This window comes from Cupriavidus sp. FW305-46 (assembly GCF_058787075.1).
The window spans coordinates 1-83,429 of record NZ_JBYSZI010000030.1; the positions used below are offsets into that span (position 1 = coordinate 1).

The following is an 83,429-nucleotide window of genomic DNA, read 5'->3' on the forward strand; positions in this document are numbered from 1 at the left end:
GGGTGGGATTGCTAGGCGGGCTCGGAATCAATCGGCCAAAACAAAAGCGGCCCAAAGGCCGCTTTCACAACACCAGGCAGAGCAGGCGAAAAATTACTTCAACGCTTCGAACACCCGCGCGGTAATGTCATCGACATTGCCCACGCCCAGGATCTTGCGGTACTTCGGCGGCGCCACCTTGGCGGAAGCATCTCCCTTGGCAGCCCAGTCCGAGTAGTAATCCACCAGCGGACGCGTCTGCTGCGAATAGACATCAAGACGCTTCTTGACCGTCTCTTCCTTGTCATCGTCACGCTGGATCAGCGCCTCGCCGGTCTCGTCGTCCACGCCCTCGGTCTTGGGCGGGTTGTACTTGACGTGGTAGGTGCGGCCCGAGGCCACGTGCACGCGGCGGCCGCTCATGCGCTCGATGATGGCGTCGAACGGCACGTCGATTTCCAGCACGTAGTCGATTGCCACGCCCGCTTCCTTCATTGCCTCGGCCTGCGGAATGGTGCGCGGGAAGCCGTCGAACAGGTAGCCGTTCTTGCAGTCGTCTTCCTTGAGGCGGTCTTTCACCAGGCCGATGATGATGTCGTCCGACACCAGTCCGCCCGCGTCCATGACCTTCTTGGCTTCTACGCCCAGCGGGGTGCCGGCCTTTACCGCGGCGCGCAGCATGTCGCCCGTGGAGATTTGCGGAATGCCGAACTTCTCGCAGATGAACTTGGCTTGCGTGCCTTTGCCGGCGCCGGGCGCGCCCAACAGGATCAAACGCATTTACGGGTCCTCAGAGTTTTTAATCTGGTGTGGCGGGAGATCAGAAGGAGGGTAACGCCGTAACTTGACGCAGGACTTACTGCGGTCCTGATGCGTTCTGACTGCGTTCAGCGCGGGCACTGCTCATGCGTACCCACGCATACGGCCGGCGGCGGCTGCCAGGGGGATGGCGGCGCGGCACACCGGACGGGCTCTATCTTTATCTCCCCACCGAGCCTTGGCCGGCGGCACGCTTGCGCATGCCGGCCGGGCGGCTCTGTATCGGCAAGCATTATGCCATGAGGCGGCGCCAAATCGGCCCGAAATCCGCCCCCTGGTTCAGGTTGCAGCTGTATGAACCTGAGCGGGCAGGCGCCCGCGCGGGTCACTTTCCCGCGGTTGGGTCAGGGCCCTTCCTGGGCCATCGACTGCGCCCACAGCGCGCGCACCCGTTCCAGGTCGGCCGGGGTGTCGACCCCGGGGGCCGGCGCGGCGCTGGTCTGCAGCACCGCAATGCGCTCGCCATGCCACATGGCGCGCAGTTGCTCCAGCGCCTCGGTCTGCTCCAGCGGCGCCGCCGCCAGCGTCGGGAAGCGGCGCAGGAAGCCCGCCCGGTAGGCGTACAGCCCGATATGGCGCAGCACCGGCATGCCGGGCAGCGGCACCTGTGCCAGCGCCGCGGGCACGGCCGGCACGCCCGACCAGGCATCGCGCGCCCACGGGATCGGCGCGCGCGAGAAATACAGGGCGCGGCCGGCGGCGTCGCACACCACCTTGACCACATTGGGATTGAAGACTTCGGCGATGTCCTGCAGCGGATGCGCCGCGGTGGCGATGGCGCAGTCGGCGTGGTGCGCCAGGTGCAGCGCCACCTCGTCGATCAGCGACGGTTCGATCAGCGGCTCGTCGCCCTGCACATTGACCACGATGGCGTCGTCGGCCAGCCCCAGCTGGGCGGCCACTTCAGACAGGCGGTCGGTGCCGGAAGGGTGGTCGGCGCGGGTCAGCACGGCTTCGATGCCGTGCGCGGCGCAGGCCTGCGCCACCGCGGGCGCATCGGTGGCGACCACGGTGCGCTGCGCCGACGACGCATGCGCGCGTTCGGCCACGCGCACGATCATCGGGCGCCCGCCGATATCGGCCAGGGGCTTGTCAGGCAGGCGCGTCGAAGCGAGCCGCGCGGGAATGACGACAGTGAACGCCGGGACGGTCATGGCGCGCACTCAGTTGCCGGAGGCGGGGGCGTCCGGGTTGACCACGCGGCCCGGCACCGACTGGCGGGCCTCGTCGGCCAGCATCACGGGGATGCCGTCGCGGATCGGGTACGCCAGCTTGTCGGCGTGGCAGATCAGCTCCTGCGCGGCGCGGTCGTATTCCAGCTTGCCCTTGCACAGCGGGCAGACCAGGATTTCAAGCAGCCGGTTGTCCATCTCGGTGTTCCTCGTTGCGCCCTGCGGCGCCGGGCGTGGTTGCCGGCGCGGTCGGCGCGGGTTTGATTTGCGCCAGCACGGCGCGGCGGATTTTTTCGATCAGGCCGGCATCGATCACGGGCCTGGTGGGGACGACCCAGATGCGCGGGTCGTCGAAGCGCTCGCATTTTACGGCATCCTTCTCGGTGATCAGGATCACGTCGGCGTCGAGCGCGTCGGGATTGTCAGCGAACGGGTCGGCGACAAAATCATAGTGATCCGGCAGCGGCAGCGTCTTCGGTGTCAGGCCCGCGCCGCGCAGGCTGGCGAAGAAGCGCTCGGGGTTGCCGATGCCGGCCGCGGCCAGCACGCGCCGGCCGGCAAAGGCGCTGACCGGCCGCGCCATGGTGGGGTCGGCCAGCTGCCAGGCATCGTCCAGCTCCAGCCGCATGCCGTACATGCCGGGGCGGTCGGCCGTGGCGCGGAAGTTGGGGTCATTGATCAGGGTCGCGTCGCGCGGGCGCGAAAGCGGCTCGCGCAGCGGGCCGGCCGGCAGCAGCAGGCCGTTGCCGCCCATGCGCGAGTCGAACATCACGATCTCGAAGTCGCGCTGCAGCTTGTAGTGCTGCAGGCCATCGTCGAGCAGCAGCACATTGACGCCCGGGTGCGATACCAGCATGGTCTGCGCGCACAGCGCGCGGTCGGGGAAGACCCAGACCGGCACGTCGGTGGCGCGCGCAATCAGGAGCGGCTCATCGCCTACGTCGGACGCCTTTGATGTCGGCTTCACGCGGCGCGGGTGCTTGAGTTCCACGCCGTAGCCGCGCGACACCACGCCGGGGCGCAGCCCCGCCTCGGTCAGCGCTTGTGCCAGCGCGATCACCGCCGGCGTCTTGCCGGTGCCGCCCACGGTCACGTTGCCGACCACCACCACCGGCATCGGCAGCCGCGTCGACTTGAACCAGCCGCGCTGGTAGCCATGGCGGCGCACCCGCGCGATCAGCCCGAACAGCAGCGAGAACGGCAGCATCACCCACGCGAACCAGCCGCGGCGTTGCCACTGGGCGGTCACGAAGTCGGCAAGGGCATGTCGGGGAACGGGCATGGGCGCGGCGGGCGGTGGAGTCGGTGGTTGGGATGGGATTGTAGTGCGCCCGCGGCTTCGCTCCCTGGGGGCGCGGGCGGCTCAACCATTATGGGCATTGCACAGCGCATGCGGCAAGCCCGCCGGCCGCATGCGCCACGGCGCCCGGGGTCAGCGCGGCTGCGCGCTCTGCGTGGCGAAGGTCAGGCGCGACAGCCCGGCTAGCCGCGCGGCCTCCATCACGTTGATCACGGCCTGGTGGCTGGCCTGCGCGTCGGCATTGACGATCACCACCGGCGGCTGGCCGCCGGCACTGGTGCCCGAGGCGGCGCGCAGCTGGTCGGCCAGGCTGGTGACGTCCTTCTGCTCCATCACCTGCTTGTTGACCGAGTAGACCCCGCGCGACGACACCGACACCACGATTTCCTGCGGCCGCTGCTGGGAGCGCTCGGCGTCGGCGGTGGGCAGCTGGATCTGCAGCTCGGTAAAGCGCGAGTAGGTGGTCGTGATCATCAGGAAGATCAGGATCACGAGCAGCACGTCGATCAGCGGGATCAGGTTGATCTCCGGCTCTTCGCGCCGCTGGCGGGAACGGAAGTGCATGGCGTTCGTTCCGTTCGGCGATCAGGCGCGGCGCTGCGGCAGGATTGCGTCGAGGAACGACGTGGCGCGGAATTCCAGCTCGGCCACGTAGTCATCCACGCGGCGGCGGAAGTAGCGCCAGAAGATCAGCGCCGGGATTGCCACGATCAGGCCGAAGGCGGTGTTGTACAGCGCCACCGAGATGCCGTGTGCCAGCTGTTCAGGGCTGGCGCCGGTGCCGCCCTGGCTGCCGAAGATCTCGATCATGCCGATCACCGTGCCCAGCAGGCCCATCAGCGGCGCCACCGAGGCGATCGTGCCGAGCGCGTTCAGGTAGCGCTCGAGCTCATGCGCGACCACGCGGCCGGCTTCCTCTACCACGTCCTTGGCGGCATCGCGCGAGGTGTGCGGCTGCAGCACCACGTGGCGCAGCCCGGCGGCCAGCACCCGGCCCAGCGGCGAGTTCTGCTCAAGCGTGTTGACCACTTCCGGCGTGGCGCGGCGCTGCTGCGCGGCCGCCAGCGCCTCTTCATAGAGCCTGGCGGGCAGGACCTTGCTGCGCTTGAGGGTAAGAAAACGTTCGACGATCAGCGCCAGCGCGATGACCGAGGCGAGCAACAGCGGCCAGATCGGCCAGCCGGCCGCTTGAATGATGGAAAACAATTGGACCCCCGGGATCGACAACCGAATAACAAAACCCCAAACCACCTGGACGGCATGCCTTGATGCGCGTCTGGCCGCTGGCGGCGCGCGCTCCGGCATTGCTCTGAAAAATCAGGCGCCACTCTAACCTGCGCCCTGTCGCACGGCAAGACGGCACCCGGCGCTGTCTCGGCCACGCATCGCTCGTGCCGGTCCATTTCCACAGCAAAGCGGGACAGTGTTGTGGATCGATTGTGGAAAGCCGCCTGACAAGCGTGCTAACACATTGATCCATAAGGGTAAAGATGTTCCTGCCTAATTTTTGTGCAAATGCCTGCCGCAAGCCCTGCGGCGCATGGTGCACGCCGCCAGGCACCGATTTCCACAACCTGACGAGGCGCGTCGGTGTGCTGGCGCACCGTCCAGTGCGGCTTTCCACACAGCGCCGGGACAGGATTGTGGAGCGCTTGTGGAAAGCTGCCTGAGAGGTCATCTAAGTTATTGATTTATAAGGCAGCACCATGGGTTGCTTAAAAAACAGGCAAACGGGTGTATCAGCGCTGCGCTCGGTCGATGGGGCAGCAGGCAGGACAGAAATCGGGTTTTTCCACATTCCGCAGGGAGAGCATTGTGGACGGCCTGTGGACAAATCCGGGAGAAGCGGGTTAACCCATTGATTTTTATAGCCTCCCAGGGTCCTGCCCAGAAATTGTGCAAATGCAGCATGGACGCTGCGCCGCGGACGGCCGGCAATGCTCCGATACGCCACGCGCCGGGTTGGTCGCTTTCCATGGGACCGCAAGCGGGGTTGGGGCCACTTACGCTGGAAAAGTGTGGTTTACGGCCCGTTTTATCCAGAGAAGCTGTGGATAACTTTGTGAACAAGCCTGCCGGGCGCTTTGTAAGTGATTGATGCAAAAGAGAATTGGTTATATTGCCTAATTTTTGTTTTACGCGTAAAGCTCATAAGAATCAAAGGGTTGCACGAACCCATGCGCCTTTCGGGGCAGGCCGCCGGCATCAGCCCTACCCCCTTGACATAGAGGTTATGCTGTGGACATGTCCCATTCACGCCGCTTGCCACCAGTGCGCCTGCCAGACTTGCCGAATTTTTCGCGTGACCCTTCCTCCACCACGCTGCGCAGCGGCCGCGACGTCATCCCTGTCGGTGAGCTGAACCACACAATCGCCAGGCTGCTCGAACGCAGTTTTCCGCTGGCCTGGGTGCGCGGCGAGGTTTCCAATTTCACGCGCGCCGCCAGCGGGCATTGGTATTTCTCGCTCAAGGATGCACGCGCGCAGATCCGCTGCGTGATGTTCCGCGGGCGCAACCAGCATGTCGACTTCCAGCCGCGCGAGGGCGAGGCGGTAGAGGTGCGCGCCGTGGTCACCATGTACGAGGCGCGTGGCGAGGTGCAGCTGGGCGTGGAGGCAATGCGCCGGGCCGGGCTGGGCAACCTGTACGAAGCCTTCCTGCGCCTGAAGGAAAAGCTGGCGCAGGCAGGCCTGTTCGCGCCGGAGCGCAAGCGCCCGGTGCCGGCGCATCCGCGCACCATCGGCGTGGTCACCTCGCTGCAGGCGGCGGCGCTGCGCGATGTGCTGACCACCTTGCGCCGGCGCGCGCCGCATGTGCCGGTGCTGATCTATCCGGTACCGGTGCAGGGCGCGGGCGCGGCGCAGAAGATCGCCGACATGCTCGATGCGGCCAGCGCGCGGCGCGAGTGCGACGTGCTGATCCTGTGCCGCGGCGGGGGCAGCATCGAAGACCTGTGGTCGTTCAACGAAGAGGTGGTGGCGCAGGCGATTGCGCGCTGCGCGCTGCCGGTCATCTCCGGCGTGGGCCACGAAACCGACTTCACCATCGCCGACTTTGTCGCCGATGTGCGTGCGCCCACGCCGACCGGCGCGGCCGAGCTGGTCAGCCCGGATCGCGCGCACCTGCTGGCACAGGCGATGCGTGCGCGCGACGCGCTCACGCAGTGCATGCGACGCGGACTGGACCTGCGCGCGCAGCACCTGGACTGGCTGGCGCGGCGCGTGCGCAGCCCGCAGGCGCAGCTGCAGGAGCGGCGCGCGCGCGTCGACAATCTGGCGCGACACTTGCGCTCGGCATTGCGCGACACGGTGGTGTCGCAGCGCCACCGCCAGCAATTGCTGGCGATGCGCTGGAGCGCGTGCCGTCCCGATGCCAGCGCCGCCCATGCCGACGTGGCCCGCCTGTGGCAACGCCTGCAGGCCGCCGCCGTGCGCCAGCACGAGCGCGCCGGCCAGCGCCTGGCGCGCAGCGCCGGCGCGCTCGAGTTGCTGGCGCCTCAGCGCACGCTGGAACGCGGCTATGCGGTGCTGCTGGACCAGCGCGGACGCGCGCTGCGATCGCCCGCCGAGATCCGCGCCGGCAGCGTGCTCGAAGCGCACCTGGCCGAGGGCGTGGCCGACCTGTCGATTGCCGGCGTGCAGGCCAAGCTGCCGGATTTCTGAGCGCCTGCGCGGCCCGGGAACGCCTCCCATTCGCGATGCCGCGGCGGGCGCGAAACGCTCAGGCAATCCGGGCGAAAATCCCCCCGGAAACCCCTGCCAGGACAAACTAACATCGGAGCAGGGGGCTTTGTCCCGCGGTTTGCGCGGGTCTTGCAAGTCCCCTACAATCGGCAATTCCGGACCCACAACCCCAACCCACAGAGACAGAACAATGGAACACAAGCTCCCCCCGCTCCCGTACGCGCATGATGCCCTGGCTCCGCATATCTCCAAGGAGACGCTGGAGTTCCATCATGACAAGCACCACCAGACCTACGTCACCAACCTGAACAACCTCATCAAGGGCACCGAGTTCGAGAACTCGACCCTGGAAGAGATCGTCAAGAAGTCGTCGGGCGGCATCTTCAACAACGCTGCCCAGGTGTGGAACCACACCTTCTACTGGGATTCGATGAAGCCCAACGGCGGCGGCCAGCCGGCCGGCGCGCTGGCTGATGCCATCAACGCCAAGTGGGGCTCGTTCGACAAGTTCAAGGAAGAGTTCACCAAGACCGCCGTGGGCACCTTCGGTTCGGGCTGGGCCTGGCTGGTCAAGAAGGCCGACGGCTCGCTGGACCTGGTGTCCACCTCCAACGCCGCCACCCCGCTGACCACCGACGCCAAGGCGCTGCTGACCTGCGACGTGTGGGAACACGCCTACTACATCGACTACCGCAATGCCCGCCCGAAGTACGTCGAGGCATTCTGGAATGTCGTGAACTGGGACTTCGCCGGCAAGAATTTCGCTGGCTGATCCGCGGATCATGCTTGCAGCAAGAAAGGGCCATCCGGCCCTTTCTTGTTTTTGGGCGCGCATGGGGCGGGATCGGGTTTGAATCTGCCTGCGGGATCGTCCATATTGGTCCGTATCCGGCCGCCGGCATTCGGTGCGCACCCGTGCGCTCCGTGCCATCGTGTACTTCGTATGCCGGCCATTTCCCGCAGCCAGGTGCCCGATGGCCCGATGGAAGGCATGTTCCCCTTGCAGCCCCGCCGGTGCGCGCCGTCCCTGGGCAGCCCTGCCCGTCGCACTCCTGCTGCTCGCCGCCGTCGGCGGCGCCAGCGCGCAGCCGCTGCCGTCCCCGCCGGGCGTGCCGCCCCCGTTCAAGCTGTTGCGCTATGACGAGGACTATCGCTACCTGCGCGATCCGGCCATGCGCACGGGTTTCTGGGATCCGGCCAAGTATGTGCCGCTCGGCAGTCCTGGCTGGTTCGCGAGCTTCGGCGCAGAGATCCGCGAGCGCTTTGAGGACTACTCGGCCAGCAATTTCGGCGTGCCGGGTCCGCGTGGCGATGGCTACCTGATGCACCGCGCGCTGCTGCATGCCGACCTGCATGCCGGTGAATCCCTGCGCGCGTTCGTGCAGCTGGGCAACCAGCTGGCCATGGGCAAGGACGTCACCACGCCGCCCTATGTCGACCAGCTCGATGTGCAGCAGGCATTCGTCGACCTGCGCGTGCCGCTCCCGGCGCCCGCGCAGGACCCGCTGCTGGTGCGCGTGGGCCGGCAGGAAATGGCGTTCGGCGCGCAGCGCCTGGTTTCGATCCGCGATGCCCCCAATGTGCGGCGCGCCTTCGACGGAGTGAGGCTCGGCTCAAGCCTGGGCAGCGCGCGGGTGGATGCCTTCGCCACGCGTCCCGTGCTGCTCAAGGACGGCAGTTTCGACGACCGGCCCAACCAGGCACAGGGCTTCTGGGGTGTCTATGCGACGATGCCGGCGGCTGTCCTGCCGGCAACCTCCGCCGATCTCTACTACCTCGGCTTCGAGAATGACCGCGCGCTGTTCAGCGATGGCAGCGGCGCGGAGCGGCGGCATTCACTCGGCGGCCGCCTGTCCGGCCGTCATGGACGCTGGGACTGGGACTGGGAGGCGCTGTTCCAGTTCGGCAGCCTGGCCTCGCAGCAGATCCGCGCATGGGGCCTTTCGACCGATACCGGGTACACCTTTGCAGCTTCGGCCTGGCACCCGCGCGCAGGCATCAAGGCGACCATAGGCAGCGGTGACCGCAATCCGCACGACGGCACCATCGGCACCTACAACGGCTTGTTTCCCAAGCTGGCCTACTTCAACCAGGCCGGCCTGATCGGCGCCTCCAACGTGCTGGATATCCAGCCGTCGCTGACGCTGATCCCCGCGGCCGGCATCAAGCTGACCTTCGCCTGTGACTTCATCTGGCGGGCAACCACGCACGACGCGGTCTACACCTCGGCGGGCATCCCGGTTCCCGGCACCGCGGGCCGCTCCGGCCAGTACAGCAGCAGCCAGCTCTCCGTGGATGTTGCATGGCAGGCGAGCCGGCATGTGCTGGTCAATGGCGGCGCCGTGTACGTGGACGAGAGCCGCACGCTGAAGGCCGTTGGCGGACACAACACGCGCTTTCTCTACCTGGCGCTCGGCTATACGTTCTGATGCGGCGGGCGCCATGCGGCACATCCACAAGCTATTGAGCGCGACGAGCGGTCATGCGTGCCTGCGGCCGCGCCAGGGAGTGCGCGGCATAGCGCACGGCTTCCGGCGTCCAGCGTCCTATGCCTGGAACGCAGTGGTACAGCCACACCCGCTACCAGGCACGTCCCCAAGTACCTATGCTCAAGCCCGACAGCGTCGGCTTTTGCGGCACTGGCAAGGCGTGGCGCGGGCCCGGTATTCCAATAACAAATCGGTATGGTGACGAAAAGAAAATGCGAATGGACGCTGTGATTCGCCATTTCTAGAATCCCCTCACGCTGAATGGTCGCGTAAATCCGCCGCACTAAAAGAGCGCCACCAAGAATCCACCAGATGCTGATGCCGTAAATGGGGCAGGGGTCGTTGTTGCCCGCAGTTTCGTGCACAGGGCGGGGCAGGCATCCCCGTATCGGTTCGGACAGGCGCAAGACACTGGAGACAACATGAAGAACCCCCTTGCGGGCGCTGCCTTTGCGGCGCTTGCGGCCTGCTGCACCGGCGCTTTCGCACAGAGCAACGTCACGCTCTATGGCCGGCTGAATACATCGATGGAGTATTCCGATGCGTCGACGGCGTCCGACGGCACCAAGCTGGGCGGCACCGGCCGGCTGACCAACAACCGCTCGGTCTTCGGCATGCGCGGCGAGGAATCGCTGTATGGCAGCCTCAAGGCGATCTGGCAGATCGAGAGCAATATCTCATTGGATACGGGCAGCGGGCAACTGGCCAGCCGCAACACCCGCATTGGATTGGCCGGCTCAGCTGGCAGCTTTTTCATGGGCAACTGGACCACGCCCTACCTGGAAGCCACCTCGTCCTACGATCCGTTCTATCCGACCACGGCCGGCTACATGGCGCTGATCGGCAATGGCTCGACCCCGACCTCCGACAATGTCCAGGACACCAGCGCCTTCGATCGCCGCCAGAAGAACAGTGTCCATTACCGCAGCCCGAAGTGGAACGGCTTCAGCGGCGGCGTGACCTGGGGTATCAACGAAGAGCGCATTACGGTGCCGCGCAACCCGAGCCTGTGGTCGTTCGCGGGGGCCTATGACAACGGCCCGCTCAATGTCGTGTTGGCCTATGAGCGCCACAACAACTACCAGACCGCGGGACGCGACGACGAAGGCATGAAGATCGGGCTGTCGTACCAGTTCCCGACCACCAAGGTCTCGGCCATCTATGAGCGGCTGCACTACCGCACCGCCACCGGCGACCTGAAGCGCGATGCCTACTACGCGTCGGTGGTGCAGAAGCTGTGGACAGGCAGCCTGCGCGCCGGCGTCGGCGTGGCCGGCAACGGCCGTGGCAACGCCACCGAGACTGTCGGCTTCTTCCGCAGCGGAGCGGATACCGGCGCGGTCCAGGCCACCCTGGGCTATGAGTACCCGCTGTCCAAGCGCACCTCGGTGTTTGGCTTCTACAGCCGCATCTTCAACAAGAAGAATGCCACCTACGACTTTGCGATCAATGAGCTGGGCATTTCCGCCGGCGCCGATCCGCAGACCGTTGCGCTGGGCATGCGCCACGTCTTCTGAGCACGGCGCACGTCAGGCCATCCCCCACGATTCCAGGAGTACCCCAATGAAATTCCAGAACATCCTGCGCGCGGCGCTTGCCACCGCGCTCTGCCTGCCGCTGCTGCACGGCGCGGCGCAAGCCGAAGCATATCCCGACAAGCCGATCCGCATGATCGTGCCGTTTGCTGCCGGCAGCGCCACCGACCTGCTCGCACGCATCGTCAGCGCCGAGATCGGCACCAGCTCGAACATGCAGATCGTGGTGGACAACCGCCCCGGCGCGGGTGGGACCATCGGCACCGCGGTGGTGGCCAAGGCGCCCGCGGACGGCTACACGCTGCTGCTGACCTCCGCCGGGCATGCAGTCAATCCCACGCTCTATCCCAAGCTGCCGTACGACACCACCCGCGACCTGAAGGGCATCTCCACGGTGGCAACCATGCCCTACCTGCTGGTGGTCAGCGCCTCCAGCCCCTACCGCACGCTCAAGGACCTGCTCGCGGCTGCGCGCGCCAAGCCGGATTCCGTCACCTACAGCTCGGCGGGCAGCGGCAGCTCTTCGCACCTGAGCGGCGAGCTGTTCAACGTGACCGCAGGCGTGCAGACCCGGCATATCCCGTACAAGGGCGCGCCGGCGGCGATCACCGATGTGATGAGCGGGCGCGTCGACATGTTCTTCGCGCCGTCCATCACCGCGCTGCAGTTCGTCAAGGACGGCAAGCTGCGCATCCTGGGCGTGGCCACGGCGGCGCGGGTGCCGTCGCTGCCGGACGTGCCCACCATCGCCGAAGCGGGCGTGCCGGGCTATGTCTTCGATGCCTGGTTCGGCGTGCTGGCGCCCGCGGGCACGCCCAAGGATGTCGTCGCCCGCCTGAACACGGCGATGCAGCAAGCGCTCAGCGCGCCGGCGACCAAGGAGAAGCTGATTGCGCAAGGCGCCGAGGCCAAGCCCTCGACGCCGGCTGCCTTCGACAAGCTGATCGCCGCCGACATCGCCAAGCTCGAGCCCATCGTCAAGCGCTCGGGCGCACAGCCGGGCCAGTAACGCCGCCACGGCGCCCGGGGGGCCGGGCGCCACCTCTCCTGCACGAAGGGAACATCGATATGCGTTGCATTGCACGGGCCCTGGCGCATGCCATGGCGGTGGGCTGCCTGGTGGCGGCTTCGGGAGCGCAGGCGCAAGCCGGCGCGCATGCCGACCGGATCCTGGTCAATGGCACGGTACTCACCATGAACGCCACGGACACAGTGGCGCAGGCCCTTGCCATCCGCGGCGACCGCATTGCCGCGGTGGGGAGCAGCCGGGACATCCGGCGCCTGGCCGGCCCGCGCACGGAGGTGATCGACCTGGGCGGGCGCACGGTCATCCCCGGCCTGATCGACACCCATATCCACGCCATCCGCGGCGGCCAGAGCTATGCCTTCGAGACCTACTGGTACGAAGGCGAGACCACCAGCCTGGCCGCGGGGCTGGAGCAGCTGCGCAAGACCGCGCTGGCGCGCGGCCCCGGCAAATGGGTGGCCGTGACCGGTTCCTGGCACCCCGACCAGTTCACCGAGAAGCGCGCGCCGACCCCTGCCGAGCTGACCGCGCTGCTGCCTGACAATCCGGCCTATGTGCAGTACCTGTACGACTATGCACTGGTCAACGCCAGGGCGATCGACGCGCTCAAGCTCGACCAGCCGGATGCGCTGCCGCCGGGCATCCGCGTGGAGCGCGACAGCGAAGGGCGCCCCACCGGCCGGATCTTCGGCGCGATCCGGCCGCTGTCGGCGCTGTTCGGCCGCATCCTGGCGCAGAGCCAGGTCGACGCAAAGGCCAGCCTGCAGTCCTTTTTCAGCCGCCTTAACAGCCTCGGCGTCACCGCGCTGATCGACCCCACCGCGGGACCGGGCCCGGCCTACGATCCGCTGTACGCGTTGTGGCGCGAGGACAGCCTGTCGCTGCGGGTCGGCTACCGCATCCCGACCATGGTCGCTGGCAACGAGGCCGAATGGTTCCGCAATACGCTGGCCTACCTGCCGCCGCGCCTGGGCGACGGCAAGCTGCGCTTCCTCGGCCCGGGCGAGATGCTGGTGTTCGGCATGGACGACGGCGTGAAGATGGGGCCTGGATTCCAGCCGTCGGCGAAGGACCGCGAGGAACTGCTCAAGGTGGCAACGTTCGCCGCCAGCCGCGGCTATCCGGTCGAGATCCACGCCTATACCGACGACGCCGCCAGCGCGATCCTCGATGTCTTCGAGGAAGTGGGCAAGCGCCATGATTTGGGCAGGCTGCGCTGGGCCATGGCCCACCTGAATACCGGCAAGCCGGAGACGTTCCGGCGCATGAAGGCGCTTGGGCTCTCCTACACGGTGCAGATGGGGCCGTACTTCGAGGCCGGCGCCATCGGCCACGCCAACGACCACCATGTGGCCGAGGCCGCGCCGCCCGTGCGCCTGGCGCTGCAGCACGGGCTGAAGGTGGCGGGCGGAACGGATGCGACGCGCATCGGCATCCCCGGCGTCTGGCGCGCGCTGGAGTTCCACGTCGGCGGTTATTCGATCGGCAAGGAAGTCAGGCGCAAGGAGGACTTCCGGCTGTCGCGGCTGGAAGCGCTGCGGCTGTACACCGCCAACGCGGCGTGGATTTCATTCGACGAGGATTCGCGCGGCACGCTGGAGGCCGGCAAGCTGGCCGACCTGGCGGTGCTCGACAAGCCCTACCTGACCGTCCCCGTTGAAGACATCCACCGCATCCGTTCGGTGCTGACGATGGTCGACGGCAAGGTGGTCCATGCCGACGACGGCTTTGCCGCACGCAAGGCGCGCTAGCCAGCGGCGCCGCAAGCGCAGTGGAGGGAACACGCATGCCGCACCTGATCGTCGAATACACCCGCAACCTTGCGCCGGTTGCGCGTATCGATGCCTTGCTGGCCGGACTGAGCGCGGTCCTGATCGCGCAGGACGGCGCGTTTCCGCTGGGCGGCATCCGTGCGCGCGCGCTATGCCTGGAGTCCTACCGCATGGCCGACGGCAGCAGCGACGATGCCTTCGTGCACGTGACGCTGGCGGTCGCGGCGGGGCGCTCGCAGGACGTGCTCGACCGCACCGTCAGCGCCTTGTTCGATACCTTGACCGCGCATTTCGCCGAGCCATACCGGCGCCGCTACCTGGCCTTGTCGCTGGAGCTGCGTGAGTTTGCCGGTGCCTACCGGAGCCTCAACAACATTCACCAGCGCTACACCACCACGGCTGCATAGGGCGGCGGCCGCGTACCACCACAACGACAAGAAAGACCCACGGAGGAGACAGCAATGAAGATCGGAACCATGGGGGCCGCGCTGCTTGCGCTTGGCCCGACGCTGGCCGCGGCGCAGTCCGTGACGATGTACGGCGTGATCGATACCGGCGTGGAATACGTGAACAAGGTCGGAGCGGGCGGCGACAGCCTGGTGCGCATGCCGACCCTCACCGGCACCGTGCCGTCGCGCTGGGGCCTGCGCGGCACCGAGGACCTGGGCGGCGGGCTCAAGAGCGTGTTCGTGCTGGAGTCCGGCTTCGCCCCCGATACCGGCGGTGCCAACCAGGGCGGACGGCTGTTCGGGCGGCAGGCGCTGGTGGGGCTGAGCGGCAAGTGGGGCCAGCTGTCGCTGGGGCGGCAGTACACCATGCTGTTCTGGGCCAACCTGGACTCGGACATCCTCGGCCCCAACGTGTACGGCGCGGCGTCGCTCGACAGCTACCTGCCGAATACGCGTGCCGACAACGCGCTGGCCTACAAGGGCACCTTCGGCGGCCTGACCGTCGGCGCCACCTACAGCTTCGGGCGCGATGCGGTCAATGCCGGCCCCAGCCCGGCCGGCACCAATTGCGCGGGCGAGAATCCTGCCAGCAAGTCTGCCTGCCGGGAATGGTCGGCACTGATCCAGTATGAGCACAAGGGCTGGGGCGTCACCGCTGCCTATGACTCGCTGCGCGGCGGGCCGGGCGCGTTCGGCGGGCTTGGCAACAAGTCGCTGACCGATGACCGCCTGTCGCTGAGCGGCTATGTAATGCTGTCGCGCGCCAAGCTGGGCGTGGGCGTGATCCGCCGCGACAACGAAGGCAGCGCGACGCCGCGCAGCGAGCTCTGGTATGGCGGCATCGCCTACGACATCACGCCGGCCTTCACGCTGGCCGGGCAGGTCTATTACCTCAAGTTCCATGACAGCGCCAACAAGGCCATGCTGTATGCGCTGCGTGGTGCCTATGCGTTTTCCAAGCGGACTTCGGTCTATGCCACGGCTGGATTCATCGATAACGGTGGGCAGCTTGCCCAGTCAGTCAGTGCCGGGGCGGCGGGGTCCAACCCCAGGCCGGGTGGGTCGCAGTTTGGGACGATGGTGGGGATCAAGCACGTCTTCTAGTGGGCTGACTGGCTTGGCGCCATGCGGTCGGGTGTCGTACCCAGGCAGACAGGTCTGCAGGCGGCAGCGGAATGCGCTGCATGGTGGCTATGAACTGTCTAAATTTGCCGGTCTTCCGATAGAGATTGCCATCACTAGTACTTGAAAAGCATTTCTTGCGGATAACATCGCCTTCGCTCCGCAGAAGGCGCTTCGCGTGCAACACGGGTGTCTTGCGGCAATCCGGACCGTTACGAGATCACCGAGGACGCCGGAAGGTTCGACATGACCGGCAAAGAGACGGTCAATTCGGACAAGCGGCACGGCAACGTCCCCGATGGGCTGCCCGATATCGGCTTGCTGATGAGTGCGCCACTGCCGCCTGCCGCCGAGCAGTGGAAGGCCAGGCGCGGCAAGCACGAGGCCACCGCCGCGCAGAAGGCGCGCTGGCGCGGCTGGAGCGAAGTCATGTTCGAGACCTACGGCGAGGTGATCAAGCTCATGGAGGCTCACCTGAACGACATGCTGGTGGCCGGGGAACTCTCGCCGACCTGGAAGAAGGGCTGGAAGGTGGAAGTGCTGGGCGTCACCCCCGCCTATTGGGGTGGCGCCGGCGATGCGCTGACCGAGGCCGATGTCCTGCGCGTGGCGAACTGCTGGTATCCGGTCTACGCGATGGGCTACAACTGGCTGGAAAGCAATGGCACGTCTGCAAAGAAGCTGGCCAGGCGCATCGACGAAATCATCGGGATGTACACGGCCAACGGGCGGCAGTGCAAAAAGGTGATCGTGGTCACGCACTCGATGGGTGGCCTGGTGGCTCGCGCACTGCTGCATCCGGACTACGGCAACGCGCAGGACAAGATTCTCGGCGTCTACCATAGCGTCCAGCCTGCGCTCGGGGCCGGGGCCGCCTACAAGCGCGTGCGCACAGGGTCCGACGTGCAGGACAATCTGGTTGGGAACATTGCCCGCAATGTCATGGGCAGAACGGGCAAGGAAGTGACGGCGGTCTTTGCCAATGCCTCGGGGCCGCTGGAGTTGCTGCCGACCGCCTCCTATCCGCGAGGATGGTTGCGTCTGCAGACCGGCGACTACCGGCAGGCCATGGCGCTGCCGATTACCTCGGATGCATCCTTGAAGGCGTATCTGAGCGATCTGGACTTGCATCAGAAGCTGGGCGTGGACAAGCCTGCGCCGCCGATGGCGGTGGGCGATCCGGTCTACGACATCTACACGCGCAATCCTCAGGCTTGGTGGCGGCTGCTGAATCCGGATTGGATCAATCCGGCGGGCAAGAAGTATGAAGGTTTAGACCCATACAAGTTTTCACTGGAAAGGATTGCGGATGCTCAGAAATTCCACAAGAACATCAAGGACCTGTATCACCCCACGACCTATGCGAGCTACGGCGAAGACAGTTCGCAGAAATCCTACGGCAGCGTAACCTGGCGGGTGGACATCACCGATCTGGCACCGCATGGCGACCCGCTTACGTGGACGTTCGAAAGCGAGGATGCCGAGGGCCGCATCGTGGTGCGTACCAGAAGCAACCAGCCGCTCACCTTACGGCTGGAGCCGCCGGTAGACGCAGGTGACCAGACGGTGCCTGCCAAGGCGTCCGCCGAAGCCGTGCGCGGTACGCTATTCCGGCAGACTGGCTACGAGCATCAGGGCAGCTATCAGAATGACCAGGTGCTGGCGAGCGCGCTGTATTCGATCATCAGGATTGCCAACACTGAGACATGGTGGGGCCAATGACCCGCCGCGGCTTCACCAAGGTCTTGGCTGGCCTGCTGCTCGCGGGCTGCCAATCGTTTGCGTATCCGGAGAACAAGATGTCGGAACCCGTTGCGCTGTCGCCGCGCCTGCAGACCCTTTTCGCCAAGACCAAACCGGTGTGCTTTGGCCGCTATGTGATGGAAGTCCCGGTCGAAGCCGAGATGCTGTGGGGATTCCGGGAGTTTCCGGGAAAAATCGTGACAAATGTCGGCGCGGCTGGCCTGCTGAAGCAGGTGGCGGAAGCCTATCGCGCTAAAGTGCTTTCGGCAGATAAGACAGCCGAGGTTACCTATTTTGGGGCGGGATCATCAAGTAAGGCCATCGAGGTCAGGTATTTCCCCAGCGATAGTGCAAAGAGCTATGGCAATGAGCGAAAACATACGTTTGTTGTATCTGGGCAGAATCTATTGGAATGGTTCTATGGTGGCGAGGAACTTGCCCCCCTGGTGCGTGGCATCCGAGCACGCGACAACGCAGACATTCCCACGGCCCCCGGCGTCTGCATCGACCACGGCTTCGTCGCGGACGCGTCCGGCAGCTATCAGGAAATCTTTGGCGCAGGCATTCGGCTGCCCAGCCTGCCCGATGTGAGCTTTTCCGTGGACTCCAACAAGCTGGCCAGCGTGGACGGCGAACCTGGTCTGCTGACTTCGATTGCCGAGCAAAGGAAGTATCTGGGTAGCCGCTACCCGAAATTGACGACCCTGCGCGAGGGCAAGCGCACGGTCGGCGTCTGGCAAGGGGAAGAATCGCTGGTCCGCCGTGCGGATGGCACACATGACTTCGAGTGGGAAGCTGTTGGCAGGGAGCGTACGACGCTGCATCCAGCGGTGATCGGCGCCAAGATGTACACGAAGGTGGCGGCCAATCGCATCGGCGCTGCGGATCAGGCATCGCTGACGGACGAGGAAGCCGTGTCCCTCTGGGACAGGCTGCTGGATGGTGTGCGTTTCCGCGTGAACGCACCGCCGACGCAGAGCGGCGATCCGGTCACGGTGCGCTCAGGCGAAACCACACCTCTGTCCGGCATCTGGCGCGCCTCGCTTCCGCCCGGACACCCTCAGGCGGATTGGGTGGCCAGCAAGTCCGGCATCCTGCGGCAAAAAGGGATGCCGATGATCCGCTTCGGGCTTTTGCCGTCCGACGAAGCGCTGGTTGTCTGGACGTGGATGGGCGAGGCCAGCACATAAGCCCCCGCCGCATCATCACGGTTGGCGATATGACCGACCACAATGGCGTGGTGGCCACGGGTTCCCCAAAAACAAGCGCCGTAGCGCGTCTGCATGACGAGGTGGATTGCCCACAGCCGCGCCCGCCAAGCGCCTCCACTAACTATCCAAGGTCTCCCCCAACAGCCGACTATTAGGCCAGTTCCCATCAACCGCCAATTCTCTGGCAACATCCCTGAGCGTTTCCATCACAGCCAGCGTCGCCCGCGACGGCGGCCGCGCGGCCGCATTGCCGATCATCCGATGCAACTCCAGCCCACGAATCGGCAAGGCCTGCAGACGCTGCGCCTGCAGCTCGTCGCGTATCGCTGCGGCAAAGTGCACGGTCCAGCCGAACCCGCGCACCACCAGGCGCCGGGCCACCTCGATCGATTCGACCTCCATCGTGACTTGCAGCTCCACCCCCTGGCGCGCCGCCAGCGCTTCCAGCGCCAGGCGCACGCCTGACTTGGACACTCCGGTCAGGATCAGAGGCAGGCCCTGCAGCTGTTCAATGTCCACAGGCCCATCCCCCAGCGACGCATCGCCCCAGGGGCCGATCGCGCACAGGCTTTCGGCAACCAGCGGCACCACCGAGACCCCGGGGCTCGACACCGGCCCGCTCAGCAGCCCGACGTCGAGCGTGCCTTGCAGCAACGCATCCTGTAGTGCGGGCGCAAAGTTCTCGACCAGCCGCAGCCGGATTTCCGGATAGCGCTGGCGCAGCGCCTCGGCCAGCGGGATGAACAGCAGCGGCGCCAGTGCCGGGGTCAGTCCCAGCGCCACCAGCCCGCGCGGCGAGGCCGCCAGGTCGGCGATGTCGACCTTGACCTGGTCGGCATAGCGCAGCAGGAAGGACGCGCGGTCCAGCAACACCAGCCCTTCCGGCGTGGGCGTGGCGCCGCGCACGTGGCGTTCCAGCAGCCGCACGCCCAGCTCTTCCTCGAGCAGCCGGATCTGCCGGCTCAGCGCGGGCTGTGCGATATGCAGCGCAGCCGAGGCGCGGCCGAAGTGCTGCAGCGTGGCCAGCACCTTGAAATAGCGAAGCTGTCGGAGATCCATGGTCATGCCTCAGGGTATTCGCCGTATCGTGCAATCGATTGCACGATGGAGCACAAAAAATGCGGAGTCATATGGCGCCGCCTTACAGGGGCCGGGTTGATGCCCGCACCACCAGCTCGGGGGTCAGCAGGGTCCGCGCCGTGGTGGCGATGCTGCCGTCGAGCGCGCCCAGCATCAGCGCCGCCGCGCGCGTGCCCATCTCGTAGAACGGCACGCGGATGGTGGTCAGTGCCGGCGACACCGCGTGCATCAGCAGCATGTCGTTGTGGCCGACCACGGACAGGTCCGACGGGCAGCTGCCGCCCGCCGCGCGCACGGCCGTATAGCAGCCGAGCGCAAGGAAATCATTGGCGGCCACGACCGCGGTGATGCGCTGCCGCCGCGACAGCAGCTGCGCGCACGCGGCCTGGCCGGCCTCTTCGGTATAGGCCGGCGCACGCACCACCGGGCATTGGGACGCAGACAGGCCCAGGTCCGCCACTGCCTGCAGGAAGCCCGCCTCGCGTTCATGCCCGGTCGACAGGCTGGATGGCCCGGCAACATGCCCGATGCGGCGGTGGCCCAGCGCATGCAGGTGGCCGACGGCCAGCGCCATCGCCTGGCGGTTGTCGCCGACCACGCTCGACACGCGCCCCGCATCGTCGCTGCGGTTGACCATCACAATGGGCACGCCCTGCGCCAGGCAATGCGCCACCACGGGGTCATTGTGCTCGGCGGTGGCCAGGATCAGGCCGTCCACCTGGCGCGCCAGCAGCTGGTCGACGATAAAGGTCTGGCGCGCCTTGTCGCCGCCGGCATTGGCCACGATCGGAATATAGCGATGCCGGGACAGGGCGTTCTCGATGCCCAGCACGATCGGCGGGAACACCGGGCTGCCGATGTCAGGCACCACCACGCCGATGGTGCCTGAGCGCCGCGTGCGCAGTGCCGCCGCGATGCGGTTGGGCGAGTAGTGCAGGTCCTGTGCCGCCTTGAGCACGCGCGCTACCAGTTCGTCGCCGATGCGGTGGCGGGTCTCGGGGTTGAGCACGCGCGACACGGTCGAAGGATGGACGTCCAATGCCTCGGCGATCTGCTTGATGGTGGGTTTGCTCATCGCTGTCGTGCCATGTGCGGCAGGCTGCTCGCCATACCTTCTGGTTATCGGGATGCCGCCAAAAAGTGGATTGGACGCCGGGCCGCGGCCGTTTCTAGAATCGGCCTCGATGCCGGCCAGCTTCGCGTTTGTCGTGCAATCGATTGCATTGTAATCTGCTGACAAGGCGGTGCCAAGTCGCAGATCGACCCGGACCAGAAGGACATCAAGGACAAGGAGAGGCACATGAAAGGAGCGGTTTCGCTCGCCGGCAGGGCGCCGGTGTACCAGGAGTTTGACGATCCCACCCCGGCCGGCGGGCAGGTGGTGGTCGACGTAGGCGCCGCGGCGCTGTCGCGGCTGGACATGGCCATTGCCGAGGGCCGGCACTACATCAAGCCGGCGGCGGGCAGCTTTGTCGTCGGGCGCGAGGGCGTGGGGCGGCTTGCGGATGGACAACGGGTCTACTTCAACGTCAACGCACCGGTCGCGCCGTTCGGCTCGATGGCGCAGCGCGCGCTGGTGGATCCGGCGCTGACCTTCCCGGTGCCGGACGGCATCGATGACGAGCGCGCCGCCGCGCTCGGCAACGCCGGCCTGGCGGCATGGCTGCCGCTGTCGTGGCGGGCGCGCATGCAGCCGGGCGAGACCGTGCTCGTGCTCGGCGCGACCGGTATCTCGGGATTGCTGGCGGTGGCCGCGGCAAAGCTGCTGGGTGCCGGGCGCGTGATCGCGGCAGGGCGTAATGTGCAGGCGCTGCAGCGCGCACGCCGGCTTGGCGCGGATGCGGTGGTGCCGCTCGACCAGCCCGGCGACCTGCTGGATGCCTACCGCAACGCGGCCGACGGCAACGTCGACATCGTGCTGGATTACCTGTGCGGCGCGCCGGCAGAGGCCGCGCTGCTGGCGCTTGGCCACGGCGGGCGGCTGGTCCATATCGGCACCACGGTGGCGCCCACCATTGCCTTTGCCGGCGCCGCGGCGCGCAAGGCGTGCTTCGACATCATGGGCTTTGCCTACTACCACGCGCCCGTCGAGGTCCAGGCGCAGGCCTATGCCGAGCTATGCCGGCATACCGCGGCAGGGCGCATGGAAATCGATATCGTCACCGCGCCGCTGGAGGATGTCGGGCAAGTGTGGGCCGCGCAGGCCAGGGGCGCGCGCCAGCGTTTCGTGCTGGTGCCCTGAGTCGGCAGGGGTTCTTGCCAGACGGCATCGAACGATGCCGTTTGGTCATGACGCCGGAAGAACAAGCCGGGTCGGACCGCCGCGTCCGCGCATGGCGCCGGACTGGCGACCGCCAGCACTGCCACGATTGCGTGGACATCCAATGCTGGCGGTCGCGTGACCTGAATGAACTACGGAGCGAGCACGTCAGGGTCCGCGGCTTTGGCGCCAAGTCGCAGGGCGCCGGGCGGGCAGGTTCAACATCTCCGTGAGTCGAAAGCAGTTCAGGGCAAGGGCGGCTTGGGCAGGCGTGTCTCCCCCGGTTCGAGTTTCAGTTCGACATCGAGACGGAAGCCGCCGCCATCGACCGGCTCAAAATCGCGCAGCAGCGAGCCGACGGCGCCAAACGCCGCGTCGCTGAAGGCAAAGGGATCCAGGGCATCGAAGATCTGCGTGGTCAGCACCTTGTGCCCTGGTGCGATGGCGATGAAGTGAAGATGGGCCGGGCGCATGTGGTCGCGGTTCTGCAGGGCCAGGAGGTCGCCGCAGGGGCCGTCGATCGGGACGCCATAGCCTGAGGGCCGCACGCTCTCGAACCAGAAGCGCCCGTCGGCATCGGTCTCGAACGCGGCACGCAGGTTCATGTCCTCCTGGTGTTCGTCCTGGTTCTCGTACAGGCCGCTTGGCGCCGCCTGCCACGTCTCGACGCGCGCGCCGGCGATCGGCGTGCCGTCGATCGACACGACGCGTCCCTGGACGAACAGCGGATCGCCCGTGGTGTCCGGGGTTGCGATGTGCGCGCCGTTGGCGCGAACCGGCTGGTTCGCGCGCCAGAACGGGCCGATTAGCGCGGGTTCGGTGCCGCCCGCTGCAAGCACGGCCTTGGCATCCATCAGAAGCACCAGTGTGGCAAGTCCGAGAATATCCGCCAGCAAGATGCCCTCGTGCTTTTTCGGTCCGGTGGCCTGGCCGATGCGGACCATGAAGTCCAGGCCATGGTGGAGTTCCTCATAGGTCAGTTGGACCTCTGACGCGAAGGCGTGCGCATGCCGGATAAGCGCATCAAGAATGATCCTGGCGCGCGGGTCGTGTGTCCCGGAATTCGCTTTGAGCACGGCGTTCAGCAGTGCCTCGGGGGTGGCTGGAATCGATTGCGCGTTTGATGCGGATGGCGCGAGCGCGCTTTCTGCGGAGGCAGATGTCATGATGGTCGGCTCCTGATGATTGAAAGAGTGGTTGTTGCCTGGCGAGGAGACGGACATTGGCGCCCGGTCTCAGTCGCTCTGGATACGCGCCTTGGTCGCGACGTCGGCCCAGCGCGGGACATCTTCCGCGACCCGGGCAGCGAGTTCTGTGGGCTGGCACGCCACGGCCTCGAAGCCGAGATCGCGCGCCTGTTGCCGCACTTCGCTGCTCGGCAGGATGCGACGGATCTCGGCGTACAGGTGGCGGCTCGGGTGCGCCTGCCGGAGCAAACAGCGCCTGTATGGTCTCGGAACGATAGCCCGGAAAGCCGGACTCGGCCAAGGTCGGAATCTGCGGCAGCCCAGGCCAGCGCCGAAGGCTACCGGGCGCAAGCACCCTGAGCGACCCGGCGGCCGTCTTCAGTCTGCGGCGCGGTGTTCCGCCTTGTCCGCTTCCGTTTCCGTGATGTAGCCGTCCTTGCCATAGACGAGACCGGTGGCCTCGGCTGCCTTCACTACGTCCGGGTGCCAGGCGATGCGGCCGCACTCCTCGTCGGTGCCGCCGACCACCGAGTACACGACCAGGGCGTGGTCGTTAGGGTTGCGGAACCCTCTCATCACGCCGATCGGGCAGGAGATCACATCCCACTGGTTCAGCATCAGCGAGTACTGGCCCTTCTCGCCCCAGATGACTTCCATCTGGCCATTCAACGGGCAGAACACTTCCTCGGTCTTGTGCGCGTGCAGGCTGGCGCCTTGCCCGACCGGGATTTCGATGAAGGTCACGCCGAAGCGGTGGTTACCCGGAATCGCCGGCTCGACGCCTTTGTTCTCGAGCACGCCGCGGTTCATGATCTTGTAGATGTTCTTCTTCATGCCGGGCAGGCGGCTTTCGATGAAGGTCTCACCGTAAGGTTTGACCTTGCCCCAGCGCGCGATGCGGGTGGCTTCCATTTCCTGAGGAGTGGGATCCATGCTGATTCCTTGGTGCAATGAAGTTGGGAGAACGGAAGGGCGATTGCCTTCTGTCCGTGCAACTTTAAGAAGCGCTCAGTGATTAATCCATTACCATTTTTCTCGCGACTCGATAACATTTCGGTATCGAGAACTTGCGAGGCTTCGATACTTTGTCGTGAGGGTATCCTGCCGGCCGATGGAATCTTCTCCCTTCAGGGAGTGGCCTGCTGCTTCAGCTTTCCGCGTTGCCGCGCGCCCGCCGCGCGGCGGCGCGCAGGCTGCGCACGATGCGGTCGAAGGTGGCGGCTCGCGCCTCGTCGGTGCGCTGGCGCAAAGCGAACGACGGGTGGTAGGTGGCGATGACAAGCCGCCCCTCGTGCTCGACTGGCGTCTCCATCATTCCAGCCAGCGACACGCTCTTGCGGCCCAGCACCGCACGAGCCGCGGTGGCGCCAAGCGCGACCACGACCCTGGGCCCGACTTTCTCCAGTTCGCGCTCCAGCCACAGATTGCAGGCCTCGATCTCCTGCTGCGCCGGTGACTTGTGCAGCCGGCGCTTGCCGTGCCATTCGAACTTGAAGTGCTTGACCGCATTGGTCATGAAGAGCTTGTCGCGGTCCAGCCCCGCGCTGGCCAGTGCTTCGTCCAGCAGGTGCCCGGCCGGGCCGACGAACGGGGAGCCCTGCAGGTCTTCCTGCGCCCCCGGCTGCTCGCCGACCAGCATGATGCGCGCATGGGTGGCGCCGGCGCCGGGCACGCCCTGGGTGGCATTGCGCCACAACGGGCAACGCCGGCATTGGTTCAGCTCATCGCGGCTGACGGGCAGCTTCCTGTGCTCGGGCATGGCGGCACGGCGCGCTGTGCTTGCTGTCGCTCTCATCCGGTGGCAGCTTCGGTCGCCGATTCTTCAGCGTCGGCCATGGCCGCGGATGCCGCATGGGGCTGTGCGCCTGGCTCGGCGGCGCGGATGCGCAGCACGGTCTGGCGTGAAGTGCTGAAGCGCCGCGCGGTCTCGCTCACCGAATTGCCAGCGGCCAGCGCGTTCAGGATCGCATGGCGCTGTTCAGGCGTGTGCTTGGGCGGACGGCCCACCTGACGTCCCATGGCCTTGGCCGCGGCCAGGCTCTCGCGCACGCGCACGCTGCGGGCGGCGCCTTCCAGCGCGGCGACCGCACGCAGCACCTCGACCGCCTCCGGCGGCGTGGCGCTGGCCAGGTCGTCACGGGACAGCTGCACGCAATACAACGCCACCCCCAGCAGGCGGAAGCGCCGGATGGTGGCCAGCACCTCGGGCACGCTCCAGCCCAGGCTGCACAGCCGCAGCGACACGACCGAGTCGGCCGGCTGCACCTGGTGCTGCAGCGCGCGCAGGCGCGGGCGCTGCAGCGCGGGCACTGACGCGGGCTCTTCTTCCCAGAAGGCATGGCGCGCATCTACGCCATAGCCGGCCTCGCGCGCGGCTTGTAATTCGTCCATCATGGCCGGCTGGCCATCGGCCCAATTGGAGTAGAGGAATGAGGTCGGCATGGCGGTGATGAACGGCGCGGACGCGCCGTCCGGTATCGGTTGCATTTCGGACAGGGATACTCCTGTTTCGGCTTACTGCGCCACGCCGCAAATTTCATGCCGCGCTTGCCACGCACAGGGCAAAGGTGAGGGGGCTCCCAAGGCACGGTATGCAGGCAAATGAAGCCGCGGCAAGCCTGGTCCGACCGACGCGGCGCTGCGGGCACAATTACAAGGCTTCGCGCAGGAATTGCAACGACAGGCAGGTGCGCTGCCTGCGCTGGGGCGGGCACGGAATCTGCGTTCTCCCCAGCGCAAAGCCGGAGTGCCGGCAAATCCCACCAGGAGAAAACCGTGGACAAGTCGAAGATTCCCGCAGACCAGGCCGAGGCCCTCGGCGCATTGATGGACGACCATCGCGCTGTCAAGAAGCAGTTCAAGGCGTTCAAGGACACTGAAGATCGCGACGAGAAGCAGGCGATCGCGCTGGACGTGTGCAACCAGCTCACGGTGCACGCCACCATCGAGGAGGAGATCTTCTATCCGGCGCTGCGCGGCATCAGCGACGAGATCGACGACCTGCTGGACGAGGCCGAGGTCGAGCACCAGGTGGCGAAGGACCTGATCGCTGCGATCGAGGAGGATCCGGCCGGCGACAAGCTCGAGGCCAACTACACGGTGCTGTCAGAATACGTCGCCCACCATATCGAGGAAGAGGAGGGCGAGCTGTTCAAGAACGCGATCAAGGAAAAGGTCAACCTGCGCGACGTGGCACAGGCCATGGCGGCGCGCAAGGAAGAACTGATGCGCGAGACCGCTTGACGCGCCTGCGCCCGGGCCAGGCCGGGCGCGGCTCTTCAGCGGATTTGAAGGAGTCGCACAATGCGGCGCGTCCCGCGCCCGCGGGCGGGGCGTTACCATCATGCGGTCGTCACCCGCCGTACCGCAACTGCCCCATGACCTTTGTCGTGACGGATGCCTGCATCCAGTGCCGCCATACCGATTGCGTCGAAGTCTGCCCGATGTCGTGCTTCCACGAAGGGCCCAACTTCCTCGCCATCGACCCCGACCAGTGCATCGATTGCTCGATGTGCGTGCCGCTGTGCCCGGTCGACGCGATCTACTCGGAGCATGACCTGCCCGAGGACCAGCGCCATTTCATTGCCCTCAATGCCGAACTGTCGCGGCGCGCTGACTGGCTGCCGTTGCTCAAGGCCAAGGGGCCGATCCCCGGCCATGAGCAATGGGCCGGCCATCCTGACCGCCTCTCGTTGCTGGAGCGCTAGCGCGCCTCAGCGAAATCCGGGAACGCTTCTTCCAGCGTCAGCACGGTGCCGGTGAGCGTGCCGTCGTAGCCGGGCAGTGCATTGACGCGCTGGCGGAAGGCTTCGCTGGTAAGCGCGTCCACCGCGCCGGCCAGTGCCGCGCTGCGCAGCTTGGCGCGCTCGATCGCAAAGAAGTAGCGCTCCTTGATCACCGGCACGAACGCCAGCCCGAAGCGCCGCGCCGCGGTTTCCACGCCAAAGCCCACGTCGGCCATGCCGCTGCCGATATACGCGGCCACCGCGGCGTGGGTGAATTCACCGTTGCTGTAGCCCTCGATGCGGGCCGTGTCGATGCCGCGCGCGGCCAGCATCAGGTCCAGCAGCAGGCGCGTGCCCGAGCCCACCTGGCGGTTGACGAAGCGCACCTCGCGCCGGGTCAGGTCTTCCAGCGTGTGGATGCCAAGCGGGTTGTCCGGCCGCACGAACAGTCCCTGGCTGCGCACCGCCAGGTGCACCAGGCAGTGGGTGTCCGGTTTGAGCCAGGTGGTGAAATGCCGCCACATGCCGTGCTCGAACTCGCCCACCGGCACATGGAAGCCGGCGATATCGCAGGCGCCTTCGGCCAGTGCCGCCACGGCCTCGACGCTGCCGCAGTACTTCAGGTCGTGCCGCACCTGCTGCTCGTCGAGGAAGTCGCGCAGCGCCGCCACCGCGAAGCCGTGGCTGGCATGCAGCCGCGCCGTGGCTTCGGGCTGGTCCATCAGCTTCTTCAACTCGATCTCCAGCTCGGACGCCAGGCTGTCGAGCGTCGGCGACAGCCGCGCGCCGATCCGCTTGCTGGCCCACACCAACTGCTGCGCCAGCGGCGTCAGCGCGCTGCCGCGCCCGCGGGTCTTGTCGATCAGCGGGCCGCCGAACAGCGCCTCGGCATCGCGCAGGATGCCCCAGGCGTAGCGGTAGGACAGCGATACCGCCTGTGCCGAGTGGCTGATGCTGCCGGATTCCTCGATGTGGCCGAGCAGGGCCACTAGCCGGGACACGTCGAGGGCGTCGCCACCGGGGCTGGCGTCGTCCCGGATCTGCAGGTGCGGGTGGATCGAGATGCGGATCATATGTAGAAAATAGCTTATTGAAGGGCCGCTGTCACTCTCATATAGTCCTTCAAACGGGAAAAAACGGCGACGCCACAGCCCGTAAATAGGAAAAAAATAGCATATAAGAGGCCGCGCTGCCGATCTGCGCAACGCCTCACAGGAGACGCTATGCCAGAAATTTCCCCCCACGCACCGGCATCCGCCGACGCCACGCGCATCGCCGCCATCGTGGCGGCACGCCAGGACATGCCGGGCGCCTTGCTGCCGATCCTGCATGAGATCCAGGACACACAGGGTTATATCCCCGACGCCGCCGTGCCCGTGATTGCCCGCGCGCTGAACCTGTCGCGCGCCGAGGTGCACGGCGTGATCACCTTCTACCACCACTTCCGCCAGCAGCCGGCCGGGCGCCATGTGGTGCAGGTCTGCCGCGCCGAAGCGTGCCAGTCGGTCGGCGCCGAAGCGCTGGTCGCGCATGCGCAGCGCGCACTTGGCTGTGGCTTCCATGAAACCACCGCGGACGGGCAGGTGACGCTGGAGCCGGTTTATTGCCTGGGCCAGTGCGCCTGCGGCCCGGCGGTGATGGTCGGCGAGCAACTGCACGGCTATGTCGATGCCAAACGCTTCGACGCGCTGGTGCGCTCGCTGCGCGAGTCGTCCGCGGAAAAGACCACGGAAGCCGCGGAGGCACAGGCATGATCACGATCACCACCATCTTCGTGCCGCGCGATTCCACCGCGCTGGCGCTGGGCGCCGACGACGTGGCCCGCGCCATCGCGCGTGAGGCCGCGGCGCGCAACCAGCACGTGCGCATTGTGCGCAATGGCTCGCGCGGCATGTTCTGGCTGGAGCCGCTGGTCGAGGTGCAGACCGGAGCCGGCCGCGTGGCCTATGGCCCGGTCAGCGCCGCAGACGTGCCGGAACTATTCGACGCCGGCTTGCTGCAAGGCGGCGAGCACGCGCTGTCGCAGGGCGTCACCGACGAAATCCCCTTCCTGAAGCAGCAGGAGCGCCTGACCTTCGCCCGCGTCGGCATCACCGATCCGCTGTCGCTGGACGACTACCGCGCGCATGAGGGCTTTGCCGGCCTGGAGCGCGCGCTGGCGATGCAGCCCGCCGAGATCGTGCAGGAGGTCACCGACTCCGGCCTGCGCGGCCGCGGCGGCGCGGCGTTCCCGACCGGCATCAAGTGGAAGACCGTGCTGGGCGCACAGTCCGCGGTCAAGTACATCGTCTGCAATGCTGATGAAGGCGACTCGGGCACGTTCTCCGACCGCATGGTGATGGAAGACGACCCGTTCATGCTGATCGAAGGCATGACCATCGCCGCGCTGGCGGTGGGTGCGGAGCAGGGCTACATCTACTGCCGTTCCGAATATCCGCACGCGATTGCCGTGCTGGAAAGCGCGATCGGCATCGCCAACGCCGCCGGCTGGCTCGGCGACGATATCCGCGGCAGCGGCAAGCGCTTTCACCTGGAAGTGCGCAAGGGCGCCGGCGCCTATGTCTGCGGCGAGGAAACCGCGCTGCTGGAAAGCCTGGAAGGACGGCGCGGCGTGGTGCGCGCCAAGCCGCCGCTGCCGGCGCTGCAGGGGCTGTTCGGCAAGCCCACGGTGATCAACAACGTGATCTCGCTGGCCACCGTGCCGGTGATCCTGGCGCGCGGCGCGCAGTACTACCGCGACTACGGCATGGGCCGCTCGCGCGGCACGCTGCCGTTCCAGCTGGCCGGCAACATCAAGCAGGGCGGACTGGTGGAGAAGGCGTTCGGCGTCACGCTGCGCGAGCTGCTGGTCGACTACGGCGGCGGCACGCGCAGCGGCCGCGCCATCCGCGCGGTGCAGGTGGGCGGGCCGCTGGGCGCGTACCTGCCCGAGTCGCGCTTCGACGTGCCGCTGGACTATGAAGCCTATGCCGCGTTCGGCGGCGTGGTCGGCCACGGCGGCATCGTGGTGTTCGATGAAACCGTCGACATGGCAAAGCAGGCCCGCTACGCGATGGAGTTCTGCGCGATCGAATCGTGCGGCAAGTGCACCCCGTGCCGGATCGGCTCGACCCGCGGCGTCGAAGTGATGGACCGCATCATCGCCGGCGAGCAGCCGGTCAAGCACATAGCGCTGGTGCGCGACCTGTGCGACACCATGCTCAACGGCTCGCTGTGCGCGATGGGCGGCATGACCCCGTACCCGGTGCTGTCCGCGCTGAATGAATTCCCCGAGGACTTCGGCCTCGCCTCCAACCCAGCCAAGGCCGCCTGAGCCAGGTCCAGCAGAGACACGGGAGACAAACCGCCATGAATGCCCGCAACGAGATCGATTTCGGCACGCCCGCCAGCCCATCCACCGAACTGGTCACCCTGGAGGTCGATGGCGTCAGCGTCACCGTACCCGCCGGCACCTCGGTGATGCGCGCCGCGATGGAAGCGCAGATCGCCGTCCCCAAGCTGTGCGCCACCGACAGCCTCGAAGCCTTCGGCTCGTGCCGGCTCTGCCTGGTCGAGATCGAAGGGCGCCGCGGCTATCCGGCATCGTGCACCACGCCGGTCGAAGCCGGCATGAAGGTCAAGACCCAGAGCGACAAGCTGGCCGACCTGCGCCGCGGCGTGATGGAGCTGTATATCTCCGACCACCCGCTCGATTGCCTGACCTGCCCGACCAACGGCAACTGCGAGCTGCAGGACATGGCCGGCGTGGTCGGCCTGCGCGAAGTGCGCTACAACGACGGCGGCCCGGAAGCTGCGCCGATCGCGACGCACACGCAGATGAAGAAGGACGAATCCAATCCTTACTTCACCTACGATCCGTCCAAGTGCATCGTCTGCAACCGCTGCGTGCGCGCCTGCGAGGAAACGCAGGGCACCTTCGCCCTGACCATCAGCGGCCGCGGCTTCGATTCCCGCGTCTCGCCCGGCACCAGCCAGTCGTTCATGGAATCGGACTGCGTCTCGTGCGGCGCCTGCGTGCAGGCGTGCCCGACCGCGACGCTGACCGAGACCTCGGTGATCAAGTTCGGCCAGCCCTCGCACAGCACCGTGACCACCTGTGCCTATTGCGGCGTGGGCTGTTCGTTCAAGGCCGAGATGAAGGGCAATGAAGTGGTGCGCATGGTGCCGTACAAGGACGGCAAGGCCAATGAAGGCCACGCCTGCGTCAAGGGCCGCTTTGCCTGGGGCTACGCCACGCACAAGGACCGCATCCTCAAGCCGATGATCCGCGCGAGGATCACCGATCCGTGGCGCGAGGTGTCGTGGGAAGAGGCGATCGACTATGCCGCGTCGCAGTTCAAGCGTATCCAGGCCGAGCACGGCAAGGACTCCATCGGCGGCATCGTGTCGTCGCGCTGCACCAATGAAGAGGGCTACCTGGTGCAGAAGCTGGTGCGCGCAGCCTTCGGCAACAACAACGTCGACACCTGCGCGCGCGTGTGCCATTCGCCGACCGGCTACGGCCTGAAGCAGACCCTGGGCGAATCGGCCGGCACGCAGACCTTCAAGTCGGTGGAGAAGGCCGACGTGATCATGGTGATCGGTGCCAACCCGACCGACGGCCACCCGGTCTTTGCGTCGCGCATGAAGAAGCGCCTGCGCGCCGGCGCCAGGCTGATCGTGGTCGATCCGCGCCGCATCGACCTGGTCGACTCCCCGCATATCCGTGCCGACTATCACCTGCAACTGCGCCCGGGCACCAACGTGGCGCTGGTGACCTCGCTGGCGCACGTGATCGTCACCGAAGGCCTGCTCAACGAAGCCTTCATCGCCGAGCGCTGCGAGGACCGCGCCTTCCAGCAATGGCGCGATTTCGTCTCGCTGCCGGAGAACTCGCCGGAGGCGATGGAAAGCGTGACCGGGATTCCGGCGGAACAGCTGCGCGGTGCCGCACGCCTGTATGCCACCGGCGGCAACGCTGCGATCTACTACGGCCTGGGCGTGACCGAGCATGCGCAAGGCTCCACCACCGTGATGGGCATTGCCAACCTTGCCATGGCAACCGGCAATATCGGCCGCGAAGGCGTGGGCGTGAACCCCCTGCGCGGACAGAACAACGTGCAGGGCTCGTGCGATATCGGTTCGTTCCCGCATGAGCTGCCGGGCTATCGCCACGTGTCGGACTCGACCACGCGCGGCCTGTTCGAAGCCGCGTGGAATGTCGAGATCAGCCCCGAGCCGGGCCTGCGAATCCCCAATATGTTTGAAGCCGCGCTGGCCGGCAGCTTCAAGGGCCTGTACTGCCAGGGCGAGGACATCGTCCAGTCCGACCCGAACACGCAGCACGTGTCCGAGGCGCTGTCGTCGATGGAATGCATCGTGGTGCAGGACATCTTCCTGAACGAGACCGCCAAGTACGCGCACGTGTTCCTGCCGGGCTCTTCCTTCCTGGAAAAGGACGGCACCTTCACCAACGCCGAGCGCCGCATCTCGCGCGTGCGCAAGGTGATGCCGCCCAAGGCGCGCTATGCCGACTGGGAAGCCACCATCCTGCTGGCCAATGCGCTGGGCTACCCGATGGACTACAAGCATCCGTCGGAGATCATGGACGAGATCGCGCGCCTGACGCCGACCTTCGCCGGTGTCAGCTACAAGCGCCTGGACCAGCTCGGCAGCATCCAGTGGCCGTGCAACGCCGAGGCCCCGGAAGGCACGCCGACCATGCATATCGACACCTTCGTGCGCGGCAAGGGCAAGTTCATCATCACCAAGTACGTGCCCACCACCGAGAAGATCACGCGCGCCTTCCCGCTGATCCTGACCACCGGCCGCATCCTGTCGCAGTACAACGTCGGCGCGCAGACGCGCCGTACCGACAACGTCTACTGGCATGCCGAGGACCGGCTCGAGATCCATCCGCACGATGCCGAGGAGCGCGGCATCAAGGACGGCGACTGGGTCGGGGTGCAGAGCCGTGCCGGCGACACGGTGCTGCGCGCGATCGTCAGCGAGCGCATGCAGCCGGGCGTGGTCTACACTACCTTCCACTTTCCGGAATCCGGCGCCAACGTGATCACCACCGACAACTCAGACTGGGCCACCAACTGCCCGGAGTACAAGGTGACCGCGGTGCAGGTGCTGCCGGTGGCGCAGCCGTCGGCGTGGCAGCGGGAGTACCAGGAGTTCAACGCCCAGCAGCTGCAACTGCTGGAAGCCGCCAGCGCCGACCCGGCGCAGGCCGTACGCTGAGCGGAGGGGCCACGCCATGATGCGCTGCATGCAGTCACCGGAGGTGCATCCGGCCGCGGCCGGAGACGCCGAGCCGCCCACTCACAGCACCTTCGCCGTCAGCCGCTGGCGCCGCGGCGAGCTGATGCTGAGCCCCGATGAAGTGGCCGAGGAGGTGCCGGTCGCGCTGGTGTACAACGGCATCTCGCACGCGGTGATGCTGGCGACGCCGGCCGACCTGGAGGACTTTGCGCTCGGGTTCAGCCTGAGCGAAGGCATCGTTACCCGTGCCGCCGACGTCTATGACATCGAGATCGACACGCGCGAGCACGGCATCGCCGTGCAGCTGGAGATCGCCTCCGAAGCCTTCATGCGGCTCAAGGACCGCCGCCGCTCGCTGGCCGGGCGCACCGGCTGCGGGCTGTGCGGCACCGAATCGCTGGAACAGGTGATGCGCCTGCCGGCACCGGTGCGCAGCGATGCCAGCTTCCACACCGACGTGATCCAGGCCGCGTTCGTGCAACTGCAACTGCGTCAGGAATTGCAGCAACACACGGGTGCGACGCACGCTGCCGCATGGCTGCGTGCCGATGGCCATGTATCACTGGTGCGCGAAGACGTGGGCCGCCACAACGCGCTGGACAAGCTGGCGGGCGCGCTCGCCCGCAGCGGCGAGGACATCTCCAGCGGCGCGGTGCTGGTGACCAGCCGCGCCAGCTATGAAATGGTGCTGAAGACCGCCGCCATCGGCGCCGGCGTGCTCGCCGCGGTATCCGCACCGACGGCGCTGGCCGTGCGGCTTGCCGAACAAGCCAGCATCACCCTGGCCGGCTTCGTGCGCGCCGGCGCGCACGTGGTCTATGCCCATCCCCAACGTCTGCAGCACGAAGCGAGCCTGGCATGAAGATCGACAACCTCATCACCATGGCCAACCAGATCGGCAGCTTCTTCGAGGCCATGCCGGATCGGGAAGAGGCCGTCTCTGATATTGCAGGGCATATCAAGCGGTTTTGGGAGCCGCGCATGCGCAAGGCCTTGCTGGGGCATGTGGATGCCGAGGCAGGGAGCGGGCTGCTGGACATCGTGCGCGAGGCGCTGGGGCGGCATCGGGCGATGCTGGAGTAGCTTGCAGGCCGGTTGCCGCTATGTGTCCTGCGCCCAGCGCTCCACCAGATCCGCAGGGATCGCCTGGAACACTTCATCGAAGCGCTTGCCGGTCAGCCGCTCGGCTTGCCTGAGCAGCAGTGCCACCGGGCTGCTGGGTTCGTGGAACTCGAACCATTGACGCGCGGCGCGGATGGCGGCCAGGGCGGCATCGCGATCCCGCGGTTTGCAGCCGTCTGCGTGCACGGCGGTTGCGGCAGGGGAAAGACCGCCGGCAGCATCGCCGCATGAAGGAGCAGCGACTGGCGCGGCCGTTGGTGCGGCGACCTGCGCTGGCGGGGCGGTTGCGACAGTGCTCTTCATCAAGCCAAGCAGCCTGAGCAGCGGGCTCAAGTCGGGGCTGTCCTGCCGGAGGTTGGCTTTTGCCCAAGCGTCAATGGCCGCTGCTTGGGCCGCGGCCTCGTCGAGTGCCGTGAGGGCGGGACTTTTCTGCTGGCGCAGATCCTGCATTTGCTGCCGCACCGATTCCGGCGCCAGGGCGTCCGCAGGCCGCGGCACGCCGAGCGAACGCTCGACGTCGCGGATCTGCAGCGGGAGCGCCGCGTTGCCAGTGATCGTCAGCTCCCGCACGTCCCGCATCAGCCCCTCCGGGTCGGTCAGCGCGGCCAGCGCATTGGCGCGCATCGCGGGATCGGTTTCGCCATCGACGCATAACTGCGGATGGACGGCATCGGGCCATTTTGCCAGCAGCCGCGCCATGGCCGCGAGTCCGTCGCGCAGGCCGCTTGCCTGGCCTAGCCGGGTACGGCAGCGCAGCAACAGCGCCAGGATGCGGATGTCGCGCGTGCGCAGCAGCAGGCGCCGGCAGTCGCGCTCCAGATCCGCCCAGTTGATGGCCTCGGGCTCGCTGACGAAGTTGCCGTACTGCGCGTCGGGCTTCGGCGCCGCCTTGGCCAGCAGCACGACGAACTCAGGGTCGTATTCCAGGTCGTCACCGCATGGCCTGTCGGGTGCGACAGGTTCCAGCAGTTCCGGGAAGGGAAAGTCAGGTCTTGGCACCGGTACGGCCTTGGCTTTGGCATTCATGGTCAGTGTGTTGCATAGTGTTCGGGCTCGAACACCATGCCGGTGATGGCGCGGCTGTGATCCGGTTCGCCCAGCCATGTAGACCAGCCCAGGCGTTCCTGCGAGCCCAGGATGGCGGGCGGCGCCGAGTCCGGGATCACCTGCAGCTCGGCTTCCCAGACGAACTCGAAACCGACGAAGGCGCGCACCCATTCGATGAGCGTCGGAAGATCCCTGCCGTTCGGCGTGAAGTTCAAGTATTGCTGCAACCCGAGCGGGCCGATCACCAGACGGAACTTGTGTTGGCGGTCCGGCACCATTTCGCCAAGCATGGCGCCTTGCCCCATGACCCCTGGGGCGCCCGGGTGTCCCAGGCGGCTGCGCTCGGCCGGATCGACGGCGATCCAGTGCAATACATACTCTTCAAGCCTGACGGGCACACCAAAGAAGTGTGAAAGCGTGGCCGCGATGCCGTCGGGATTGCGTGCTTCGCGCACCTGGTGTGCGCTCGCAGCGAGCCGGGCGTGCGGCGGCAGGGTGCTGTGCGCGATTTCGTCGGCTTCATTGCCCGCCAGCCAGCCGACATAGCGGGAGAACACCTCGCCGTCGCGCCGATCGAGGCCCGCGGTGGCTTGCGCGCTTGCCCACGCGCGGTAGAACTGCGTGAAGGCGCGATGGTGGAAAAGATCCAGGAAGTCGGCGGTGGTGTTGTCCCGCTGTGCCTCGCTACGTTCGCGTACAACTTCCGTCAGGTGAATCGGCAGCGCCCCGTTCGGCCCCAGCATGCCCAAGCCAAACAATTGCACCTTGAGCCGGCCGGACAGCGGCTGCACCTGCGCGATCTCGCGCGGCGCGAAGGTGAGCGCGGCCTGCTGGCCAGCCCGGAAAGGCTCGTCGCGTGGCCGGCTCGCCTGCCCGATCGGGGGCAAATCAGGGTGCCGGGCGGACAGATGCCGCAGGAGCCCCAGGAAGCTCAGCTTCCACGGCGCCTGGCCGGCATAGTTTCCGGGCGCGGCCGTCGCCGCCGGCGAGGGCGGCACATTGTCGTCGTTGCCTTTGAACATGGCTACACGGCGCTGCGGCCGCCCATGCGCACGGGCCAACGATGCACCAGGCCGCGTTGCATGGAGTGCAGTTCGGTTTGCGTGAAGACATTGACCGAGACGTGGCGCGCCAGGAAATGCTCCAGCACCACGCCGAACAGGTATGGGCTGATGCCGGAGAAGCCGCCTTCGTCCACCGTGAGCTGGCACTGGATGCCGCGGCCGTAGATCAAGGGCCCGTTGCCTGGCAGCCGGCGCATGACTGGTTTCACGTTCGCGCCGATCAGGCTCTGGATTTGCCCCTGGTGCGCGAGGTCGTCGTTCGCCACGAAAAGCCGCAGCATGTCACGCAGGCCCTGGCCCCCTGAGCGATGCTCCAGGTCGGTCAGCGACAAGTAGTTGAAGCCCAGCAGCCGTATCAGGCGCCAGGCCATTTCACCATCCGCATAGGGCGGCCGTGGTGCCGACGGCGCGCGGATCAGGCCGATCCCGTCCACGGGGATGGAAGCTGCCGGGGTCAGGTCGTGCCGGCCATTGCGCGGTACCAGATTGGGCAGATCGCGATTTGTAACCAGCGATTCCACTGACAGGTAGCGCAAGGCGTCCGGGTAGGGAGCTTCGTGCTGGTCCACCAGCGACACGAACAGCTCGGTGCCGACGTATGCCGTGCGTGTGCCGTACTTGCGAGCCTGCTCAGAGATCAGCCGACGCTCGCGCCGCAGGGAAAAGTAGCGGCCGTGGTTGCCTTCATCACTATTCAGGGTGGTAAAGAGCGGCTGGAAGTCGATGCCTGCGCTGTGCTCGGACCGTTGTGCGGAGAGCTGCCTGACGGTGTGGATTTCGTAGTCAAGCGGATGCTGCCGGTCGGCGACCAGGTGAAACTCGGCGCGGCCCGGCGTGACCTCGATGCGATCGGTGCGCTTTGGAAACAGATTGACCACCGGTGTGCAAAACAGCGCGAACTGTTCGCGGTCGACCTTGCTGGTCAGATCCCGGGGCGGCTTTGACAGCAGCACGACGATCTCGGCTTCCTTGCCGCGGATCCGGCTCAGGCCCTGAGCGAGCTTGTTGAGGCCGAAGAAATAGAAGCGTTGCGGGCAAGCGAAGTACTCATGCAACAGGTTGTGCCCGTGGAAGCTGTTCCACTGCAAAGGCAGCGCGCCTTCGCCCGGTCCCATTCCCACGTAACTGACAGCATCCTGCGCCACTGCGCAGGGGCGCTCGCTCATGGCCCCGGGGTGTCCGATCAGCGTCGCCACACCGGCGCTGTGCAACAGTTCGAACAGTTGTGAGGCGATCAGGTCATCGCCGCGCAGATAGACCGGCAGGTGGTCCAGGCCGGGCAGTTGGTCGAAGGTCGCGTCTCGCGTACAGCGCAGGCGCAACCGCAGGGCACCCTGGACTGTCACATGGGCGGGCACATAGCGCTCCGGCCCCCTGACATCGGGCGGAATGCCAGTGAGCCGCGCTTCGGTGATCTCAACCGGCCACAGTGTCAACGGCTGCGTGGTCCTGAACTGGCAGGCCGTCTTCTCTCCAGGCGCCGCCGCCGCGTTGACCTCCGTGCCGCGCGGAACCTCCACGCCACGCGCAAAATCGCCCTCGCTCTGGCTGGGTCGGAACTGCGCGACCGCAATCGATGGCGTCGGCGCCACATAGTTGGGGTAGATCACCTCCAGCAGCCGCTGCGTGAAGCGTGGGAACTCAGCGTCCAGCTTGATCTCGGTACGCGCTGACAGGAAGCAGAACGCCTCGATCAGGCGCTCGACGTAGGGGTCGGCCACCTCGATGCCCTGCATGCCCAGCCGTTTCGCGACCTTCGGGTGCTGTTTGGCGAATTCCCCGGCCAGCTCGCGCATATAGACGAGCTCGCGATTGTAGTAATCGAGCAGTTGCGGATCCATGGTGTCAGCTGGCGTGGATCGATTGGACACTCATCCGGCTGGTTTCCAGGTCGAGCGAGCTTTGGGCAGTAAACGCCATCGGATACGGGTTCATATGGATCAGGCCTTTGATCTCGAACACCAGGGTGTTGTAGCGTTGTGGCGCATCTTCTTTGAGAAGCGGCTTCACTTCCAGCGAGCCGGGGATGAGCCGGGGTTCGAAGTCCAGGATCGCACGCCTGACGATGGTGACGATATCGCTCCACTTGTGTTCGGCCAGATAACTGCCGGCGACCGGGGACACGCCGTAGTTGATGGTCGATGCGGCAGCAGCGGGATAGCGCTTGCGATCGATTTCATCCTCGCGATTGGTGGTGTTGAGCAGATAGGTGAGGTCGCGCTGGATGATCTCGCGCATCTGGGCACGCGTGACGGTGTATTCGTCCGCGCTTTCCGTCTGGCGCTGGGGCGCGTCGTCGCGCAGCCGGTCCAGCAATGTCGGCAGCAGTTGCGAATTCGGGCGGCGCGGCGGGCGGTGTTCAGCCATGCTCCGCGTCCAGGGTGAGTGTTGTCACATCCAGCATGGCGACATCCCCCGTGTCCGTCATCCAGGTCTTCTGGCCGAAACCGATGACACCTGTCTCGCCCGCTTCACTCCAGCTGGTTTCGCGAGCCAGCCGAATCCCGTCGCTGCCTTGTTCGGAGCCTGGGTAGCGCACCGGCAGGAAGCCACGGCTGACCACGCCGTCGGCGAGTGTCACCGTGGCCGGGCGCCATAACAGATCCAGCAACCCGGACGCCTTGCCCAACTCGATCTTGCGCATCTGCGCAAAGGGCAGCCAGGCGTAGCGCCCCGCGGTTACGATCTCGCAGGTCGGTCCCAGCCGTGTGTCAGTGTCGGTGATCCAGGCAAAGCGCACGCCGTCGTGCGCGCCGGCTGAGGCTGGCACCTGCGACAGGGCCAGGTGCCGGCTGGCGTCCGCGGCTGAGCAATCGCCGGCCTTGTTTCCTGCCAGAGCCGTGTGGAGCTTTGCCACCCACGCCGGGGCCGGCAGCAGCGAGCCGGGGGTGCGCTGGCCGGCAAATACCTCGCCACGGAACACCTCCGCACGGATCAGGTCGCGGTACACATGCGCGGTTTGCGCGAAGCCGGGCGCAAGCTGCGTGGCGACCTGCAATTGCTTGAGGGCCCTGGACCAGTCACCGACCACGCAGAGCCACTGGAATAGCCGCCAACGGAAAGCGAAAGAGCCAGGTTCCTCGCGGACCTGCGCCTCCGTCTGGGCCAGCGCGCCCTTGACCGAGCCGCTTCGGCGAAGGATTGATGACAGCCCCGTGTCGGATGCCTGACGAGGGGTGTGCGATTCAAGCGTCATGGTCAGGATCAGGCGTCAGCGCCGGCGCGGGACGGTAGGCGCTGTCCATCGAGACCAGATGGTGTTCGCGACGGGTAAGCGGGGCCGTGACATTGCGGCGCCGCGTGGGCGCAATGTCGCCAGCGAACAGCCACAGCACGTCCGGCGCAGCCGGGGTTGAAAAGAGTTCGTGCTCTTCCAGGGATTCTTGGGAGCCGATCAGCGAATCAATATGGCCAGCTGTGTCCAGCATGTCCATCAAGCTATCGGCATGGTTCGCTTCGCGCGCGACCGTTTGCAGCGGCTTCGGGTCGACCTCCGCCGGGATCTGAACTGTCGACGTTGCATTTGAGCTGGCATGAGCACTGACGTAGTTCGGATCCCGTAGCGCCGTCTCGGCCTCGCGTTTGAGCTGATCGAGCACGTCGGCCGGGTCAGGGGCAGCCGCCGCCGTTGTCCCCGCGCCACCGGCTGGCTTCACCAGCGAGAACGGATCGGCAGCGTCTGGCTGCGGCCCCCCAAGCGCATCCCAGGGCCAGGGCGCATTGCTGTCGCCACCGAGTCCGGCGTTGACGGCGTGGATTTCTGCAGTGCGGTTCTGCCAGTCGCTCATAGCCCAGCCACCTGAGGTTATTGGTTTTCGAGAGCGTCTGATGATAATCGAAAATCCTGGCGTAACGAATTTTAAATCGAATGGAATTTTCCTATTAAATATCCGGAAAATCAGAATTAAAAAATGATTTTAGCAATTTAAGTATGATCCTATGGACATCGGATAAAAATGATGTATGTCTCGGATGGATTGTCAAAAATTGTAATATTCCATGCGGGCATGGTGTTGGGTCATTGTCGGCGCGAAGAAATCATGATAACTGCGCGATGGTGTGAATAAGCGCTTCAAAATCAACTGGTTAGATGCATTTAAGATGCCGCCGCGCAGGGATTCTGTCGCGGATGAGAAATTTGCTAGCGTATTGTTTTGGTCATATCCTAAAAAAGCCAATAACAAAATCTCTGTGCAATGGCAGCCCTCTCTTCCAAGGAGGGCGAACGGCAAAGGCATCGAATGGATATTTCGCGTCAGGCGTTATTTGGCCGACTCAATCTCACGCTATTCAAGGCGATCGAAAGCGCGACGGCCTTTTGCAAGCTCCGCGGCAACCCGTACGTGGAGCTTGTGCATTGGCTCCACCAACTGCTGCAAGCCCCGGATGGCGACCTGCAGCGGATGCTGCGCCATGCCGGCGCCGACCTGTCCGTGCTGGAAACCGACCTGACCCGCGCGCTGGCCGCGTTGCCTGCCGGCGCCACCTCGATCAGTGACTTTTCGTTCCAGCTTGAGTCGGCGATCGAGCGGGCCTGGGTCTATGCGACGCTTGCTTTTTCCGATGACCACGTGCGCGGCGCCTATCTGCTCGCTGCGCTGCTCAAGACGCCGGAGTTGCGCCGTACGGTGCTGGGCATCTCAAGCCAGTTCGCGAAGGTGCGGCCCGATGACCTGGTGGAAATGGCACCGGCGCTCCTCGCGCAATCGCCTGAGAGCCGTGAAGAGGCTTATGACGGCAGTGGCCTGGCGCCGGCCACACCGGGTGAAGCCAGTGGCGCGACGGCACCTGCCAGTGCCGGCAAGCCCGCCCTGGGCAGGTACTGCCGCGACTTGACCGAGGAGGCACGCGCGGGCCGGCTGGATCCCGTGATCGGCCGCGAGCATGAGATCCGCACCATGACGGACATCCTGCTGCGCCGCCGTCAGAACAATCCGCTCCTGACCGGAGAGGCGGGCGTCGGCAAGACCGCCGTCATCGAGGGGCTGGCACAGGCCATTGCCGCGGGTGAGGTGCCGCCCAGCCTGAAGGACATCAGGCTGCTGAGCCTCGACGTGGGTGCGCTGCTGGCGGGCGCCAGCATGAAGGGCGAGTTCGAAGCGCGGTTGAAGGGCGTGCTTGAGGAAGCTGCCAGATCCCCGACGCCCGTGATCCTGTTCGTCGATGAAGTCCACACGCTGGTTGGCGCCGGTGGCCAGGCCGGCACCGGCGATGCCGCGAACCTGCTCAAACCGGCGCTGGCGCGTGGGGCACTGCGCACGATCGGCGCCACCACCTGGAGCGAATACAAGCGCCACATCGAGAAGGATCCGGCGCTCACCCGCCGCTTTCAGGTGCTGCATGTCATGGAACCGGACGAAGCCAGTGCGGTCGCCATGGTGCGGGGTCTGGTCCGGACGTTCGAGGCGCATCACCAGGTACTGATCCGCGACGAGGCGGTGCGCGCCGCCGTCAGGCTATCGCATCGCTTTATCCCGTCGCGGCAGTTGCCCGACAAGGCGATCAGCCTGCTCGACACCGCTTGTGCACGCGTAGCCTTGTCATTGCATGCGCCCCCGGCAGAAGTCGAACATCTGCGCCACGAACTCGCCGCGGCCGACGCCGAGTGCGCGCTATTGGCCCGGGAAGCCGGCTTTGGCCGGCCGGACGCTGCGCGGATTGAGCTCGCACGGGCTCGGCGCGAGCAGTTCGAAGCCGACCTGGCTTTGGCCTCGGCGCGCTGGGACCGGGTGCGCGGTCTGGCGACCGACCTGGTCGCCCGCCGATACGCACTGGTGCAGTCCGCGTCGGATGAATCGACTGTAGCCGCCCCGGCGCGACGAACCCTGGATGAGCTCGAGGGCCATCTTCATGCCGCGCAAGCGGATGCGCCGCTTGTATACACGGAAGTGGATGAACGCGTGGTCGCTGCAATCGTCGCCGACTGGACCGGTATCCCGGTTGGGCGCATGGTCGCGGACGAGGTGGCAACCGTGATGCAGTTGCCGCAGACACTTGGCGAACGCGTGATCGGGCAAGGCCATGCGCTGATCCAGCTCGGGGAGCGCGTCACGACCGCCCGCGCACAACTGACTGACCCCAATAAGCCGGTCGGGGTCTTCCTGCTGGCAGGCCCGTCGGGCGTTGGCAAGACCGAGACTGCGCTGGCGTTGGCCGACGCGCTGTACGGCGGTGAGCAAAACCTCATCACCATCAACCTCTCGGAATTCCAGGAGCCGCATACCGTCTCGACGCTCAAGGGCGCGCCGCCGGGTTATGTCGGCTACGGCGAAGGGGGCGTACTGACCGAAGCGGTGCGCCGCCGGCCCTACAGCGTGGTGTTGCTCGACGAGGTCGAGAAGGCCCATGCCGATATCCACGAAGTCTTCTACCAGGTCTTTGACAAAGGCTACATGGAGGATGGCGAGGGGCGCCATATCGACTTCAGGAACACCATCCTGCTGCTCACCAGCAATGCCGGTTCCGAACTGCTGGCAAATCTCTGTGAAGACCCGGCGCTGATGCCGGAGCCCGCCGCACTGCGCGATGCGCTAATGCCCGAGCTGCGCAAGGTGTTCCCGGCGGCGTTCCTCGGGCGGCTGGTAGTCGTGCCATATCTGCCGCTGGCGGCCGAAAACCTTGGCCGCATCGTGCGCCTGCATCTCGATCGCGTGGCGGCGCGCATGCAGCATCAGCACGGCATTGTGCTGACTTACGACGACCCGGTGGTCGAGTTCATCGTGGCGCGCTGTCCGGTCGGCGAGACCGGCGCCCGGCAGCTGATCGGCTTCATTGAGCAGGTCATCCAGCCGCAACTGGCGCGCCTGTGGCTGTTGGCACTGTCCGAGAAGCGCGAGCTCGCGGTGATCGCGATCCGCGTCGCCGACAGCGCGCCTGCCGGGCTCGCCTACCACACCGAATACCGCGCTGGCCACGATGCCGTTGTGCCGGAGTGTCCCGAGGCCGGCTCGGCGTGACGCCGACCGGCATGTCCATGTAACCCGCAGGGGAAATCCATGTCTGTTGTGAACAGTTCGCAGAAATTCATCGCGCGCAACCGCGCGCCGCGCGTGCAGATCGAGTACGACGTCGAAGTTTATGGCTCGGAGAAGCGCATCGAGCTGCCCTTCGTGATGGGCGTGCTGGCCGACCTGTCGGGCAAGCCGGCCGAGCCGCTGCCGGCGGTCGCCGATCGCAAGTTTCTTGAGATCGATATCGACAACTTCGACGAGCGCATGAAGGCCATGAAGCCGCGCGTGGCGTTTGCGGTGCCCAACACGCTGTCCGACGATGGCCAACTCATGGTCGACATGACATTCGAGAGCATCGAGGATTTCTCGCCCGCGGCGGTAGCCGGCAAGGTCGATGCGCTCAGGCAATTGCTCGAAGCCCGCACCCAGCTCGCCAACCTGCAGACCTACATGGATGGCAAGTCGGGCGCCGAATCGCTGATCAACCAGTTGCTGCAGGATCCCGCGCTGCTGCAGTCGCTTGCCAAGGCGCCCAAGCCCAGGGCCGGCGACGACGAACTTCAGTCGCCGCAGTCCTGAATGGATCGGCTACTTGCCTACCTGAACCACCTCATCAAGCAAGGAATCCATGGCCTCCGCCCAACAAGCACAACAGCAAGCGCTCGCGAGCGCTGACCATTCCGACTTCGCCGCGCTGATCAGCCGCGAATTTTCGCCCAAGACCGACCAGGCCCGCGAGGCCGTCGATCTCGCCGTCAAGACGCTGGCCGAGCAGGCGCTCGCCAGCTCGTTCACCATGAGCGATGATGCCTACAAGAGCATCGAAGCCATCATCGGCGCCATCGACAAGAAGCTCTCCGAGCAGATCAACCTGATCCTGCACCATGAGGACTTCCAGAAGCTGGAGTCCGCCTGGCGCGGCCTGCACCACCTGGTCTCAAACACCGAAACCGACGACAAGCTGCGCATCCGCGTGATGGATGTGTCCAAGGAAGAGCTGCGCCGGACCCTGCGCCGCTACAAGGGCATCGGCTGGGACCAAAGCCCGTTCTTCAAGCGCATCTATGAGGAAGAGTACGGCCAGCTTGGTGGCGAGCCCTACGGCTGCCTGGTGGCCGACTACTACTTCGACCACACGCCGCCAGACGTCGAACTCCTTGGCTCGCTCGCCAAGATCTCGGCAGCGGCTCACGCCCCGTTCATTGCCGGCGCCTCGCCGTCTGTGCTGCAGATGGATTCGTGGCAGGAACTGGCCAATCCGCGTGATCTGTCCAAGATATTCCAGAACCTGGAATACGCGCCGTGGAACAGCCTGCGCAACTCGGAAGATGCCCGCTATGTCGGCCTCGCCATGCCGCGCTTCCTGTCGCGCCTTCCCTACGGCATCAAGACCAATCCGGTCGATGAGTTTGACTTCGAGGAAGACACCGACGGTGCGGATCACCGCAAGTACGTGTGGAGCAATGCCGCCTACGCCATGGCGGTCAACATCAACCGCTCGTTCAAGCTCTATGGCTGGTGCACCCTGATCCGAGGCGTCGAAAGCGGCGGCGTGGTCGAGAACCTGCCGTGCCACACCTTCCCGACCGACGATGGCGGCATCGACATGAAGTGCCCGACCGAGATCGCCATCTCGGATCGCCGTGAAGCTGAACTGTCGAAGAACGGCTTCATCTCGCTGGTGCACCGCAAGAACACCGACTATGCAGCTTTCATCGGCGCCCAGTCGATGCAGAAGCCAGTCGAGTACTACGACGCTGATGCGACCGCCAACGCCAACCTCTCGGCACGCCTGCCGTACCTGTTCGCCTGCTCGCGCTTTGCCCATTACCTGAAGTGCATCGTGCGCGACAAGATCGGCGCCTTCAAGGAGCGCGAGGACATGCAGCGCTGGCTCAACGAATGGATCATGAACTACGTCGATGCCGACCCGGCCAACTCGTCGCAGGAGACCAAGGCGCGCCGACCGCTGGCGGCAGCCGAGGTGGTCGTCGAGGAACTGGAAGGCAACCCCGGCTACTACAGCGCCAAGTTCTTCCTGCGTCCGCACTTCCAGCTCGAGGGCCTGACCGTCTCGCTGCGGCTGGTGGCGCGCCTGCCGTCGGTCAAGGACGCCGCCTGAGCGTCGCTCAGGCGTTGAAACGTACCGGTAGTTCCACGCCGAGGTATTGCGCCCCTTAGCTAATTTGGGGACGCGGCCCTGGTTGTGGCTCTTGTCTGCAGTACCTGTCTTTACGTCAAGGAGTTTTGCAATGGCACAGGACATTTTCCTGAAGATCAACGGCATCGACGGCGAGTCGCAGGATTCGTCGCACAAGAACGAAGTCGAAGTACTGGCCTGGGACTGGAGCATCGAGCAGCAGTCCACCATGCACGCGGGCAGTGGCGGCGGCGCCGGCAAGGCGACCGTGTCGGACCTGTCCTTCGAGCATTTCATCGATCGCGCATCGCCCAACCTGATGAAGTACTGCCTGACCGGCAAGCACATCAACGAAGCCGTGCTGGTGGTGCGCAAGGCCGGCGGCAATCCGCTCGAATACCTGAAGCTCACCATGACCGACGTGATCGTCACCAGGGTGAGCCCCAAGGGTTCGGTGGATGACGAAGTACGCATGCGCGAGAAGGTGGCGCCGTCGTTTTCCAAGGTGAAGCAGGAGTACGTGGTGCAGAACGCCCAGGGCGGCAGCGGTGGCGCCGTGACCGCGGGTTACGACATCAAGGGCAACAAGGAAGCCTGATTGTCATGGCTGGCCTCGCCGGCTACCAGTGTTGAAGCTGGCGAGGCCAAGGAGTCTGGCACTGACCGAGTGCGGAATCCATGCGGATGACAACGGCCCGACTCTGAGCAGCCGTTAAAGAGATGACCTTATGAGTGCGCTAAACAATCTGAAAAACCTGGCCGTTGGGCGGAATCGCACCGTCAGCGTCTCCAGCGCGGCGATTCCCGACCTGTTGGGGCAGCCCCAGCTGGAGTTCGTGAGGCTCTCAGGTCATGAGGGATTGAGCGAACTCTTCACCTACAAGGTAGACCTGCGTGCGGTCTCGCCTGCCGCGGAACAGTATCTTGCGGAGGCCGATCCCGATGCGATGATCGGCCGCGAGATGACCGTCACCATCGAGCTCGATGGCATGGGCACCGGCCTGCTGGGTGGGGTAGGGGCTGGGCATCGCGAGATCACCGGTGTCATCTCCGATATCGAACATGTCGGCGGCGTTGCGGAGAATCGCTTGTACCGGTTCACGCTGCGCCCCTGGCTGTGGCTGGCGACGCAGACGTCCGACTTCAAGCCTTTCCAGAAGAAGACGGTGATTGAGATTCTTGACGAGGTGCTTGCGGACTACCCGTTCTCGGTGGAGAAGCGCCTCGATACATCGGTCTATCCGAAGCTCGCCTGGGAGGTGCAGCATGGAGAGACCGATGCGCATTTCATCCAGCGGCTGACCGAGGAGTATGGCATTACCTACTTCTTCGAGCATGACGGCGGACACCATCGGCTGATCCTGGCCGCCGAATCGGGAGCATATCGCCAGTTCCCCAGCGAGGCCTATCACACGCTGCCCATCTATCCGCGTGGCTTCAAGATCGACCAGGAACATCTGGTCCGCTTCGATCCGGTCAACCGGCTGCGCACGGGCAAGGTGACGCTGAACGACTACGATCCGCGCAAGCCGCGCGCGAATCTGACCACCGACAACACCCAGCCGCGCGATACCAGCTTCGCCGATTTCGAGCGCTACGAGCACCCGGGCGACTATGTCGATCCGGCGGTGGGCGAGATGCGGGCGAGGATTCGCATGGAGGAACGCCGCTCACGCGGCCGGCGCGCACGTGGCGCGGGTGCGCTGCGCGGGGTGGCGGCGGGCTGCACCTACCTGGTGAGCAATCACAGCAACCCGGCGATGAACCGCGAGTTTCTGGTGACCGGTGCGACGCTGGACCTGGAGGATGTCGGCGGCGAATCCGGCAGCGGGCAACAGTTTTCGTGCCGCGTTTCGTTTGAAGCGCACCCCACTGATGAAGTCTTTCGCCCCCCGCGCACGGTCGGCAAACCACGCGTGGCTGGCGTGCAGCGAGCGGTGGTGACCGGCCCGAAGAACCAGGAGATCTGGTGCAACGACCACGGCAACGTGATCATTCAATTCGAATGGGACCGCTACGGGAAGTACGACGAGAACTCGTCGCCATGGATTCGGGTGGTCAATGGCTGGTCGGGCGACCAGTTCGGCGCGATGCACATTCCGCGGATCAGGCAGGAGGTCATTGTGGCGTTCATCAACGGCGATCCGGACTGTCCGGTGATTGTCGGGCGGGCGCCGAACCAGCTCAATCTGCCGCCGTGGTTATTGCCCCACCAGCAGTCGTTGTCGGGCTTTCGGAGCCGCGAATTCGCAGACGGGAGTGGCAAGGGTGGTGGCCGCGCGAACAAGATGATCGCGGACGATACGCCGGGGCAACCGCAGGCACAAATCGGCTCGGACTACCAGGCGTCGGAGCTGGCGCTCGGCCATATCGTCGATATCCCCGGCAATGCCGGTCGCACGGACAAACGTGGCGAGGGATTTGAGCTTCGTACGGACGCCTGGGGTGCCTTGCGCGCCAGCCTCGGCATGCTGGTCAGCACTTATCCGCGCGAGTCTGGCGACGACTATGCGCTTAGCATGGGAGCGGTGGTTGACGGCCTGCGGGAGAGCGCCAGAGAGGCCGATCAACTGATCGACGCCGGCAGGACAGTCGAAGCCCATGATGGGGAGCCTGCGGCCGTGTCCAAGATCCTTGCCAAGCAAGTGGACGCGATGCTGGGAGAAGGCCGCCTCAAGGAGCTGACCTCGCCGCACCTGGTTCTCGCCAGCCCAGCGGGAATCATCCAGGCCACGCCGGGATCAAGCCATACGCGCAGCGGCGGACACGCTGCCGTGACCGCCGGACAACATATCTCCCTGACCGCCGGGGGCGGCCTGTTCGCCAATGTCCGCAAGGCGTGGCGGGTGTTTGTTCATGAAGCAGGGATCAGGCTGGTAGCTGCTTCCGATGACATCGACATCCACGCCCTCAGGAACTCGGTCAACTTGCTCGCAAAGCTGAAGATCACCTTGACAGGCGAGCGGATCGAAATCAGCGCCGAAAAGGAACTGCGGCTCTCCGGTGGCGGCAGTGCGATCGTGCTTAACGGCAATATCAATGAGTACACGCCCGGCGGCCACACCATCCATGCCGCAAGCAAATCCAAATCGGGTCCGCGCAGCATGCCGGTGGAATTCGAGACAAAGTCGCTTTGTATTGAATGCCTGCTCAAGGCTGCCAAGAGCAATGCCGCACTGGTTCTGCGTTGATGTCCGGGATGGCTGCCATGACTGAATCGATGCCTCTGTATGTGCTCGCCGATGGCGCGCAGTTTCCCGCTAACGTTGCCTCTCTGGTGGCGCAGGCTCCGGAGTGCCGGAACGTGTATGCCGGAATGCCGGAAGAGCGGGCGGAGAGCGCGTCGCTGTTCCTGGCGCGCGTCGGCGAGGGCCAGCCGGCGTGGATGACAGAGCTGGATCGACTGGATCAGCAGATGCCGTGCATCTCATTGATCCTGAGCGATGCCGGCATCGACGCCATGGCGATGCATCTGCAGCAGTTTCTGATTGCCGACCTGGGCGACAAGATGTCTGCGCTGGTGCGCTACTTCGATCCGCGCAATCTCGCTGCCTTCCTGAACGTTTTTGGTCCGGAGCTTGCCGAGAAGTTGACGCGGCCTATGTATCAATGGAAGTACCGCGGGCACTCGCGGAAGTGGAACGGCATAAACGGTGGCGCTGAGTACACCGCAGTGCAGGACGCCCCGGTGGCCATCAGCCTGGATCAGCGGCAACAGGATTACCTGATTGCTCACTGCGAGCCGGATCAGGTGCTGTTCAGCCTGATTCAAGGCGGCGTAGTCGCCGGCGCAGGGCTATATGCGGAGCGCTTTGAAGACTTGCTGCATCGATATCGGCGCGTTGCAGCCTGGGGGCTCACGGAGACGATGTGTCGGCTGCGGTATTGCGAGTACAGCTATCGGTATGGGTTCGATTTCGACGAGCACCCGGAGGTGCGGACGGCGCTGGAAGCGAGATGGCGCGAAGGCGGTTCGTTCATTGAAAGCGTTGACGCATTGCCGGATCACGTATGGACGGAGTTGCTGCATAAGCGCCAGCGTGGTGCCGGACACAACGGTGAGTGAAATGTGCGTACAGCGTTGGCTGGCAGAGATGTCCGAAGCCCGGGGACTGGCTAGGACGCGAGGGTGGTTCATTGAGAGGAGATGCGTCGCGATGAGGACCCGGGAGATATGCCGTGCGCTGGTGGCCTTGCTAGTACTGGCCCTTGCGGCTTCACTGCAGGCGTGCAAGGAGCGTACTGCAGTGCCCGCCGAAGCTCGCGATGTGCCGGCCCTCGCCGATCAGAACGTAGTGAACCCAGGCGGCGTAAGCGGGCTGAACTACACGCCTCACTATATCGTGGGCTTCGGCATCGCCGGTGAGAACGGCATGAGCGGGGGCGGCCCCAACATCTGGCGCGCAGAAGGTGACGGCCCTGCCGGGGGAGGGGCGGAGACGTGCTGTATCGGCATTCCGGAAGTATGGAAGCCAGACATGAAGATAACGATCCGCTGGGAGGTGGAGAAGGTTCCGGATGGCAAGACGCCAGGGATTCACTACATGGCAGTTGCGAAGGTTCCGCAGTACTCAAGAGACACTGGCGGCATGTGGGCGATTTTCTTGCCAAATGATCGAGTCAAGGTGATGGTGAATGATGGGAATGCCAGCGGCCACAACAGCCTCAACGTGCGGCCCGGCGACGATGATCCGTACGTCGCTCAGGGGGTGGTGGACGAACCGGCGAACCGCGAGGCTGCAGGGCGCCGCTGCAAGTATCCCGTGCTACCGACAGATTGCCCTGCAGGGAGAGCGAAATGAGCGCACCGCGTTGGCCGAAGAAGATGCCGAAGTCCGATGGACTGGCTGAGAAGCGAGGGCGGTTCATCGACAGTAGGCACATCGCGATGAGGTTCCGGATGACAAGTCGTGCGCTGGTGGCCCTGGTCATGCTGGCTGTGGTGGCGGCACTGCCGGCGTGTACGGAGCGTACTGCAGTCCCCGCCGAAGCTCGTGATGCTTCGGTGCTTGCCGACCAGAACGTGGTGAACCCAGGCGGTGTGCGCGGACTGAACTACACGCCCCACTATATCGTGGGCTTCGGCATCACCGGTGAAAACGGCATGAGCGGGGGCGGCCCCAACATCTGGCGCGCAGAAGGCGACGGCCCCGCAGGTGGGGGAAAGGAAACATGTTGCATCGGCATTCCGGAAGTATGGAAGCCGGACATGAAGATAACGATCCGCTGGGAGGTGGAGAAGGTTCCGGATGGCAAGACGCCGGGGATTCACTACATGGCAGTTGCGAAGGTTCCGCAGTACTCAAGAGACACTGGCGGCATGTGGGCGATTTTCTTGCCAAATGATCGAGTCAAGGTGATGGTGAATGATGGGAATGCCAGCGGCCACAACAGCCTCAACGTGCGGCCCGGCGACGATGATCCGTACGTCGCTCAGGGGGTGGTGGACGAACCGGCGAACCGCGAGGCTGCAGAGCGCCGCTGCAAGTATCCCGTGCTACCGACAGATTGCCCTGCAGGGAGAGCGAAATGAGCGTACTACGTTGGCCAAAGAAGATGCCGAAGTCCGATGGACTGGCTGAGAGCGAGGGTGGTTCATCGACAGTAGGGACATCGCGATGAGGTTCCGGATGACAAGTCGTGCGCTGGTGGCCCTGGTCATGCTGGCTGTGGTGGCAGCATTGCCGGCGTGTACGGAGCGTACTGCAGCCCCCGCCGAAGCTCGCGCTGCCTCGGTGCTTGCCGATCAGAACGTGGTGAATCCAGGGGGCGTAAGTGGGCTGAATTACACGCCTTACTACATTGCGGGCTTTGGCATCAGCGGAGAGAACGGGATGAGCGGGGGAGGGCCGAACATCATGCCCGCAGCCGATGAGCGGCCGGCAGGCGGCGGGAAGGAAACGTGCTGCATCGGCATACCGGAGGTGTGGCAGCCCGGAATGAAGATCACGATCCGGTGGGAGGTCGACAAGGTGATGGACGGAAAGGCCGAGACCGTGCATTACAAGGCGTTCGGCGAGATTCCTCAGTACTCAAGGGAGACAGGAGGTATGTGGGCGATATTTTTGCCTAACGATCGAGTCAAGGTGATCGTGAATGATGGAAACGCCAGTGGCTACAACAGCCTAAACATCCGACCTGACGACGGCGATCCATACGTAGTGCAGGGCAAGGTGGATGAAGAGGCCAATCGCGAGGCGGCGGAGCGTCTCTGCAAGTATCCGGTGTTGCCGACAGACTGTCCCGAAAGGAGAGCGAAATGAGCATACTACGTTGGCCAAAGAAGATGCCGAAGTCCGATGGACTGGCTGAGAAGCGAGGGTGGCTCATTGACAGTAGGCACGTCGCGATGAGGTTCCGGACGACAAGTCGTGCGCTGATGGCCCTGGTCATGCTGGCTGTGATGGCGGCACTGCCGGCGTGTACGGAGCGTACTGCAGTTCCCGCAGAAGCTCGTGATGCTTCGGTGCTTGCCGACCAGAACGTGGTGAACCCAGGCGGTGTGCGCGGACTGAACTACACGCCCCACTATATCGTGGGCTTCGGCATCACCGGCGACAACGGCATGAGCGGAGGCGGTCCCAACATCTGGCGCGCAGAAGGCGACGGCCCTGCCGGGGGAGGGGCAGAGACGTGCTGTATCGGCATTCCGGAAGTATGGAAGCCAGACATGAAGGTAACAATCCGCTGGGAGGTGGAGAAGGTTCCGGACGGCAAGACGCCGGGGATTCACTACATGGCAGAAGCCAGGATTCCTCAGTATGCAAGAGAGACGTCAGGCATGTGGGCAATCTTCTTGCCAAATGATCGGGTGAAAGTAATGGTCCGGGACGGGAATGCGAACGGGCACAACAGTGTCGAGACTCACCCTTCAGATGATGACCCTTATGTTGTACAGGGCGTGGTGGATAAAGAGGCTAATCGTGAGGCCGCGGAGCGCCGTTGCAAATTTCCGACGCTGCCAACCGATTGCCCTGCGGGGAGAGTGAGATGAACGTACTGCGCTGGCCGAAGAGGACTCCGGAGACGGAGACTGGTCGCCTGCCCGACAGTGCTGAGGCCTATAGCCTGGGTTGCGGCAAGGTAGCCGATCCACAGTGCAGCTGCGAGAGGACGCTGCATATCAGCCTCTTCTTCGATGGCACTAACAATAACGATGACGTCAAGAATCCTTGGCGCGATGCGAAAAGCCAATCGCATACAAACGTCGCGCGGTTGTTCACCGCTGCGATAGACCGACACGAGCAGGATGTCTTCAAGTACTACATTGCTGGCGTTGGCACGCCGTTTCCCGAACTGGGGGAGGAAACATATGGCACATCGGGAAAGTCCTTTGCAGTAGGCTTTTCCAAACGCTGTGCCTGGGCGTACACGCGGGTGATGATTGCAATATACGAATCGATTCTGGGAACCAAGGAAGCGGTGCTGATGAGCGATCCTGAAGCACGCCGAATTTGTGAAGCGCTCGACGTCGGGAGAGCTTCGCCGGATTTGATGCGGCGAGAGAGCATGCTGAGCGCTGCACAGCAGAACCGCAAGGACGATGGCCAGCGCAACCGCGTCGTCAAGAGGGCGTGGATCAACGTCTTCGGCTTCTCGCGTGGCGCCGCCGAGGCCCGCGTCTTCGTGAACAAACTCATGAAGGAATGGGCACCGGATGAAAAGATCGTCGGCAGCATTCCCTATGAGGTGAACTTCGTCGGTCTGTTCGATACCGTGGCCTCGGTCGGGCCGCCCGATTCCGTCAATAGTGTGATCAAGTCCGACAAGTTCGATGGACACTTCGCATGGGCCATGAGCGGGAATCTGAACATCCCGGCCGCGGTCAAGCGTTGCGTGCATTTCTTCTCCATCCACGAACAGCGCATGAGCTTCCCGCTGGACACCGTGCGCATGGGCAATAGCTACCCGCAGAACGCAGCCAGGCTGCTTGAAGTCGCCTATCCTGGCGTGCATTCTGACGTAGGCGGCGGCTATGTTGCGGGGGAGCAGGGCAAGGCGCGCCTGGGGGATTCCGACAAGCTGAGTCGGATTCCGCTGCACGACATGTATATCGAGGCGCTGAAGGCTGGTGTCCCCTTGTTGCTGCATGACAAGATCAAGGAGTCCGCCCAGCTGACCGGGGATTTCCAGATAACGCCGGACGTTGCCAAGGCATTCAACGCCTGGCTGGACAAGGTCATCCCCATCAGAACCGTGGAAGACGCCATGGAGTTCGGCATGCGCCAGAACCTGATGTGGCGGACCTTGCGCGCGCGAATTGGGACCGGGAGCTATCTTGCCAATCAACCCTTCTTTGCCGCCTGCCGGCAAGACAAGCTCACCCCGAATCAGGTCGAGAAGGAGCACAAGAAGGTGGCGAAGCAGGACGATGTATTGCAACGCCTTCGACGCGAACAGCAGGATCTGATGCGCGAAAGCGGAGAGATCGCCTCTGAGGTGGAGAGTGCTGGCTATCGTGGAGACATCAAAGCCATGCTCGCCGGTTCGGCGCAGATGCGGGCTGTACAAGCGAAGTTGGTTTCCAAGCGACTGGAGATTCAGCGCCGGGAAGAGGTGCTCTATGCGCAGGTTGCGGGCAAGAAGCCGGAGGACGCCCGGCCGGGCGAAGGCGCGGACGAGATCGTCACCAATGACCAGACTGATTTGCTGGAAGGCGCGGAGGACTTTCGTCTTCTGCTGGCATCGCTGCATCCGGATCAACGTGACAAATGGCAGGCCAGCATCAAGACGATTTCTCGGCCAGCGACGCTTGGTCAGGTCGCGAAGGGACTCCCATTCGGCATTGCGGGTCCAATTCTCACTAGTACGGCCGGAGCCATGACGAACTCTGGCCCACACCTGTGTGTCTTGCGCCAGAATCGTCCGGCCTCGGACTCCAGCCTGGTCGCTCTTGTGAAGTCGGACGTCCGCGTGATGTACGCAGCAATCGCGGCTTATGCACCCGAGGACGACGTGGTGCTGGAGCATGCCCCGGAAATGGGGGACTACCTGCGCAAGTGGACGTCTGCAGCCGCTGTGGACCAGTTCGCCATTCAGGAGAAGGCGGCGATCAAGCTGTTCGACGACTACATCCACGACAGCCGGGCGTGGTTCCGGGTCCCGAATTTCCATGAGTACGCACCAGGCGGCTACGGCTGGGCGCGGACGTTTTTCGTTGGCAACGATACCCGGGTGCGTCACCTCGGCATCACGATGCCAGGCACGCTTGACGCCATGCGCGACGCGGCCAATGCCGTCGAGAAGAAGGTCAGGGCTACTCGCGATGCAACGCTTGATGCCGTGGGCGATGCTGCAGCAAAGGGCGTCGACGCGATCCTGGACGGCGCGGCGGCAGAAGGAAGACGCGTTCTCGAGAAAGTCTTGCCGACCAGCTTCCCAGTTCCACGCCTGTAGCCAGGCCCAGGCGACGGCAAATGCATCGTGCTTTCCCGATCCTATTCACTCACCAGCCTATCTATCCATGACCATGCACCACAACTCACAACAACCCTCCTTCGCCTTTGTCGCAGCATCCTGGTCGGCGCTGCTTGCTGGCTTTCTGGCATTCCTGATCGGCCTGTTCAATGCCGATATGCAACTGAATGAGCGCGGCTACTACTTCACCGTGCTGGTCTACGGCCTGTTCGCCGCTGTTTCGGTCCAGAAGAGCGTGCGCGACAGACTCGAGGGCGTTCCCGTGACGGGCATCTACTACGGTTTGAGTTGGCTCTCGGTCATTCTGGCGGTGCTGTTGCTTTGTGTCGGCTTGTTCAATGCAACGCTGGCCCTGAGTGAGAAGGGCTTCTATGGCATGTCGTTCGCACTGGCACTGTTCGGCGCCATTGCGGTGCAGAAGAACACGCGCGACATCCAGGCGGCCAGGCCGACCATCATCGAGCCGGAGTTGTTCCGTCTCCAGGAGGATGGCGCAAGCAAGCAGACCGATGCCTGATGGCTGAGGACGATATCAACGGTCGCGTCCATGCGGCAGGGCTGGCAACACCATCTTCAGAAGAATCCATGGAAATACTCGGCTATATCTGCCAGGGCGATACAGCGACCTGTGGCGCGACAGTGGAAGAGGGATCGCCGCAGGACACTGCTGACGGCGGTCGCGCTTATACCTTCCAGGGGGCGCGCATGCGCTGTGACAAGGCGTGCGTGATCGTGGGCGGCGTGCGCGGTTCCACATTGTCAAATGGCCGACCTCAGGTCGTGCATGGCATGTTGACCAGCAACGGCTGTAGCTTGATCTCCAAACTCAATGGGACGGACGGTGAACGCGTTTGAGCAGCGCCGGACGGCAGATCCGGGATGCCGGCGGCGCAGGGCTCTGTGCCGCCTGGCCGGGATCCTCTGGCTGACAGGGGTGGTACTCGTCGGATGCTCCACGGCACCTGCCAGGAACGAGCAGATGAGGCTTGATCTGGCCATGCTGGCCAAAGACACCGTCAACCCCGATGACAAGGGGCGGGCGTCGCCGGTCCTGGTTCGTGTGTACGAACTCAAGACGGAAAACGCCTTCGAGAATGCCGACTACTTCACGCTCGAAAAGGCTGACAAGACGCTGCTGACGCAGGATCTGCTGGTGCGCGACGAGTTCATTCTCCGCCCCGGCGAATCTCGTGACATCGAGCGCAAGCTCAATCCGGACACGCAGGCATTGGGGTTCCTGGTCGGGTACAGGGAGCTTGGCAAGGCGACATGGAGAGCGGTCTACAAGTTGCCCCCCGCCCCTGAGGCCGCGTGGTATCGCGCGGCCATCCCCGCACGCAAGATCAAGCTGCAAGTCTCGTTGGACCAGCAGTCCATTACCATTTCCAAACGTGATTGAAGCCATGAGCTGGTACAACAAGGTCGTCTGGAGCGAAGGGCTGTTTCTGCGCCCGCAACTTTTTCAGCAGCAGGAACGCTATCTTGAGCACTACGCGCATAAGCGCAGCGCGGCGCTCAGTCCGTTTTTCTGGGGCTTTCATCATCTTGCGATTGATGCCGAGGCACTGTCGCTTGGCAAACTGGTCGTGTCGAGCGCAGCTGGCATCTTTCAGGACGGCACGCCTTTTGATGCCCCGGCGCATGCCGCGCTGCCCGCGCCACTCGCGCTCCAGCACGAACATCTGAATCAGACCATCTATCTGGCGGTCCCGATTCGGACGCCCAATGCGGAAGAGACGAACTTCGAGGATGCCGCGGATTCGCTGGCACGGTACCGGACTTTCGAGCAGGAGTTGCTGGACGCCAATTCGATCGCGCAAGGGCCGAAGGTGGTGCAGCTGGCGGATTTGCGTCTTCGGCTGTTGCCGGAGAAGGAGCTTTCCGAGTCCTGGCTTGGCCTGCCGCTGACCAAAGTGGCAGAGATTCGGGCAGATGGGAGCGCTCGGCTGGATTCGGCAGTGATTCCGCCGGTCAATGTGTACACGGCCAGCGCATTGCTTCACACGTGGCTTAACGAGATCCACGGCCTCTTGCACCTGAGGGCCGACGCGATGGCCGAGCGCCTGTCGGCTGCCAGCATGCGAGGCGGCGACGCGGCCGAGGTGTCGGAATACCTCATTCTCCAATTGCTGAACCGATACGAGCCGATCCTGACCCACCTGTTGGCCGCTAAGGCTGCTTCACCGGAGGTGATCTACCTGCATCTGGCTGCGCTGTCGGGTGAGTTGTCGACATTCGTGCGCACGCAGACCCGCCGACCTGCGGAGCATGCCGCCTATCGGCACGACGCCCCGCATCTGTGCCTGAAGCCGTTGGTGGACGATCTCCGCCTTCTGCTCAATGTAGTCCTGGAGCGGGCCGCGCAACGGATCGAGATCAAAGAGCAAGCGCACGGCGTGCGCCTGGCGGTGCTTGATCCGATTGAACTTGGCCGCTTCGCCACCCTTGTATTGGCGGTCACTGCCCAGGTTCCTGCCGATCTCCTGCAGCAGCAGTTTCCTGCGCAGACCAAGGTAGGGCCGTCCGAGCGACTGCCGGATCTGATCCGGTCCCACCTCCCCGGCATTCCCCTGCAGGCATTGCCGGTGCCGCCACGGCAGATTCCGTTCAACGCCGGCTTCGTCTACTTTGAACTGTCCCAGCAACACCCGCTCTGGGAGCAGGTCGAGCGCTACGGTGGGTTGGCTCTCCATGTGGCAGGCAGTTTCCCTGAGTTGCGCATGGAATTGTGGGGAGTACGGCAGTGAAGCCCGATACACGCGATACAGAGGCTGTTGCGTCCAGCGGTGCTCCGAGTCCATGGATGGAGGCGTTCTCCAGCGTGCCGCCAAGTGGAACATCGCAGCCCGCGCGTACGGAAGAGGCGGAAGTCCGGCCGATCATGCGCAAGCCGGTCGAGCAACGGGTAGCTGAAATCGGCCACGCCACCAACCCGCTGCTGGCGGCTGCGCGCCCGTTGCTGCGGGCCCTGGCCGATATGCCCATGGACTTTCAACCGGCACAGGGCGAACGGTTGAAGGAAGTGCTGGTGCAGGAAGCGAGGGATTTTCAAGCCGTCTGCGAACGCGCCAATATTCGTCGCGAGCATATCCTGGCCGCGCGCTACGCTCTCTGTACGGCGCTGGACGAAGCAGCGAACGGCACGCCATGGGGGCAGCATACCTGGGCAAATAACAGTCTCCTGATCCAGTTGCATGGCGAGAACGATGGCGGCGAGCGCGTGTTCCACTTGCTTGGCCGGCTCGTTGAACGGCCCGCCGAACACATCGACGTGATCGAAGTGATCTACCACGTCCTGTCACTCGGCTTCCTCGGCCGATATGCCGGCCACACTGACGGCCATCGTCCACTCGACGCGATCCGGCAACGCCTCCTGCACTTGATCAGCGGAGCACGCGAAAGCGTGCCGCGCGACTTGTCGCCGCACTGGCGGGGCGCCGACGCCGGGCGGCTCAGCCTGCTACGCACGGTGCCGGTATGGGTCACGGTGTCGGTGCTGGCACTGGCGGTGTTTGGCCTGTTCGCCTGGTACAAGTACCAGCTCTTGTTCCGCACCCACGATCTCGAGCAGCAGATACTTGCCATCGGCAAGGCAGCACCACCGGAGCCGCCTAAGTTACTGCGCCTTGCAGCGTTGCTCAAGGACGAGATCGCGCGTGGCGTTGTCAGCGTACAGGAGGATGCGGCGCGCAGTGCCGTAACGTTCCGCGGTGATGACATGTTCGGCGGCGGCCGCGCCGAAGTCAGCGACAGGATCCTGCCGTTGCTGGACAAGGTGGCTGCGGAGATCAACAAGGTCACCGGCAAGGTGACGGTGATCGGTCACAGCGACAACGTTCCCATCAAAACGGCCAGGTACCCGTCAAACCAGGTGCTGTCGGAAGAGCGCGCTGCGACAGTGACCGAGTACCTGGCCAGCAAGGGCGTCGCAAAGAGTCGCCTTGAAGCGATTGGTAAGGGCGATTCCGAGCCGCTTACCGACAACAAGTCGCCAGCCGCCCGGGCAAGGAATCGCCGGGTCGAGATCGTGGTAACGCAGTAATCGGGGTCAAGGTCAAGGCATGGAATTCCTCAAACGTATTGGTGCGGTGTTGTTCTCCCGGCAGACGCTCGCTCTCATTGCCGGGCTTATGGTCGCGGCTGCCATCTGGTTTATCGGGCCGCTTCTCGGTTTCAACGGCATGCATCCGCTGGCGGGCATCGGCGCGCGCGTCACGCTGATCGTGCTGCTGCTGGCGCTGACACTGTTCTGGTTGCTTGGCTGGCCGGTCTCCACCATCGGAGTCGCCGCGCTGTGCCTGCTGATCTGGCATGCCGGCCCGTTGCTGGCCATTGGTGCCACGCATCCGCTGAAGCCTGATTCGATGCGTATTCTGCTGATCGCGGCGATTGTGTTTGTATTTGCCGCGTACCTGTTGTACCTGCTTTGGCAGCGCGCACGCACGGACAAGACCTTGGTCGAGAGCCTGCTGAACTTTGGCGGCAAGCGGCAGGAAGTCGTGGCCAGGGATGAAATCGCCAAGCTGAATGCGGCTATTCAGACTGCGCTGGGGCAGCTCAGGAGCATGCGCACCGGTAGCCGGATTGCTCGCCTGTTCGAGGGCCGCCGCTATCTCTACGAACTGCCCTGGTACATGATGTTCGGCGTGCCGGGGGCCGGCAAGACGACAGCGTTGCTGAATGCCGGGCTGCAATTCCCCATCGCGGAGCAGATGAGCCTGGCGGCCCGCGCGCGGCATGGCACCGAGCAGACGGATTGGTGGTTCACCAATGAGGCGGTGCTGATCGACACGGCAGGCCGCTACACCGCGCAGGAAGCGGGTTCGGCGATCGACCCGGCAGAATGGAAGGGATTCCTCGGCCTGCTGCGCAAATATCGCCCCCGCGCCCCGATCAACGGCGCGCTGGTGACCATCAGCGTGGAGGACCTGCTTCGGCACTCCAAGGAGGCGCGGGTGGCCGAAGCGTCCAGGATCCGGGCACGCCTGGCCGAACTGCGCGAGGAGTTGGGTATCCAGTTTCCCATCTACGTGCTGGTGACCAAGCTCGACCAGCTCGCCGGTTTTGCCGACTACTTCCAGTACCTGACCAGCGAGGGGCGGTCGCAGCCCTGGGGCTTCACCTTGCCCGTCGCGGCGAAGCGGCGGCGGGGACAGCCCGCTGTGGATGTCTCCGCACTGTGCCGGGAGGAGATGCGGTCTCTGGTGACGCGGTTGGAGACGGGGCTGGACGGACGGCTGTATGAGGAATTTGACCTGAGCCGGCGCAAGGCGCTGTACGCCCTGAGCGATGAGCTTGCGAGCGTGACAGAACCGCTTGTCGCGATGCTGGAGCAGATATTCCTGGATTCGCGGTACGACGATACCGAGCGGAACGCAATGCTGCGCGGCGTGTACTTCACCAGCGCCGCGCAAACCGGGGAGGCGGTGGTCGCGGATGCGGGTACTGTCATCAGGCAGGTGCGCGGCACGGGACAGTCCGGTACCCAGGCTGCCGGCGCAGCCACGGATCAGCCCGCCGGCAACCGCAGCTACTTCCTGCAGGATGTCTTCAAACGCATCATCGTGCCGGAAGCCCACATGGTGAAGCCAAACCTGCGCTGGGAATTCCGCTTCCGCCTGCTGCGCCTGCTCGGGCATGCGCTGGCGTTGGTGATCTTCCTGTGGCTGGTGGGGGCGTTATATGCCAGTTTCGGCCATAACCGCAGCTACCTTGACGTGGTGCAGGAGAAAGCCAAGGCGCTGGCCGCCACGGTAACGGCGTTTTACAAGAAGCCGCAGCCTGATTCGATGCCGGAGGTGTTGGGAGCGGCCCGCGACCTGCCTGCCTACGCCGGCCTGGATCTGGTCAATCCTTCTGCCGACTGGCGCTACGGCCTGTACAGCGTGGCGCCGGTGCTGGGCGCCGCGACCTTGACCCATACCAGGTTGCAGGACAACCTGCTGGTGCCGTACCTGGTGCGCCGGGTCGAAGCGGTGCTGTCAACGGCGGTCAGTCAGCGCGACGCCAAGCAGGCCTACGACACCCTGCGGGTCTACCTGATGCTGCATGACAAGGACAAGTTCAACGCATCCGACGTGCGTAGCTGGGTGCGCAGCGACTGGGCGACGGGCAACGGGGCGGATGCCTTTGGTGGCCGCGTGGCGGTGCTGGAGCATCTGGACAGCCTGCTCGATGGCAGCCGGCCGGTCTTGTCGCCCTACGCAAAGAACGAGGCACTGATCCGCTCGGCGCGCGATTTCCTGGACAGCGATACCTCGGTCGAACGCCTGTATGACCGCGCCAAGGCGGCCATGATGGAAGAAGCACCGCAGGATTTCACGCTGGTGCGCGCGGTCGGTCCCCAGGCCGGCACGGTCTTTACCCGGGCCAGCGGTGAGCCGCTGGAGCGCGGTATTCCGGGGCTTTTTACCTATGCCGGCTACCACGACCTGTTCAATGTCCGCTTGCCGGAGTTTGTCGCCAGGGCGCAGGCGGTCGACATTTGGGTGATGGGGCGTGGAACAGGGCCTGGCGCTCAAAAAAAAACGGCTGACAATGCCGTCGGCCGGCTCACGGGCAATGATCCGCTCACGCGCGAGATCCGGCGCCTTTACCTGAGCGAATATGCCCGGAACTGGGAGAAGTTTCTGGGTGACATCCGGACCGTGACGGGAAGCAACCTGGCCTTTGACCTGGAGATCCTGCGCAACTTTGCCGCGCCGGATTCACCGCTTGCCCGGCTGGGCAGGGCAGCGGTGCAAGAAACGACGCTCAGCCGCCCGCTCGAGCCCGAGGAAAAGTCCCTTGCGGAGAAGGCGTTGTCAGCGCTGGACAAGAAGGCCGACAAAACCAGTGCTCTGAGCATGCGTGCCGAGGCCCGTCAGGAACGCGAGCTGGTCGATAACCGCTTCGCCGCGCTGCGCGAAGTGGTTACCGGCCAGGCCGACGCGGCGGCGCCAGGCGCGCGGGACACCGCCGGCAAGCCGCAGCTGGATGCGATTGCCGGCATCGTCAATGCTTACTACACCAGTCTGGTAGTGGCCAATAACGCGCTGAGCACCCGGAACCTGCCGCCGCCCGCGGACGCAGGCGAGCAGTTGCGCATGGAGGCGGCGAAGTTGCCGGCACCCTTCCAGGCGGTGCTGGCCGACCTGGTCGTGCAGGGCGCCAGGGACGTCAACAAGGGCGTGGGCGATATCCTGATTGCGCAGATGGACGCCGTCATCGGCGAGAGCTGCCGCGGCGCCATCGACGGCAAGTATCCGTTCACGCCGACGTCGATGCAGGACGTGGACCCGGAAGACTTTGCGCGCGTCTTCGCCGCGGGCGGAGTGCTGGACGACTTTTTCCAGAAGGTGTTGGCGCCGCACGTGGATACCACCATCTCGCCTTGGCGCTACAAGTTGACCGCCCCCGACGTGCCGCCCGTGGCTGGCCCGAGTCTGGTGCCGTTCCAGCGCGCCAGGGAAATCCGGGAAGTGTTCTTCCGGGATCCGGGAGCGAAGAAGATGGCCTGGAAGGTGGACCTGAAGGTGGTGGAACTCGATCCCGAAATCGTCGAGCTGAACATGGACTTCGACGGACAGAGCCAGCGTTACGTGCACGGTCCGGTCATCCCGCTCAAGGTGACCTGGCCGGGACCGCGGGGCGGGCAAGGGGCTGAGATCACTGCCAGCCCCCGGATTCGTCCGGATACCTCGACGCTGGCCGCCAACGGCCCGTGGGCCCTGATGCGGGTGATTGCCAAGGGCAGGCTCGCCGGCTCCGCTAGCGCCAGCCACTTCATGGCCGAATATGACTTCGACGGCCGCAAGGCGAAGCTCGATATCAATACCGGCAGCCTCGCCAACCCCTGGACCACCGGGCTGCTGCAGGGCTTCCAGTGTCCCGGGAGGTCCGGGTGATCACGGCGCCGTCGATTTTCGGCAAGCTGCCAGCGCTGGGAGACTTTGTCCGCCACAATGCGTCGCTGGACCAGGTGCAGGCGTGGCGGAGCTGGTTCGATCATCGGGACGACGAATTCCCGGCGAGGGCGGCGTCGCATTCCGCGGGCGGCAGCGTCCGGCATTGGCTGCACCTGACCCCGCCCAGTCTCTCGGTTCAGTCCCGCTTGCGCCCGTCTGAACCATGCCTCTTCATCCTGCGGCCGCGCGGCCTGCAGTTTCCCAGCGAGAGCAGCTACCTGCTCGGTGTCCTCGCTGCATCGCATGACCGGGTTGGGCGCCGCTATCCGCTGGTGGTCTGGCAGGCCGCGAGCGCGCAATGGGCCGGTCATATCCTTGCCGCGCCCGCGCAGTGGCTTACCGATTTGGTGCAAATCGTGCACGACCACACGCGCATGGCGGGCCGAACCGGCCTGGCTGCCGCGGTAGATGACCTCTGGGCCCGCCACCGGCCTGGTTGGCGGGATCGTATCCAGCTTTCGCTCAGGCGGCTGGCCGATGCATCCCGGCCTGGCGCGTCAAGCGACGGCGTTATCGGGCCAAAGTCAACGCGAGACGACTGGCCCCCGGGCCTGTTGCGCGATGGCAGCCTTGGCAGCGTTTGGCAGTCCGCTGCGCACTGCGCTATCGAAATTGACGGCGTTGCTTCCATTCGCCGGATCGCGGCCGGACTCTGATCCTTCCTCCAGGGGGGAATCTTCTGCCAGCGCCATCACCGACGGCTTACCTCAGCCTCAACGGCTCCAGCAATGCCCCGTCATACTCTCCTCGCGAGATCCGTCCAAGCTCCAGCATCCGCTGCAGGATATAAACCTGCCGCTGCCGCGCCCGCCTCGGATTCGCCACCGGATTATTAGCCGACGGCGCCTTGGGCAGCCCGGCAAGCATCGCACACTCAGCCAGCGTCAACTGATCCAGCCGCTTGCCAAAGTAAGTCCGCGCCGCATCGGCAAAGCCATACGCCCCCTGGCCCAGGTAGATCTTGTTCATGTACAGCTCCAGGATCTCGTCCTTCGTCAGTGCCTTTTCGATCCGGTATGACAGCAGCACCTCGTACAGCTTGCGGGTATAGGTCTTGTCCCGCGACAGGTAGAAATTGCGTGCCACCTGCATGGTGATGGTCGATGCCCCCTGCGACAGCTCGTCCGACAGGTTGGCAACGCCGGCACGGACGACGCCGATGTAGTCGATGCCGTCATGCACGTAGAAGCGCTCATCCTCGATCGCCACCACGGCGTCGGTCAGCTCGCGCGGGATCTTGCCGATGGGCACGTAGTCGGGCGTGTGGCGGAAGGCGGTGAGGGCGTCGAGCGACGGCAGCTGACGGTTGGCGGCCAGGATGGCGATGGCGGCCAGCAGCGCGCCGCCGATCACGGCGAGCACCAGCAGCTTGATGAAGGCGGACCAGAGGCTTTTCATGGCACGTATTGTGCCAGCCGTGTGCGGCAGGGTGCGAGTCCCGCCGCAGGCGGCGTCTTCAGGCCGTGGGCACGGCCACGTTGAGCGAGTGCGCCAGATGGCCGGATCAAAGCCTCGACTTCGGCGCTCTGCCAGTCCAGGCCCAGGTCCGCAGCGGGTTGTCCGGCTGGATGGTGCCTCCTCAGACCCAGCCCAGCCAGCGCCAGTAGGTGGCTGCGAACAGCAGCATCATGGCGTAGCCGATGATCGTCACGGGGATGCCGATGCGCGCGAACTGGCGGCCGTTGAAGGTTTCCGTGCCCAGGCACACCATGTTCTGCGGCGCGTTGATCGGCAGGATAAAGCCGAAGCTGACGGTAAAGCCCAGCAGCATGGTCATGCCCACGCGGTTGATGTCGCCGGGCAGTGTCTGCAGCACCGCGATCAGGATTGGCAGCAGTGCCGCGGTCAGCGCGGTGGCGCTGGCAAAGCCGAGATGGATCAGGATCAGGAAGGCCGACAGGATCGCAAACACCAGCAGCGCGCCGTGCGCCGCCAGCCCGGAGTGCGTGACCACGAACTGCCCCAGCCACTGGCCGGCGTTGGTGGACAGCAGCGCCGTGCCCAGGCTGATGCCGACGCCGAACACGATCAGCGTGCCCCACGGCGTGCGTTGCTGCATGGTCTTCCAGTCCATCACGCCGATGCGCGGCATCATCAGGATCACCAGGCCGACGAAGGTCACGGTGGCGGTGTCGAAGCTGTGCAGCTTGCCTTCGGTGGCCCAGAACAGCAGCAGGCCCAGCGATACCGCGGCCAGCCGCTTCTGCGGCGCGCTCATGGGGCCGAGGGCCGACAGCTCGCGCTGCACGGCTTCCTTGCCGCCGGGGATGGCGTCGGTTTCGGCGGGCAGCAGCAAGCGCACCAGGAAATACAGCACCACCGACATTGCGATGGCCCATGGCGCGCCCGCGATCAGCCATTGCAGCCAGGTGATGCGCTCGCCCAGCAGCTTGTCCATGAAGCCCACCGTCAGCAGGTTCTGCGCCGCGGCAGTCTGGATGCCGACGTTCCAGATGCTGGTGGCCTGCGCCACCGTGATCATGATGCCGGCGGCGATATTGGACTTCTTGTCGACGCCGAACGCTGCAATCACGCCCATCATGATCGGCACCACGCACGCACTGCGCGCGGTGGCGCTGGGCACCACCAGGCTCAGCGCGATGGTGACGGCGATCGTGCCGATCAGGATGCGGCGCGTGCTGGTGCCAATGGCAGACAGCGTCACCAGCGCGATGCGCCGGTCCAGCCCGGTCACGGTCATCGCCGCGGAGATGAACAGCGCCGCGGCGACCAGTGCCAGCGCAGTGTTGGAGAACCCGGCCAGCGCCATGCCGAGCGCTTTCGAGGTGCCGTACTGCACCGAGGGGTCGTTGACGGTCGGCGCAAAGCCGATCAGCCCCGCCATCAGCGAGGTGATCATGATGGCGCTGGTCTCATATGACACCGCCTCGGTGATCCACACCACGATGGCGAAGGCGAGGATCGCCAGCATGCGCTGGCCGGCGACGGTCAGGCCTTCGGGCTGCGGAATCGCCAGGACCGCCAGCAACGCGGCAACGGCGGCGAACAGGCCCCAGTGCAGCGTGAGTTTCGGCGCCGGCACGACAGCCTGGGCAGCCGCGGCGGAAGGGGCGGAAGGGGGGGAGGCGGAAGTATCTGTCATCGCCGGCATCCTTGGTTGGTGGTCCTGGTCGGTACCCGGGTGCACCTGGCTCGGACGGCTCTCGGCGGACAGTGCGGCGCGCCGGCGCTGGGACAGCGCGGCCGGCAGGACAGGCAGGTGTCGGTCGCGAGACGGCATCCGTGTGCGGTGTGCCCGGAGCGGCCTCGCTGCTGGCGTGGCCGCCGCGTTCGACATGATAGGAATTTTCCGACCGGCAGCCGGCCCTGTCGAGGGCGATCCCAAGCTATTTCCGCCCGCCATGAGCAGGATCAAGTCCACGCATGATCAATGGATACCCGAGTCGCCGCAGGCGTCATACCAGTGAGAAGCTCGCCACATAAGGCTGGCGGCGGTGTGTGTGCGCAAGCGCGCCACCAGGGCCCCGGCCGGGTGATGCATGAGCGGGAGTGATCTGAAATAATTGGAGCCGACCATGAAGGTTTTAGTACGTGGACTGAAAGCAGGCCTGGACGCGGCGGCACTGCGCGAGGCGCTGGCGCGGTATGCGAAGATCCGTTCGGTGGAACTGGTGGAAGCGGGCGACCCGAAGCACCCGTGGGCGTGGGTCGATATCGATGCCAGTGCGCTGACGGTGTGGAAGCTGGTGGCGCGGCTGGACCGGCGCTATATCGCCGGCTGCCACCTGCGCTGGCATGTGCCGGCGTACCGCGCGCGCTGAAGCGCCGGCACGGCATCGGCCCGCATCGCAAGGACAATCGGGAAAGAACAATGATCAAGTGGCTTCAACGCGCAGGATGCCTGTCCGCCCATGCTGTCGTGCCGCAGGCTGCGGCCGCGGCCAGCGTGCAGGGCCGGCATGACCTGGCATTCGACACCATCAGCAATGCGCGCGACCTGGGCGGCCTGGCCGGCGCGGGCGGACGCCGCGTGCGCCAGGGGCGCCTGTACCGCAGCGGCAACCCCGCGCTGGCCAGCGCGGCGGACCTGGAGCGGCTGCAGACGCTCGGGCTCGACATGGTGGTGGATTTCCGTTCGCCCGGCGAGAAGTCGCCTGAAGAGGCCGCCTTCGGCCAGCGCTTCCACTGGGTGGCGGCGCCGGTGCTGGAGGGCAGCATGGCGATGGACGTGCTGATGCCGCGCCTGCGCGCCAGCACGCCGGCACAGATGGATGCCTTCATGCTGGAGGTCTATGGCGACTTCCCGGTGCGCTACCGCGACGCCTTCGCCGGCTTCATGCGCACCGCGCAGGGCGGCAAGACGCTGCTGTTCCACTGCACCGCCGGCAAGGATCGCACCGGCTTTGCCGCACTGTTGTTGCTGGCGGCGCTGGGCGTGGCGCAGGACGATATCCTGGCCAACTACCTGGAGTCGAACCAGCGCAATGCGCAGTTCAACCAGTCTGCGCTGGCGCGCATGGCCGGGCTTGGCGTGGCCCCCGCAGTGATGACGCCGCTGCTGGAAGTCCGCGCCAGCTATCTCGATGCGTCGATGCAGGCCATCGACGCGGGCTGGGGCAGCGTCGACAACTACCTGCGCGACGCGCTCGAAGTGGACGTCGCGCAGCTGCGCGGGCACTACCTGGCAGGCTGACTCAGAGCTGCCCGCATCCGCGCAGGATGCGGGCGGTGTTCAGCGCAATCATCCCTTCTTCATCGGTCGGCAGCACCAGCACCGGCACGCGGCTGTCGTCGCGGCTGATGCGCTGGCTGTTCTCGCCGTTGGCGCCGCCGTCGAGCGCGATGCCGAACAGGCCCGCCAGGTGTTCGCAGGTGCGTGCGCGCACCGGCGGCGAGTTGGCGCCGATGCCCGCGGTGAACACCAGCGCGTCAAGGCCGCCCAGCGTGGTGGCGAGCTTGCCGATCTCCTGCGCGGCGCGGTAGGCGTAGAAGTCCAGCGCCAGCCGCGCGCGCGGCGCATCGCTGGCCAGCAGCGCGCGCATGTCGCTGCTCACGCCTGACAGTCCCTTCAGCCCGGATTCCTGGTACAGCATCGCCTGGATCTCGGCCGGCTTCATGCCCTGCTGCGCCAGCCACAGCAGCGCGCCGGGATCGACCGAGCCGCAGCGCGTGCCCATGGGCAGGCCGTCGAGCGCGGTCAGGCCCATGGTGCTTTCCACGCTGCGGCCGTTGCGCATGGCGCACAGGCTGGCGCCGTTGCCCAGGTGCGCCACGATCACGCGGCCCTCGGCCAGGTCGGGCGCGACCTGGCGCAGCCGGCGCGCGATGTACTCGTACGACAGTCCGTGGAAGCCGTAGCGCCGGATGCCGCGCTCGTAGTACGCGTAGGGCAGCGCCATCAGCTGCGCCAGCACGTCGTGGCCGGCATGGAAGGCGGTGTCGAAGCAGGCCACCTGCAGCAGGTCCGGCACGGCTTCGCGCACCGCGCGGATGGCAGTCAGGTTGTGCGGCTGGTGCAGCGGTGCCAGCGGCACCAGTGCCTCCAGCTTTGCGATCACCTCGTCGTCGATGCGCACGGCCTGCGCATAGTCGGCGCCGCCATGTACGACGCGATGGCCGATCGCCACCGGCGGGTTGTCGCGCAGGCCCACGCTCAGTACCAGCCGCACCAGGCGGAAGGCGGCGTCGTGGTCGGCCACCTGGGCCTGCGGGAAGGTCTCGTCGGCGACCACGCGCCCGTCGGCCATGCGCGCGGTCAGGCGCGGCGCCACGCCGATGCCCTCGATCTGGCCGTGCGCGCTCAGCACCGGGTTGATGTCGGCATTGCCATGCGCGGCGTCGGGCACGGCGTAGACCGAGACCTTGACGCTGGACGAGCCGGCGTTGACAACGAGGATGACGGGATGCACGGCGGGATGGATGGCGGTCACGCTGGAGGGACTCCCAAGTGGTTGCGCAAGGGCTGCACGGGCACGGCTCAGACCTGCGCCGCGGCTGCGGCGCTGCGGCGCGCATGGGCCAGCAGCACGGCAATGGCGCAGCTGCCGATGCGCGCGCGCACGCTGTCGGCCCGGCTGGTGAGGATGATGGGCACGCGCGCGCCCAGCACGATGCCGGCGGCTTCGGCGCCGGCCAGGAAGGTCAGCTGCTTGGCCAGCATATTGCCCGCTTCCAGGTCCGGCACCAGCAGGATGTCGGGGTCGCCGGCCACGTCCGAGTCGATGCCCTTGGTGATGGCGGCCTCGCGGCTGATGGCGTTGTCGAAGGCGAGCGGGCCGTCCAGCATGCCGCCGGTGATCTGGCCGCGCCGTGCCATGGTGCACAGCGCCGCGGCGTCGATGGTGGAGGGGATCTTGTCGGTGACGGTTTCCACTGCCGACAGGATCGCCACCTTGGGCTGCTCGATGCCCAGCATGCGCACCAGGTCGATGGCATTGCGGCAGATATCTGCCTTCTCGTTGAGCGTGGGGAAGATGTTGACCGCCGCATCGGTGATGAACAGCGGCTTGTGGTAGCGCGGCACGTCCATTGCGAACACATGCGACAGGCGCCGCCCGGTGCGCAGCCCGCTGGCCGTGGCAGTGACCGCGTGCAGCAGCTCGTCGGTGTGCAGGCTGCCCTTCATCAGCAGCTCGGCGTCGCCGGCGCGCACGGCTTCGACCGCGCGTTCGGCCGAGTCGTGGCTGTGCGCCGTGTCGATGACGATGGTGTTGCCCAGCGCCATGCCGTGCTCTGCCGCCACCTGCCGGATGCGCGCGGCAGGGCCCACCAGGATCGGCACGATCAGGCCCAGTTCCGCCGCTTGCAGCGCGCCGCCCAGCGAGGCGGCGTCGCACGGATGCGCCACCGCGGTGGGGATGGGCGGCAGCCCCGCGCAGCGCGCCAGCAGTGTGGCGTATTTGTCCGGCGCGTCTGCGGCGGGCGCGGCAAGTTCGGACATGGCGGACGTGGCAGGCGAGGCAGCGGTCATGACGATGTTCCGTGAGCGAGGCAGCGGCTAGGGTACCCGGCCCGCGTCATTGCGTCGAGCCTGGCGCCGGCCGCGCGCGGGTGCGCGATTGCTGCAATGCGCAAAGCGCCCTGCGCCAGTATAGGCGACGAGTCTTTCCAGTCGATGACCGCGCGGCGCACCAACAGTGTGGCATTGCGCGCAACCGGTCTCTGGGTTGCACCGCATGGCAGCGGCTGGTACGCTTGGCTTTGTTGCATAGCAACATGCGTCACTCCGGCCGCGCCGCCAAGCGCGCGGATACGCCGGACGGGGCGCCAACCAGGGGAGTGGAATGACCGCACGTGAACGCGCCGACCTGCCGCGGGACAGCAGCGCCACCTCGACCGCTACCAGTCTGTCCGCGCACGCCAACCCGTTCGCGGCACTGGCACAGCCGGCGCTGGAATACGCCCTCGACGCCTGGCAGCGCACCGTGCTGCTGCTCGACATCCTGCGCCAGCGCGGCAACGAGTCCGCCGAGCATGAGCTTGAGGGCATGCCACCCGTGCTGGTGTTCGAGCACGAACTGCTGGCCGATGGCCGCCAGCTGCCTGAACCCGCCAACTACGCGCTGCTGCGCATCGTGCCGCCGGCGGACAGCCCGACCGATCCCGCCCTGCGCCCCTTCGTGGTGATCGACCCGCGCGCAGGCCACGGCCCCGGCATCGGCGGTTTCAAGGCCGACAGCGAGATCGGCATCGCGCTGCGCACCGGTCATCCGTGCTATTTCATCACCTTCTTCTACGAGCCCTGCCCGGGCCAGACCATCGAATCGGTGGCGCGCGCCGAGGCTGCCTTCCTGCAGATCGTTGGCGAGCGCCACCCGGATGCACCGGGCAAGCCCTTCATCATCGGCAACTGCCAGGCCGGCTGGGCGCTGATGATGCTGGCCGCGGTGGCGCCGGAGCGCACCGGCCCGTTGCTGCTGGCCGGCGCGCCGCTGGCGTACTGGTCCGGCGTGCGCGGGCGCAACCCGATGCGCTACAGCGGCGGCTTGCTGGGCGGTTCGTGGCTGGCCTCGCTGATTGCTGACCTGGGCAATGGCCGCTTCGACGGCGCCTGGCTGGTGGAGAACTTCGAACAGCTCAATCCCGCCAATACACTGTGGGAGAAGCTCTACGACGTCTATGCGAAGGCCGACACCGAAGGCCCGCGCTTCCTCGACTTCGAGCGCTGGTGGGGTGGCCACTTCCTGATGAACCGCGCCGAGATCGACTGGATCGTGCAGAAGCTGTTCGTCGGCAACCGGCTCACCGCGGGCGAGGTGCGCAGCACCGACGGCACGACCGTGGTGGACCTGCGCAACGTGCGCTCGCCGGTGATCATCTTTGCCTCCTGGGGGGACAACATTACGCCGCCGCAGCAGGCGCTGAACTGGATCCCGGACCTGTACGCGAGCGATGAGGAACTGGTCGCCAACGACCAGGTGATCGTCTACTGCCTGCACCCGACCGTGGGCCACCTCGGCATTTTTGTCTCCGCGGGCGTGGCCAACCGCGAGCACAGCGAACTGTTCTGCGCACTGGACCTGATCGACGTGCTGCCGCCGGGCCTGTACGAGGCGAAGATCGAAGACGTCGCGCCCGACCTGCGGCACCGCGACCTGGTCGAAGGGCGCTACCTGATGCGCTTCGAGCGCCGCGGCATTGCCGACATCCTGGCGCTGGACGACGGCCGCGACGACGAGCGCGCCTTCGAGGTGGTGCGGCGCGTGGCCGAGGTCAACCAGCATATCTACGACACCTTCGCCTCGCCGTGGGTACGCGCCATGTCCAACGAAGTGAGCGCGCAGTGGCTGCGCGCGCTGCATCCCGCGCGGCTGGAGCGCGAGCTGGCGACCGACGTGAACCCATGGATGGCGTGGATCGGCGCGCTGGCGCCGCTGGTGCGCGAGCATCGCGCGCCGGTATCGGCGGACAATCCACTGCTGACGCTGGAGCACGCGGCCTCGGCGCAGATCGTCAGCGCGCTCGACCAGTTCCGCGACCTGCGCGATGCCTGGTACGAGCGGGCCTTCGAGGTGATCTACGCTTCGCCGGCGACGGCGGCGCTGGTGGGGCTGCGCGCGCCGGCGCCGGCCAACCTGGAGTCGCCCGTGACTGTGGCGCTGCGCAAGGAGCTGGCCGCGCGCCGTCTGCATGATGCCGAGGCGGCGATCGGGCAGGGCGGCACGCTGGAGGCCTTTGTGCGCGTGCTGGCCTACGTCGCCGATCGCCCCAGCGCCATCGAGGAGCGGCCGTTCAACCTGCTGCGCCGCATCGCGCGCGAACAGCAGCAAGCCACCGGGCAATCCGGCGGCCAGGCCGACCTGGCTGCGTTCAAGACCGCGGTGCGCCAGCAGAGCTTTATCGTCAGGCTGGATCCGCAGCGCGCGATCCGGGCACTGCCGGCACTGGTGCCGGACCGCGAGACCCGCCGCAAGCTGATGGTGGCGGTGCATCGCGTGATGACGGTCGGGGGCCCGCTGGCAGGCGAGCGGCTGGGGCGTTATCGGGAAGTCGCCGACGTGATGGGGACGGGTCATCCGCGCGAGGTTGCCGACTCAGCCGAGGGGGATGAGGCCGCGCACCAGGACTGAGTGCGCCGGACCGATCCGCAATTCGGATTACCATAGCCGCGTCTATGACTCCATTGCGGTGCCGGCCACCGGCACCCGACATCCATGCTTGAACTCCAGGGAGCCATCTGGTTCCGCTCCGGCTCGCAAGACTGGGGCGGCAAGGACCGCATCGCGCTGCTCGCCGCCATCGGCGAACACGGCTCGATCACCGCGGCCGCGCGCGCGGTCGGCATCAGCTACAAGGCCGCGTGGGACGCCATCGATGCCATGAACAACAGCGCGGGCGAGCCGCTGGTGGTGCGCGCCGCCGGCGGCAAGGGCGGCGGCGGCACGCACCTGACCGCGCGCGGCGAGCAACTGATCCGCACCTATCGTGCGCTGGAAGATGAACACCAGCGCTTTGTCGCGCAGCTGTCGCTCCTGGGCGAAGGGGCGGCCGACGATATCCACCTGATGAGGCGAATGATGATCAAGACCAGTGCACGCAACAAGCTGTTCGGGCGCGTGGCCAGCGTGCGCGGCGGCGCGGTCAATGACGAGGTCGTGCTGGAACTGCCCGGCGGGCAGCAGATCGTGGCCACCATCACGCATGAAAGTGTCGAAACGCTGGCGCTGGCCGAGGGCGCGGAGGCGTTTGCGCTGATCAAGGCATCGTCGGTGCTGGTGGGGCTGCCCGATCCGGGGATGCGGCTGTCGGCGCGCAACCAGCTGCCGGGCGTGGTGTCGCGCGTGATGCCTGGCGCGGTGAACGCCGAGGTGGTGATCGAGCTCGACGGCGGCGGTACGGTTGCGGCGATCGTGACCAATGGCAGTGTGGAAGCGCTGGGGCTGCAGGTGGGGGTGGCTGCGCTGGCGGTGTTCAAGGCGTCAAGCGTGATCCTGGGGGTAGTGGCGTGAGGTAGTCCTGCGGCAGGAATGGGAAGGTGGGCGGGCATGGCGGCTGCCCCCGGCGTGCAATAATAGCCACCCAAAAAAACAGCCGTTCCATATCCAATGCACGCCGCCCTGGCCGGCTTCTCCCTCGGTCTTTCCCTGATTCTTGCCATCGGTTCCCAGAATGCTTTCGTGCTGCGACAAGGGTTGCGGCGCGAGCATGTGTTCTGGGTCTGCCTGGTGTGCGCACTTTCCGATGCGCTGCTGATCCTGCTGGGCGTTTCCGGCTTTGCCGTGATGATCCGCGAGCTGCCCTGGCTGGGTGCGGCGATGCGCTACGGCGGCGCGGCTTTCCTGATCTGGTATGGCGCGCGCAGCTTCCTGGCCGCGTGGCGCTCGAATGCGGTGCTGGATCCCAGCGACGCCGCGCCGCGGCCGCTGGGCGCGACGCTGGCGGTATGCCTGGCGTTCACCTGGCTCAATCCGCATGTGTATCTCGATACGGTGATGCTGATCGGCTCGGTGTCGACGCAGTTTGCAGGGAATGCGCGCGAGTTTGCCGCGGGTGCCATGACCGCGTCGTTCCTGTTCTTCTTTTCGCTGGGCTATGGCGCGGCGCTGCTGCGGCCGGTGTTTGCACGGCCGCGCGCGTGGCAGGTGCTGGAAGTGGTGATCGGCATCACCATGTGGGTGATTGCCGCGCGGCTGCTGCTGGGCTGATTAAAAGGAGACAGACGCATGCCAAGAAACGTCGAGATCAAGGCTCGCATTGATAGTATCGAAGCCGTGCTGCCGCATGCGGCAGCGCTGGCCGACAGCGGTCCCGAATACATCTGCCAGGACGATACCTTCTTCCCCTGTGCCAACGGCCGGCTCAAGCTGCGCGAGTTCGCGCCCGACCGCGGCGAGCTGATCTTCTATGCGCGTGCCGACGAGGCGGGGCCGAAGGAGAGCTTCTACATCCTGTCGCCGACGCAATCGCCGGAAACCCTGCGCGCCGCGCTGGCCGCGGCGCATGGCGAAGGCGGGCGGGTGCGCAAGCTGCGCACGCTGTACCTGGCTGGCCGCACGCGCGTGCACCTGGACCGGGTCGAGGACCTTGGCGATTTCCTGGAATTGGAAGTGGTGCTGGCCGAAGACGAGCGCCTGGAGAACGGCGTGGCCGAAGCCCACGCATTGCTGGCGCGGCTGGGCATTCCCGCGTCGAGCCTGATTGAAGGCGCCTATGTCGACCTGCTGCGCGCGGCTCAGGCCACGCGCGCCGATACCGGCGCGTAGACCGGCGGATGGTGGCGGCTGGTGCCGCTGCCGAAGATGCGGCCCTCGCGGATTTCCAGCACGTGGTCGCCCAGCGCCTCGACATCGGCGGGATCGTGCGAGATCACCAGCATCGGCACATCCAGGCTGGCCTGCAGCGTGCGCAACTCAGCGCGCATGCGCGCGCGCAGCGCGGGGTCGAGCGCAGAGAAGGGTTCATCCAGCAAGACGATGTCGGGCTGCGCCACCAGCGCGCGCGCCAGTGCCACGCGCTGCTTCTGGCCGCCGGAGATCTCCGCCGGGTAGTTGCCGACGATGTCGGCCAGGCCGAAGGCATCGATCCAGCGCTGCGCTTCCGGATGCAAGGCGCCACGGCGCGGGTTGCGCCAGCCGCGCGACAGGCCGAAGCCGATGTTCTGGCCCACGGTCAGGTGCGGGAACAGCGCATATTCCTGGAACAGGTAGGCCACGCGGCGCTCTTGCGGGCGCACGTCGATGCCGGCGTCGGCATCGAACAGCGTGCGGCCGTTCAGCACGATGCGGCCGCTGTCCGGTGCCAGCAGGCCGGCGATGGCGCGCAGCGTCAGGCTCTTGCCGGCGCCCGAGGGCCCGAACAGCGCAATGCGCCGGCTGGCCGAATCGAAATCGATATCCAGTGCAAAGTGGCGGTCGGCCGAGACCATCTGCTTGCGGATGCTGACGTGCATGCTCATGGCGGGTCCCGGCTTAGCGGATGCGCGGGCGCAGGCGCCGGCGTTCATAGAGTTCAGCGGGCTTGCGCGCCGCGGCGGGCACCAGGCGCCCGGCGACCACCAGCAGCAGCACGCAGGTGACGGAGGTCACCAGCACCAGCAGGTTGGCGGTGTTGTCGTCGCCGGCCTGCACCGCCTCATAGATGGCGACTGACAGCGTCTGCGTGCGTCCGGGCAGGTTGCCGGCGATCATCAGCGTGGCGCCGAATTCGCCCAGCGCGCGGGCAAAGGCCAGCAGCACGCCGGCGATGATGCCGCGCGCGGCCAGCGGCAGCGTGACACGGAAGAAGATGCCGGCTTCGGGCACGCCCAGCACGCGGGCGGCGTTTTCCAGTTGATGGTCCACGCCTTCAAAGGCGGCGCGCGCGGACTTGAGCACCAGCGGGAAGGCGACGATGGTGGAGGCCAGCACCGCGCCCTGCCAGGTGAAGACCAGTTCGATGCCCAGGCGCGCCAGCCACTCGCCGAAGACGCCACGGCGCCCGACCAGCACCAGCAGGTAATAGCCGAGCACCGTGGGCGGCAGCACCAGCGGCAGCGTCAGCACCGCATCGACCACGTCGCGCAGCGGGGAGCGCCAGCGCGCCAGCGCCCAGGCCGCGCCGACGCCGAGCACGGCATTCAGCGCGGTGGCCCAGCCGGCCACCTTCAGCGACAGCAGCAGCGGTACCCAGACGGCGTCCATGGTGCGCGCAACGCTCCGTCAGGGCTTCTGGAAGCCGAAACGCGACAGGATGGCCTGGCCTTCCGGCGAGGCGACGTAGTCGACGAACTGCGCCGCTTCCTTCTGCTGGCGCGTCTGGCCGGTGATGGCGATGGGGTAGGTCACCGGCGTGCGGCTTGGCACGCGCACTGCCACCTTGACCTTGTCCGGCATCACCGCGGCGTCGGTGGCAAAGACGAAGCCGGCCTCGACCTCGCCGCGCGCGACGTAGTCCAGGCTCTGGCGCACGTTCTGCGCCGGCACGCCCTTGGCGGCCACGGCGTCCCACAACCCGGCCGCTTCCAGCGCGCCGCGGGTGTAGCGGCCCACCGGCACCGAGGCCGGGTTGCCGTAGGCGATGCGCTTGACTTCCGGGCGGGTCAGGTCCTGCAGCGAGGCGATGGCCAGCTTGCTGTCCGCGGGCACGATCAGCACCACCTGGTTGGCGGCGAAGTTGCGGCGCGAGGCCGGCGCGATCACCTTCTCGGCCTCGGCCTTGTTCATTGCCTCCTGGTCGGCCGAGGCAAACACGTCGGCCGGCGCGCCCTTGATGATCTGCTGCATCAGCACGTCGGACGCGCCGAAGTTCAGCACCACGTGCGTGCCGGGATGGGCGCGCTGGAACGACTCGGCCAGCGACTTGAAGGCATTGGTCAGGCTGGATGCCGCGGACACCACCAGGTCGGCGGCAAAGGCAGGCGGCGCGGCCAGCGCCAGCGTGGCGACGGAAGCGGCCAGCAGGAACCCGCGGCGGCAGGAACGAAGGGCAAACATCGGAATCCTCGGGAATCGGCCGGCCGGCGTGTGCGGCAAGGCCCGTGCGGGTGGACTGTCATGCGCAATATACGTCTGTATATAGCGCTGCGTCAATGATGCGCCATGACGGCGGTCATGGGTATTCGATGTGGCTAAAGTGCTTTATCAGCTACTGCGAATGAGGCCAGGGGTGGGAGCCGGCGCCCCCGGGCGCCAGCCGTGCCGGTTTCACGCCGGCGGCATGCCTTCCTTGAACAATGACTTCAACTGGGTGCGCAACTCAGGGGTGTCCTGATGCTGGTGCACCGCTACCGCGTGCTGGACCGCGGCTTCGAGCAGTTCGTCTTCGCTGTCGGCGCTCATTGCCACCGTGCAGTGGGTGTCGCTCGGGAACTCGCGGCAATCGATAAACTTGCGTGCCATGATGCCTCCTGACGCCGGCCCGCAGAGTGGGCTGGAGCCGGTGCATCCAGTATAGGCACGGCGGTAGCCGTCTACAGCACTGGCGTCAGCACCCTGCCATCAGCCAGGAATGCATCTAGGTTCTGCAGCGTCAGCGCGGTCATGGCGGCGCGCGTTTCATGCGTGCCGCTGGCCATGTGCGGCGCCAGCACGACATTGTCCAGTGCCAGCAGCGCGGGCGGCACGTTGGGCTCGTCCTGGAACACATCCAGGCCGGCGCCGCCCAGGCGCCCGTCAACCAGAGCCTCGACCATTGCCGCCTCGTCGATCACGCTGCCGCGCGACACATTGACCAGGATGCCCCTGGGCCCGAGGGCGTCGATGACCTCGCGCGATACCAGCCCGGCCGTCGACGGCCCGCCGACGGTGGCCACCACCAGGAAGTCGGCCCACGTCGCCAGCGCCTTCAGGTCAGGCTCGAAGCGCCACAGCGCGCCCTCGCGCGGGCTGCGGTTGTTGTAGGCGATCTCCATGTCGAAGCCCTGCGCGCGGCGCGCCACGATCTCGCCGATGCGGCCCAGCCCGAGGATGCCGAGCTTCTTGCCCGACACGCGCGTGGTCAGCGGGAAGCCGCCCTGCGGCCAGCGCCCGGCGCGCACGAAGCGGTCGCCATGGGCGATGCCGCGCGCCGCGTCCAGCAGCAGCCCGAAGGCCAGGTCGGCAACGCAGTCGTTGAGCACGTCGGGCGTGTTGCTGACCTGGATGCCGCGCGCGCGGGCCGCATCCAGCGCGATCGCGTCATAGCCCACGCCGAAGCTGACGATGGCTTCCAGGCGCGGCAGCGCATCGATCAGCGCCGCGCTGCAGCCGTGGCGCGCCGAGGTCACCACCACGCGCACCTACTGGGCCTCGCTGCGCGCCCACGCGATCGGATCGGCCTGCTGCCACAGCGCCGCGGCGCCGTACTGTTGCTGCAGGGTGGCATTGGTCTGCGGCGCGAGCGGGCCGACCTGGAGGATCTGGGGAGCAGGCATGGGATGCGGGATGCAAGGAGGGGACGGGCAATGGTAGCGCAAGGGCCCCCCATGCGCAGGGAGCAGGCAAAGCGTGCGCGCGCAAGTTGTGCGATGTTCGTGCAGGCAGGTGGTATCGCGCCCGCGAGCGGCGGGTTATGCTGCGATCCTGATCCCTGTCGCCCCACTTCACGTGCCATGAAAACCATCTACCTGGCTGGCTTCGACGTCTTTCGCAAGGATGCGCGCGCCTGGGGCGAGCACCTCAAGGCGCTGTGCGCGGCGCACGGCTTCAGCGGCCTGTATCCACTCGACAAATCCGCGCCCGATGGCCTGTCGGGCGCCGACACCGCGCGCTGGATCTATGACGCCAATCTTGCGCTGCTGCGGCGCGCCGACATGGTGATGGCCAACCTCGACGATTTCCGCGGACCGGGCGAGCCGGATTCCGGCACCGCGTTCGAGGTGGGCTTTGCGGTGGCGCTGCAGAAGCCGGTCTGGGCCTACAGCGCGGATGCGGGCACGCTGCGCGAGCGCGTCACCGTGGCCACCGACGAGGATGGCGCGCCGCTGGATACGCGCGGCTTCGTGGTGGAGGATTTCGGGCTGGGCAAGAACCTGATGCTGGCGTGTGCGGCGAAGCTGGTGCAGGGTGGGGCGGCCGAGTGCCTGGCGGCGATGGCCGAGGCGATTCACCGGCGCGCCGCTGAAGCGGCCGCGCGCCGCGAGCGCGACGCGGCCGCGTGGGGCGACGACTAGCGCTGCAGCGACTGCACCCCGGCTGCGATATCGGCCGCCGTGGTGGCGACGATCTCGCGGTACGCCGCCACGACGCCATCGACCGCGCCGGGCGCCGGCAGCTCTGCCTGGGTGCGGCCGCTGACCACCTTGCCGTCAGGCAGCCGCCGCACGGTCCAGTTGATGGTGGCGCCGGCACGCTGGCCCACGTCGGCATCCAGGCGCAGCACTTCCGTGGTGATCCGGTACAGCGGCTGCACGTCGGACATCCCCTGCTGGTAGGTGTCGACCGCGCCCAGCGTGGCCTGCAGGCGTTGCGACAGCGCGTCGCGCAGCTCGTCAGGCAGCGGCGCGGACCAGCGCGCCAGGTCCAGCAGGCGCAGGCCGGCATCGCCGCCATCGCGCACCACCAGTTGCGGGCGGTTGAGCCGCTCCGGCACGCGCACCGGCGCGACTTCCAGCCATAGCGTGTTGGTCGATGCCGGCGTCGTCGTGGCCGGCAGCGGCGCGGCCGCGCCCTGCGCCAGCGTGTAGTAGCGCGGCTCGGGCGAGGCGCACCCGGCCAGCACGGCCGCGGCCAGCGCGCCGGCGAGGAGGCTGGTGATAGAAAGGCGCTTCATCATTCTTGCTCCGGCTTGCCGCGCAGCAGCGCTTCTGGGTGGCGTTCGAGGTAATCGGTCAGCGTGCGCAGCGACGTGGCGGTGCGCGTCAGCTCCTGCAGCATGCGGCGCGTGTCCTGCTGCAGCGGCGCGTCCGAGGCCAGCGTGCCGTTGGCCGCGGTCAGGGTCTTGCGCGCGTCCTGCAGCGCGGCCAGCACCTGCGGCGCGACGTCGCCGTTGAGCTGCTGCACCAGCTTGTCGGCGGTCGCCAGCGTCTTGTTCAGGCTGGCCACCGTGGTGCGCAGGTCCTGGCCGATCTGGTCGAACGGCACCTTGTCGATGCGGTTGACGATATCGCCCACCTGCGCCTGCAGCTGGTCGAAGGTGCCAGGCGTGGTGGCGAATTCCGGGATCGGCGCGTCCAGGTCGACCTTGGCCGGCGGCGCCTTCGGGAAGAAGTCGAGCGCCACGTAGAGCTGGCCGGTGAGCAGGTTGCCGGTGCGCAGCTGCGCGCGCATGCCACGCTGCAGCAGCCCCTGGATGATCTTGCGCGCGCGCTCGCGGTCTTCGACATCGCGTTCGCGGAAGCCCATGCGCGACGGGTACAGCTCCACCACCACGGGCATGCGGAATGCTCTCTTGTCGCGCTGGTACTCGATGCCGATCGAACGCACCTGGCCCACGATCACGCCGCGGAAGTCCACCGGTGCACCCGGCGAGAGCCCGCGCACGGACTGGTCGAAATTCAGCACCGCCAGCGTGGGCGCCAGTTCTTCCGGCTCCTTCATCGCCTCGGCCTGGTCGTTGGCCAGCAGGAACTGCGTGTTCTCGGACGCGGCGTCGGTGGCAGTGGTGTGGTCCGGCGCCTGGAAGGCGACACCGCCCAGCAGCACTGTCACCAGCGACTGGGTCGACAGCTTGAGCCCGCCCGCATCGAGCTTCAGGTCCACGCCACTGGCATGCCAGAAGCGCGTGTCCGCGGTGACCAGGTTGTCATAGGGTTTGTTGACGAACACGCGCAGCGTGAGGTCGCGCCCGTTGGGGTCGAGCTGGTAAGCCACCACCTGGCCCACCAGCACGCGCCGGTAGTAGACCGGCGAGCCGATATCGAGCGAGCCCAGCTCGGAGGCGCGCAGCACGAACTGCTTGCCGGAGGCATCGGTGGTCACCACCGGCGGCACTTCCAGCCCCTTGAAGTCGCGCGCGGATTCATTCGACTTGCCCGCGTCCACGCCGATATAGGCGCCCGACAGCAGCGTCTCCAGCCCGGACACGCCGCTGGCCGCAAAGCGCGGGCGCACCACCCAGAAGCGGGTGTCGGCCACGGCGAAGTTCTCGGCGTCCTTGGTCAGGTCGATCGACGCCACCACGTGCGAGCGGTCGCGTGCCAGCCGCACCGACTTGACCAGCCCGATGTCGACGTCCTTGTAGCGCACCGCCGTCTTGCCGGGCGTCAGGCCCTCGGCGGTGCGGAAGGTGACCGTAATCTCCGGCCCGCGCGAGGTCAGCGTATGCACCAGCAGCGAGATGCCGACCACCGCGGCGACGATCGGGATCAGCCAGACCAGCGAGGGCAGCCAGCGCGCGCGGCGCCGTCGTTCGGGCCGCGGCAGGCCCGGTGGTGCCGGCGGGGGCGAAGCCGAGGGCGTGGAGGCTTGGTTGTCAGTGTCGGGCATTGTTGTCTTCCAGCGAATCCCACAGCAGGCGCGGATCGAAGCTGAGCGAGGCCAGCATGGTCATGACCACGACCGCGCCGAAGGCCATGGCGCCGCCGCCTGGGATGATGGTGGCCAGCGCCCCGGCCCGCACCAGCGAGGCCAGCAGCGCCACCACGAAAATATCGAGCATCGACCAGCGGCCGATCACCTCCACCAGCCCGTACAGCCGGGTCTGCTGCCGGATCCGCCAGGTCGAGCGGAAATGCACGGACAGCAGCAGGAAGGTGAGGATCACCATCTTCAGCAGCGGCACGATGATGCTGGCGATCAGCACCAGCCCGGCCAGCATGTGCGAGCCGGACAGCCACAGGTAGATCACGCCGGACAGGATGGTGTCCTGCTGCGTGCCGAGGATGGACTGCGTCACCATTACCGGCAGCACGTTGGCCGGAATATAGAGGATAAAGGCGGCCAGCAGGAAAGCCCAGGTGCGCGCCAGGCTGTCGGGCTTGCGATGGTGCAGGGTGGCGCCGCAGCGCGGGCAGGGCTCGCCCTCCAGTGTGCGCGGGCTGACCAGGTCGCAGGCATGGCACGACAGCAGGCCCAGCCGGCTGGCGGTCGGGACCTGCGGCAGCGGACTGCGCTCGTCGTCGTCGGTGAGCTCGGCCACCACCTCGCGCGCCAGCTGGCGCGGGCGGGCCAGGCGGCCGCCTGGCTGGCGGGGACGCCGCGAAGGCGGTTGCGGCTGGTCCGTCATCGGCCTTCCTCGCCCGCGGCGTTGTCATCGGGTGTTTCCAGATGGCGCCAGAGGTCGCGCGGATCGAACGACAACATCGCCGCCAGCACGATCACCAGCGCCGCGAACGACCACAGCGCGATGCCGGGCAGCACGCGCGCCATGCTGGACAGCTTCACCAGCGTGACCAGCACGCCGATCATGAAGACTTCGATCATGCCCCAGGGCCGGGTCTGGCGGATGCCGCGCACGATGCGGTCGAAGCCGGCGGGCATGCGGTGCTGCGCCATCGGCACCAGCAGATAGGCCATCATCAGCATCTCGGACAGAGGAAAAAGGATGGTGGTGGCGAACACCAGTGCCGCCACCAGCCCCATCTTGTCGGTGTACAGGGCCTGCACGGCGCCCAGCAGCGTGGTCTGGGTGCGGACCCCCTGCAGGTCCATCTCGACGATCGGGTAGGCGTTTGAGACCAGGAACAGGATCAGCGCGGTGATCACCAGCGGCAGCAGCCGTTGATACTGGCGGCGGCTTTCGCGGTAGAGCTGGCCGCCGCAGCGCAGGCACAGCGCGCGCTCGCCGGGCGAGATCGGCGTGCGTTCGTAGACCGCGTCACAGTATTCGCATGCCACCAGCCGGTGCAGCGCGGCCGGCGAGAGGTCGGGGGTGGCGGGCGCGCCGGGCGCGTCGTGTCCTGCCATCAGCCGGGGTGCTTGCCGGTCGTGGCCGGCGGGACGTCGGGGTTGTCGACCACGGCCGGCGCCGGTGGCGCGGCCGCCAGTGCCTCGCTCTGCTTCAGGTCTTGCTTTACCTCTGCCTGCGAGCCGATGGTCCAGTCGCGCAGCAGCGCATAGGCCACTGCCAGCAGCGTCGGGCCGATGAACACGCCCAGGAAGCCGAACGCGAGCGCGCCGCCGAGCACGCCCAGCATGATCCAGATCAGCGGCATGCCGGTGCCCTTGCTGATCAGCAGCGGCTTGACGATGTTGTCAGCCATGCTGACCACGCCCACGCCCCATACCACCAGGAAGATGGCCCAGCCGGTGGCGCCGGTGTGGTACAGCCACAGCGCGGCCGGCAGCCACACCAGCGGCGGGCCGACCGGGATCACCGACAGGAAGAAGGTCACGAAGCCAAGGATCGCCGCGCCCGGCACGCCCGCGATCCACAGGCCGATGCCGGCCAGCACGGCCTGGATGAAGGCCGTGCCCAGCACGCCGTAGACCACGCCCTTGACGGTGCTGCCGGCCAGCTCCAGCAAGTGGTCGGCGCGCTCGCCGGCGATGCGGTGCATGCCCGCGCGCAACCAGGCAATGGCAAGCTCGCCGCCGGTGTAGAAGAAGAACGCCAGGATGATCGACAGCGCCAGCTGGCCCAGCCCGGCGCCGATCGACAGCCCGGCGCCCAGCAGCATGTGGCCAACCGGGGCGATCAGCTTGCGCAGGTTGGCGACCATCTCGGAATCGGCATTGATGACGCTGTTCCAGGAGTTCTGCAGGTAGGAGCCGACATAGGGCAGGCTGCTCAGCCAGGCCGGCAGCTGCGGGATGCCGTGTTCCCTATAGCGGTCAACCAGCGCGGACAGTTCGTCCAGGTGCGCCGAGAAGCTGGCGCCGGCATAGACGAACGGACCCAGCACCACGACCGTGGCCAGCAGCACGCAGATCAACGCTGCCAGGCTGCGCCGGTTGCCCAGCCAGCGCGACAGCACCGTATACGGGTACCACGAGCTGAAGGCCAGGATCGCGCCCCACAGCAGCGCGGTGGTGAACGGCGCGAGCACCAGCAGCGAGCCGCCGATCAGCACGATCAGTGCGAAGACGGCTGCGATTTTCTCAATTAACTGGCCGGAACTCATGGATGGATCTCCCTTGGTCCCGCCGGTGTGACGGGAACGGCGTAAATATAGCTTACGTTGGGTGGGGCGATGCGGAAGGGGGG

76 protein-coding genes and 1 pseudogene are annotated in these 83,429 nt (G+C 66.0%); 43 read left to right on the top strand and 34 right to left on the bottom strand.

Features of this window, described 5'->3' with window-relative positions; genetic code table 11:
• Positions 1-93: 93 nt before the first annotated feature.
• The 6 genes from adk to AC3WON_RS16045 all read right to left on the bottom strand — a co-directional run bounded on the left by adk (position 94) and on the right by AC3WON_RS16045 (position 4,476).
• Complete coding sequence (gene adk / locus AC3WON_RS16020) at positions 94-759, bottom strand: adenylate kinase (RefSeq protein ID WP_211980755.1); 666 nt, start codon at positions 757-759, stop codon at positions 94-96.
• 383 nt (positions 760-1,142) lie between these two features.
• Positions 1,143-1,952, bottom strand: coding sequence for a 3-deoxy-manno-octulosonate cytidylyltransferase (gene kdsB / locus AC3WON_RS16025; RefSeq protein ID WP_010812254.1), 810 nt, complete (start codon positions 1,950-1,952; stop codon positions 1,143-1,145).
• Between the two features lie 9 nt (positions 1,953-1,961).
• Entirely contained in the window at positions 1,962-2,168 is a 207-nt protein-coding gene (locus AC3WON_RS16030; protein ID WP_492317607.1) for a Trm112 family protein, read from the bottom strand.
• Entirely contained in the window at positions 2,149-3,252 is a 1,104-nt protein-coding gene (gene lpxK / locus AC3WON_RS16035) for a tetraacyldisaccharide 4'-kinase (RefSeq protein ID WP_492317606.1), read from the bottom strand. The genes AC3WON_RS16030 and lpxK overlap by 20 nt, the downstream gene beginning before the upstream one ends.
• Before the next feature lie 150 nt (positions 3,253-3,402).
• A complete protein-coding gene (locus AC3WON_RS16040) occupies positions 3,403-3,834 on the bottom strand; it encodes an ExbD/TolR family protein (protein ID WP_492352233.1) in 432 nt (143 codons plus the stop codon).
• Positions 3,835-3,855: 21 nt separating this feature from the next.
• Positions 3,856-4,476: a MotA/TolQ/ExbB proton channel family protein gene (locus tag AC3WON_RS16045; protein ID WP_035822108.1), complete on the bottom strand. Its 621-nt coding sequence runs from the start codon at positions 4,474-4,476 to the stop codon at positions 3,856-3,858.
• Between the two features lie 1,071 nt (positions 4,477-5,547).
• Between AC3WON_RS16045 and xseA the strand changes: the two genes are divergently transcribed.
• The 10 genes from xseA (at position 5,548) to AC3WON_RS16095 (ending at position 18,281) form a co-directional block, all read left to right on the top strand.
• The gene (gene xseA / locus AC3WON_RS16050; RefSeq protein ID WP_492317604.1) at positions 5,548-6,933 is read left to right on the top strand and encodes an exodeoxyribonuclease VII large subunit; all 1,386 of its coding nucleotides are present in this window, start codon (positions 5,548-5,550) and stop codon (positions 6,931-6,933) included.
• Positions 6,934-7,144: 211 nt separating this feature from the next.
• Positions 7,145-7,726: a superoxide dismutase [Fe] gene (sodB, locus tag AC3WON_RS16055; RefSeq protein ID WP_492352234.1), complete on the top strand. Its 582-nt coding sequence runs from the start codon at positions 7,145-7,147 to the stop codon at positions 7,724-7,726.
• 202 nt (positions 7,727-7,928) lie between these two features.
• On the top strand, positions 7,929-9,383 hold the full coding sequence (locus AC3WON_RS16060; RefSeq protein WP_492352235.1) for an alginate export family protein: 1,455 nt from the start codon (positions 7,929-7,931) through the stop codon (positions 9,381-9,383).
• Between the two features lie 482 nt (positions 9,384-9,865).
• Positions 9,866-10,960 carry a porin gene (locus AC3WON_RS16065; RefSeq protein ID WP_492317601.1) on the top strand — a complete coding sequence of 365 codons (1,095 nt, stop codon included), beginning with the start codon at positions 9,866-9,868 and terminating at the stop codon, positions 10,958-10,960.
• A gap of 46 nt (positions 10,961-11,006) precedes the next feature.
• Positions 11,007-11,987: a tripartite tricarboxylate transporter substrate binding protein gene (locus AC3WON_RS16070; protein ID WP_492317600.1), complete on the top strand. Its 981-nt coding sequence runs from the start codon at positions 11,007-11,009 to the stop codon at positions 11,985-11,987.
• Between the two features lie 59 nt (positions 11,988-12,046).
• Entirely contained in the window at positions 12,047-13,756 is a 1,710-nt protein-coding gene (locus tag AC3WON_RS16075; protein ID WP_492352236.1) for an amidohydrolase, read from the top strand.
• Positions 13,757-13,791: 35 nt separating this feature from the next.
• Complete coding sequence (locus AC3WON_RS16080) at positions 13,792-14,184, top strand: 5-carboxymethyl-2-hydroxymuconate Delta-isomerase (protein ID WP_492352237.1); 393 nt, start codon at positions 13,792-13,794, stop codon at positions 14,182-14,184.
• Positions 14,185-14,238: 54 nt separating this feature from the next.
• Complete coding sequence (locus AC3WON_RS16085; RefSeq protein ID WP_492352238.1) at positions 14,239-15,330, top strand: porin; 1,092 nt, start codon at positions 14,239-14,241, stop codon at positions 15,328-15,330.
• A 264-nt stretch (positions 15,331-15,594) separates the two neighbouring features.
• Positions 15,595-17,070 (top strand): lipase family alpha/beta hydrolase, encoded by a 1,476-nt coding sequence (locus AC3WON_RS16090; protein ID WP_492352239.1) that lies wholly within the window; start codon positions 15,595-15,597, stop codon positions 17,068-17,070.
• Positions 17,067-18,281 carry a T6SS immunity protein Tli4 family protein gene (locus tag AC3WON_RS16095; RefSeq protein ID WP_492352240.1) on the top strand — a complete coding sequence of 405 codons (1,215 nt, stop codon included), beginning with the start codon at positions 17,067-17,069 and terminating at the stop codon, positions 18,279-18,281. The genes AC3WON_RS16090 and AC3WON_RS16095 overlap by 4 nt, the downstream gene beginning before the upstream one ends.
• 138 nt (positions 18,282-18,419) lie before the next feature.
• On the opposite strand, the gene AC3WON_RS16100 is transcribed toward AC3WON_RS16095, so the two are convergent.
• Both AC3WON_RS16100 and AC3WON_RS16105 read right to left on the bottom strand, forming a co-directional pair.
• On the bottom strand, positions 18,420-19,361 hold the full coding sequence (locus tag AC3WON_RS16100; RefSeq protein ID WP_492317594.1) for a LysR family transcriptional regulator: 942 nt from the start codon (positions 19,359-19,361) through the stop codon (positions 18,420-18,422).
• 82 nt (positions 19,362-19,443) lie between these two features.
• A complete protein-coding gene (locus tag AC3WON_RS16105) occupies positions 19,444-20,457 on the bottom strand; it encodes a LacI family DNA-binding transcriptional regulator (RefSeq protein ID WP_492352241.1) in 1,014 nt (337 codons plus the stop codon).
• Between the two features lie 225 nt (positions 20,458-20,682).
• Between AC3WON_RS16105 and AC3WON_RS16110 the strand changes: the two genes are divergently transcribed.
• Positions 20,683-21,624, top strand: coding sequence for a zinc-binding dehydrogenase (locus tag AC3WON_RS16110; protein ID WP_035822039.1), 942 nt, complete (start codon positions 20,683-20,685; stop codon positions 21,622-21,624).
• A 263-nt stretch (positions 21,625-21,887) separates the two neighbouring features.
• Here the strand turns inward: AC3WON_RS16110 and AC3WON_RS16115 are convergent, their stop codons facing one another.
• The 5 genes from AC3WON_RS16115 to AC3WON_RS16135 form a co-directional block, all read right to left on the bottom strand.
• Positions 21,888-22,808, bottom strand: coding sequence for a dioxygenase family protein (locus tag AC3WON_RS16115; protein WP_492352242.1), 921 nt, complete (start codon positions 22,806-22,808; stop codon positions 21,888-21,890).
• A 69-nt stretch (positions 22,809-22,877) separates the two neighbouring features.
• Positions 22,878-23,078, bottom strand: a complete 201-nt coding sequence (locus tag AC3WON_RS16120; RefSeq protein ID WP_492317591.1) for a hypothetical protein — start codon at positions 23,076-23,078, stop codon at positions 22,878-22,880.
• Between the two features lie 129 nt (positions 23,079-23,207).
• Entirely contained in the window at positions 23,208-23,762 is a 555-nt protein-coding gene (locus AC3WON_RS16125; protein ID WP_011614618.1) for a cupin domain-containing protein, read from the bottom strand.
• A 214-nt stretch (positions 23,763-23,976) separates the two neighbouring features.
• On the bottom strand, positions 23,977-24,588 hold the full coding sequence (locus tag AC3WON_RS16130) for a UdgX family uracil-DNA binding protein (RefSeq protein ID WP_492352243.1): 612 nt from the start codon (positions 24,586-24,588) through the stop codon (positions 23,977-23,979).
• Between the two features lie 32 nt (positions 24,589-24,620).
• On the bottom strand, positions 24,621-25,316 hold the full coding sequence (locus AC3WON_RS16135; protein ID WP_492352244.1) for a recombinase family protein: 696 nt from the start codon (positions 25,314-25,316) through the stop codon (positions 24,621-24,623).
• A gap of 288 nt (positions 25,317-25,604) precedes the next feature.
• On the opposite strand from AC3WON_RS16135, the gene AC3WON_RS16140 reads away from it, so the two are divergent.
• On the top strand, positions 25,605-26,072 hold the full coding sequence (locus AC3WON_RS16140; protein WP_492352245.1) for a hemerythrin domain-containing protein: 468 nt from the start codon (positions 25,605-25,607) through the stop codon (positions 26,070-26,072).
• 134 nt (positions 26,073-26,206) lie between these two features.
• A complete protein-coding gene (gene fdxA, locus AC3WON_RS16145) occupies positions 26,207-26,536 on the top strand; it encodes a ferredoxin FdxA (protein ID WP_492352246.1) in 330 nt (109 codons plus the stop codon).
• Here the strand turns inward: fdxA and AC3WON_RS16150 are convergent.
• Complete coding sequence (locus AC3WON_RS16150) at positions 26,533-27,627, bottom strand: substrate-binding domain-containing protein (RefSeq protein WP_492352247.1); 1,095 nt, start codon at positions 27,625-27,627, stop codon at positions 26,533-26,535. The two genes, fdxA and AC3WON_RS16150, sit on opposite strands and share 4 nt — an antisense overlap.
• A gap of 150 nt (positions 27,628-27,777) precedes the next feature.
• Here AC3WON_RS16150 and AC3WON_RS16155 point away from each other — a divergent pair, with 150 nt between their 5' ends.
• The 5 genes from AC3WON_RS16155 to AC3WON_RS16175 are packed head-to-tail and all read left to right on the top strand — an operon-like array spanning position 27,778 to position 33,886.
• A complete protein-coding gene (locus tag AC3WON_RS16155) occupies positions 27,778-28,308 on the top strand; it encodes a formate dehydrogenase subunit gamma (RefSeq protein ID WP_492317585.1) in 531 nt (176 codons plus the stop codon).
• Positions 28,305-29,867, top strand: coding sequence for a formate dehydrogenase beta subunit (locus AC3WON_RS16160; protein ID WP_492352248.1), 1,563 nt, complete (start codon positions 28,305-28,307; stop codon positions 29,865-29,867). Before AC3WON_RS16155 ends, AC3WON_RS16160 begins: the two co-directional genes overlap by 4 nt.
• A gap of 35 nt (positions 29,868-29,902) precedes the next feature.
• Positions 29,903-32,782, top strand: coding sequence for a formate dehydrogenase subunit alpha (fdhF, locus tag AC3WON_RS16165; protein ID WP_492352249.1), 2,880 nt, complete (start codon positions 29,903-29,905; stop codon positions 32,780-32,782).
• A 16-nt stretch (positions 32,783-32,798) separates the two neighbouring features.
• On the top strand, positions 32,799-33,665 hold the full coding sequence (gene fdhD, locus AC3WON_RS16170; RefSeq protein ID WP_492352250.1) for a formate dehydrogenase accessory sulfurtransferase FdhD: 867 nt from the start codon (positions 32,799-32,801) through the stop codon (positions 33,663-33,665).
• The gene (locus tag AC3WON_RS16175) at positions 33,662-33,886 is read left to right on the top strand and encodes a formate dehydrogenase subunit delta (RefSeq protein ID WP_010811246.1); all 225 of its coding nucleotides are present in this window, start codon (positions 33,662-33,664) and stop codon (positions 33,884-33,886) included. Before fdhD ends, AC3WON_RS16175 begins: the two co-directional genes overlap by 4 nt.
• Positions 33,887-33,904: 18 nt before the next feature.
• On the opposite strand, the gene tssA is transcribed toward AC3WON_RS16175, so the two are convergent.
• Genes tssA through AC3WON_RS16205 form a run of 6 tightly spaced genes read right to left on the bottom strand, consistent with a single transcriptional unit; the run spans position 33,905 to position 39,824 of the window.
• Entirely contained in the window at positions 33,905-34,951 is a 1,047-nt protein-coding gene (gene tssA, locus AC3WON_RS16180; protein WP_492352251.1) for a type VI secretion system protein TssA, read from the bottom strand.
• Positions 34,952-34,953: 2 nt separating this feature from the next.
• Complete coding sequence (gene tssG / locus AC3WON_RS16185) at positions 34,954-35,994, bottom strand: type VI secretion system baseplate subunit TssG (protein WP_492352252.1); 1,041 nt, start codon at positions 35,992-35,994, stop codon at positions 34,954-34,956.
• A gap of 2 nt (positions 35,995-35,996) precedes the next feature.
• Positions 35,997-37,877, bottom strand: a complete 1,881-nt coding sequence (gene tssF / locus AC3WON_RS16190; RefSeq protein WP_492352253.1) for a type VI secretion system baseplate subunit TssF — start codon at positions 37,875-37,877, stop codon at positions 35,997-35,999.
• Between the two features lie 4 nt (positions 37,878-37,881).
• On the bottom strand, positions 37,882-38,403 hold the full coding sequence (gene tssE, locus AC3WON_RS16195) for a type VI secretion system baseplate subunit TssE (protein WP_011614627.1): 522 nt from the start codon (positions 38,401-38,403) through the stop codon (positions 37,882-37,884).
• Positions 38,396-39,232 carry a type VI secretion system accessory protein TagJ gene (locus AC3WON_RS16200; RefSeq protein ID WP_492317577.1) on the bottom strand — a complete coding sequence of 279 codons (837 nt, stop codon included), beginning with the start codon at positions 39,230-39,232 and terminating at the stop codon, positions 38,396-38,398. The genes tssE and AC3WON_RS16200 overlap by 8 nt, the downstream gene beginning before the upstream one ends.
• Entirely contained in the window at positions 39,222-39,824 is a 603-nt protein-coding gene (locus AC3WON_RS16205; RefSeq protein ID WP_492317576.1) for a TagK domain-containing protein, read from the bottom strand. Before AC3WON_RS16205 ends, AC3WON_RS16200 begins: the two co-directional genes overlap by 11 nt.
• A 453-nt stretch (positions 39,825-40,277) precedes the next feature.
• Between AC3WON_RS16205 and tssH the strand changes: the two genes are divergently transcribed.
• From tssH to AC3WON_RS16295, 18 genes are all read left to right on the top strand, one after another.
• Positions 40,278-42,992: a type VI secretion system ATPase TssH gene (gene tssH / locus AC3WON_RS16210; protein WP_492352254.1), complete on the top strand. Its 2,715-nt coding sequence runs from the start codon at positions 40,278-40,280 to the stop codon at positions 42,990-42,992.
• A gap of 39 nt (positions 42,993-43,031) precedes the next feature.
• A complete protein-coding gene (tssB, locus tag AC3WON_RS16215) occupies positions 43,032-43,565 on the top strand; it encodes a type VI secretion system contractile sheath small subunit (RefSeq protein WP_492340235.1) in 534 nt (177 codons plus the stop codon).
• A 49-nt stretch (positions 43,566-43,614) separates the two neighbouring features.
• Positions 43,615-45,108: a type VI secretion system contractile sheath large subunit gene (tssC, locus tag AC3WON_RS16220; protein ID WP_492352255.1), complete on the top strand. Its 1,494-nt coding sequence runs from the start codon at positions 43,615-43,617 to the stop codon at positions 45,106-45,108.
• Positions 45,109-45,238: 130 nt separating this feature from the next.
• Positions 45,239-45,724: an Hcp family type VI secretion system effector gene (locus AC3WON_RS16225; RefSeq protein WP_492352256.1), complete on the top strand. Its 486-nt coding sequence runs from the start codon at positions 45,239-45,241 to the stop codon at positions 45,722-45,724.
• A 130-nt stretch (positions 45,725-45,854) separates the two neighbouring features.
• Positions 45,855-48,317: a type VI secretion system Vgr family protein gene (locus AC3WON_RS16230; protein WP_492352257.1), complete on the top strand. Its 2,463-nt coding sequence runs from the start codon at positions 45,855-45,857 to the stop codon at positions 48,315-48,317.
• 17 nt (positions 48,318-48,334) lie between these two features.
• On the top strand, positions 48,335-49,192 hold the full coding sequence (locus AC3WON_RS16235) for a DUF4123 domain-containing protein (RefSeq protein ID WP_492352258.1): 858 nt from the start codon (positions 48,335-48,337) through the stop codon (positions 49,190-49,192).
• Positions 49,193-49,373: 181 nt separating this feature from the next.
• The gene (locus AC3WON_RS16240; RefSeq protein ID WP_492317572.1) at positions 49,374-49,928 is read left to right on the top strand and encodes a DUF3304 domain-containing protein; all 555 of its coding nucleotides are present in this window, start codon (positions 49,374-49,376) and stop codon (positions 49,926-49,928) included.
• Positions 49,925-50,659: a DUF3304 domain-containing protein gene (locus AC3WON_RS16245; protein WP_492340237.1), complete on the top strand. Its 735-nt coding sequence runs from the start codon at positions 49,925-49,927 to the stop codon at positions 50,657-50,659. The genes AC3WON_RS16240 and AC3WON_RS16245 overlap by 4 nt, the downstream gene beginning before the upstream one ends.
• A gap of 97 nt (positions 50,660-50,756) precedes the next feature.
• Positions 50,757-51,389: a DUF3304 domain-containing protein gene (locus AC3WON_RS16250; RefSeq protein ID WP_492340238.1), complete on the top strand. Its 633-nt coding sequence runs from the start codon at positions 50,757-50,759 to the stop codon at positions 51,387-51,389.
• Complete coding sequence (locus tag AC3WON_RS16255; protein WP_492340239.1) at positions 51,386-52,120, top strand: DUF3304 domain-containing protein; 735 nt, start codon at positions 51,386-51,388, stop codon at positions 52,118-52,120. The genes AC3WON_RS16250 and AC3WON_RS16255 overlap by 4 nt, the downstream gene beginning before the upstream one ends.
• Positions 52,117-54,522: a T6SS phospholipase effector Tle1-like catalytic domain-containing protein gene (locus tag AC3WON_RS16260; RefSeq protein WP_492352259.1), complete on the top strand. Its 2,406-nt coding sequence runs from the start codon at positions 52,117-52,119 to the stop codon at positions 54,520-54,522. Before AC3WON_RS16255 ends, AC3WON_RS16260 begins: the two co-directional genes overlap by 4 nt.
• A 67-nt stretch (positions 54,523-54,589) precedes the next feature.
• Positions 54,590-55,060 carry an inner membrane protein YiaA gene (yiaA, locus tag AC3WON_RS16265; protein WP_492317570.1) on the top strand — a complete coding sequence of 157 codons (471 nt, stop codon included), beginning with the start codon at positions 54,590-54,592 and terminating at the stop codon, positions 55,058-55,060.
• Positions 55,060-55,398 carry a PAAR domain-containing protein gene (locus AC3WON_RS16270; RefSeq protein WP_492317569.1) on the top strand — a complete coding sequence of 113 codons (339 nt, stop codon included), beginning with the start codon at positions 55,060-55,062 and terminating at the stop codon, positions 55,396-55,398. The genes yiaA and AC3WON_RS16270 overlap by 1 nt, the downstream gene beginning before the upstream one ends.
• A complete protein-coding gene (gene tssJ, locus AC3WON_RS16275) occupies positions 55,385-55,942 on the top strand; it encodes a type VI secretion system lipoprotein TssJ (RefSeq protein ID WP_492317568.1) in 558 nt (185 codons plus the stop codon). The genes AC3WON_RS16270 and tssJ overlap by 14 nt, the downstream gene beginning before the upstream one ends.
• 4 nt (positions 55,943-55,946) lie before the next feature.
• On the top strand, positions 55,947-57,290 hold the full coding sequence (gene tssK, locus AC3WON_RS16280; protein ID WP_492352260.1) for a type VI secretion system baseplate subunit TssK: 1,344 nt from the start codon (positions 55,947-55,949) through the stop codon (positions 57,288-57,290).
• A 56-nt stretch (positions 57,291-57,346) separates the two neighbouring features.
• The gene (gene tssL / locus AC3WON_RS16285) at positions 57,347-58,585 is read left to right on the top strand and encodes a type VI secretion system protein TssL, long form (RefSeq protein WP_492317566.1); all 1,239 of its coding nucleotides are present in this window, start codon (positions 57,347-57,349) and stop codon (positions 58,583-58,585) included.
• A gap of 19 nt (positions 58,586-58,604) precedes the next feature.
• Entirely contained in the window at positions 58,605-62,429 is a 3,825-nt protein-coding gene (tssM, locus tag AC3WON_RS16290) for a type VI secretion system membrane subunit TssM (protein WP_492352261.1), read from the top strand.
• Positions 62,426-63,145, top strand: coding sequence for a TagF domain-containing protein (locus AC3WON_RS16295; protein ID WP_492352262.1), 720 nt, complete (start codon positions 62,426-62,428; stop codon positions 63,143-63,145). Before tssM ends, AC3WON_RS16295 begins: the two co-directional genes overlap by 4 nt.
• A 46-nt stretch (positions 63,146-63,191) precedes the next feature.
• Here AC3WON_RS16295 and AC3WON_RS16300 read toward each other — a convergent pair whose 3' ends face one another.
• A complete protein-coding gene (locus AC3WON_RS16300; protein WP_316153245.1) occupies positions 63,192-63,887 on the bottom strand; it encodes a transglycosylase domain-containing protein in 696 nt (231 codons plus the stop codon).
• A 181-nt stretch (positions 63,888-64,068) separates the two neighbouring features.
• Positions 64,069-65,592: a DASS family sodium-coupled anion symporter gene (locus AC3WON_RS16305; RefSeq protein ID WP_492352263.1), complete on the bottom strand. Its 1,524-nt coding sequence runs from the start codon at positions 65,590-65,592 to the stop codon at positions 64,069-64,071.
• Between the two features lie 433 nt (positions 65,593-66,025).
• Between AC3WON_RS16305 and AC3WON_RS16310 the strand changes: the two genes are divergently transcribed.
• Positions 66,026-66,271 carry a hypothetical protein gene (locus AC3WON_RS16310; RefSeq protein WP_010811526.1) on the top strand — a complete coding sequence of 82 codons (246 nt, stop codon included), beginning with the start codon at positions 66,026-66,028 and terminating at the stop codon, positions 66,269-66,271.
• Between the two features lie 50 nt (positions 66,272-66,321).
• Positions 66,322-67,143: a tyrosine-protein phosphatase gene (locus AC3WON_RS16315; RefSeq protein ID WP_492317562.1), complete on the top strand. Its 822-nt coding sequence runs from the start codon at positions 66,322-66,324 to the stop codon at positions 67,141-67,143.
• Between the two features lies 1 nt (position 67,144).
• On the opposite strand, the gene AC3WON_RS16320 is transcribed toward AC3WON_RS16315, so the two are convergent.
• Positions 67,145-68,380, bottom strand: coding sequence for an acetate/propionate family kinase (locus AC3WON_RS16320; protein ID WP_492317561.1), 1,236 nt, complete (start codon positions 68,378-68,380; stop codon positions 67,145-67,147).
• Between the two features lie 47 nt (positions 68,381-68,427).
• Entirely contained in the window at positions 68,428-69,390 is a 963-nt protein-coding gene (locus tag AC3WON_RS16325) for a phosphate acetyltransferase (RefSeq protein WP_492352268.1), read from the bottom strand.
• A 343-nt stretch (positions 69,391-69,733) separates the two neighbouring features.
• On the opposite strand from AC3WON_RS16325, the gene AC3WON_RS16330 reads away from it, so the two are divergent.
• From AC3WON_RS16330 to AC3WON_RS16345, 4 genes are all read left to right on the top strand, one after another.
• Positions 69,734-72,019: a DUF3141 domain-containing protein gene (locus tag AC3WON_RS16330; RefSeq protein WP_492317560.1), complete on the top strand. Its 2,286-nt coding sequence runs from the start codon at positions 69,734-69,736 to the stop codon at positions 72,017-72,019.
• Positions 72,020-72,103: 84 nt separating this feature from the next.
• Entirely contained in the window at positions 72,104-72,898 is a 795-nt protein-coding gene (locus AC3WON_RS16335) for a TOBE domain-containing protein (protein ID WP_492317559.1), read from the top strand.
• Positions 72,899-72,994: 96 nt separating this feature from the next.
• Complete coding sequence (locus AC3WON_RS16340) at positions 72,995-73,594, top strand: LysE/ArgO family amino acid transporter (RefSeq protein WP_013955713.1); 600 nt, start codon at positions 72,995-72,997, stop codon at positions 73,592-73,594.
• Between the two features lie 18 nt (positions 73,595-73,612).
• Positions 73,613-74,152 (top strand): class IV adenylate cyclase, encoded by a 540-nt coding sequence (locus tag AC3WON_RS16345; protein ID WP_492352264.1) that lies wholly within the window; start codon positions 73,613-73,615, stop codon positions 74,150-74,152.
• Here the strand turns inward: AC3WON_RS16345 and AC3WON_RS16350 are convergent.
• The 5 genes and pseudogenes from AC3WON_RS16350 to AC3WON_RS16370 all read right to left on the bottom strand — a co-directional run bounded on the left by AC3WON_RS16350 (position 74,122) and on the right by AC3WON_RS16370 (position 77,778).
• Positions 74,122-74,844, bottom strand: a complete 723-nt coding sequence (locus AC3WON_RS16350) for an ATP-binding cassette domain-containing protein (RefSeq protein ID WP_492352265.1) — start codon at positions 74,842-74,844, stop codon at positions 74,122-74,124. The two genes, AC3WON_RS16345 and AC3WON_RS16350, sit on opposite strands and share 31 nt — an antisense overlap.
• 13 nt (positions 74,845-74,857) lie before the next feature.
• Complete coding sequence (gene modB / locus AC3WON_RS16355; RefSeq protein ID WP_492317556.1) at positions 74,858-75,568, bottom strand: molybdate ABC transporter permease subunit; 711 nt, start codon at positions 75,566-75,568, stop codon at positions 74,858-74,860.
• A gap of 18 nt (positions 75,569-75,586) precedes the next feature.
• A complete protein-coding gene (gene modA / locus AC3WON_RS16360; RefSeq protein WP_492352266.1) occupies positions 75,587-76,360 on the bottom strand; it encodes a molybdate ABC transporter substrate-binding protein in 774 nt (257 codons plus the stop codon).
• 210 nt (positions 76,361-76,570) lie between these two features.
• Entirely contained in the window at positions 76,571-76,765 is a 195-nt protein-coding gene (locus AC3WON_RS16365; protein WP_013955718.1) for a DUF1059 domain-containing protein, read from the bottom strand.
• Between the two features lie 71 nt (positions 76,766-76,836).
• Positions 76,837-77,778 (bottom strand): annotated as a pseudogene (locus tag AC3WON_RS16370) (2-hydroxyacid dehydrogenase).
• 177 nt (positions 77,779-77,955) lie between these two features.
• Here AC3WON_RS16370 and AC3WON_RS16375 point away from each other — a divergent pair.
• Positions 77,956-78,516 carry a nucleoside 2-deoxyribosyltransferase gene (locus tag AC3WON_RS16375; protein ID WP_492317553.1) on the top strand — a complete coding sequence of 187 codons (561 nt, stop codon included), beginning with the start codon at positions 77,956-77,958 and terminating at the stop codon, positions 78,514-78,516.
• Here the strand turns inward: AC3WON_RS16375 and AC3WON_RS16380 are convergent.
• From AC3WON_RS16380 to AC3WON_RS16400, 5 genes are read right to left on the bottom strand one after another with little or no spacing between them, the layout of a single operon-like run.
• Entirely contained in the window at positions 78,513-79,118 is a 606-nt protein-coding gene (locus AC3WON_RS16380) for a PqiC family protein (RefSeq protein WP_492317552.1), read from the bottom strand. The genes AC3WON_RS16375 and AC3WON_RS16380 overlap by 4 nt on opposite strands.
• Positions 79,115-80,770, bottom strand: a complete 1,656-nt coding sequence (locus AC3WON_RS16385; RefSeq protein ID WP_492317551.1) for a PqiB family protein — start codon at positions 80,768-80,770, stop codon at positions 79,115-79,117. The genes AC3WON_RS16380 and AC3WON_RS16385 overlap by 4 nt, the downstream gene beginning before the upstream one ends.
• Complete coding sequence (locus AC3WON_RS16390) at positions 80,757-81,509, bottom strand: paraquat-inducible protein A (RefSeq protein ID WP_492352267.1); 753 nt, start codon at positions 81,507-81,509, stop codon at positions 80,757-80,759. The genes AC3WON_RS16385 and AC3WON_RS16390 overlap by 14 nt, the downstream gene beginning before the upstream one ends.
• Positions 81,506-82,189, bottom strand: coding sequence for a paraquat-inducible protein A (locus AC3WON_RS16395; RefSeq protein WP_492317549.1), 684 nt, complete (start codon positions 82,187-82,189; stop codon positions 81,506-81,508). Before AC3WON_RS16395 ends, AC3WON_RS16390 begins: the two co-directional genes overlap by 4 nt.
• Positions 82,189-83,346, bottom strand: a complete 1,158-nt coding sequence (locus tag AC3WON_RS16400) for an AI-2E family transporter (protein WP_010811543.1) — start codon at positions 83,344-83,346, stop codon at positions 82,189-82,191. Before AC3WON_RS16400 ends, AC3WON_RS16395 begins: the two co-directional genes overlap by 1 nt.
• Between the last annotated feature and the right edge of the window lie 83 nt (positions 83,347-83,429).

Bases quoted from the DNA above. Each gene is read 5' to 3' on its own strand.
- AC3WON_RS16325 (WP_492352268.1), bottom strand. From the start codon at position 69,390: ATGTCCGAACTTGCCGCGCCCGCCGCAGACGCGCCGGACAAATACGCC.
- fdhF (WP_492352249.1), top strand. From the start codon at position 29,903: ATGAATGCCCGCAACGAGATCGATTTCGGCACGCCCGCCAGCCCATCC.
- AC3WON_RS16115 (WP_492352242.1), bottom strand. From the start codon at position 22,808: ATGACATCTGCCTCCGCAGAAAGCGCGCTCGCGCCATCCGCATCAAAC.
- AC3WON_RS16225 (WP_492352256.1), top strand. From the start codon at position 45,239: ATGGCACAGGACATTTTCCTGAAGATCAACGGCATCGACGGCGAGTCG.
- lpxK (WP_492317606.1), bottom strand. From the start codon at position 3,252: ATGCCCGTTCCCCGACATGCCCTTGCCGACTTCGTGACCGCCCAGTGG.
- tssM (WP_492352261.1), top strand. From the start codon at position 58,605: ATGGAATTCCTCAAACGTATTGGTGCGGTGTTGTTCTCCCGGCAGACG.
- AC3WON_RS16350 (WP_492352265.1), bottom strand. From the start codon at position 74,844: ATGAGCATGCACGTCAGCATCCGCAAGCAGATGGTCTCGGCCGACCGC.
- AC3WON_RS16070 (WP_492317600.1), top strand. From the start codon at position 11,007: ATGAAATTCCAGAACATCCTGCGCGCGGCGCTTGCCACCGCGCTCTGC.
- AC3WON_RS16105 (WP_492352241.1), bottom strand. From the start codon at position 20,457: ATGAGCAAACCCACCATCAAGCAGATCGCCGAGGCATTGGACGTCCAT.
- AC3WON_RS16155 (WP_492317585.1), top strand. From the start codon at position 27,778: ATGCCAGAAATTTCCCCCCACGCACCGGCATCCGCCGACGCCACGCGC.
- AC3WON_RS16400 (WP_010811543.1), bottom strand. From the start codon at position 83,346: ATGAGTTCCGGCCAGTTAATTGAGAAAATCGCAGCCGTCTTCGCACTG.
- AC3WON_RS16335 (WP_492317559.1), top strand. From the start codon at position 72,104: ATGCTTGAACTCCAGGGAGCCATCTGGTTCCGCTCCGGCTCGCAAGAC.
- AC3WON_RS16130 (WP_492352243.1), bottom strand. From the start codon at position 24,588: ATGCCCGAGCACAGGAAGCTGCCCGTCAGCCGCGATGAGCTGAACCAA.
- AC3WON_RS16300 (WP_316153245.1), bottom strand. From the start codon at position 63,887: ATGAAAAGCCTCTGGTCCGCCTTCATCAAGCTGCTGGTGCTCGCCGTG.
- AC3WON_RS16235 (WP_492352258.1), top strand. From the start codon at position 48,335: ATGACTGAATCGATGCCTCTGTATGTGCTCGCCGATGGCGCGCAGTTT.
- AC3WON_RS16390 (WP_492352267.1), bottom strand. From the start codon at position 81,509: ATGACGGACCAGCCGCAACCGCCTTCGCGGCGTCCCCGCCAGCCAGGC.
- AC3WON_RS16230 (WP_492352257.1), top strand. From the start codon at position 45,855: ATGAGTGCGCTAAACAATCTGAAAAACCTGGCCGTTGGGCGGAATCGC.
- tssB (WP_492340235.1), top strand. From the start codon at position 43,032: ATGTCTGTTGTGAACAGTTCGCAGAAATTCATCGCGCGCAACCGCGCG.
- tssC (WP_492352255.1), top strand. From the start codon at position 43,615: ATGGCCTCCGCCCAACAAGCACAACAGCAAGCGCTCGCGAGCGCTGAC.
- AC3WON_RS16305 (WP_492352263.1), bottom strand. From the start codon at position 65,592: ATGACAGATACTTCCGCCTCCCCCCCTTCCGCCCCTTCCGCCGCGGCT.
- AC3WON_RS16270 (WP_492317569.1), top strand. From the start codon at position 55,060: ATGGCTGAGGACGATATCAACGGTCGCGTCCATGCGGCAGGGCTGGCA.
- AC3WON_RS16080 (WP_492352237.1), top strand. From the start codon at position 13,792: ATGCCGCACCTGATCGTCGAATACACCCGCAACCTTGCGCCGGTTGCG.
- AC3WON_RS16340 (WP_013955713.1), top strand. From the start codon at position 72,995: ATGCACGCCGCCCTGGCCGGCTTCTCCCTCGGTCTTTCCCTGATTCTT.
- yiaA (WP_492317570.1), top strand. From the start codon at position 54,590: ATGACCATGCACCACAACTCACAACAACCCTCCTTCGCCTTTGTCGCA.
- modA (WP_492352266.1), bottom strand. From the start codon at position 76,360: ATGTTTGCCCTTCGTTCCTGCCGCCGCGGGTTCCTGCTGGCCGCTTCC.
- tssH (WP_492352254.1), top strand. From the start codon at position 40,278: ATGGATATTTCGCGTCAGGCGTTATTTGGCCGACTCAATCTCACGCTA.
- AC3WON_RS16375 (WP_492317553.1), top strand. From the start codon at position 77,956: ATGAAAACCATCTACCTGGCTGGCTTCGACGTCTTTCGCAAGGATGCG.
- AC3WON_RS16260 (WP_492352259.1), top strand. From the start codon at position 52,117: ATGAACGTACTGCGCTGGCCGAAGAGGACTCCGGAGACGGAGACTGGT.
- AC3WON_RS16100 (WP_492317594.1), bottom strand. From the start codon at position 19,361: ATGGATCTCCGACAGCTTCGCTATTTCAAGGTGCTGGCCACGCTGCAG.
- AC3WON_RS16160 (WP_492352248.1), top strand. From the start codon at position 28,305: ATGATCACGATCACCACCATCTTCGTGCCGCGCGATTCCACCGCGCTG.
- AC3WON_RS16205 (WP_492317576.1), bottom strand. From the start codon at position 39,824: ATGAGCGACTGGCAGAACCGCACTGCAGAAATCCACGCCGTCAACGCC.
- kdsB (WP_010812254.1), bottom strand. From the start codon at position 1,952: ATGACCGTCCCGGCGTTCACTGTCGTCATTCCCGCGCGGCTCGCTTCG.
- sodB (WP_492352234.1), top strand. From the start codon at position 7,145: ATGGAACACAAGCTCCCCCCGCTCCCGTACGCGCATGATGCCCTGGCT.
- AC3WON_RS16330 (WP_492317560.1), top strand. From the start codon at position 69,734: ATGACCGCACGTGAACGCGCCGACCTGCCGCGGGACAGCAGCGCCACC.
- fdhD (WP_492352250.1), top strand. From the start codon at position 32,799: ATGATGCGCTGCATGCAGTCACCGGAGGTGCATCCGGCCGCGGCCGGA.
- AC3WON_RS16255 (WP_492340239.1), top strand. From the start codon at position 51,386: ATGAGCATACTACGTTGGCCAAAGAAGATGCCGAAGTCCGATGGACTG.
- AC3WON_RS16250 (WP_492340238.1), top strand. From the start codon at position 50,757: ATGACAAGTCGTGCGCTGGTGGCCCTGGTCATGCTGGCTGTGGTGGCA.
- modB (WP_492317556.1), bottom strand. From the start codon at position 75,568: ATGGACGCCGTCTGGGTACCGCTGCTGCTGTCGCTGAAGGTGGCCGGC.
- AC3WON_RS16395 (WP_492317549.1), bottom strand. From the start codon at position 82,189: ATGGCAGGACACGACGCGCCCGGCGCGCCCGCCACCCCCGACCTCTCG.
- AC3WON_RS16245 (WP_492340237.1), top strand. From the start codon at position 49,925: ATGAGCGCACCGCGTTGGCCGAAGAAGATGCCGAAGTCCGATGGACTG.
- AC3WON_RS16380 (WP_492317552.1), bottom strand. From the start codon at position 79,118: ATGATGAAGCGCCTTTCTATCACCAGCCTCCTCGCCGGCGCGCTGGCC.
- AC3WON_RS16200 (WP_492317577.1), bottom strand. From the start codon at position 39,232: ATGACGCTTGAATCGCACACCCCTCGTCAGGCATCCGACACGGGGCTG.
- AC3WON_RS16310 (WP_010811526.1), top strand. From the start codon at position 66,026: ATGAAGGTTTTAGTACGTGGACTGAAAGCAGGCCTGGACGCGGCGGCA.
- AC3WON_RS16125 (WP_011614618.1), bottom strand. From the start codon at position 23,762: ATGGATCCCACTCCTCAGGAAATGGAAGCCACCCGCATCGCGCGCTGG.
- AC3WON_RS16385 (WP_492317551.1), bottom strand. From the start codon at position 80,770: ATGCCCGACACTGACAACCAAGCCTCCACGCCCTCGGCTTCGCCCCCG.
- AC3WON_RS16085 (WP_492352238.1), top strand. From the start codon at position 14,239: ATGAAGATCGGAACCATGGGGGCCGCGCTGCTTGCGCTTGGCCCGACG.
- tssL (WP_492317566.1), top strand. From the start codon at position 57,347: ATGGAGGCGTTCTCCAGCGTGCCGCCAAGTGGAACATCGCAGCCCGCG.
- AC3WON_RS16030 (WP_492317607.1), bottom strand. From the start codon at position 2,168: ATGGACAACCGGCTGCTTGAAATCCTGGTCTGCCCGCTGTGCAAGGGC.
- tssG (WP_492352252.1), bottom strand. From the start codon at position 35,994: ATGTTCAAAGGCAACGACGACAATGTGCCGCCCTCGCCGGCGGCGACG.
- adk (WP_211980755.1), bottom strand. From the start codon at position 759: ATGCGTTTGATCCTGTTGGGCGCGCCCGGCGCCGGCAAAGGCACGCAA.
- tssA (WP_492352251.1), bottom strand. From the start codon at position 34,951: ATGAATGCCAAAGCCAAGGCCGTACCGGTGCCAAGACCTGACTTTCCC.
- fdxA (WP_492352246.1), top strand. From the start codon at position 26,207: ATGACCTTTGTCGTGACGGATGCCTGCATCCAGTGCCGCCATACCGAT.
- AC3WON_RS16075 (WP_492352236.1), top strand. From the start codon at position 12,047: ATGCGTTGCATTGCACGGGCCCTGGCGCATGCCATGGCGGTGGGCTGC.
- AC3WON_RS16135 (WP_492352244.1), bottom strand. From the start codon at position 25,316: ATGCAACCGATACCGGACGGCGCGTCCGCGCCGTTCATCACCGCCATG.
- AC3WON_RS16110 (WP_035822039.1), top strand. From the start codon at position 20,683: ATGAAAGGAGCGGTTTCGCTCGCCGGCAGGGCGCCGGTGTACCAGGAG.
- AC3WON_RS16175 (WP_010811246.1), top strand. From the start codon at position 33,662: ATGAAGATCGACAACCTCATCACCATGGCCAACCAGATCGGCAGCTTC.
- AC3WON_RS16065 (WP_492317601.1), top strand. From the start codon at position 9,866: ATGAAGAACCCCCTTGCGGGCGCTGCCTTTGCGGCGCTTGCGGCCTGC.
- AC3WON_RS16150 (WP_492352247.1), bottom strand. From the start codon at position 27,627: ATGATCCGCATCTCGATCCACCCGCACCTGCAGATCCGGGACGACGCC.
- AC3WON_RS16315 (WP_492317562.1), top strand. From the start codon at position 66,322: ATGATCAAGTGGCTTCAACGCGCAGGATGCCTGTCCGCCCATGCTGTC.
- AC3WON_RS16040 (WP_492352233.1), bottom strand. From the start codon at position 3,834: ATGCACTTCCGTTCCCGCCAGCGGCGCGAAGAGCCGGAGATCAACCTG.
- AC3WON_RS16060 (WP_492352235.1), top strand. From the start codon at position 7,929: ATGGCCCGATGGAAGGCATGTTCCCCTTGCAGCCCCGCCGGTGCGCGC.
- AC3WON_RS16345 (WP_492352264.1), top strand. From the start codon at position 73,613: ATGCCAAGAAACGTCGAGATCAAGGCTCGCATTGATAGTATCGAAGCC.
- tssK (WP_492352260.1), top strand. From the start codon at position 55,947: ATGAGCTGGTACAACAAGGTCGTCTGGAGCGAAGGGCTGTTTCTGCGC.
- tssF (WP_492352253.1), bottom strand. From the start codon at position 37,877: ATGGATCCGCAACTGCTCGATTACTACAATCGCGAGCTCGTCTATATG.
- tssE (WP_011614627.1), bottom strand. From the start codon at position 38,403: ATGGCTGAACACCGCCCGCCGCGCCGCCCGAATTCGCAACTGCTGCCG.
- AC3WON_RS16365 (WP_013955718.1), bottom strand. From the start codon at position 76,765: ATGGCACGCAAGTTTATCGATTGCCGCGAGTTCCCGAGCGACACCCAC.
- AC3WON_RS16095 (WP_492352240.1), top strand. From the start codon at position 17,067: ATGACCCGCCGCGGCTTCACCAAGGTCTTGGCTGGCCTGCTGCTCGCG.
- AC3WON_RS16090 (WP_492352239.1), top strand. From the start codon at position 15,595: ATGACCGGCAAAGAGACGGTCAATTCGGACAAGCGGCACGGCAACGTC.